Annotated in this window: 91 protein-coding genes and 3 pseudogenes (1 of these 94 only partly in view); 46 read left to right on the forward strand and 48 right to left on the reverse strand. The window is 65.9% G+C overall.

Going from position 1 to position 115,343, the window contains the following annotated elements; all coding sequences use genetic code 11:
- Window positions 1–1,988, reverse strand: the 5' portion of a protein-coding gene (locus tag IPM80_01855; protein MBK8957190.1) for a xanthine dehydrogenase family protein molybdopterin-binding subunit. Its footprint begins 244 nt before the window's first position; 1,988 of the gene's 2,232 nt are visible here — the first part of the coding sequence; it begins with the start codon at window positions 1,986–1,988; its stop codon lies beyond the left edge, outside the window.
- Window positions 1,989–2,140: 152 nt separating this feature from the next.
- On the opposite strand from IPM80_01855, the gene IPM80_01860 reads away from it, so the two are divergent.
- The gene (locus IPM80_01860) at window positions 2,141–2,893 is read left to right on the forward strand and encodes a methyltransferase domain-containing protein (GenBank protein ID MBK8957191.1); all 753 of its coding nucleotides are present in this window, start codon (window positions 2,141–2,143) and stop codon (window positions 2,891–2,893) included.
- A 34-nt stretch (window positions 2,894–2,927) separates the two neighbouring features.
- Here the strand turns inward: IPM80_01860 and IPM80_01865 are convergent, their stop codons facing one another.
- The gene (locus IPM80_01865; GenBank protein ID MBK8957192.1) at window positions 2,928–3,872 is read right to left on the reverse strand and encodes a histone deacetylase; all 945 of its coding nucleotides are present in this window, start codon (window positions 3,870–3,872) and stop codon (window positions 2,928–2,930) included.
- A 95-nt stretch (window positions 3,873–3,967) separates the two neighbouring features.
- On the opposite strand from IPM80_01865, the gene IPM80_01870 reads away from it, so the two are divergent.
- The gene (locus tag IPM80_01870) at window positions 3,968–4,510 is read left to right on the forward strand and encodes a mismatch-specific DNA-glycosylase (GenBank protein MBK8957193.1); all 543 of its coding nucleotides are present in this window, start codon (window positions 3,968–3,970) and stop codon (window positions 4,508–4,510) included.
- Between the two features lie 18 nt (window positions 4,511–4,528).
- On the opposite strand, the gene IPM80_01875 is transcribed toward IPM80_01870, so the two are convergent.
- Window positions 4,529–6,706 (reverse strand): carboxy terminal-processing peptidase, encoded by a 2,178-nt coding sequence (locus tag IPM80_01875; GenBank protein ID MBK8957194.1) that lies wholly within the window; start codon window positions 6,704–6,706, stop codon window positions 4,529–4,531.
- Between the two features lie 204 nt (window positions 6,707–6,910).
- On the opposite strand from IPM80_01875, the gene rnd reads away from it, so the two are divergent.
- Window positions 6,911–8,035, forward strand: a complete 1,125-nt coding sequence (gene rnd, locus IPM80_01880) for a ribonuclease D (GenBank protein MBK8957195.1) — start codon at window positions 6,911–6,913, stop codon at window positions 8,033–8,035.
- Entirely contained in the window at window positions 8,023–8,997 is a 975-nt protein-coding gene (locus IPM80_01885; protein MBK8957196.1) for a hypothetical protein, read from the forward strand. The genes rnd and IPM80_01885 overlap by 13 nt, the downstream gene beginning before the upstream one ends.
- Here the strand turns inward: IPM80_01885 and IPM80_01890 are convergent.
- Window positions 8,984–10,441 (reverse strand): glycosyltransferase, encoded by a 1,458-nt coding sequence (locus tag IPM80_01890; protein MBK8957197.1) that lies wholly within the window; start codon window positions 10,439–10,441, stop codon window positions 8,984–8,986. The two genes, IPM80_01885 and IPM80_01890, sit on opposite strands and share 14 nt — an antisense overlap.
- 7 nt (window positions 10,442–10,448) lie before the next feature.
- Window positions 10,449–11,231: an FkbM family methyltransferase gene (locus IPM80_01895; protein ID MBK8957198.1), complete on the reverse strand. Its 783-nt coding sequence runs from the start codon at window positions 11,229–11,231 to the stop codon at window positions 10,449–10,451.
- A gap of 167 nt (window positions 11,232–11,398) precedes the next feature.
- Here IPM80_01895 and IPM80_01900 point away from each other — a divergent pair, with 167 nt between their 5' ends.
- The gene (locus IPM80_01900; GenBank protein ID MBK8957199.1) at window positions 11,399–12,976 is read left to right on the forward strand and encodes a glycosyltransferase family 39 protein; all 1,578 of its coding nucleotides are present in this window, start codon (window positions 11,399–11,401) and stop codon (window positions 12,974–12,976) included.
- Here IPM80_01900 and IPM80_01905 read toward each other — a convergent pair.
- The 7 genes from IPM80_01905 to pyrC form a co-directional block, all read right to left on the reverse strand.
- Window positions 12,973–13,257 (reverse strand): hypothetical protein, encoded by a 285-nt coding sequence (locus IPM80_01905; GenBank protein ID MBK8957200.1) that lies wholly within the window; start codon window positions 13,255–13,257, stop codon window positions 12,973–12,975. The genes IPM80_01900 and IPM80_01905 overlap by 4 nt on opposite strands.
- A 64-nt stretch (window positions 13,258–13,321) precedes the next feature.
- Entirely contained in the window at window positions 13,322–13,999 is a 678-nt protein-coding gene (locus tag IPM80_01910) for an FKBP-type peptidyl-prolyl cis-trans isomerase (protein ID MBK8957201.1), read from the reverse strand.
- Window positions 14,000–14,081: 82 nt separating this feature from the next.
- Window positions 14,082–15,068, reverse strand: a complete 987-nt coding sequence (locus IPM80_01915) for a DNA photolyase (protein MBK8957202.1) — start codon at window positions 15,066–15,068, stop codon at window positions 14,082–14,084.
- The gene (locus IPM80_01920) at window positions 15,065–15,625 is read right to left on the reverse strand and encodes a hypothetical protein (protein MBK8957203.1); all 561 of its coding nucleotides are present in this window, start codon (window positions 15,623–15,625) and stop codon (window positions 15,065–15,067) included. The genes IPM80_01915 and IPM80_01920 overlap by 4 nt, the downstream gene beginning before the upstream one ends.
- Window positions 15,622–16,110 carry a DUF2946 family protein gene (locus tag IPM80_01925; GenBank protein MBK8957204.1) on the reverse strand — a complete coding sequence of 163 codons (489 nt, stop codon included), beginning with the start codon at window positions 16,108–16,110 and terminating at the stop codon, window positions 15,622–15,624. The genes IPM80_01920 and IPM80_01925 overlap by 4 nt, the downstream gene beginning before the upstream one ends.
- A gap of 50 nt (window positions 16,111–16,160) precedes the next feature.
- On the reverse strand, window positions 16,161–17,447 hold the full coding sequence (gene bioA, locus IPM80_01930) for an adenosylmethionine--8-amino-7-oxononanoate transaminase (protein ID MBK8957205.1): 1,287 nt from the start codon (window positions 17,445–17,447) through the stop codon (window positions 16,161–16,163).
- Window positions 17,444–18,496 carry a dihydroorotase gene (gene pyrC / locus IPM80_01935; GenBank protein ID MBK8957206.1) on the reverse strand — a complete coding sequence of 351 codons (1,053 nt, stop codon included), beginning with the start codon at window positions 18,494–18,496 and terminating at the stop codon, window positions 17,444–17,446. The genes bioA and pyrC overlap by 4 nt, the downstream gene beginning before the upstream one ends.
- 128 nt (window positions 18,497–18,624) lie before the next feature.
- Here pyrC and IPM80_01940 point away from each other — a divergent pair, with 128 nt between their 5' ends.
- From IPM80_01940 to IPM80_01965, 6 genes are all read left to right on the forward strand, one after another.
- Window positions 18,625–20,262, forward strand: a complete 1,638-nt coding sequence (locus tag IPM80_01940) for a long-chain-fatty-acid--CoA ligase (GenBank protein MBK8957207.1) — start codon at window positions 18,625–18,627, stop codon at window positions 20,260–20,262.
- 46 nt (window positions 20,263–20,308) lie between these two features.
- Window positions 20,309–23,767 carry an indolepyruvate ferredoxin oxidoreductase family protein gene (locus IPM80_01945; protein MBK8957208.1) on the forward strand — a complete coding sequence of 1,153 codons (3,459 nt, stop codon included), beginning with the start codon at window positions 20,309–20,311 and terminating at the stop codon, window positions 23,765–23,767.
- Between the two features lie 262 nt (window positions 23,768–24,029).
- Window positions 24,030–24,974, forward strand: coding sequence for a hypothetical protein (locus tag IPM80_01950; protein ID MBK8957209.1), 945 nt, complete (start codon window positions 24,030–24,032; stop codon window positions 24,972–24,974).
- Window positions 24,975–24,994: 20 nt separating this feature from the next.
- Window positions 24,995–26,404, forward strand: a complete 1,410-nt coding sequence (locus tag IPM80_01955) for an FAD-binding oxidoreductase (GenBank protein ID MBK8957210.1) — start codon at window positions 24,995–24,997, stop codon at window positions 26,402–26,404.
- Window positions 26,401–27,606, forward strand: coding sequence for an L-2-hydroxyglutarate oxidase (gene lhgO, locus IPM80_01960; protein MBK8957211.1), 1,206 nt, complete (start codon window positions 26,401–26,403; stop codon window positions 27,604–27,606). Before IPM80_01955 ends, lhgO begins: the two co-directional genes overlap by 4 nt.
- 108 nt (window positions 27,607–27,714) lie before the next feature.
- Complete coding sequence (locus IPM80_01965) at window positions 27,715–28,896, forward strand: acetyl-CoA C-acyltransferase (protein MBK8957212.1); 1,182 nt, start codon at window positions 27,715–27,717, stop codon at window positions 28,894–28,896.
- Between the two features lie 56 nt (window positions 28,897–28,952).
- On the opposite strand, the gene IPM80_01970 is transcribed toward IPM80_01965, so the two are convergent.
- The gene (locus tag IPM80_01970; protein MBK8957213.1) at window positions 28,953–29,597 is read right to left on the reverse strand and encodes a glutathione S-transferase; all 645 of its coding nucleotides are present in this window, start codon (window positions 29,595–29,597) and stop codon (window positions 28,953–28,955) included.
- A gap of 105 nt (window positions 29,598–29,702) precedes the next feature.
- On the opposite strand from IPM80_01970, the gene IPM80_01975 reads away from it, so the two are divergent.
- Window positions 29,703–30,326, forward strand: coding sequence for a DNA-3-methyladenine glycosylase I (locus IPM80_01975; protein ID MBK8957214.1), 624 nt, complete (start codon window positions 29,703–29,705; stop codon window positions 30,324–30,326).
- Window positions 30,327–30,400: 74 nt separating this feature from the next.
- Here IPM80_01975 and IPM80_01980 read toward each other — a convergent pair whose 3' ends face one another.
- Together IPM80_01980 and IPM80_01985 are read right to left on the reverse strand one after the other, a co-directional pair.
- Window positions 30,401–31,639 (reverse strand): hypothetical protein, encoded by a 1,239-nt coding sequence (locus tag IPM80_01980; GenBank protein MBK8957215.1) that lies wholly within the window; start codon window positions 31,637–31,639, stop codon window positions 30,401–30,403.
- 165 nt (window positions 31,640–31,804) lie between these two features.
- Complete coding sequence (locus IPM80_01985) at window positions 31,805–32,305, reverse strand: flavin reductase family protein (GenBank protein MBK8957216.1); 501 nt, start codon at window positions 32,303–32,305, stop codon at window positions 31,805–31,807.
- Between the two features lie 658 nt (window positions 32,306–32,963).
- Between IPM80_01985 and IPM80_01990 the strand changes: the two genes are divergently transcribed.
- The 6 genes from IPM80_01990 to IPM80_02015 all read left to right on the forward strand — a co-directional run bounded on the left by IPM80_01990 (window position 32,964) and on the right by IPM80_02015 (window position 40,785).
- Entirely contained in the window at window positions 32,964–35,369 is a 2,406-nt protein-coding gene (locus IPM80_01990) for a hypothetical protein (GenBank protein MBK8957217.1), read from the forward strand.
- 294 nt (window positions 35,370–35,663) lie between these two features.
- Window positions 35,664–36,896: a HEAT repeat domain-containing protein gene (locus IPM80_01995; protein MBK8957218.1), complete on the forward strand. Its 1,233-nt coding sequence runs from the start codon at window positions 35,664–35,666 to the stop codon at window positions 36,894–36,896.
- 12 nt (window positions 36,897–36,908) lie between these two features.
- A complete protein-coding gene (locus IPM80_02000; GenBank protein MBK8957219.1) occupies window positions 36,909–37,508 on the forward strand; it encodes an NUDIX hydrolase in 600 nt (199 codons plus the stop codon).
- A gap of 60 nt (window positions 37,509–37,568) precedes the next feature.
- Window positions 37,569–38,858 carry a DUF1329 domain-containing protein gene (locus IPM80_02005; GenBank protein ID MBK8957220.1) on the forward strand — a complete coding sequence of 430 codons (1,290 nt, stop codon included), beginning with the start codon at window positions 37,569–37,571 and terminating at the stop codon, window positions 38,856–38,858.
- 182 nt (window positions 38,859–39,040) lie between these two features.
- Window positions 39,041–39,946, forward strand: a complete 906-nt coding sequence (locus IPM80_02010) for an alpha/beta hydrolase (GenBank protein MBK8957221.1) — start codon at window positions 39,041–39,043, stop codon at window positions 39,944–39,946.
- Window positions 39,947–40,002: 56 nt separating this feature from the next.
- Complete coding sequence (locus IPM80_02015; GenBank protein ID MBK8957222.1) at window positions 40,003–40,785, forward strand: SDR family oxidoreductase; 783 nt, start codon at window positions 40,003–40,005, stop codon at window positions 40,783–40,785.
- Between the two features lie 122 nt (window positions 40,786–40,907).
- Here the strand turns inward: IPM80_02015 and IPM80_02020 are convergent, their stop codons facing one another.
- The 6 genes and pseudogenes from IPM80_02020 to IPM80_02045 form a co-directional block, all read right to left on the reverse strand.
- Window positions 40,908–41,930: a MaoC family dehydratase N-terminal domain-containing protein gene (locus IPM80_02020; protein MBK8957223.1), complete on the reverse strand. Its 1,023-nt coding sequence runs from the start codon at window positions 41,928–41,930 to the stop codon at window positions 40,908–40,910.
- 99 nt (window positions 41,931–42,029) lie between these two features.
- Window positions 42,030–43,143: pseudogene (locus IPM80_02025) on the reverse strand (CoA transferase).
- Between the two features lie 97 nt (window positions 43,144–43,240).
- Window positions 43,241–44,406, reverse strand: a pseudogene (locus IPM80_02030) (acyl-CoA/acyl-ACP dehydrogenase).
- Between the two features lie 110 nt (window positions 44,407–44,516).
- Window positions 44,517–45,365 (reverse strand): alpha/beta hydrolase, encoded by an 849-nt coding sequence (locus tag IPM80_02035; GenBank protein ID MBK8957224.1) that lies wholly within the window; start codon window positions 45,363–45,365, stop codon window positions 44,517–44,519.
- Between the two features lie 19 nt (window positions 45,366–45,384).
- Window positions 45,385–45,762 (reverse strand): hypothetical protein, encoded by a 378-nt coding sequence (locus IPM80_02040; protein MBK8957225.1) that lies wholly within the window; start codon window positions 45,760–45,762, stop codon window positions 45,385–45,387.
- 221 nt (window positions 45,763–45,983) lie between these two features.
- Window positions 45,984–46,901, reverse strand: a complete 918-nt coding sequence (locus tag IPM80_02045; protein MBK8957226.1) for a LysR family transcriptional regulator — start codon at window positions 46,899–46,901, stop codon at window positions 45,984–45,986.
- Window positions 46,902–47,073: 172 nt separating this feature from the next.
- On the opposite strand from IPM80_02045, the gene IPM80_02050 reads away from it, so the two are divergent.
- On the forward strand, window positions 47,074–47,496 hold the full coding sequence (locus IPM80_02050) for a hypothetical protein (protein ID MBK8957227.1): 423 nt from the start codon (window positions 47,074–47,076) through the stop codon (window positions 47,494–47,496).
- 75 nt (window positions 47,497–47,571) lie between these two features.
- On the forward strand, window positions 47,572–48,393 hold the full coding sequence (locus IPM80_02055; GenBank protein ID MBK8957228.1) for an alpha/beta hydrolase: 822 nt from the start codon (window positions 47,572–47,574) through the stop codon (window positions 48,391–48,393).
- Window positions 48,394–48,723: 330 nt separating this feature from the next.
- On the opposite strand, the gene IPM80_02060 is transcribed toward IPM80_02055, so the two are convergent.
- Both IPM80_02060 and IPM80_02065 read right to left on the reverse strand, forming a co-directional pair.
- Entirely contained in the window at window positions 48,724–49,044 is a 321-nt protein-coding gene (locus tag IPM80_02060; GenBank protein ID MBK8957229.1) for a hypothetical protein, read from the reverse strand.
- A gap of 75 nt (window positions 49,045–49,119) precedes the next feature.
- On the reverse strand, window positions 49,120–49,617 hold the full coding sequence (locus IPM80_02065; GenBank protein MBK8957230.1) for a gamma-glutamylcyclotransferase: 498 nt from the start codon (window positions 49,615–49,617) through the stop codon (window positions 49,120–49,122).
- A 123-nt stretch (window positions 49,618–49,740) separates the two neighbouring features.
- Here IPM80_02065 and IPM80_02070 point away from each other — a divergent pair, with 123 nt between their 5' ends.
- Together IPM80_02070 and IPM80_02075 are read left to right on the forward strand one after the other, a co-directional pair.
- The gene (locus IPM80_02070) at window positions 49,741–50,865 is read left to right on the forward strand and encodes an LLM class flavin-dependent oxidoreductase (GenBank protein ID MBK8957231.1); all 1,125 of its coding nucleotides are present in this window, start codon (window positions 49,741–49,743) and stop codon (window positions 50,863–50,865) included.
- Window positions 50,866–50,989: 124 nt separating this feature from the next.
- Window positions 50,990–52,156, forward strand: coding sequence for an acyl-CoA dehydrogenase family protein (locus IPM80_02075; protein MBK8957232.1), 1,167 nt, complete (start codon window positions 50,990–50,992; stop codon window positions 52,154–52,156).
- Between the two features lie 6 nt (window positions 52,157–52,162).
- On the opposite strand, the gene IPM80_02080 is transcribed toward IPM80_02075, so the two are convergent.
- The gene (locus tag IPM80_02080) at window positions 52,163–52,552 is read right to left on the reverse strand and encodes a RidA family protein (GenBank protein ID MBK8957233.1); all 390 of its coding nucleotides are present in this window, start codon (window positions 52,550–52,552) and stop codon (window positions 52,163–52,165) included.
- Between the two features lie 108 nt (window positions 52,553–52,660).
- On the opposite strand from IPM80_02080, the gene IPM80_02085 reads away from it, so the two are divergent.
- Genes IPM80_02085 through IPM80_02095 form a run of 3 tightly spaced genes read left to right on the forward strand, consistent with a single transcriptional unit; the run spans window position 52,661 to window position 55,683 of the window.
- Window positions 52,661–53,437 carry a dioxygenase gene (locus tag IPM80_02085; protein MBK8957234.1) on the forward strand — a complete coding sequence of 259 codons (777 nt, stop codon included), beginning with the start codon at window positions 52,661–52,663 and terminating at the stop codon, window positions 53,435–53,437.
- Window positions 53,438–53,444: 7 nt separating this feature from the next.
- Entirely contained in the window at window positions 53,445–54,584 is a 1,140-nt protein-coding gene (locus IPM80_02090) for a mandelate racemase/muconate lactonizing enzyme family protein (protein MBK8957235.1), read from the forward strand.
- Between the two features lie 10 nt (window positions 54,585–54,594).
- A complete protein-coding gene (locus IPM80_02095; protein MBK8957236.1) occupies window positions 54,595–55,683 on the forward strand; it encodes a UDP-N-acetylglucosamine 2-epimerase in 1,089 nt (362 codons plus the stop codon).
- A 177-nt stretch (window positions 55,684–55,860) separates the two neighbouring features.
- Here the strand turns inward: IPM80_02095 and IPM80_02100 are convergent, their stop codons facing one another.
- The 9 genes from IPM80_02100 to IPM80_02140 form a co-directional block, all read right to left on the reverse strand.
- The gene (locus IPM80_02100; protein MBK8957237.1) at window positions 55,861–56,664 is read right to left on the reverse strand and encodes a crotonase/enoyl-CoA hydratase family protein; all 804 of its coding nucleotides are present in this window, start codon (window positions 56,662–56,664) and stop codon (window positions 55,861–55,863) included.
- A 17-nt stretch (window positions 56,665–56,681) separates the two neighbouring features.
- Window positions 56,682–57,734: an acyl-CoA dehydrogenase family protein gene (locus IPM80_02105; protein MBK8957238.1), complete on the reverse strand. Its 1,053-nt coding sequence runs from the start codon at window positions 57,732–57,734 to the stop codon at window positions 56,682–56,684.
- Window positions 57,731–58,897: an acyl-CoA dehydrogenase family protein gene (locus IPM80_02110; protein MBK8957239.1), complete on the reverse strand. Its 1,167-nt coding sequence runs from the start codon at window positions 58,895–58,897 to the stop codon at window positions 57,731–57,733. Before IPM80_02110 ends, IPM80_02105 begins: the two co-directional genes overlap by 4 nt.
- 57 nt (window positions 58,898–58,954) lie before the next feature.
- Window positions 58,955–60,025 carry a phosphotransferase family protein gene (locus IPM80_02115; GenBank protein MBK8957240.1) on the reverse strand — a complete coding sequence of 357 codons (1,071 nt, stop codon included), beginning with the start codon at window positions 60,023–60,025 and terminating at the stop codon, window positions 58,955–58,957.
- Between the two features lie 11 nt (window positions 60,026–60,036).
- Window positions 60,037–61,260: a CoA transferase gene (locus IPM80_02120; protein MBK8957241.1), complete on the reverse strand. Its 1,224-nt coding sequence runs from the start codon at window positions 61,258–61,260 to the stop codon at window positions 60,037–60,039.
- A gap of 9 nt (window positions 61,261–61,269) precedes the next feature.
- The gene (locus IPM80_02125) at window positions 61,270–62,130 is read right to left on the reverse strand and encodes a MaoC family dehydratase N-terminal domain-containing protein (GenBank protein MBK8957242.1); all 861 of its coding nucleotides are present in this window, start codon (window positions 62,128–62,130) and stop codon (window positions 61,270–61,272) included.
- 129 nt (window positions 62,131–62,259) lie between these two features.
- Window positions 62,260–63,945 carry an acyl-CoA/acyl-ACP dehydrogenase gene (locus IPM80_02130; protein MBK8957243.1) on the reverse strand — a complete coding sequence of 562 codons (1,686 nt, stop codon included), beginning with the start codon at window positions 63,943–63,945 and terminating at the stop codon, window positions 62,260–62,262.
- Window positions 63,946–63,964: 19 nt separating this feature from the next.
- Window positions 63,965–64,870, reverse strand: a complete 906-nt coding sequence (locus tag IPM80_02135; protein ID MBK8957244.1) for an SDR family oxidoreductase — start codon at window positions 64,868–64,870, stop codon at window positions 63,965–63,967.
- 124 nt (window positions 64,871–64,994) lie between these two features.
- On the reverse strand, window positions 64,995–65,894 hold the full coding sequence (locus tag IPM80_02140; GenBank protein MBK8957245.1) for an LLM class F420-dependent oxidoreductase: 900 nt from the start codon (window positions 65,892–65,894) through the stop codon (window positions 64,995–64,997).
- A 252-nt stretch (window positions 65,895–66,146) separates the two neighbouring features.
- Here IPM80_02140 and cofE point away from each other — a divergent pair, with 252 nt between their 5' ends.
- The 8 genes from cofE to IPM80_02180 all read left to right on the forward strand — a co-directional run bounded on the left by cofE (window position 66,147) and on the right by IPM80_02180 (window position 83,087).
- Window positions 66,147–66,908, forward strand: a complete 762-nt coding sequence (gene cofE, locus IPM80_02145) for a coenzyme F420-0:L-glutamate ligase (GenBank protein ID MBK8957246.1) — start codon at window positions 66,147–66,149, stop codon at window positions 66,906–66,908.
- Window position 66,909: 1 nt separating this feature from the next.
- Window positions 66,910–67,851, forward strand: a complete 942-nt coding sequence (locus IPM80_02150; GenBank protein ID MBK8957247.1) for a 2-phospho-L-lactate transferase — start codon at window positions 66,910–66,912, stop codon at window positions 67,849–67,851.
- Window positions 67,852–67,858: 7 nt separating this feature from the next.
- Window positions 67,859–68,539 (forward strand): 2-phospho-L-lactate guanylyltransferase, encoded by a 681-nt coding sequence (gene cofC / locus IPM80_02155; protein ID MBK8957248.1) that lies wholly within the window; start codon window positions 67,859–67,861, stop codon window positions 68,537–68,539.
- 76 nt (window positions 68,540–68,615) lie between these two features.
- The gene (gene cofH / locus IPM80_02160; protein MBK8957249.1) at window positions 68,616–71,075 is read left to right on the forward strand and encodes a 5-amino-6-(D-ribitylamino)uracil--L-tyrosine 4-hydroxyphenyl transferase CofH; all 2,460 of its coding nucleotides are present in this window, start codon (window positions 68,616–68,618) and stop codon (window positions 71,073–71,075) included.
- 80 nt (window positions 71,076–71,155) lie between these two features.
- The gene (locus IPM80_02165) at window positions 71,156–72,379 is read left to right on the forward strand and encodes a CoA transferase (GenBank protein ID MBK8957250.1); all 1,224 of its coding nucleotides are present in this window, start codon (window positions 71,156–71,158) and stop codon (window positions 72,377–72,379) included.
- Window positions 72,380–72,571: 192 nt separating this feature from the next.
- Window positions 72,572–74,110, forward strand: a complete 1,539-nt coding sequence (locus tag IPM80_02170; GenBank protein ID MBK8957251.1) for a ShlB/FhaC/HecB family hemolysin secretion/activation protein — start codon at window positions 72,572–72,574, stop codon at window positions 74,108–74,110.
- Window positions 74,080–75,447, forward strand: coding sequence for a FecR domain-containing protein (locus IPM80_02175; protein MBK8957252.1), 1,368 nt, complete (start codon window positions 74,080–74,082; stop codon window positions 75,445–75,447). Before IPM80_02170 ends, IPM80_02175 begins: the two co-directional genes overlap by 31 nt.
- On the forward strand, window positions 75,432–83,087 hold the full coding sequence (locus IPM80_02180; GenBank protein MBK8957253.1) for a filamentous hemagglutinin N-terminal domain-containing protein: 7,656 nt from the start codon (window positions 75,432–75,434) through the stop codon (window positions 83,085–83,087). Before IPM80_02175 ends, IPM80_02180 begins: the two co-directional genes overlap by 16 nt.
- 74 nt (window positions 83,088–83,161) lie before the next feature.
- On the opposite strand, the gene IPM80_02185 is transcribed toward IPM80_02180, so the two are convergent.
- From IPM80_02185 to IPM80_02210, 6 genes are all read right to left on the reverse strand, one after another.
- A complete protein-coding gene (locus tag IPM80_02185) occupies window positions 83,162–84,694 on the reverse strand; it encodes a peptide MFS transporter (GenBank protein MBK8957254.1) in 1,533 nt (510 codons plus the stop codon).
- Window positions 84,695–84,763: 69 nt separating this feature from the next.
- Complete coding sequence (locus IPM80_02190) at window positions 84,764–85,267, reverse strand: DMT family transporter (protein MBK8957255.1); 504 nt, start codon at window positions 85,265–85,267, stop codon at window positions 84,764–84,766.
- On the reverse strand, window positions 85,264–85,665 hold the full coding sequence (locus IPM80_02195; protein MBK8957256.1) for a DMT family transporter: 402 nt from the start codon (window positions 85,663–85,665) through the stop codon (window positions 85,264–85,266). The genes IPM80_02190 and IPM80_02195 overlap by 4 nt, the downstream gene beginning before the upstream one ends.
- A gap of 65 nt (window positions 85,666–85,730) precedes the next feature.
- Window positions 85,731–86,519, reverse strand: a complete 789-nt coding sequence (locus IPM80_02200) for an enoyl-CoA hydratase/isomerase family protein (GenBank protein ID MBK8957257.1) — start codon at window positions 86,517–86,519, stop codon at window positions 85,731–85,733.
- Window positions 86,520–86,646: 127 nt separating this feature from the next.
- Window positions 86,647–87,534, reverse strand: a complete 888-nt coding sequence (locus IPM80_02205) for an LLM class F420-dependent oxidoreductase (protein MBK8957258.1) — start codon at window positions 87,532–87,534, stop codon at window positions 86,647–86,649.
- Between the two features lie 53 nt (window positions 87,535–87,587).
- Entirely contained in the window at window positions 87,588–88,295 is a 708-nt protein-coding gene (locus IPM80_02210; GenBank protein MBK8957259.1) for a haloacid dehalogenase type II, read from the reverse strand.
- Window positions 88,296–88,461: 166 nt separating this feature from the next.
- On the opposite strand from IPM80_02210, the gene IPM80_02215 reads away from it, so the two are divergent.
- From IPM80_02215 to IPM80_02225, 3 genes are all read left to right on the forward strand, one after another.
- Complete coding sequence (locus tag IPM80_02215) at window positions 88,462–89,568, forward strand: LLM class flavin-dependent oxidoreductase (GenBank protein ID MBK8957260.1); 1,107 nt, start codon at window positions 88,462–88,464, stop codon at window positions 89,566–89,568.
- An 85-nt stretch (window positions 89,569–89,653) separates the two neighbouring features.
- A complete protein-coding gene (locus tag IPM80_02220; GenBank protein MBK8957261.1) occupies window positions 89,654–90,544 on the forward strand; it encodes an LLM class flavin-dependent oxidoreductase in 891 nt (296 codons plus the stop codon).
- Window positions 90,545–90,960: 416 nt separating this feature from the next.
- On the forward strand, window positions 90,961–91,500 hold the full coding sequence (locus IPM80_02225) for a hypothetical protein (protein ID MBK8957262.1): 540 nt from the start codon (window positions 90,961–90,963) through the stop codon (window positions 91,498–91,500).
- Between the two features lie 17 nt (window positions 91,501–91,517).
- Here the strand turns inward: IPM80_02225 and IPM80_02230 are convergent, their stop codons facing one another.
- Entirely contained in the window at window positions 91,518–92,576 is a 1,059-nt protein-coding gene (locus IPM80_02230) for a DUF3047 domain-containing protein (protein ID MBK8957263.1), read from the reverse strand.
- 118 nt (window positions 92,577–92,694) lie between these two features.
- Here IPM80_02230 and IPM80_02235 point away from each other — a divergent pair, with 118 nt between their 5' ends.
- Together IPM80_02235 and IPM80_02240 are read left to right on the forward strand one after the other, a co-directional pair.
- A complete protein-coding gene (locus tag IPM80_02235; protein MBK8957264.1) occupies window positions 92,695–93,459 on the forward strand; it encodes a hypothetical protein in 765 nt (254 codons plus the stop codon).
- Window positions 93,460–93,495: 36 nt separating this feature from the next.
- Window positions 93,496–94,422, forward strand: coding sequence for an LLM class flavin-dependent oxidoreductase (locus tag IPM80_02240; protein MBK8957265.1), 927 nt, complete (start codon window positions 93,496–93,498; stop codon window positions 94,420–94,422).
- A 94-nt stretch (window positions 94,423–94,516) separates the two neighbouring features.
- Here the strand turns inward: IPM80_02240 and IPM80_02245 are convergent, their stop codons facing one another.
- The 5 genes and pseudogenes from IPM80_02245 to IPM80_02265 form a co-directional block, all read right to left on the reverse strand.
- Entirely contained in the window at window positions 94,517–94,780 is a 264-nt protein-coding gene (locus IPM80_02245) for an RNA-binding protein (protein ID MBK8957266.1), read from the reverse strand.
- A gap of 537 nt (window positions 94,781–95,317) precedes the next feature.
- Window positions 95,318–96,177, reverse strand: a pseudogene (locus IPM80_02250) (fumarylacetoacetate hydrolase family protein).
- A 25-nt stretch (window positions 96,178–96,202) separates the two neighbouring features.
- Window positions 96,203–98,371 (reverse strand): hydantoinase/oxoprolinase family protein, encoded by a 2,169-nt coding sequence (locus tag IPM80_02255; protein MBK8957267.1) that lies wholly within the window; start codon window positions 98,369–98,371, stop codon window positions 96,203–96,205.
- A 138-nt stretch (window positions 98,372–98,509) separates the two neighbouring features.
- Window positions 98,510–99,073, reverse strand: coding sequence for an acetone carboxylase subunit gamma (locus IPM80_02260; GenBank protein ID MBK8957268.1), 564 nt, complete (start codon window positions 99,071–99,073; stop codon window positions 98,510–98,512).
- Between the two features lie 3 nt (window positions 99,074–99,076).
- Entirely contained in the window at window positions 99,077–101,314 is a 2,238-nt protein-coding gene (locus IPM80_02265; GenBank protein MBK8957269.1) for a hydantoinase B/oxoprolinase family protein, read from the reverse strand.
- A gap of 231 nt (window positions 101,315–101,545) precedes the next feature.
- Here IPM80_02265 and IPM80_02270 point away from each other — a divergent pair, with 231 nt between their 5' ends.
- From IPM80_02270 to IPM80_02295, 6 genes are all read left to right on the forward strand, one after another.
- On the forward strand, window positions 101,546–102,568 hold the full coding sequence (locus IPM80_02270) for an LLM class flavin-dependent oxidoreductase (GenBank protein ID MBK8957270.1): 1,023 nt from the start codon (window positions 101,546–101,548) through the stop codon (window positions 102,566–102,568).
- A 92-nt stretch (window positions 102,569–102,660) separates the two neighbouring features.
- Window positions 102,661–103,701 (forward strand): LLM class F420-dependent oxidoreductase, encoded by a 1,041-nt coding sequence (locus IPM80_02275; GenBank protein ID MBK8957271.1) that lies wholly within the window; start codon window positions 102,661–102,663, stop codon window positions 103,699–103,701.
- Between the two features lie 24 nt (window positions 103,702–103,725).
- On the forward strand, window positions 103,726–104,487 hold the full coding sequence (locus tag IPM80_02280) for a crotonase/enoyl-CoA hydratase family protein (GenBank protein ID MBK8957272.1): 762 nt from the start codon (window positions 103,726–103,728) through the stop codon (window positions 104,485–104,487).
- A gap of 4 nt (window positions 104,488–104,491) precedes the next feature.
- Entirely contained in the window at window positions 104,492–105,667 is a 1,176-nt protein-coding gene (locus tag IPM80_02285) for an acyl-CoA dehydrogenase family protein (protein ID MBK8957273.1), read from the forward strand.
- A gap of 10 nt (window positions 105,668–105,677) precedes the next feature.
- Window positions 105,678–106,832: a thiolase family protein gene (locus IPM80_02290; protein ID MBK8957274.1), complete on the forward strand. Its 1,155-nt coding sequence runs from the start codon at window positions 105,678–105,680 to the stop codon at window positions 106,830–106,832.
- Window positions 106,833–106,836: 4 nt separating this feature from the next.
- Window positions 106,837–107,247: a Zn-ribbon domain-containing OB-fold protein gene (locus IPM80_02295; GenBank protein MBK8957275.1), complete on the forward strand. Its 411-nt coding sequence runs from the start codon at window positions 106,837–106,839 to the stop codon at window positions 107,245–107,247.
- 4 nt (window positions 107,248–107,251) lie between these two features.
- On the opposite strand, the gene IPM80_02300 is transcribed toward IPM80_02295, so the two are convergent.
- Complete coding sequence (locus tag IPM80_02300; GenBank protein MBK8957276.1) at window positions 107,252–110,239, reverse strand: HAMP domain-containing protein; 2,988 nt, start codon at window positions 110,237–110,239, stop codon at window positions 107,252–107,254.
- A 123-nt stretch (window positions 110,240–110,362) separates the two neighbouring features.
- Between IPM80_02300 and IPM80_02305 the strand changes: the two genes are divergently transcribed.
- Window positions 110,363–111,610 (forward strand): HAMP domain-containing histidine kinase, encoded by a 1,248-nt coding sequence (locus tag IPM80_02305; protein MBK8957277.1) that lies wholly within the window; start codon window positions 110,363–110,365, stop codon window positions 111,608–111,610.
- A complete protein-coding gene (locus IPM80_02310) occupies window positions 111,607–112,143 on the forward strand; it encodes a response regulator (GenBank protein ID MBK8957278.1) in 537 nt (178 codons plus the stop codon). Before IPM80_02305 ends, IPM80_02310 begins: the two co-directional genes overlap by 4 nt.
- A 132-nt stretch (window positions 112,144–112,275) precedes the next feature.
- Here IPM80_02310 and IPM80_02315 read toward each other — a convergent pair whose 3' ends face one another.
- Together IPM80_02315 and IPM80_02320 are read right to left on the reverse strand one after the other, a co-directional pair.
- Window positions 112,276–113,715: an amidase gene (locus tag IPM80_02315; GenBank protein ID MBK8957279.1), complete on the reverse strand. Its 1,440-nt coding sequence runs from the start codon at window positions 113,713–113,715 to the stop codon at window positions 112,276–112,278.
- A gap of 139 nt (window positions 113,716–113,854) precedes the next feature.
- On the reverse strand, window positions 113,855–115,252 hold the full coding sequence (locus IPM80_02320; protein ID MBK8957280.1) for a glycosyltransferase: 1,398 nt from the start codon (window positions 115,250–115,252) through the stop codon (window positions 113,855–113,857).
- Window positions 115,253–115,343: the final 91 nt, after the last annotated feature.

Genomic DNA, 115,343 nt, shown 5'->3' on the forward strand with positions numbered 1-115,343 from the left:
CCGAACACGATGCCGCCTTGCATCTGCGCGACGACGGTATCGCGATGGATCACGGTGCCGCACTCGACCACGCACCACACGCGATGCACGCGTATTTCTTGCGCTTCAATCGCCACCTCCGCAATCTGCGCCACGACCGCGCCAAAGCTCTCGTGCAGCGCGAGGCCGCGTGCCCGGCCCGCCGGCAACGGCGCGGACCACGGCGTTTCCAACGCTTTGAGGACCCGGTATTCGCGGCTGTCGGCGGCGAGGTGAGCAAGGCGGAACGCCAACGGATCGCTGCCGGCTGCGGCGGCCATTTCATCCATGAAACACTCGGTGAAGAACGCGTGCTGCGAATGACCGACGCTGCGCCAGAAGCCGACCGGCAGCGCCAGCGCGTGCCGTGCATGTTCGACGCGCCGATGCGGCACCGCGTAGGCCAGCCACGCCGCGCCTTCGACATTGGTGCGATCGGGGCCGGCCAACGGCAAGCGCGGAAAAGTGCGGCCGATCACCGCGTGGTTGACGGACGGCGAGGCGATGCGGTTCAGCCACGCATGCAGCTTGCCGCCATCGTCCAGGCGTGCGCTGAAGCGCGACAACACCGGCGGGCGGTAGGTGTCGTGCTGGATGTCCTGCTCGCGGGAGTAGATGAGCTTGACGGCCTTGCCGGGCTGCGTGCGCGCGATGGCGATAGCGCGCAACATCACGTCTGCTTCGACGCGACGGCCAAAGCCGCCGCCCAGCAGCGGCGTATGCAGTGTGACCTTGTCGTGGGCGATGTCGAGCGCGTCGGCCGCCAGCAGGCGCAACAGGTCGGGCGCCTGGTTTCCGCACCAGATCTCGGCGCCATCGTCGCGCACGCGCACCGTGCAGTTCATCGGTTCCATGCAGGCGTGGGCCAGCGGCGGCACCTGGTATTCGGCGCTCACCATGCCTGCGCCCATGACTTCGGCCAGCGCGTCGCCGCGCTCTTCGTAGACCGCGCCGTCGCCGTCATCGAGCGCCTGCGCATACTCGGCCATGACGGTGGCGGTCGATTGCGCGCCATGCTCGCCGTCATCGAATTGCGGGGGCGTGGTGTCGAGGGCCCGCTCCGCGAGCCACCAGCTCTGCGCGACCACCGCCACGGCGTCATCGCTGACCACCACGCCGGTGACGCCCGGCGCCGCCAGCAAGGCTGCGCGGTCGACCTTGGCGACGCGGCCGCCGAACACCGGCGCGATGCGAATCGCCGCGTGCAGCATGTCGTCCACGACCACGTCGATGCCGAAGCGCGCGGCGCCCGTGACCTTGTCCGGCAGGTCGAGGCGCGGTGGTGACTGGCCGATCAGGCGATAGGCAGTGCGCGGCTTGAGGCCGACGTCACGCGGCGCGTCGAGCCGCGCGGCATCGGCGGCGAGTGCGCCGTAGCCCAGGCTGCGGCCACTCGCGGCGTGGATCACCGTGCCGTCGCGCGTATCGAGTTCCGTGCCGGGCACTTGCAGTCGTGCGGCGGCAGCGGCGAGCAACATGGCGCGCGCCGCCGCGCCGGCGGTGCGCATGGGCAGCCATGCGTCGCGCACGCTGCTGCTGCCGCCGGTGACCTGCAAACCCAGTACGCGCGCGCCGCGTTCGAGCACGAAGCGTCCGCCGCGCGCCACGGCGCCGTGATCGTGATCGGCCAGCGGCAGGCTCGATACCAGCGCCGCGATGTTGGCGTACACCTTGGCTATCGGCGCCTGCTCGACGGCCACCATGGCCCACGGCACATCGAGTTCCTCGGCGACCAGCATCGGCAGCGAGGTATACACGCCCTGGCCCATTTCGGCGCGCGGCACGGCCACCGTCACGCGCCCGTCGGTCGCGATGCGCAGCCAGGCATTGAGCGCGGTTTCGCCCGTCACGGCGTCGAGCACGGAACGTGCGCCGAGCAGATCGCGGGGCTTCATTACTCCGTATCCAAGCACCAGGCCACCGCCGAGCGCGATGCCGCTCAACAGGAAACGTCGGCGCGACATGCTCATGGCTATGGGTGGCGGCGGCGCGTGCCGCGGGAGCGAGGCTTGTGCATGGCTTCACGCTAAACACCCGCGTGCGCCCTGTCCAGCGTAACGCGCGATGGACAAGGCCGCGCCGCCGCACCAAGATCCGGTCCTCCTCGCGCAGGGTCACTTCGATGAGCAATCAAACCTGGAATCCCACCGATTACAGTCGTCATGCGAGTTTCGTGGTCGACATGGCCGCCGACATGGTCGACCTGCTCGCGCCGCGTGCCGGCGAGCGCGTACTGGATCTCGGCTGTGGCGACGGCGCGTTGACCGTCAAGCTGCTGCCCCATGGTTGCACGGTGGTGGCCGTCGACAGCAGCGCCGAGCAGGTCGGCGCGGCACGCGCGCGCGGGCTCGATGCGCACGTGGTCGACGGTGAGCGGCTGGGCTTCAAGGACGAATTCGACGCCGTGCTGAGCAACGCCGCCTTGCATTGGATGAAACGTCCCGCCGCCGTCATCGACGGCGTGTGGCAGGCGCTGCGCCCGGGCGGGCGTTTCGTTGCCGAGATGGGCGGCGCCGGCAACGTCGCCACCGTGCTGGAGGCGGTGAGCGCCCAGTTGGCGACGCGCGGCATCGATGCCACGGCTTGGAGTCCGTGGTATTTCCCGACCCCGGAAGCCTATCGCGAACTGCTGGAAAGCCGCGGCTTCGTGGTCGATTCGATGATCCTGTTTCCGCGGCCGACGCCGCAGGCCGGCGACGTGGTGCATTGGCTGCGGCTGTTCGCGCAGTCGTTTGCCGCGCCGTTGCCGGCCGACGAGCGCGAGGACTTCTATGCCGCGCTGGCCGAGCGCCTGGCGCCGCGTCTGCGCAACGACGAAGGGCGCTGGATCCTCGATTACGTGAGACTGCGCTTCACCGCGCACAAACCGTCTTGAGGGCTGGTGCCGCCGCCGGCAAGCACGCCGCGGCTCACACCGCGATCATCAGGCGCTCGACGTGGGCGCTCACGCAATCGCCGAGGCGTTCGAGGTTGTAGCCGCCCTCCAGCACCGACAGCAAGCGGCCGCCGGCATGTTGGGCGGCCACTTCCATCAGGCGCTCGGTCATCCAGCGAAAGCACTGGGTGCTCAATTGCACATCGGCAAGCGGATCGTCACGGTGGGCGTCGAAGCCCGCGGAGATGATCACGCATTCGGGCTTGAAGTGATCGAGCTTGGGCAGGATCTCTTCGAAGAAGGCGCGCTCGTAGGCGCTGTCGGTGGCGCCGGCCGGCATCGGGCAATTGAGCGTCGCGCCGCGGCCACGACCACTGCCGGTTTCGTAGGCGGCGCCCGTACCGGGGTAGTAGGGATATTGATGGGTGCTGACGTACAGCACCGACGGATCTTCCTCGAAGCTGTGCTGGGTGCCGTTGCCGTGGTGCACGTCCCAGTCGACGATCGCCACCTTGTCCAGGCCATGCCGGCGTTGAAGGTAGCGCGCCAGGATCGCGACGTTGTTGAACAGGCAGAAGCCCATGGCGGCTTCGCGTTCGGCGTGGTGGCCCGGCGGACGCAGCAGCGCAAAGCCGTTGTCGATGTGCCCGGCCACCAGCGCATCGGCCAGCGCCAGGGGCGCGCCGGCGGCGAGCAGCGCCACCTCGTAGGTATGTTCGCAAATGGCGACATCCGGCGTGTCGAGGTAATGCGCGCCCGCCGCGCAGGCGCGCGCCGCGCGCCGCACATAGGCCAGCGAGTGCGTGTTCTCGATGATGGCGAGATCGGCCGGCATGGCTTCGACACGATGCAGGTCGGCGTAGCCGGCGTGCTCGGCAAGCGCCGTGCGGACAGCGCCGATACGCGCCGCGGTTTCGGGGTGATGGGCGCCGGTGTCGTGGGTGAGAAAGCGGTCGTCGTCGATGAGGCCGGTGGCCATGAGCTGCGGCTCCTGTGCGCAATGGGGGCGATGCTAGCGCAGGCCTTGCCTGCTTGTAAGATGCGCTCACGACCCGGGCTTTCAACGAGCACGCCATGGCCAGCACCTTTCCCGACTTCATCCCCGAGCACCTCGTGGTGCTCTCCATCGGCATCAATCCTTCGCCGCATGCGCTGCGTATGGGCTATCCCTTCGCTTTCGCGCGCAATCGCTTCTGGCCGGCGCTGAACGGCTCGCGACTGGTGCATGCCGCGCTCACGCCCGGCATCGCCGCCATCACCGAACTCGGCGTCCGCCATGGCATGGGCTTCACCGATGTCGTGAAGCGCGCCACGCCGGGTATGAAGGGTTTGCGCGCCGCCGATTACGATCGCGACGCGCCGCTGCTGCGTGACAAGATCCGACGTTACAAGCCGGCCCTGTTGTGGTTTCACGGCAAGGTCGCGGCGCGCGAATTCCTGACGCGCGTGGACCGCGCGTGGCCCGATCCCGAGTGGGGCGAACAGCGCGCGGAAGTGGAGGGCGCGCGCGTCTATGTCAGCCCCAACCCGAGTCCGGCCAACGCCAGCTATTCGGTGGCCGACCTGATTGCTTCCTACGACGGTCTGGCCGCGCTGCGCGCGCGGCTCGGGGTTTGACGCGGTCTTGCGCCGCGCTTAGCGGTTGGCAGCGGCGGGTGTGGCCACGCTGGTCTTGGCGGCGGGCTTGGCGTTGCGATCGTTGTCGACCAGGCGCTTGTCGGTGGTGTCGGCATAGATCCAGTCGGTCAACACGTTGCCGGCTTCGGTCAGGATCACGTCGAGCGCCTTGTCCTTGTCATCGGGTTTGCGGAATTCGTCCTCTTCCTCGTCGCCCTCGGGCGTGACGGCGTCGGCCGGCAGGGGCGGCAGGCCGCGCGCCTGGCGGATCTGGTTTTCGCGGGTACGCTGATCGGCGCGCGCCTTGTCGTGTTCGGCGCGGCGTTTGTCCTCACGCAGCGACAGCGATTTTTGCGCCTGCGCATCGCTCACCGCGCGCTCGGTGGCAAGCAGGGCCTGGAACGCCGAGTCGCTGGCAATGCGCTTGTCCAACTGCTTGCGCACGGTGGCGACGCGGTCGGTGGAATAGGCGACGGCCGTGAAGCGTGCCGGATCGATGGCCGCCCACGGCAGGGCATTGTCGAGTGAGCGCTCGCCGTGTTCATCGTCGCCCATCACGGTCGGGAACGGCACGTCGGGTATCACGCCCTGGTACTGGGTGCTGCTGCCGCTGACGCGGAAGAATTGCGCGATGGTGGCCTTGAGCTGGCCGAGCTTGCCGTTCATGGTCTGGTCGTAACGGTTCAGGTCGACCAGGTTCTGCACCGTGCCTTTGCCGAACGTCGGCTCGCCGACCACCATGCCGCGGTGATAGTCCTGGATGGCGCCGGCGAAGATCTCCGAGGCCGACGCGCTGTTGCGATCGACCAGCACCGCCAGCGGCCCCTTGTAGAACACCTGCGGCTCGGTGCTGCGCTCGACCTGCACTCGGCCCTGCGAATCGCGCACCTGCACCACCGGCCCCGGGCCGATGAACAGACCGGTCAACTCCGTTGCTTCGGTCAGGGAGCCACCGCCGTTGGCGCGCAGATCGATCACCAGGCCTTCGACCTGCTTGGCCGTGAGTTCGTCGATGATCTTGCGTACATCGCGGGTGGTGCTGCGATAGTTTTCGTCGCCTGCGCTGCGCGCTTCGAAATCCATGTAGAAGGTCGGCAGGGTGATGATGCCGATCTTGGCAACGCCACTGCCGCGCTTGACGTCGATGACGGTGCCCTTGGCGGCCTGTTCCTCGAGCTGGATGGTGTTGCGCGTGATGGCGACAATGGTGGTCGGGCCGCCGAGGGCCGTGCCCTTGGGCAGCACCTGCAGCCGCACCACGGAATTCTTGGGACCGCGAATGAGTTCCACCACGTCGTCGAGACGCCAGTCGATGACGTCGACTATCGGTCCCTTGTCGTCTTGGCCGATGCCGACGATACGATCGTCCGCGTGCAGCTTGCCGCTCAGATCGGCTGGGCCGCCCGGCACCACCTCGCGCACGACCGTCAGTTCGTTGTCGCTCTGCAGCACCGCGCCTATGCCTTCCAGCGACAGGCTCATGCGGATCTTGAAATTCTCCGAGGTGCGCGGTGAGAAGTAGGCGGTGTGCGGGTCGATGGCCGTGGTGTAGGCAATCATCAAGGTCTGGAACACGTCTTCACTGTTCAACTGTGCGGTGCGACGCACGAGGCCGTCGTAGCGCTTCTTGAGCGTGGTGGTGATGTCGCCAGCCGCCTTGCCGGCCAGTTTGAGTGACAGGATGTCGTTCTTCACGCGCTTGCGCCACAGCTCGTCGAGCTCGGCGGTGTCCTTGGGCCACGCTGCGTTCTTGCGATCGAATTCGAAGGATTCATCGGCTTTGAAATCGAACTTGCCGTCGACCGCCTTGATGGCGTAATTGACCCGTTCGCCCAAGCGCTGGCGAAAACGCACGAACATGTCGAACAGTGGATTCAGGCTGGAACTGCGCAGATAATCGTCGACACGCGTGGCGTGCTGTTGAAACTCGTCGATATCGGCCTGGGTGAAGTAGCTGCGCGCGGGGTCCAGGGAGTCGATGTAGCGGTCCAGGATCTTCTTCGACAGCGCGTCGTCGAGTGGCACGTTGCGATAGTGATAGTTGCTGATGAGATGCGTGATGAGATGGGTCGAGCGACGGTGCTCCGGACCGGGCTTGAGATCCTCGAGCGCCACCACGGGAGCATTGGCCCAGCTTGCGGCACTGAAGAGCGCCGCCAGCAAGAGGGACAGAAGTAGGGTGGTCGCTTGTCTCATAAATTACCGCAGGGTTCGCGAGGCGATTGGGTTACGCGGTCGACACCGCGGGCCTAGTCTAGCGTATTTGTTGCAATTTCCAGTATAAAACCTTGTTCTGCACAGCCTTGGACGTCGACAGTTTGACCCCGTTCCCACTCATGCCCGTTCCTCTCGCGATGACCCGGGCGCGCCATGCGCGGCATGCGCAAGGTGGACCCGCGCGTGGCTGAGATCCGCCACGGCGAGTTCCGGTTCATTGCCTCGCAGGCCGAGCTCGAGGCACTGTGCGCGCAACTGCGTGGCGTGCCGTGGCTGGGACTCGACACCGAGTTCGAGCGCAGTCGTACCTTCTACGCCGAACTGTGCCTGGTGCAGATAGCGGCACCGGACGTGCTGGTCTGTATCGACCCGTTCGCGGTCGAGTCCTTGGCGCCGCTCATGGATGTCTTGGCCAGCGATGCCGCGCGCAAGTTCCTGCACGCGGCGCGGCAGGACCTCGAAGTGCTGTTCCACATCGACGGCCGCCTGCCGGCGGCGCTGCTCGACACGCAGGTGGCGGCCGGCCTGGCGGGCTTCGCCGACAACATCGGCTACGCCGATCTGGTGCAGCAGCTGTTGGCGGTCGGCCTCGACAAGTCGCAGACGCGCACCGACTGGCGGCAGCGCCCGCTGACCGCGGCGCAACTCGACTACGCGGCCGCCGACGTGTTGCACCTCGCACCGCTGACTGAATTATTGGAAGCGCGCCTTGACGCGCTCGGCCGCGGCGCGTGGCTGGCGGAGGATTGCGCTGCGTTGCTGGCACCCGAACAGTACCGGCAAGCGCCGGAACTTGCCTGGCAGCGATTGCGGGGCCTGGCCAACCTGGCGCCCGCCGCACAGGCGCGCGCGGTGGCCTTGGCGGCGTGGCGCGAGAGCACCGCGCAGGGTCGCAACCTGCCGCGCGGCTGGGTGTTGAAGGATGACGAACTCATGGAACTCGCCGCCAACGTGCCGGCCAACGTGAAAGCGCTTGCCGCGCAGTTGCCGAGCAACGGCAATGTGCGGCGTCACGCCGAGGCGCTCATCGAACTGTTGCACGCCGCGCCCGGCGCCGCACCGGCAATGGCCTCGAAACGTCTGACGGCAAGCGGCCGCGTGCATTTGAAACGCCTGTCGGCCTGCGCCCAATCGCTGGCCCAGCAGCTCGGTATCGCTGCTTCAATCCTGGTCACACGTCGCGAGCTGGAAATGCTTACCTCGGACGAACTTCCGCCGCGACTGCGCGATGGCTGGCGCGGCGCCCAGCTGGCGCCGCTGGTGGCGCTGCATGCCGACACGCGCGTCGACGGTCTGTGGGAGCACTGAGCGCGGCCGGTGCAGGTCGACGGACGCTGGCGGCGGCGTCCCTGCTGTGGGCATCGCTGGCGGCGGCGCTCGATGATGCGACGCTGCTGATGAGCCCGCGGCCGCTGCTGCCCGCGTGGCTGCGGGTGGTCGAGGCCAGCATCGTGATTAACGCCGATAGCATCGAATGGCGGGGTCACGAGCTCAGGGACGTCGAACTCCCCGCGACGCTGCATGGCGGCGCCCTGGAAGTGCAGGGTGCGAGCGCGCGCCTGGCGGGCGGCCAAGTACGCATCGGCGCCAGGCGCGATGCCGAGGGCGCGGCCACGCTCGACCTCAGCGCCAGCCATGTCATCCTCGGCGAACTGGCGGCGCTGCGTCCCTTCGTGAGCGGCGTGCCGGTGGACGTCGAAGCGCAGCTGCGCGGTGATGGCGCCAGCGCCCATGCGTTCGCGGCCTCGGCCAGCGGCCGCGTGCAGTTGCGCAATACCGGTAACGGCATCGTCCGTCATGGCTTCGAGGAGGTGGGCGACAACCTCGTCTACCACTTCATCAGCGCCTTCGAAGTGTTCCGTCGCGCCGGAACCGATGCCTATCTCGAATGCGTGGCGCTGGACCTGCCGTTCGCCAATGGCGTGGCGCGGGCCAGGAAATCCATGGAGCTGCGCACCAAGCGCTTGTGGGTGCGCGGTGGCGGCACCATCGATCTCAGGGACGAGAGCATCGACCTGGTGTTCAAACCGGAAACGCGCGGTGCGCTCAAGCTGCAAAGCCTGAAAGTGGTCGAGCGGGTCAGGGTGCGCGGTGCGCTCGGTTCGCCCGAGGTGATCCTGGACAGCGCCCACCTGGTGGGGCGCGCCGCGCGCCTCGGTCTCGACGTCGCCAATCTCGGCGGCGGCGCGGTGTTCAATCGGCTGCTGAAACGCAAACCGGCGCCGGGCCTGTGCGCGGGTGCCCTGGCCGCGCCGCTTACAAGGCCTTGAGGCGCCGATAGGCGAACATGACCATGCGTAACAGCATGAGGCCGTGCCGAAAGCGCGAGATCTGGGTCTCGCCATAGCGCCGCGCCGCGTAGCGGATCGGGATCTCGAGGGTTTTGAGATTCATCTTGGCGGCGCCGAAGATGAGGTCGAAGTCGCCGAACGGATCAAAGTCGCCGAAATAGCCGCGATTGGCCTTGAGCGTCGCGTAGTCGTCGCGGCGCAGCACCTTGGTGCCGCACAGCGTGTCGGTGATGCGCTGGTTGAGCAGCCAGCTGAACATCACCGAGAAGCACCAATTGGCGAGCAGGTTGAGAAAACGCATGGCGTCTTCCTCGATGGGATAGACCAGCCGCGAGCCCTGCACGTATTCGCCCTCGCCACTGGCGATGGCATCGAAGAACTTGCCGAGGTCCTCGGGCGGCACCGTGAGATCGGCGTCGAGGATCATCAGCACCTCGCCGCGCGCGGCGTCGAAGCCTTTCCACACCGCGTCAGCCTTGCCGATGCCGTCCTGGCGCAGCACCTTGATGTCCCATTGGCCGTGGTAGAGATCGCGCACCCGCAACGCTTCCTCGTAGGTGTGATCGCTGCTGTGTCCTTCGACGAAGATGATCTCGATATCGGCGCAGAAGCGCGGCATGCGTTCGATGGCGGGCGCGATGTTGCCGCGCTCATTGCGACACGGGATGACCACGCTCGCCGAGCGTGGCCGCTCGCGCGCGGCGTTCAAGGAACGCGCCACCACGTAGTTGCGCAGGCACAAGCGTCGCACGCCCGGCAGCGTGCCGATGTAGCGATTGACCAGCGGCCCGATGCCGCCGAGATGCTTGGGCAGCAATTGCCGCCAGTCGCGCCGCAGCACCTGGAAGCCGGCGAGATTGAGCAGCGCCGAGATGTCGTCGGTGGACAGCACGTTCTGCGGCTCCGAGGGCATCTTGCGCGACAACAGTTCGGCGACGCGCAGCAGCGGCTCCCAGAAATAGGCGTAGTAGGCCACCACCACCCGCGTGTGCGGCGTGCACAGGCGATGCAGCCGGCTGAAGCTGCGCTGGATGTCGTCCAGCGAGCCGATGGTGTCGGCGATGACGATGAAATCGAAAGGGCCCTGCAGCTGGTCCTGCCAGCCATCCTGTTCGACGTCGGCCTCGACGAAATGCAGTTGCGGATGATTGGCGCGTGCCTCGCGCACCATCGCCGCGCTGAAGTCGACGCCGACGCCGTAAGCAGGCGCGAGGGCGGCGAGCGTGGCGCCGGTCGCGCAGCCGATCTCGAGCACGCGCGCGCCCTCGGGGATCAGGAAGCGCAGGTAGCGGGTGTCCTCGGCGTGAAAATAGGCCGAGCGCGCGCGCCAGCGCTGACGCTCGCCGGCAAGGCGCTCGGACAAGGCCTTGATGCGCGCTTTGCGATCTGAAACGGCGCTGGTGGTGGTCATGGGGCTGCTCATGGGGCGGTCAGGAACTCGCGGTGGTGGTCGGCAGGAACAGCAGGTCGGCGTAGCCACGCGTGGCCAGCCACGCACAGGCAGCGGCCGTGGTGAGCGGCGCCGACAGCCCTTCGCCGTCGAGACGGTGCATGCGATAGCCGTGACCCTGCACTTCGTCGAGCAAGTCAGCGGCGCTGCTCGCGTAACGACGCAGGTTCATCTCATCGACTTCCACGTACAGCGCCGGGCGCCAGCGCGCCAGCGTTTGGCGCGCGCCGGCCAGCACCAGCGCTTCGGCGCCCTGCACGTCTATCTTGATCAAATCGACGCGCGTCAGCGCACGCCGCGCGACTTCGGCGTCGAGGGTGGTAAGGCGAACGGCGAGGCCGGCGTCGGCGAGCTTGTGGTCGCCCGGGTGATAGGGATTCAAGGCGAGGTGCGCGGTGCCGACGTGGTCCGCCGCCGCCGCGGCGATGACGTCGACCTCGCAGTCCGGCCGCGCCGCCGCCAGCGCCTCGCGCAGATGCGCGAGGTTGGCCGGTTCCGGTTCCAGCGCCAGCAGCTGGCCGCCGGCGCCCAGCCAGCGCGCGAACTTGAGGGTGAAGAAGCCGACGTTGGCGCCGACGTCGATGACGACGCCCGCCGTCGGCACCCACGGCGCGAGCTGCTCGGCGTCGCGCGCCTCGAAGACACGCTTGTAATGCCGGTAGGCGCGCAGGAACAGACGCTGCGCCCACGCTCGACGCAGCACGCCGCTATCGACGGCGAGGCGATAGACGGTGAGCAACAGTTTTGCGACAGGTGTGCTCATGGCACGACGCGTCGCCGCCAAACGCGATGCGTGAATCGCGCCAATGGGCCGCCAGCTACGAGCGCGCGCGGGGCTGTGGCAGAATCGTGCCGTGCAGCGGCGGACAGGGAAGGTGCCCGGGTGTCCGGCGCGCCGGCACCGACGCCGTTCGTCCCACCCCACGAGGCATGATGCGGAAGCTCCACTACGCGCTGCTCCTGGTGGCGCTCCTGATCGGCGCGGGCGTGCGCATCAACGGCATCGAGTGGGGCCTGCCCGACCGCGTCCATGCCGCTTACTCCTATCATCCCGATGAAGCCTCGTTGTTGGAATGGGCGTCGGATCTTTACCACGGCAGGACAATAAGCAAGCAATTCATCTACGGCGGCACTTTTTACCTGTCGACCCTCGAAGCGGGCAGCCGTTTGAGCGCCGCACTGGTCGATGGCCGCGAGGTGTCGTTGCGCGATCGCATGGGGATGGCGCGCGCCGGCAGCGCGCTGTTCGCGGTGCTCGCCATCGCGGTGACCTACGCGGCGGGCGCGACCTTGTTCACGCCGTGGGCGGGCGCGTGGGCGGCGCTGATCCTGGCGCTCGCGCCCGGACATGTGCTCGCCGCCCAGGCGGCGCGCCCCGATGCCTTGTTCACCCTGCTGCTGGCCTTGAACCTGTGGTGCGCGGCGCGCCTCTTGCGCGGCATGGGCTCGAAGCCCTGGCATCTGGCCGCGGCCGGCGTCTTGCTCGGCGTGTCGGTAGCCACGCGCTTCCCTGCTGCGTTGTGGTGGCTGGGCTACGCGGCGGCGCTGCTGATGGCCGCGCGCGTGCCCGGCCAACGCCGACACGCATGGCTTGCGTCCTTGGCTGTCATCAGTGGCATCGCGCTCGTGGCCTACGCGCTGGCGAGCCCGCACAGCCTGCGTCACGGCGCGGTCTTGCTCGACGGTCTCGCCACGCAATTCAACTACCAGCGCGCTACGACGCCGGGTGCGCACGGTGGCGTACTGGCCTACGGCGGACGCGTGATGGCCGAGGCCATCGGTATCGCCTGCTACGTGCCGCTCGTGCTGGCGTTGCTGTACGCGTTGCTGAGACGCGAGCGCGCCGACGGTCTGCTGGCGGTGTTCGCGCTGCCGTATTTCGTTTCGCTCACGACTTCGCAGTGGGTGGTGGTGCGGTACTTCGTGCCGCTGTTGCCGCTGCTCGCGATCTGGACGGGTGCACTGCTGGCGCGGGCACTGGCGGGCGGGGCGAGCTGGCGCGCGCTCGGCCTCGCGCTGGCAACCTTCGCGCTCGGCGTCAATGCGCTCACGCTGGTGGTGTACGGCCAGGCGCTGCGCGCGCCCGATACGCGCGATCGCGCGCTGGCGTGGCTGGCCATGCATGCGCCGGAGGCGACGCGCATCGGTGTGCTGCAGGCCTACGACGGCGACGTGTTCTTCCATCCGCCGGCCATCGCGCGTTATCGCTGGAGCGCCTGCGTGCTCGGCGCCTGCGAGCCGGCGCGCTTCTTCGACTCGGACGCCGAGTTGTTCGTGGTGGCCGATACCTACCTGGTCGACGTCAACGTCGCCGGCCAGGCCTGGCACGTGGCGCGGGCGCTGGCGGCGCGTGATGACCTCGAAATCGTGGCGCGCTTCGCGCCACTGGCCGACTGGCGGGGCTACGACATCCGGCCCCAGTTCCAGAGCCAGGACATGCACGACGCCTTGACCACCCTGACCGTCTACCGACGCCGCGCCGGCGCCGCCGTCCGCGCCCGGCACTAGGGCTTGAGGTAGTTCGGCAGTTCCTTGTCGAAATTGGGGTGCGAGAGTTGCAGCACGTTGAGATCGAAGCTCGGCAGGATGTCGCCCTTGGACTGGCGTTCGAGCAGGAAGTGAAAGGCAGCATCGATGCACGCGGTGGGCGTGACCTTGCCGCCGGTCAGGCGCTGGTAGGTGGCCTCGCTCAAGGTCACGCGGTGGTGGGTGCGTCCGGCGCTGTCGGACACCACCACGCTGAACACCATGAAGGCCCCCTCGTTGGCCTTCTGCTCGACTTCAATCATCGCGCTCACACGCTGCGCGGGAACGCAAGGTTTGGCACGGCGGCGGGACGAGGGGGCATCGGGATTATTCCTTGACGATGTCCAGCAGTTCGATTTCGAACACCAGCGTTTCGTTCGGGCCGATCACCGCGCCCGAGCCGTTCACGCCGTAGGCGAGCTCCGGCGGGATGGTCACCAGCCAGCGCGCGCCGACCTTCATCAGCGGCAGGATCTTGCTCCAGCCTTCGATCACGCCATTGACCGGGAAGGTGACGGGCTTGCCTTCGCGCTTGGAGCTGTCGAATTCGCGGCCGTCGACCAGCTTGCCGGTGTAATGCACCTTGACCGTGCTGTCGGCAGTGGGCTGGGCGCCGGTACCTTCGCGCAGCACTTCGTATTGCAGGCCGTCGGGTAGGGTGGTGACGCCCTTCTTGGCCTTGTTCTTGTCCATGTAGGCCTTGCCCTTGGCGAGGTTTTCGCCGGCTTGAGCCTTCTTCTTCTCGCCCGCCTTCTGCGCGGCGCTGCGCAGCGCCGTGTCCATGGCCTCGGCCGACAGGCGCGGTTCCGAGCCGGCCAACGCGTCCTTGATGGCCATGTACACGGCATCGGCGTCCAACGGCGCGCCCTGGCGCATCATGCTCTGGGTGAAATTGATGCCGAAGGCGTAGCTGAACTTCTCGGCGTCAGTTTCGAGCGAGGTGCCGACCGCGAAGACCGAAGTGCTGGTGACGGCGATGCCGGCGGCAAGGAGAAATCGTTTCATGGAATGCCTTTGCATGAGGGATGGGAGGGCGCGATCTTCCCATACCTGCCCCGATCTTGATATGCCGGGCCGACGGCGAGGCTCACGCCGCCTGGCGATGGATGCGCTCGGCGGGCACGTGGCGGGCGAGTTCGGCGGCGCACCAGTCGACCAGCGCGTCGGCATCGGCGCCGTAACTGACGAGCCCGTCGCGCGCGCTCTCGGCCAGCGCGAACAGGCTTTCGTCGGGATGCAGGCGCGCGATGCCACGCGCCTGGTCGCGCGGCAGGCGCAGCGCGCCCACCGTCACCGAGTGCAGGCGCCGGCCGTCGACGGCGGCGAACACGGTGTCGAAGAACGCGCGGTGCACGGCTTCGAAATCCGCCACCGGCAACACCGGATCGAAGCGCAGGCCTATTGGCCAGCCATGCGCCTGCAGGCGCACGATGGCGGCGAGGCGCGCGGCCAGGCTCGGCGTGCGCGCTTCGAAGGCGTCGACAACCGTTGTCGGGTTCAAGGAAAACGCACACACACAGCGCGCCACCGGCGGCCGCTTCAACAGGCCGCGGATCTGCGTGCTCTTGGTGCGCAGTTCCAGCCACGCGTTGGGAATGCGCGCGCAGGCATCGATGAAGGTCTCGGCGAAGCCGCTCAGCGGCTCGAGCGCGAGGCTGTCGCAATCGTAGCCCGAGAACAGCCAGCACGCGGCGTCGCTCGCGGCGCAGCGCGCTTCGATGTCGGCGATGAAGTCCTCGTAGTTGACGAACAGTACGTAGTGGGCCGAGCGGAACATGCCCTGCAGGAAGCAATATCGGCAGTCGTACAGGCAGTTCAGCATGTGCGAGAAGTAGAACGCCGGCGCGGCGCTGAAGCCGTAGCCTTGCGGCACCGGCAGCAGGCGGCGGCCGTGCTTGGCGGCCAGGATCAGGGCCGGGTGCGCCTTTTGCAGGCGGAAGTTCTGGTTGTGGCGATTGAACACTTCGCCGTAGCGTTCGCAGCCCACCACGTGGCGCGGCCGGACCCGTTCCAGGATACGCGCGGTGCGCGGGTGATCGAGCACCTCGCGCTCGACATAGACGGTTTCGATCACCGCGTGCGCGCCGCCGGCAAGGGCAGGGCGTCGACTTCCTCACGCAACCGCGCCAACAGCGCGGAAGCGTCGCGGCAAGAGACCAGTGAAGACAGGTCAGGCGTGGCCTGCGCGGTCAGCAAGGCGCGCCGCTGCAAGAGCTGACGCAGCTGCAGGGTTTGCGCGTGGGTGAAATGCCAACGCGCGAGCAAGGCCTCGGCGCCGGTGTCGGTGGCGATCACCGGCAGGAACAGCAGGCTCGGATACCACGCGCCTTCGCGGCCGTGGTGGGTGATGCGCGCCGCCAGCAGCGGCGTGCCGACGGCATGACTTACGTGCCCGGCGATGCCGAGATTGAGCCACATGTGATCGCCGCCGGCGTCGGCGAGGCCGGCGGCGTAGCCGACCGCCGCGGCACTGGCATGGCTGCCGACGCCCGACACCACGACCCGCGCCGGCCCATCGCCATACACGCGAAACGGCCGTTCGCGCCGCAGGGCCAGGCGCCAATGGCCGACCAGCGCCTGTGCCTCGCTGGGCAGCGCACACACCACGGTGATGGCGGGCAGGGCGCTCAACGCGGTTGCGCGACGAAGCCGAAGCGGGCCGCGACCTCGGCCCGTGCCAGGCGCGCCAAGGGCAGCACGTGCTCGCGCCACAAGAGGGCGCGCGGCACGTCGTCTTCGTCGCACTCGATGAGGCTTTCGCAGCTCGCCAGGTCGCGGTCGTCCAACAGGCCGATGCCGAGCGAGGTGCGCAGCAGCAGGTTGCCTTCGTCATCCTGGTAGACCGCCGCGAGATCGCGGGCCGCCATGCCGGTATGGGTGAGGAAGGTCTGGTCCGGCTGCCAGCGATAGATCCAGGGTGTGTAGTCGAGGTCGACGAACACCTGCTGCGGGCCGTTCTGCACGTACCAGCGGCCGCTGTCGTCGGCGCGGTAGTGGCGTGACAAAAAAGCCTGGGCGCGCGGATGGCGGATGACCTCGCCCTGGATGCGCCATGCGCCGCGCAGGTCCAGCGACAGCCAGCCAAAGCACTGCGGCACGTCCGGCCACTTGGCCATGGCGCGCACCACGTCGTCGTCGAAGGCCGGCCATGGCAGGTCCTGCTCGGTCACGGTAGTTCACTCACCACTTCGACCATGGCGCTGGTCAGCTGCGTGAGTTCCTCATCGCTGATGATGTAGGGCGGCATCACGTACACGAGCTTGCCGAAAGGCCGCAGCCACACGCCGCGGCGAACGAAGGCGTGGGGAATGCTGCGCATGTCCACGGGGCGCTCGAGTTCGATGACGCCGATGGCGCCGAGGCAGCGCACGTCCGCCACCTGGCGCAGCGTGCGACAGGGTTCCAGGCCGCGCGCGAGGGCAGTCTCGATGCGATGCACGTTGCCCGACCAGTCACTGTCCAGCACCAGTTGCACGCTGGCGCGCGCGCAGGCGCAGGCCAGCGCGTTGGCCATGAAGGTCGGACCGTGCATGAACACGCCCGGTTCGGCGCTGCAGATGGTATGCGCGACTTCGCTCGACACCAGGGTCGCGGCGAGCGTCATGTAGCCACCGGTCAAGGCCTTGCCGAGACACAGGATGTCGGGCGTGACGTCGGCATGCTCGCAGGCGAACAGGCGACCGGTGCGACCGAAGCCGGTGGCGATTTCATCGGCGATGAGCAGCAGGCCGAATTCGTCGCAGATCTGGCGCACGCCGGCCAGGTAGGACGGATGGTAGAACCACATGCCGCCGGCGCCCTGCACGACAGGTTCGAGAATGATGGCGGCGAGGCTGTCGGCATGGAACTCGGCGAGTTCGCGCAGATCGGTCAGCGCCTGGTCCTGCCATGGTTCATGGAAGGCGATGTCCGGACGCGGCGCGAAGATGTGTTCGGGCAGCACGGTGTTGAACAGGCTGTGCATGCCGGTGACCGGATCGCAGACCGCCATCGCGCCGAAGGTGTCGCCGTGGTAGCCGCCGCGCACCGTCAAGAGTTTCTGGCGCGCGGGCTCGCGGCGCGCGGCGCGGTATTGCAGCGCCATCTTGATCGCGACTTCCACCGCCACCGAGCCGGAGTCGGAAAAAAACACGTGCTCGAGACCGGCCGGCGTGATGTCGACCAGCGTGCGGGCGAGCTCCGCCGCGCCCTCGTGGGCCAGGCCGCCGAACATGACGTGGGCCATGCGCTCGAGCTGACCCTGCACCGCGGCGTCCAGCGTCGGGTGGCGATAGCCATGAATGGCCGACCACCACGAAGCCATGCCATCGATGAGTTCGCGGCCGTCGGCCAGTTGCAGTCGGCAGCCTTGCGCGCCCACCACCGGGAACACCGGCGGCGGATCAATCAGCGTGCTGTAGGGATGCCAGACGTGCGCGCGGTCGTAGGCGAGCCAGGCAGGCGTGTTGCTCATGACACGCGGCTGACGCGCCACTGCGCGGTGCCCGGCGCCTCGAACACCGCGATGTCGCCGAGCTCGGTGACGCAGCGCCGCGGCGGCGCCTGGTTGGTATCGCGGCTGAGCGTGATGCGCGTGCTATTGACCGGCAGGCCATAGAAGGCCGGGCCATTGCGCGAGGCGAATGCCTCGAAGTGGGCCAGCGCGTCGTGTTCGGCGAACACCTCCGCGTAGCCGGCGAGGGCCACCGGCGCGTTGTAGATGCCGGCGCAGCCGCATTCGTTTTCCTTGGTGTGGATCACGTGCGGCGCCGAATCGGTGCCGAGAAAAAAATGCGGGTCGCCGCCGCACACCGCTTGCACCAGCGCCTGGCGGTGGGTCTCGCGCTTGATCACCGGCAGGCAGTAGAGGTGGGGCCGTATGCCGCCCTCGAACATTGCGCCGCGGTTGAGCATCAGGTGATGGGGCGTGACCGTGGCGGCGAGCAGCGCGGGCGGCGCGTCACTGACATAGGCCGCGGCCTCGGCGGTGGTGATGTGTTCGAAGACGATCTTCAAGGCCGGGTGGCGCGCGCGCAGCGGCGCCAGCACGCGCTCGATGAACACCGATTCTCTGTCGAATACATCGACCGCGCGGTCCACCACTTCGCCGTGAATGAGCAAGGGCAGACCGAGCGCGCTCATGGTCTCGAACACGCGCTCCAGGCGCGTGATGTCGGTGACGCCGGCGGCGGAATTGGTGGTGGCGCCGGCCGGGTAGAGCTTGGCGGCGGTGAATATGCCGTCGCGTGCGCCGGCGGCAAGATCGTCGGCGTCCGTGACGTCGGTCAGGTAGCAGGTCATGAGCGGTTCGAACTCGTCGCCGTCGGCGAGCAGCGCGCGAATGCGCGAGCGGTAGGCTTCGGCGGCGGCGGCGGTGGTCACCGGCGGCTTGAGGTTCGGCATGACGATGGCGCGGGCGTAATGGCGCGCGGTGTCGGGCAGCACGGCCGCGAGCACGTCGCCGTCGCGCAGGTGCACGTGCCAATCGTCGGGGCGGGGCAAGGTCAGGCTGAGTGTCTTCATCGCCGCGACTCTAGCATGGGGCGTGGCTGCCCGGCAGCGGCGCCCGTCGGCCGCTGCAAGCGTCCGTCCACAGTCGCTAGAATGACCACGCGCTCACGCATTTCGCGTATGCCCCGCAGGAGAACACGATGCTTGGATTGATGATGGACCGGCAGCTCACGCTGTCTTCCCTGGCGCGCCATGCCGAACGCAACCACGGACGGCGCGAGGTGGTGTCGGTCACCGCCGATCACGAGCGGCACCGCTATACCTTCGCCGAATGCCTGGCCCGCGCGCGGCGCCTCAGCAACGTGCTGGCGCGGCTCGGCGCCGGCGAAGAGGCGCGCATCGCGACCGTGGCGTGGAATGATTTTCGCCACCTCGAGCTCTATTTCGGCGTGAGCTGCAGCGGGCGCGTGTTGCACACCATCAATCCGCGGCTGTTTGCCGAACAGCTGAGCTACATCGTCAACCATGCCGATGATGAGTGGATCTTCTTCGACGTCGCCTTCACGGGCATCCTCGAGAAGATTGCGCCGCTGTGCCCGCGCGTGAAGGGCTACGTGGCGATGACCGGCCAGGCGCACATGCCGGCGCATTGCACGCTGCCGAACCTGCATTGCTACGAAACCCTGCTGGCGCACGAGTCGGACCACTGCGAGTGGCCGGACTTCGACGAGCGGCGCGCCAGCAGCCTGTGCTACACCTCGGGCACCACCGGTCACCCCAAGGGCGTGCTCTACAGCCATCGCAGCACCGTGCTGCACACCTATGCGCTGGCCTTGCCCGACAGCGCCAACCTGTCGGCGCGCGATGCCATCCTGCCGGTGGTGCCCATGTTCCATGTAAACGCCTGGGGCTATCCCTATGCCGGCATGATGGTCGGCGCCAAGCTGGTGTTTCCCGGCCATCGCCTGAGCTCGCCGGAACTGCTGGTCGACCTCATCAGCGAGGAGGGCGTGACCATCGCCGGCGGCGTGCCGACGGTGTGGTTGCCCTTGCTCGACTACCTGCGCAGCAGCGGACGCAGCGTCGCGCCGCTCAATCGCACCGTGATCGGCGGCTCTGCCTGCCCGCTGGCCATGATCGAAGAATTCCGCGATCAGCATGGCGTGGCGGTACTGCACGGCTGGGGCATGACCGAGATGAGCCCGGTCGGCGTGGTCAACACGCCGACTTCCGCCAATGCCGGGCTCGGCGGCGAAGCGCTGGCCGCGCAGCTCGTCAAGCAGGGGCGGCCGCTGCCGGGCGTCGAGATCAAGATCACCGATGACGACAATCGCGAGCTGCCGTGGGACGGCGAGAGCTTTGGTGCGCTCAAGGTGCGCGGGCCGTGGATCTGCAGCGCCTACTACCGGCTCGAAAGTGGCTCCGAGGCGCACGGCGCCGATGGCTGGTTCGATACCGGCGACGTTGCGACCATCGACGCCGACGGCTACGTCAAGATTACCGACCGCGCCAAGGACGTGATCAAGTCGGGCGGCGAATGGATCAGTTCGCTGGACCTGGAAAATGTCGCCATGTCCCACCCCGCCGTGCGCGAATGCGCGGTGGTCGGCATGGCGCATGGCAAATGGCAGGAGCGCCCCTTGCTGGTGGTGGTGGCGGCCAAGCCCTTCGACAAGGCCGACGTCCTCGCCTGGTTCGAGGGCAAGGTCGCGAAATGGTGGATCCCCAACGACGTGCTCGAAGTCGAATCCCTGCCGCACACCGCGACCGGCAAGATCAGCAAGCTCGAGCTGCGCCGTCAGCTCGCCGCCTATCGCTTCCCGGACGACGCGGCGTGAGCGCGTCCATCAGCGCGCGCGAGGAATCCGTGTGAGCCATCCTGCCCTGGCCGAGGTCGGCCTCGACGACAAGTACGAACGCGACAGCGGCCGCATCTACCTGAGCGGCACCCAGGCGCTGGTACGCATGCTGCTGCAACAGCGCGCGCTGGATCGCGCGCGCGGCTGGCACACCGCCGGTTACGTGTCGGGTTATCGCGGTTCGCCGCTGGGCGGTTTCGACCAGCAGCTGTGGCGCGCCAGCGCGTTCCTGCAACGCGCCGACATCCACTTCCAGCCGGGACTCAATGAAGATATCGCCGCCACCGCCATCTGGGGCACGCAGCAGCTCGGGCTGTTTCCCGGCGCGCGGGCCGAGGGTGTGTTCGCGCTGTGGTACGGCAAATCCCCCGGCGTCGATCGCAGCGGCGATGCCCTGCGCCACGCCAACAATGCCGGCGCCGCGCCGCGTGGTGGGGTGTTGGTGCTGGCGGGTGACGACCACGCCGCCAAGTCCTCGACCGTAGCCTGTCACACCGAGTTGAGCTTCATCGATCTCAGCATGCCGGTGCTGTACCCGGCCGAGATTGAGGAGATCGTCGAATTCGGCCTGTATGGCTGGGCCTTGTCGCGCCTGACGGCGAGCTGGGTGGTGATGAAGCTGCTGCCGGAAACCACCGACTGCGCGAGTTCCATCGAAGCGGCGCCGCGGCGCTGGGAGCTGGCCGTGCCCGAGGGCATCGCGCTGCCGCCCGACGGCCTGCACATGCGCTGGCCCGACACCGCGCTGGCGCAGGAAGAGCGTCTGTACCGCTACCGCCTGCCATTGCTGCGTGCCTGCCTGGCGGCCACCTCCCTGGATCGCGCGGTGATCGCACCGCGTCACAAGCGCCTCGCCATCGTCACGGCCGGCAAGGCTTATCTCGACGTCATGCAGGCGCTGGCGGAACTCGGCCTGGATGAACGCGCGGCGCACGCCGCCGGCATCGCGGTATACAAGGTGGCGACGGTATGGCCGTTGGCGACGGCGGCCTTGTGCGAATTCGTCGAAGACGCCGAGCTGGTGTTCGTCATCGAAGAAAAGCGCGCCGTGATCGAGCCGCAATTGAAGTCGGCGCTCTATGATCGCGTCGCGGCGCGACGTCCGCGCGTGATAGGCAAGCTCGACGAGCAGGGCGCGCCGCTGGTGCCCGATTACAACGAGTTGAGCGGCACGCTGGTCGCACGCCTGCTGGGCACGCGCCTGGCGACATGGCCGGACCTGCCACAGGTTGGCGCGGCGCTGGCGCGGATGGCCGAGCGTGAGGCGCGACTGGCGCGGTCGAGCACGGTGCTGGAGCGCATTCCGCATTTCTGCGCGGGCTGTCCGCACAACACATCGACCAAGGTGCCGGCAGGCAGCCGGGCGCTGGCTGGCATCGGCTGTCATTTCATGGCGCAGTGGATGGATCGCGACACCGCGACGTTCACGCACATGGGCGGCGAAGGCGCGAGCTGGTTGGGCCAGGCGCCGTTCACCGACACCCGCCACGTGTTCGTGAACATCGGCGACGGCACCTACACGCACTCCGGCTCGCTCGCCATCCGCGCGGCGGTGATCGCCGGCGTGAACGTCACCTACAAGCTGCTCTACAACGATGCGGTGGCGATGACCGGCGGTCAACCGGTGGATGGCCAGGCATCGGTCGCCATGATCACGCACCAGATGCACGGCGAAGGCGTGAAGCGCATCGCCATCGTCAGCGACGATGTCAGCCGTTATACCGACCGCGCCGCGCTGGCGCCGGGTGTGACGGTCAACGATCGCGGCGAGCTCGATGCCGTGCAGCGCGAGTTGCGCGAAGTGCCCGGCGTGTCCTTGCTCATCTACGAACAGACCTGCGCCTCCGAGAAACGACGGCGACGCAAACGCGGACGCATGCCGGACCCGCAGCGGCGCGTGGTGATCAACCACATGGTGTGCGAAGGCTGCGGCGATTGCAGCACGCAGTCCAACTGCCTGGCCGTTGCGCCGCTGGAAACCGAGTTCGGGCGCAAGCGCCGCATCGACCAGTCCACCTGCAACAAGGATTTCAGCTGCCTCAATGGGCTGTGTCCGAGCTTCGTGACGGTGGAGGGCGGACAGTTGCGCGCGACCCGCGCCGCGGATATCGGCAATCTCATGGTGCCCGAGCCGCAACGCGTGGCGGCCGATGGCGAAGGCGGCAGCTACAACATCCTCGTGACCGGCGTGGGCGGCACCGGCGTGGTGACCATCGGCAATATTCTCGGCATGGCGGCCCACCTCGAAGGGCGACACCTGCGCGTGCTCGACCAGACCGGGCTCGCGCAGAAATACGGCGCGGTGATGTCGCATATCCAGGTGGCTGACGATCCGTCCTGCCTGCGCGCCACGCGCATCAGCGATGGCGGCGCCGACCTGGTGTTGGGCGCCGATCTCGTCACCGCCGCGAGCCGCGACGGCATGCGACGCCTGGCGCCGGAGCGCAGTCACGTGATCGTGGATACCGAAGCGACGGTGGTGTCGGCCTTCACGCGCAACGGCGATCTTGATTTCGGCAGCGGCGCCATGGTGCGCGGCATCGCCGAGGCCGTCGGCCGCGATCGTGTGCATTGCCTGCAAGCGAATGCGCTGGCGACGCGTTGGTTGGGCGACGCCATCGGCGCCAATCTCATGCTGGTGGGCTACGCCTATCAACGTGGACTCATTCCGATGAGCGCGGCGGCCGTGGAGCGCGCCATCGCCATCAACGACGTGAAAGTGGAATTCAATGTGCGTGCATTCCGCCTGGGCAGGCTGCTTGCGCATGATCCCGCACGCATCGAGGAGCCGGCGCGCGCGCCGCGGGTCGAGCCGCCGGCGCCGCTGCCGCTCGCGGAATTTCTCGAACGGCGGCAGCGCCATTTGAACGACTACCAGAATGCCGCCTATGGCCAACGCTACCGCGCGCTGGTGGATAAAGTCGCGGGCGCCGAGCGCGAAGTCATGCCAGCTTCCGAGGCGCTGACGCGCGCGGTGGCCGAATCCTACTTTCATCTGCTGGCGTACAAGGATGAATACGAAGTCGCGCGGCTCTACGCGTCGGGCGATTTCATCAAGCGACTCGACGAGCAGTTCGAAGGCGCGTTCCGCGTGCGCTTCCACCTCGCCCCGCCACTTTTGGCGGCACGTGACCCGGTGACCGGCAGACCGCGCAAGCGTGCTTTCGGTGCATGGATGCTGCCGGTATTTCGTATGCTGGCGGGTCTGCGTGGACTGCGTGGCACGCCGTTCGATCCTTTCGGCTATCTGGCCGAAAGGCGTGTGGAGCGACAGCTGATAGTCGAATACGAAGGCTTGGTCGATGAAGTGTGCGCCAACCTCGACAAGGGCAATCTTGCCGCGGCGGTCGACTTGCTGGCGCTCGCGCGGCAGGTGCGTGGCTACGGCGTGGTCAAGGAGCGCAGTATCGCGACCTATCGCGAAGCGGTGGCCGCGGCGCGCGCGCATTGGCGGCGGCCGCCAGCGCAGGCCGCAGGTTTCTGAACGAAGGCGGGCGGGCGCCTCGCGCCACGTTTGTTTACGATCGAGGCGCGGCGCCCGGCGCTCGGCGGCGCTCGGAAATACCTTGCGGTGCGCGCTTTTGAACCGCGCCGCAGGGCTTGTCAAGCCCGGCTGCAAAAAAATTTGGCGGCGGTTCCGGTCCTGAAAAGGAGCGAGTATGATGCGCGCCCAACGACGGCTGGCTCCTTGGGCCGGTCGCAGACCCTACCGCAAGAGCGACTCAAGCATGCCCATGCCCTCGCTGATGTCCGACGCCCAATCCAGCACCCGTTCCAGCTCATCCGATTCCACGCCCAGCAACGGCATGGTGCGCGAGATCGACGGCAAATCCTGCGTGTTCTACGACGGCTACTGGATACGACGTTACGAAGTGCCGAAAGACGAAGCCGCCGCCCGCCGCGAACTCATCGACCAACTCACCAAGCGCGTTTTTCATCACACCGAAGCCGGCATCAACACGCCCGGCTACAACCTTGCCGAAGCGCGCCATGCATACGAAACCGAGACCGACCGCGATCACAAGCGCGTCAATGCCGCGATGCTGGCCGGCGCCTTGCTCAATCGTGGTTCCGATATCTTCACCATGATTTTCGAACTCAATCGACGCGGTATCGAAATCACGCAGTCGAACGAGTTGATGCTGGAGTGCGAATCGTGTTTCCTGGAGGCGTTCGATCTCGGCAAACAGGTCAAGCACTACAGCGGTGAGGAAGGCCTTGACGAGTTGTGGGGCGAGCCGCTGAAAGTGTTCTACATGCCGGTCGCCGAATTTTACGAGTCGCGCTATATCAAGATCGCGCAGACCATGGCCGCCATCGACGCCATCGGCGCCTGCCTGCTCGATACCTTCGCCGTGGTGCCGGGGTTCGCCGGCCTGTCGTCCAAGGTCACGGCCTACTCGCGCGCGGCCAAGCTCGAAAGCGAAACCATCAAGACCGACCCGGCGATTTTCAGGGTGTGGCCGGATTTCGTCGTCACCGGTGACAACCTGTGGGACTTCGAGCCCGAGCGCCGCGGGCCTGAAGACAATCACGCCATACTCGAACAAGGCACCAAGCTGGTCCGCGAAGGCAAGCGTCTCATCGAATGGATAGCCTTTGCCCGCGTGCCGATGCCCAAGACCACCGAAAACTTCTTCCGGCGTTGCGCCACTTTCAAGAGTGCGGTCGAAGCAGCCCGCGCCGCCTGAGATCCGATTCCCCGCATGTCATGAGCGCTGACGCGCTGCACGAGCTCGGTACCCTGGTGGGGACCGACCAGGTGCTGCGCGGCGAAGCCTGCGCGCGTTACGAAGTCGACGAGCGCGGTCTGTTTCATGGACGCGCGCTGGCGGTGGTGCGACCGGCCGATACCGAGCAGGTGGCGCGCGTCGTGCGCTGCTGCGTTTCCCATCGTCTCGCCATCGTGCCGCACGGGGGTAACACCGGCTATTGTGGCGGCGCGACGGCCGACCGGTCCGGCACGCAGCTGGTGCTCAGCCTGGAACGTATGAACCGCGTGCTGGCGGTCGACGCCGACGCGCACACCATGACCGCCCAGGCCGGCGTGACACTCGCCGCCGCGCAGGCCGCCGCCGAACAGCACGGGCGCTTGCTGCCGCTGGCGATGGGCTCGCAGGGCAGCTGTCAGCTCGGCGGCAATCTCTCCACCAATGCCGGCGGTCTCGCGGTGCTGAAATACGGCACCATGCGCGACTTGGCGCTGGGGCTCGAGGTGGTGCTGCCGGACGGGCGCGTGCTCGACCGTTTGACGAGCTTGCGCAAGGACAACACCGGCTACGATCTCAAGCAGTTGTTCATCGGCGCCGAGGGCACGCTCGGCATCATCACCACCGCGGTGCTGAAGCTCTTTCCGGCGGCGCCGCGCAACTGCGCGTGGGTGAGCATCGATACCCCGGCCGCGGCCCTGCCGCTGTTGAGCGCGCTGCGCGAACTTGGTGGCGACGCGGTCACCTCGTTCGAATACATGAGCGGTGAGGCGCTGGCGCTGGTGGCGGACACGCTACCCGAGCTGCGCGCACCGTTGCGCGCCGAGCATCACGTGCTGGTCGAAATGATTGGCTCCGAGCACGACGAAGTGCTGGAACGGACACTGGCCGCCGCCCACGAGCGCGACCTGCTCCATGACGTCGTGCTGGCGCAGAATGAAAGCCAGCGCCGCCAGCTGTGGCGCCTGCGCGAGTCGATTCCGGCGGCGGAGAAGCGGCTGGGCGGTTCGGTGAAGCACGATGTGTCGGTGCCCTTGGCCGACGTCGCCGATTACATTGGCAAGGCGCGCGGCCTGGTGCTGGCGCGCTGGCCCGGCGTGCGCCTGTCGGTCTATGGTCACGTCGGCGACGGCAACGTGCATTTCAACGTGCTGGCGCCGACGGAGGCCGACGCCGAGGGCTTCAAGCAAAGCCATGGCGATGCCATCAGCGAAGTGTTGCACGATCTCGCGCATGCCATGCGCGGCAGTTTCAGCGCCGAGCATGGTGTAGGCGTGCTCAAGCGTGACATGTTGCAACGCTATGGCGACCCGGTGGCGTTGAGCTTGATGCGCCAGTTGAAGCATACGCTGGACCCGCTGAATCTCATGAATCCCGGCAAGCTGCTGGCGCCCGTCCGGGACGCCGGATGAGCGCCGCTTACGATTTCGTGGTGATAGGCGCTGGCATCGTCGGGCTCGCCTGCGCGCATCGTCTGCGCGCCGTGTATCCCGATGCGCGCATCGCGGTGCTCGACAAGGAAGCGGGTGTCGCGGCCCACCAGAGCGGCCACAACAGCGGCGTCATTCACGCGGGTGTGTACTACGCGCCCGGCAGCCTCAAAGCGCGTTTATGCCGCGCGGGGCTGGCGGCCACCTACGCGTTCTGCGCTGCCCACGACGTGCCGCACCGGCGCTGCGGGAAAATGATCGTCGCGACCGACCGTGACGAACTCGAGCGACTGCGCGCCTTGGCCAGCCGTGCGGCGGACAATGGCTTGTCGCTCAGTTGGCTGGAAGCGGCCGACATCGCGGCGCGCGAGCCCGAAGTGCGAGGCCTCGCCGCCTTGTACGTGGAGGAGACCGGCATCGCCGACTACCCGCGCCTGTGCCAGGCGCTGGCCGCGCGACTTGTCGCCGAGGGCGTGGACCTCGAGTTCCACGCCGAGGTGCTGGTGATTGACGAGCGGCGTGACGAAGTCGTGATCGAAGCCTCGCGCGGCAGCTGGCGCGCCGCACACCTGGTGGTATGCGGCGGTCTGCAGTCCGACCGCCTGGCGCGACTGGCGGCCCTGCCGGTGGACTTCGCGGTAGTGCCGTTTCGCGGCGACTACTACCGCATGCCCGCGGCGCGCTCGTCCCTGGTCAAGACGCTTATCTACCCGGTGCCGGACCCGGCCTTGCCTTTCCTCGGCGTGCACCTGACCCTGACCACCGATGGCGGTATCACGCTCGGTCCGAGCGCGATGCTGGCGTTTGCGCGTGAGGACTATCGCGCCTGGGCCTGGCAGGGGCGCGACGCCTGGCAGGCGCTCGGCTTTCCGGGCACGTGGCGCCTGCTGTCACGTTTCGCGCGGGCCGGCGTCAGCGAGATCCTGCACGCCGCCAGCCGCCATGCCTACCTGCGTGCCGCGCGGCGCTATTGCCCGTCGCTGGTGCTTTCCGATCTGGCGGAGAAATCCTGCGGCATACGCGCCCAGGCCGTCAGTCGCGACGGCGAGATGATTCATGACTTCCTGTTCCAGACCACGGCGCGCAGCGTGCACGTATTGAATGCGCCGTCGCCGGCCGCGACCTCGGCCTTTCCCATCGCCGAGGCGATCGTGGCGCGATTGCAAACAAGCCTGGCGGCGTGAGCGAAGGCTTGATCCGGCCCTGCCTGGCAGGCGCCAAAGTCGCGTAAAATCCATGCATCACAATCGGCGCCCGGCCTGTCGTGCGCCACAATCTTGAGGAGTAGTTCGATGAGTGAAGCGACCGTCATTACCGGGCTTGCACGTACCCCGATGGGCGGCATGCAGGGTGATTTTGCCGATGTGAAAGCCACCGTGCTGGGCTCGACCGCGATCCGTGGCGCGCTCAATCGCGCCGGCCTGGCGCCGGAATCCGTCGACGAGACGATCATGGGATGCGTGCTGCCGGCCGGTCTCGGCCAGGCGCCGGCGCGCCAGGCGTCGCTGGGCGCCGGTATACCGGACAGCGTGCCGTGCACCACCGTCAACAAGATGTGCGGTTCGGGCATGAAAGCGATCATGCAAGGCCATGACGCCATCCAGGCCGGGTCCGCCGGCGTGGTGGTGGCGGGCGGCATGGAAAGCATGACCAACGCACCTTACCTGTTGCCCAAGGGCCGCGGCGGCATGCGCTTGGGCCACGGTGAAGTGCTCGATCACATGTTCTTCGACGGCCTCGAAGACGCCTTCCAGCGCGGGCGCCTGATGGGCACCTTCGCCGAGGACTGCGCGCGCAAGTACAACTTCACGCGCGAGGCGCAGGACGCCTATGCCATCGAATCGCTGAAGCGCGCGCAGAACGCCATCGCCAAGAACCTGTTCAAGAACGAGATCGAGCCGGTCACGTTCAGCGGCCGCAAGGGCGACGTGGTCATCGATACCGACGAGCAACCGGGCAAGGCCCAGCTCGACAAGATCCCGCACCTGAAGCCGGCCTTTGCCAAGGACGGTACCGTGACCGCCGCCAATTCCAGTTCCATCTCCGATGGCGCGGCGGCCGTGATCCTGATGTCCGAATCACGCGCCAAGGAACTTGGCTGCGCGGCGCAGGCGCGCATCATCGGTCATTCCACCCACGCGCAGGCGCCGGGCTGGTTCACCACCGCACCGGTGTTCGCGATCAAGAAGCTCATGGACCGCATCGGCTGGAGCGTCGATGACGTCGATCTATTCGAAGTGAACGAAGCGTTCGCGGTGGTGGCGATGGCCGCCATGCAGGATGTCGGTATTCCGCACGCCAAGCTCAATGTCCGTGGTGGCGCCTGCGCCCTCGGTCACCCGGTCGGCGCGTCGGGCGCGCGTATCGTCGTGACCCTGGTCAACGCGCTGCGCGACACCGGCGGCAAGCGCGGTATCGCCAGCCTGTGCATCGGTGGCGGTGAAGCCACCGCGCTCGCCATCGAACTCATCTGAGTGCTCGCCGCTGGATGCCCGTGGCGTGCGGGCATCCAGCGGATCTGTTTCCTCCCTCAGGGCGGCGCCGGCAAGGCGCGCACCGACGGCCGTTCACCGACCGCTTTGGCCCAGCGCAAGAGGTTGGTCATGGAAGCCGCGGGCTTCACGCCGACACGCGCCGCGAACTCCACCGTGATGTAGGCAGTGATGTCCGCCGCCGAAAAAGTATCGGTGGCCACGAACTCGCGCCCCGCCAGCTGTTTGTCCAGCACCTCGAAAAACGCCAGGCAGCGCGACTTGCCGCGCTCCGCGAGTTCGGGGATCTGCGCATAGTCCTTGGGACCGGGCACCGCACGGTTGGCAAAGCGCGGTTCGCCGTTGCGCAAGGCGTCGGCCGCCGGCAGGAAGCCTTCCATCTCGGCGCGACGGCTCCACTGTTCGATACGCGCGATGTCCAGCGGCGTCGCGCCGAACAAACAAGGCGCCGGATGCAGCGCTTCGAGATAGCGACAGATGGCCATGGTTTCGGACAACAGGCTGCCGTCGTCGAGCGCGAGGCAGGGCACGGTCGCCAGTGGATTGACCTTGAGGAACTCGGCGCTGAACTGCTCGCCGCTGCGCAGGTTGATTTCCACGGTCTCGATCTTGAGACCTTTTTCATTGATGAAAACGTTCACCCGACGTGGATTGGGTGCGAGTCCGAAATCGTAGTATTTCATGGGGCCTCCCGAGGCGAATGGCCGCGCCATGATACTGAAGGCCCGGGCTGCGCGCGAAGTCGTGCGTGGCTATCATGGAATGCGGAAACAACGCGGGGACGGGGCATGGGCACGAGTGACAAGAGCAAGGCTTTACACGAAGACGGCCGAGCGCGTTGTCCGTGGGTGGAACTGGACAAGCCCGACTACGTCGCCTATCACGACCAGGAGTGGGGTGTGCCGATACACGATGATCGGCGGTTGTTCGAATACCTCACTTTGGAAGGCGCGCAGGCCGGCTTGAGCTGGTACACCGTGTTGCGCAAACGCGAGGCCTATCGCAAGGCCTTCGCGAATTTCGAGATAGCCAAGGTGGCGCGCTTCACGCCGGCCAAGGTCGAAGCGCTGATGGCCGATGCCGGACTGGTGCGCAATCGCCAGAAGCTCGAATCAGCGCTTGGCAACGCGCGCGCGTGTCTCGCGCTGCAGGAAGAATTCGGCAGCGTGGACGCGTATCTGTGGTCGTTCGTCGACGGCAGGCCGCAGGTCAATGCGCCGCGCAGCCGCGCGGACTATCGCGCCACCAGCCCCGAGTCGGACCGCCTGAGCGCGGCGTTGAAGCAGCGCGGTTTCAAGTTCGTCGGCTCGACCATCATGTATGCCTTCATGCAGGCCACGGGCCTGGTCAACGACCATTCGCACGATTGCTTTCGACAGGCGGAGGTGGTGCGTCTGGCCTCCGGGCGCTGAGCGTAGCGATATCGCGCGCCAAAAAAAACGGCGGTCAAGGACCGCCGTTTTCATGGTCACGAATCGCGCTGGCTTTACAGCTCGACCGGCACCCGCGTCCAGGCGCCGTCCTTGTAGCGGATCGCGGTAGCACGACCGCCGAGCACCAGGATGCTGCCATCGGGCATGGCAACCGGCGTCTTCAGCCACGACAGCAGGTGCAGCTGGGTACGGTCCGCCAGCTTCCAGGTCTGGCCGTCCAGCACGCCGATGAGGCCCACGGCGCCGGCAATGAGCGGCTTGCCGTCGGGCAGCAGGGTGATGCCGAAAATACCTTCGCGGCCTGGCGCCGGGTTGTTGGTCCAGGTCACGCCGCCGTCGTGGCTGACTTCGCTGATACCGGCCGCGCCGGCCAGCCAGATTTGGTCGCCGCTGGTGGTGCCGCCCAGCCAGTAGGCCGGTTCCGGTTCGTGCGGCACGATGCGGGTATCGCGACGAACCCAGCTCGCGCCATTGTCTTCGGATTGCAGAACCATGCCGAACTCGCCGCCGATGGTGACCTTGCCATTGGCGACCAGCACCACGTTCCACGACACGTCGCCGATACGGAAGGGCGGACCGGGGTTGAACTTGAAGGTGATGGTCGGCGCCGGATTGGCATCAAGCTGGTTGGCGACCTGCACGAAACCTTCATCGGGATAGAGCGTGTAGTCGGTGTCGGCGACCGCCGGCTTGCCATTGACCGTGGCGGTGAACTGCACGGTGTCGGCGCTGATGTTGCTGACACCCATGTAGTAGTCGGCCGGCTTGCTGTCGGGGAAGGTAGCCAGCGGCTGGGTGATGTCCTTCACTTCAACGCTGTCGAACTTCTTGCCGTCGGTGCTGTGGGCAATGAGACCGCGCGCGCCGACCACCCAGATGTTGTTGCCTTCGTGGGCGATGTCCAGCACCGGCTCGTTGAATTCCGACAGCGCCGCCAGTTCGGTCATGGTCGTGCCGTCGTAGCTGTAGACCTTGCCGGTGGCGCTGCCGATCAGCACCATCGACTCGGAAATCGCATCGAGGCAGGTGAAATCTTCTTCGGGGTGCTTGGCCAGCAGTTCCAGCTTGGCCGCGTCGTCACCAACCTTCAGTTGACCGACCACGCCGTGGTGCCCGGTCACGACCACGGACTTCAGTCCCGGCAGGTAGGCGCCATCCAGCAAGTCGGTTTTCAACGGCACACGCTTGGTGCCCTCGGTGCCGGCGCCGTTGTCATCCTGGGCCAGGCTGGTACCGCTCACCGCGAAGAGCAGGAACAAGCCCGCCAGCGATCGCAATTGAAGTGCGCTCATTAGGTATCCCATTTCGTTATTTGGTGGAAATTGTCCGGGTGCGCCGCTCGTGCAGCGGCGGCCCATGCCACGGGCATCGCGCGTTTCGAACTTCCGCTCCCCGTCCCCAGCGGAGGCTCGCTAAAATACCAATACGACTACTGGCATACAAGCCGCGCGCTTTGATCAACCGGCCTTCGTTAGCGCCGCGTAACGACCGCCGAAATACAGCAGCGGCTCGATGCCGGGGCTGTCGTTGGTGACGATACGTTGGACCTGTCCGAGCATGATCTGATGGTCACCACCGGCGACGATGTCACTCACCGAGCACTCGATGGCGAGCAATGCGCCCTCGAGCAGCGGGGCGCCGGTGGCGCCGGCCGCGTGGGCGACGCCGTTGAATTTCTCATCGCCCTTCTTGGCAAAGCGGTTGGACAAGTCCTGCTGCGTACTGGCCAGAACGTTGATGCAGAACACCTTGGAGTCGCGCATCGGCGCCAGGGTGTCGGAGTTGTTGTCGACGCACACGATGAACATGGGCGGATTCAATGACAGCGAAGTCACGGCGTTCATGGTCAGTCCGTAAGGCTTGCCCGCGCCGTCGACCGTGGTGACGATGGACACGCCGGTGGCCCACAGGCCGCTGGCCCGTCGGAATGTGTCGGGGGTAATCGTGTTGTCGCTCATGTAGTGATCCAGGGTGGTTCGTTCCGGGGCGTCACTCTGCTACGAAGCGCGCACCGCGTGCAAGGCGATGCCAAGGCTGGCCTGGCTCCGTCCCCGCGCCGAGCCCGTGACGCCGTGGCGCCAGGACGTCGACCCAGGCCGGCATATTGATGTAGGGCGGTGGGCGGACTAGCGCCAAGGCGGAGCGGGCGACCCCGCCTTATGGGGAGGCAGGATACGGTCGGCCCATGTCCTGATATGGGACACCCGGCCATCATGCCGGACCCTTCTCGGGCAGCGCCGACGCCCGACCGCGCGCCGTGGGCTGGCGCCTGCGGCATCCCTCGCTTTGTGGTTAATTTCCAACGCCATTAGTGTTTATCTTTCACCACACTCGTGGCAGAATTCGCGAGGCTTAGGTTATTGTCGTTGCGGAATTACGTCGCGCGGCCGTTATAGACACGGCGGCCATGCAACAAGTGGTCGCCGCGTGGCGCTTCGAAACGATTCACGATGGCGAAGCGCGGTGAAATGGGCTGGACGCCCGTGAGCGCAGCAAGGCGGGCAGGGATGCTCTGGCTCGCCGCTGACAATCACCGACAGGAATTGCGAATGGCCGTGAACGACAGCAATGAAGTTCGCGGCTTTGTTAAATGGGGAAGACATGGGAGATAAATCCATGAAGCAACCGAAAGGCGTGTTTCGAACAGCCTTGGCTGCCGCGCTGGCGCTTGGCGCCTCGCACGCGCATGCCGTGGTCACCTTCGACGCCATGGGCGGCGAGGTGGAAGTCGAAGGCTCCCTGACGAGTACCGTGCGCGCCCACGTGGGTTCGGGCGACGCGTATCTCGGTCAGTGGATACAGCGACTCCAGGTAGAGGCCTCAGTCAACTACGAAAACGTGGGTGTTTTCGACAAGCTGAGTTTCTTCGGCATCATTCGTCCGGAATATGACATTGCCCAGGACATGGGCGACATCACCGGCAACCACATCGGCGAAGGCTCGACCAGCCCGTCGCTGGTCGACAGGTCGAAGTTCAACTACCAGAACGAAGGCTTGGCTTTCGGTGGTTTCGACGCGTTCTTCGGCCCCGGCTCGTTCCAGACCGGCGGTATCGGCAAGATCGTGGCGATGGGCTTCGAGAACCCGGAATGGCTCGAGAAGAACTTCGAAGTCGATTTCTCGCGCAGCCCGCTGAACAAGCACCAGCGCATCAAGTTCACCGGCACCACGCCGTTCGGCGGCGGCGGTGTGAACGCGCCCGGCGGCGGTTTCCCGTTCGTCGTGCAGAAGGGTTCCAATCTCGACCTCGACTGCCGTCATTGCCCGGACCTCAATCTGAGCAACCTGGACGTAGCGCTCAACAACACCGACTCCAACGGTCGCCTGTACCCCTTCCGCGAACTGTATGCTGACGCCGTCGCCGGCGACTTCTGGTTCCGCGTCGGCAAGCAGCAGATCGTGTGGGGCAAGACGGACTTCTTCCGTCTGCAGGACGTCATCAACCCGGTCGACTTCGGCCAGCACTTCTTCTTCGATTCCTTCGAAGACATCCGCATTCCGCAGTGGATGGCTTCCGCGCAGTGGAAGTTCGGCTCGCTGGGTCCGTTGACCGACAACGCCGTGCAGGTGGTGTGGAACTTCGACCGTTTCCAGGGCGTAGGCCTCGGCAACCCGTCGCACTTCTGGGCGCACCCGTTCTCGAAGGACATCAGCACCTTCGCGATCTTCAACACCTTCTTCACGCCGGAACCCTGCGTGAATGCGGCCACCGTCATCAACAACCCGGGCTTCATGAAGGCCGTGGACGTTTGCGGCGCCCTGGGCCCGCAGGATCCGCGTAAGGCTTCGGGCTTCGGTGCGTCCGCCGGTATGGACGGCTACCACATGCCGGGCTACCAGATTGGTAACACGGAAGCTGGCTGGCGTTGGGAATTCCGCCTGTCTGACTGGCGCGTGGCACTGTCTCACTGGTATGGCTGGAACGACGCTCCGGTGTTCCGTTTCCACACCGTGCACACGATTGCGGCTCTGACCCCGGGTGGCGTGGCTTCGGCCAACAACCTGACGGTCGCCGACCTGACGCTCGCGCGTCGTGACCAGGCCACGGCTGTTGCCAACGGCCTGTTCTCGGCCAACAGCCTGGCCGGTGGCGACAAGCCGAGCTCGCTGGTCCATGCCGCGCGTCTGGGCGCGTTCAGCGCTACCACCAACCCGGGTGCCCTGGGTGGTGCGGTGCCGATCGTGTCGCAGACCCCGCAGCAGGCGGCCCGTGCCCTGATGCAGAGCCCGGTCAAAGCCTATCGCGATGCCGCGCGTCACGCTGCCAGCACCAAGAACTACTCGGCGCTGTGGGCTGCTACCGCCCCGTCGCTGGCGGCTGCCATCAACAAGAACACCAACAACGTCAACGGCCTCGGCCCGGTGCTGGGTGGTCAGGCGTCTGCTGAATACAAGCAGGCCCATACCCTCGGCCTGTCCTTCGACTACTTCGAGCAGTACACCGGCACGGTGTGGCGCGTGGAGTCGTCGTGGACGCTGGACGAACTGGTGATGAACACCCGTGCGGTCGACTGGCGCGATACCAGCGACGTCATGCGGTGGTCCATTGGTATCGACCGTCCGACCTTCCTGAAGTGGCTCAACAAGGACCGCACTTTCTTCCTGTCCTTGCAGATGTTCGACACCTGGTATCTTGATCACGAAGGTGACAAGCACACCGGCTTCCTGAACGACGAGCACAACTTCATCACGACGTTCTTCTTCATCGGCAACTACATGCGTGATCGCCTGAAGCCGGTGGGTTTCTACGTCTGGGAAGAAGCGAGCAACTCGCACGTCGCTGGTTTGAACCTCGAGTGGCTGATGGACAACCATTGGTCGATCAAGGGTGGCTTCCACACCATCTGGGGTGGCACCGGCAATACCAACCACGACACCGGTCCGTTCACGACTTTCGTGACCCCGGGCTCGGATAACACCGTCAACCCGTACGTGATCTCGAACCTGGGTGTTGCTCACCAGGGTCTGGGCGCCGTGCGCAACTACGACGAAATCTTCTTCGAGCTGAAGTACCAGTTCTAAGTTGTTTCGCCAGCCCCCGCGCGGCCATCGCGGCCGCGCCGTGGGCACGAGATTGAAAACGGAGGGCACTGCCCTCCGTTTTTTTTGCCCCGGTCTTTGCCCTCGACGACGAGCGGCGACGCCCGACGGGCATCGCGTCAAGTGGATGGCGGGCGCGCGACCGTTTGCTAACATGCCGCTGCCGTGGTCCCTGCCTTGAACCCCGCATCGGCCGATGGGAACCCACGTGGGCGATGATGGTCGAGACTAGGCTTGCCGTCCGCTCAGCGCCTTGAATCCCAGGAGTGTCGTGAAATGCTGTATCCCTTCTCGCTGCGTGCGCTGTGTCTCGGTGTAGCCCTAGCGTGCCCGCTCGCCATGGCGGCCACGACGGTGGCGCCGGCCGCCAAGACGACGACAACGGCTGAGGCGGCGACCGACGCGGCCGGTGAAGACGCCGAGGGGGCCGCGCGACTGGTGCGCGAGGCGGTGTCCGTGGCGCGCCAGTTGCGCAAATCCGAGAACTTCTACGACCAGGTCGCGGCGGCCGGCACGCTCGTCGACATCGGCGACAAGGAATCGCTGCAGTTCCTCGCCGATACCTTGTCCCATCCCGACTGGTCGCTGATGCGCTCGGCCATCGACATGCTGCTCAACGTCCAACACCCGGCTGGCATCGATCTCATCTATCGCGCTGCGCAACAGGACGGCGAAGGCGTATTCATCAAGTTCCTGTCCGAATCCCTGGCCACGCGCCCGCGTGAAGACATGGCTGAATTCCTGATGACGGCATTGAAGGCGGATGATACCTGGGTCAAGAAGCATGCCCTGCAGGCGCTCGCCACCTTGCCCTTCAGCGACAAGGAAAAGCGCATCCGCTCGATCGCCGAAGACACGCATCAGGACTCGATGACACGCGCCTATGCCTACTACGTCTTGATGGACACCGACGCGCGCAACCAGTCGCTGGACAAACTGCTGGATCTCGCCGTCAACGGCAGCCCGGATGCACAGGAAGCGGCGGCGGTGGGCCTGGGGCTGGTCAAGAACGCCAAGACCCAGGCGGCATTGCAGTCCCTCGAAGCGTCGGACAACTCGCGTGCGCAATTGGCGGCCTACGCCAGCGAAGCCGGCTTTGGCGCCGATGACGCGATTTCCGTCATCGTCGAGAAGATTGCCCACGGCAGCGGCATGGAGTCATCGGTCGCGGCCGCCAGCGTGCGTCGCATGCCAGGCCCCATCGCCAGTCAGATCTCCGAATTGGTCACCACCTGCTGCAAGCTCGACACCGAGGTCGCGGCGCGCCTGCTCGAGTCCTGGGCGACCATCGATGCGGACCCCGGCCGCATGTTGAAATGGGGTTTGAACAATGCCGATCCGTCGGTACGCATGCAGGCGGTGTGGTTGGTGGGCGAGCGCCAGGATCGCAAGTATCTCAAGGACATCGGCCCGCTGCTCAAGGATTCGGACAGCGGTATACGGGCCATGGCGTCGTGGGCTATAGTCCGCATCCTCGGCGACGAATACGACCCCGGGGTTGAGATCTAGTGTGCTGACATCGTGAGTGACGCCGACAGCAAACCCGTCGTTGGGGCCTGGGAAGTCCTGGCGTCCGACGAGCTCTACCGCAATCCCTATTTCGCGTTCCGCCGTGAAACCTGCATGCTGCCCAACGAACGCATCATGCCGGCCTATTACGTGTGGGAGATGGTCGACTGGGTCAATGTCGTCGCGCTCACCCGCGCCGGCCAGTTGATACTCGTCAACCAGTATCGGCACGCGGCCAAGAATCGCTTCGTGGAATTCCCGGGTGGTACCACCGAGCCGGCCGCCAATGAAAGCCATGAGCAGGCGGCACGGCGCGAACTGCGCGAGGAGACCGGCTACGTGCCCGGCGCGCTGCACTACCTCGGCATGCACTATCCCAATCCCGGTTTGCAGGACAATCGCATGCACGTGTATCTCGCCGTCGATTGCGAGCGCATGGGCGAGCCGACCCTGGACCCGTTCGAAGACATCGAAGTGGAGTTGGTCGAAGTGGCCGATTTCCTCGACATGTTTCAGCATGGACGCCCGATTCATGCCTTGATGATGGCGTCCCTGACCATGGCCCTGCCGGCCATCAAGAAATTTTGCGCTAACGTGCCCAGCCCGATCTGAGCGCTTCCGCGTCGTAGCGCCGTCACCCATCATTCAACGGACAAGCAAGGGGCCTTCATCGTGCTCAATCATTTGCGAGCTGTGCTGTGTTCATTCGTGGCGCTGGCCTGGGTGCCGAGCTCCGCGCATGCCGGCGATTTCGATTTCGACGTCGCCGCGGCGCAGGCCAAGTCACCGCCGGCCGGCACCGTCATCGGCCAGGACAACGTCGACGGCATGGCCGAGATCATGGACCCGGACTTCGCCGGGCTGGTGAAGCAGGGCTGGTTGACCATCACCGTCGGCGAACCGATCCCGTTCGACCAGCATCCGAACTATATCGCTGCCACCGAGAAGTACGCGGGCCAGACCCAGCTCGGCAGCGAGCCTGGCGAGCTGTTGAACTACACCGCCGGGCGGCCGTTTCCCGGTGAGTTGTCGAGCGATGATCCGCGCGCCGGTGAGAAACTCGCCTGGAACATGCGTTATGCCTATGCCGGTGACGGCGGTGAAATTCCAGAGATGTACTGGTACTACCGCGACATGCGCAGCCAGAAGGTCGAACGCGTGCTGGAGTTCGAAGCCGCATCGATGCGTTTCATGTACCGCCATGTCATCGACCCGATGCCGGAGATCAAGGACAACGGCTACAAGGTCTACAACGCCGTCACGCTCACCGCGCTCGACCCGGGCGATGTCGCCAATACCAAGCTCATGATCTTCTACAACAGCGATGATCGCGCCGAAGAGCAGGGCTGGATGTACGTACCGCTGCTGCGCCGCGTGCGCCGCATCGCCACCTCGATGCGCACTGATTCGTTTCTCGGCAGCGATATCATGATCGAAGACTTCCTCGGTTACAGCGGCCGCATCATGGACATGGACTGGAAGTACAACGGCGACCGCTACATCCTGCTGCCGATGTACCGCCACGACCAGGTGCCCCATTCCGACAAGAAAGCGCGCAAGTTCGATCACAAGTATGTCGACTTCGGCGGCCATTCCGGCTGCTTTCCCAACGTGACCTGGCAGGTACGCAAGGTGCACGTGCTGGAAGGCAAGCCCAAGCGCGCCGATCATCCCTTGTCCAAGCGCTATTTTTACGTCGATGCGCAGACCAAGTTCCCGGTGTTCGGCAAGGTTTACGACCGCGGTGACGCACTGTGGAAGTTCCTGTACGCGGGGCTGGCCCACCCGGATTATCACCTGCCGGAGAACAAGGGCAGCGGCGTACCGATGCTCGATTCGTCGGCGGTGGTCGACATCCAGAACAAGCATTGCACGACCCTGCAGATGCTGACCCGCGTGAACCTGCCGAAGATGAACGCACGTGACTTCGAGCCGTCGTCGTTGAACGTCGGCGCGCGGTGAGCGGGCCATACACGCGAAACCCTGGTTTGGGCGGTATGCGTGTAGGTGCGAGTTCATTCGCACATTGATCGGCGGGCCTCCAGCGCTGGGCGCGGCTCGAATGTGCGAATTAATCCGCACCTGCAATTACGTTCGCTGTTCAATTGATGCGCGCCTTCGCGCGCGCTGGAGAGGGGAAGAACATGGCAAGCCCGCAAGCGGAAGCAATGAAGGATTTGTATCGTGGCTGGCTGGCCGTGATGGCGGCCAATCCCGAACTCGGCCTCGATGGTACGCGTGACCTGTTCGAGCACTGGGGTGATTTGACCACCGACCCCGGTGGCGTCGATTACCTCGAGGTGAATGCCGGCGGTGTGCAATGCATGTGGGCGGTGCCCCATGGTTGCGCCGAGGATCGCGTGGCCCTGTGCACCCATGGCGGTGGCTACGTCGCGGGTTCGATGTACTCCCATCGCAAGATGTTCGGCCACATCGCCAAGGCCATCGGTTGCAAGGCGCTGATCGTGCATTTCCGGCGTGCGCCCGAACACCCGCATCCAACCCCGGTGGAGGACACCGTCGCGGTCTATGCATGGCTGCTCGAGCAGGGTTACAAGCCGGAACATATCTGCACCACCGGCGATTCCGCGGGCGGTGCGCTGTCGACCACCGTGCTGCTGGCGGCGCGTGACAAGGGCTTGCCGCTGCCGGTCGCGGCCATGCCGATGTCGCCCTGGTATGACATGGAAAGCCTTGGCGAATCGCTGAAGACCAATGCCGCCAAGGACTGCCTCGCCAATGAGTCCATGGTCAAGACCATGGCGGCGACCTTCCTCGGCGGCGCGTCGCCGGTCGACCCGCTCGCCAATCCGCTCAAGGCCAATCTCGAGGGCTTGCCGCCGATCTACATCCAGGTCGGTGGCGATGAAACCCTGCTCGATGATTCCCTGCGTTTCGAAAAACTGGCGCGGGCGGCGGGGGTCGATGTGCGTTGCGACGTGTTCGCCGAGATGCAGCACGTGTTCCAGTTCATGGCCGGTCGCGCGCCGGAGGCGGATGACGCCATCGCGCGCATGGCCGCCTGGGTCAAGCCCAAGCTCGGGCTTTAAATCGGCTTGCGCGCGTCGCAGGCGCATTCAAACTCAGTGATGGAAAAAAGTATTCGATGAATAATCCCGCACACGACCCGCGTTCGGTATTCGATCTCACGGGCAAGCGCATCCTCGTCACCGGCGCATCCATGGGGCTCGGCAAGCGTTTCGGCTGGACGCTGGCGCGGGCCGGCGCCGAGGTCATCCTGGCGGCGCGCAGCGAAGACAAGCTGCGTGAACTGGCCGACAGCATTGCCGCGTTCGGCGGCAAGTGCGTATGCGTGGCGCTGGACGTACGCGACCGCGCCGCGATCCGTGACACGGTGGCGAGCATCGAACAGGCCGGTCCCATCGACGTGCTCGTCAACAACGCCGGCATCGCCATCGTCAAGGCGCCCGAGCGCTACCAGGATGACGATTGGGACAATGTCTACGAAACCAACCTACGCGGGCCGTGGGTGTTGGCGCAGGCCATCATCCAGCGCTGCCTGAAGGACGGGCGGCCGGGCAACATCGTCAATATCGCGTCGATCCTGGGCATGCGCCCGCTTGGACATATCGCGCCTTATGCTGCAGCCAAGGCCGCGCTCATCAATCTCGGCCGCGAGCTGTGCGTGGACCTCGCCGGCCGCGGCATCCGCGTCAATGCGCTCGCGCCGGGCTATTTCGAAACGGAAATGAACCGCGACTGGCTGAAGTCACCGGCCGGCGAACGTCTGCGGCAACGCATTCCCACCGGCCGCTTCGGTCAACCGGAGGATCTGGACGGCGCCATCCTGTTCCTGGCCTCGGACGCCTCGGTGTTCATGAACGGCCAGGTGCTGACCATCGACGGTGGGCATACCGCGGGGCTGTGACGCGAACAAGCATGGTACCTGTAGGTGCGAATTCATTCGCACATTGTTGGCGGGCTCACACGCCCGGCATGGCCATTCCAATGTGCGAATGAATTCGCACCTACAGCGCCACACCTGATGCGTTATACCGTCCACACCACCAGGCGCCAATCCAGCACGGTGCTTTCTTCGTAGCTCTTCCCGTCCGCCGCGGCGCGCTTGGCAAAGGTCAGCGCGTGCAACTCCATGAGCTTGCCGCCGGCCGCTACCGGCGTTTCGCTGGTCACCGTGAACTCGGTGCGGATGATGTCTTCTTCCAGCACCGGCGCGGTGTGTTCGCAGCCCTGCCAGCCGATGAGACCGAGCAGGTTCGGCAGCGCGCGCCCGATTTGCGCGAGCGTAATGGAGATGGTGTGACCACCGTAGACCAGGCGCTTGCCGAGATAGCTGCGCGAGGCGTCGGTGTGGGTGAAGGCGATGTTGCCGGTGATGCGCACCAGTTCCGGGGCGCAGGTCACGGTGTCCTGCGGACCGATCACGACGCGGTCGCCAACGCTAAGCGCCGGAGCCGGTACCTTGTACTGCTCTGGCGCCATGGCCGCGAGGTTCCAGCCGCGCGGCACGGCGTCGATCAACTGCGCATCCTCGAGGCGCTCCGGGATCCAGTCGAATGAATCGTTCTTGCCGGTGTCGGCATTGGCATCGCGACAGGGGATCATCGGGCAACGCCAGTACTGCATCACGCGCTCGCCGTGCTGGTTGGTGGTGTCCATTTCCAGCGCCACCATGCCGGTCGCGTCGCGGCCGGGCTTTACCTTGTTCTGCCTGAGGCCCACCACCTTGGTGGTGGTGGTCAGGGTGTCGCCCACGAACACCGGCGCCAGCAGCAGCAGGCCGCGGTAGAAGAGGTTGCCCTTGACCTGTTGCGAGGCGAACGTGGTCTGGCCGTTGACCAGGTTGATGACCATCATCGGATGCACCAGCGAACGCGCGTCGCCGGTCACGGCCTGTGACAGGTGACGGTCCAACGGCAAACGCATGCGGTCACCGGTCACCGACTGGTAGAAGGCGGTGTGGCCCTCGGTCACGGTCACGGCGGGCGCCGCGAAAACCTGCCCGACGTGGAAGTCCTCGAAGTAGGGACCGTCAATATAGTGTTCGGCCATGATCCTCACCCTGGCTGTGCGGCGCTTGCGGCCGCTCGTGGTTGTCCGTCCGCCGCGCGAAGCCGCGGACCCGAAATAGATGCGCGGGCGTGAAGCGCCTCAGCGCGATGCAAACTCCGCACGCAGCGCCGCGCCCTGTTGGTCTAGCGCCGGCACCGCGGCGTGGCTGAGCACGTCGCCGGTGCGTCGGATCAGCGAGACCGTGTGTCCGCCGGCTTCGATTTCCTTGCGCTTGAGGGCCGGATGTTTCTGCAGGCCGCCGATGTCGTTGATGCTGCCGCAGGCGATGCCGGCGCGGTTGAGTTTCAAGGCAAGCTCGGCCTGCGTGTAACGCGCGAACACCGCTTCCATGTCGGCCCGCAGCGCATCGCGATTCTCGACGCGCAGCACGTTGCTCCGGTAGCGCGGGTCGTCGGCCATCTCCGGTCTTTCGAGACCGTCGCGGCACAGTTGCACCCATTCGCGGTTGTTCTGGATGACGACGAAAATCGGACCGTCCTTGGCGGCGTAGGCGCCGTAGGGCGCGAGCTGCGCATGGTCCATGCCGGTGCCGGTCAGCATCTTGCCGGTGTATTCGAGGATCGCGAGCGGCACCGCCATCCATTCCGACAGCACTTCGAACAGCGACAGCTCGACATGCGTACCGACGCCACTGCCGTGCCGCGCATAGAGCGCCTTCAGAATCTCGCCATAGGCGGAAAGGCCGGTGGAGATGTCGCAGATCGAGGCGCCGACCTTGCTCGGCTGGCCGGGCGCGCCGGTCACGGAGCACAGGCCCGTCTCGGCCTGGATCAGGGCATCGTAGGCCTTCATGTCGGCGTAGGCGCCGGTCGTGCCATAGCCCGAGATGCTGCACATCACCAGGCGCGGATTAAGTGCGTGCACGGCCGCGAATCCGAAGCCGAGCTTGTCCACCGACCCCGGCTTCAGGTTCTGGATGAACACGTCCGCGCGTTCCAGCATGCGCCGCAACAAGGCGGCGTCTTCGGCGCGGGTGAGATCGACCACCAGCGATTCCTTGCCGCTGTTCAACCACACGAAGTAGGCGCTCTGGCCGTGTATGGCGCTGTCGTAGGCACGCGCGAAATCGCCTTCCGGACGCTCGAGCTTGATGACGCGCGCCGCCCTCGGCGAGCAGGCGCGTGCAGTAGGGCGCGGCCACCGCTTGCTCGAGGGAAACGACCAAGAGATCGGACAGGGGCAATGTCGACATGGCTATGGGCTACTCAACGCAGTGCAAGGGCCGGGGAGGCTGACGGACGCTCGTGGCCATGACCGGCATGGGCGCGGCGACCGCCAGCTTCCTGCGCTCAATAGGCGCGCGGCAGTTCGAGCTCGTGCTCGGCGATGTAGGAAAGGATGAGATTGGTCGAGATCGGCGCGATGCGGTACAGGCGCGATTCGCGGAACTTGCGCTCGACGTCGTATTCCTCGGCCACGCCGAAGCCGCCATGGGTCTGCATGCAGGTGTCGGCCGCTGCCCACGCCGCTTCCGAGGCCAGCATCTTGGACAGGTTGGCGTAGGTGCCGGCATTGCCGCCCGACTCGTAGATGCGGCAGGCTTTCTCCAGCACCGCCTCGGCCGCTTCGGTCTGCGCGAAGGCCTGGGCGATGGGGAACTGGATGCCCTGGTTCTGGCCGATGGGGCGCCCGAACACCACGCGCTCGCGCGCGCATAGTCCGAGGCCTTCTTGATGAACCAGCGCGCGTCACCGATGCATTCGGCCGCGATCAGGATGCGCTCGGCATTCATGCCCGACAGGATGTAGCGGAAGCCCTTGCCTTCCTCGCCGATCAGGCTGTCGGCCGGGATCGGCACGTTGTCGAAAAAGATCTCGGTGGTCGAGTGGTTGATCATGGTGCGAATGGGATTGATGGTCATGCCATTCTTCTTCGCTTCGCGCATGTCGATGAGGAACACCGACAGGCCATCGGCGCGCTTGGCGACCTTGTCCTTGGGCGTGGTGCGCGCCAGCAGGATCATGAGGTCCGACTGCAGCGCGCGCGAGGTCCACACCTTCTGGCCGTTGACGATGTACTTGTCGCCATCGCGCACCGCGACCGTGGTGATGCTGGTGGTGTCGGTGCCGGCGGTGGGCTCGGTCACACCGAAGGCCTGCAGGCGCAACTCGCCGGAGGCGACGCCGGGCAGGTATTTCTGTTTCTGTTCGGCACTGCCATGACGCAGCACCGTGCCCATGGTGTACATCTGCGCGTGGCAGGCGCCGGCGTTGCCGCCGAATTCATGGATGGCTTTCAGGATCTCGACGCCCATGGAAATCGGCAGGCCGCTGCCGCCGTATTCTTCCGGGATCAGCGCGGCGAGCAGGCCGAGTTCGGTCAGACGGTCGACGAATTCCTTGGGATATTGACGCTCGCGGTCCTTGGCGCGCCAGTATTCGCCGGCGAATTCCTCGCAGACCTTTTTCACGGTGTCACGCAGTTGCGAGACAATTTCCTGGTGTTCGTCAGACATGCTTGTGCTTCCACGCTTGAATGCTGTGGCCGGCGAGGATAGCCCACCGGCGGTTGGAAAACGAACGGCAGCGGCTCGTGGCCACTGCCGTCGGCAACTCGTGATACGAGTTATTTCAGCGCCAGGATCTTGTCGAGCACCGGCATCAGGTAGCGGTTGAACACATCGGGATTTTCGCTCATGGGGAAATGCCCGATTTCCTCCATGATGATGCACTCGGAGTTCTTGGTATTGCGCGCCGCTTCCTCGGTCATTTCCGGGGTGCAAGCGAAATCGTAAACGCCGGTCATGTAGTACATCGGCACCTTGCCCGACAGCTGCTGGGTCTTGCCGCGGAAGTCGTGGTCGAAGGAGTAGAAGTACAGATCCCCCTTGAAGATACCCGGACCGCCCTGGGAGTAGTACCACCAGGTTTCCCAGCGATACTTGTCCGGGCTCTGCGGCGCCATCAGGCCGAATACCGAAGTGGCGCAGACCTCACCACCGTGGATGTGCGAATGACGCAGCCAGTCGAGATGCCAGCCCGGCGACCATTCGCAGGCTTCGACCGCGATCAGCGCCTTGACGTCGTTCTCGTATTCGGCCGCCAGGTGCAGGCAGATGTTGCCGCCCATCGAGCTGCCCATGATCACCGGCTTGTCGAGGCCGAGCTCGCGGCAGAACGCCATCAGGAGGCCTGAGTAGTACTTGGCAGTGAGCTTGTACTCTTCCTCTTCCTTGTACCAGTCATAGGGCGGAATGGACTTGCCGTGGCGGGGCAGGTCCAGCGCGATGACGCGGAAGTTCTTGTTGATGGCCGGGTCGCACAGCTGGTGGCGCCATTCGCGTCCATCGGTGCCGGCGGTGTGCAGGCACACCATCGGAATGCCCTGGCCGGCTTCCTCGTAGTAGATGCGGTATTCGGTGCCTTCGAAGGGCACCCAGATGTAACGGCCAACTATCGGTTCAATTTTTGCCATGTCAAATTCTCCCTTGCGCTCACACTTCGCGCATGCGGTCGAGCGCCCAGCAGAGCGCGCGCAGGTTCTGCCACAGGACCATCTGGTCGCCTTCCAGCGTCAGGCGCCCATGGAGCGGATGCGCCATGGCCCAGATATCGTTGTACATCGGCGGCGGAACCTTCTGGCAGAACTTTGCCCACGATTCAGCCGGGCCACGAATGGCAAGCTGGTAGCAGGTCTCCGGGCCGAGCGTGTCGGTGAACTCCGCGAGTTTGCCCTTCTGAAATGAAACGACGTATTGCTTGTCGCCGAACCCGAAAAGCAGATCTGCGGTCAGGTGCTTGCCGATCCATTTCATCGGACCGTTGCTGTTGACCGCGTCCTGCCACTTCTTGACCCAGGCAGTATCGAACATGGTGTTACTCCCTCTTGGTGAGATGAACCCGGTCGCCGATGGGCCGCCAAGGACAGCCGGTACATGCGTGGGGGTCCGGTAATCGGGCGCCGTCAGGGCCTCGTGGGCACGGCCGGCGTCGCGTGGTGAGGGGGCAGCTTAATGAGTTGGCGACTGGGGTGTAAATGAGGGGATGTCGATAGGACCGATAAGAAAATCTTATCGCCGCGCGCGGCCCGCGCTCAGCCCTTGGCGACCCGCCAGTACTCGCCGTCGTAGGCCTTCACGCATTCCTCGAGCAGCGTGGTGGTGGCGCGCACGGCATTGGACACCGGACGGTTGCTGGCCCGCGCCAGCACCATGTGACGCTCGACCCGCGGCGCGATTATCGGCACGGCCTGCAGCTCGCCGCGCGCCAGTTCATCGGCCACCGCCGCGCGTGACAGCACGGTGTTGCCGACGCCGAGCTTGGCCAGCGCCTTCATCTGCATGAAGGCGTCGATTTCGACCTTGGGCGACAGCACCACGTCGTGCTCGACGGCGATCCTGTCGAGCATGTCGCGCAGGCCGTGGTGGCGGCCGGGCAGGATGAGATCCATGGCCGCCAGCTCGGCGAAGCGCACCGCTCGCCGCCGCTTGCGCGCGTTGGCGCTCTCGACCAGGTAGAGCTCCTCGGTGAACAGCGGCGTGGCGCTGATCGCGGCGTCGCGCTGTACGCCGTGCAGCACGCAGAAATCGAGCTGGCCGGTGCGCAGCCAATCCAGCACGTAGCCGCTGGTGCCTTCCACCACGCGCAGCGCGACCTTGGGATAGGCCTCCTGCATGCGCACGATCAGCGGCACCGACAGCGCCGCGCTGATGGACGACGGCAAGCCCAGCACCACGCTGCCTTGCGGGTCGCGACTGCCGGCCTGGATGACCTGCCGCGCATCGTGCACCTGGTCGAGGATGAGGCGCGCGCGGGTCAGCAGTTCGCGGCCGGCCTCGGTCGGCACTACGCCTCGCACCGAGCGCGCCAGGAGCTTCACGCCGAGTTCGTCCTCGAGTTTCTTGACCTGTTGGCTGAGCGCCGGCTGCGCGACGTACAGCGATTCGGCGGCGCGTTTCATCGAGCCGCGTTCGACGATTTCGACGAAGTAGCGCAGGTTGCGAAGATCCATGGGCGCGCGGCTCGCGGTGGCGGACGGTGATATCGCGCAAGTTTATAGCAGGCGCCGTGATTTGCGGCATTGCTTATAGCCAGTGCTTCGCGCCGGGTGGCCCCGGCGCGGGTTTACACCCGCGCACGGATCGGGGAGGCTTGCCGCTCCCTATCACGCATGAGAATTTCCTATGTCATTTCTCGCCAACCCGGCCTTGCAGCGCAAACTGGTCGATGCGCTGAACGCCAACACCGCCTTCGCGACCCAGGCCCAGGCATTCGACGGCGCGGTGCAACTCGAAGTCGACAACGATTGCCTGTGGCTGAAGATCTACAAGGGCCGGGTCATCGACCACCAGGCCAGCCCGTCGATTTTCGGCTACACCTTCAAGCTGCGCGGCACGGCGCGCGCGTGGGGCCTGCTGCTGTCCGGTGAGCGCCTGTGGGCGGATCTCACCTTTCCCGGCAAGCGCGATTTCTCCGATGACCCGACCTTGAGCCGGGTCGGCGAAATGAGCGTCGAGATTGCCACCGAGGGCAACCTCATCGAGGCCGGCCGCCTGACCGAGGCGATGTTCGAACTGGCCTACACCCTGCGCAGCGTGGCGAACTGAGCGCAGCTGCGCGTCGCCCGCAATCATCAAGACCGCTAGCCGTCGCGCCGCCGCCGGCGTGGCAAGAGGAATACCATGAGCACACCCGAAGACATCCGCGGCCATTACGTACGCGTCAATGGCACCCGCACCTTCTATGACGAACTGGGCGCAGGCCAACCGCTGGTTTGCGTGCATACCGCCGGCGCGAGTTCGCTGGAATACCAGTACATCCTGCCGCTGTACGCCGAGCAGGGCTTTCACGCCTACGCGCTCGACCTGCCCGGCCATTCGCGCTCCTATCCGGTCGACTGGCAGGCGCACCGCAGCATCCACGAACACGCGGAATTCGTGCACGCCTTCGTCAAGACCCTGGGCTTGCACAACCCGGTCATCACCGGCTGCTCCATCGGTGGCGACATCACCCTCGACTACGCCGCCCATCATTGGCAGGAGATGGCGGCCGGCATTGCCATGGAGGGCCTGGGCCGCTCGCCGACCTTCCCGAGCCCGGCCAACATGACGCACCCGTCGTGGACGCCCGGCTGGCAGGACATGATGGAGCGCGCCGCGCTGGAGTCCCTGGGCCGTGGCGTATCGCAGGACAAGCGCGAGGAACTGCGCTGGCAGCATCGCAATTCCCAGGTTAGCGCGGTCGGCGACCTGGTCGCGTGGGCCGGGCACGACGTGCTGGGCAAGCTCGGCGCCGTGCAGTGCCCGATGCTGGTGGTGCGCGGCGAGGACGACTTCTGGGTGCCGCGTGAACTGGCCGAGGAAACCGCCCGGGCGATGCCGAAAGGCGAGGTCACCCACTTGCCGGCGGTCGGCCATTACCCGATGTTCGAGGAGCCGCAATTGATTTCAATCATGGCTGGTGACTTTTGCCGCAAACACGGTATCCTGCCGCCCAAGAAATAAACCCGGCAAAAATTCGGGTAAGCAATCAACGGGGGAAGCCCGGCGATCGCGAGACAGTGGGGCGACTCGTTGTCCGGTCAGCCGGGCCAGAGGGGGGGACAAAGGGCGGCGCAAGCCGCCCTTTTGTTCTTCCCCAACCGGGAGGCGGCTCGATCTTGAGGAAGTAGGCGTCCGCCGTGGCCCCTTGATGACTTTGATTTTGTTGTTGATGCCTCGATGAGGTTGGTGTTGCCGCCCTCGGTCGCCCCCCCCTCCCCGCCCCCCCCCCCCCCCTTCGACCCACGCGACCCGCCGCCCTCCACGCTACGGCGAGACCTTTTTTGATGCGTCTCAGCCCTTGGCCAAGGTGTTCAACTGCGCGCCCCAGTTCTCGTAGGAACGCAGCGCCTTGAACGTGATCTTGGGCACGATGTGCGCGTAGCCGAGCTTCCAGATCGGCAGGCTGTGGATGATGTCGTCAATCTGATCGCCATTGTCGACTTCGAACACCGCAATCACCTGGTACTCACCGGCCACTTTCCAGATGGCCTTGATGGCGCCGGCCTTGACCGCCTCTATCGCGGCCACGGACTCCTGGCGCCAGATCTCGAAGAACTCTTTGTTGGTAAGACTTTCGGGTTTGGCCAGATCGGCCGTCATCATCACCAGCATGGGAACCTCCCGTGTACGTTGTGGATCTAGCATCGGCGGCGTACCGCAAGAGCCGCGCCGAAGGCCGATTATGGATCAGGGACGGCGCGCAAGGCGCGCCAGGTTTTCGGCGCGACGTGTCACATCCGGATCGATGACGACGGGCACCGCGGCGATGTTCGCGACATACGCGGCGGGCAAGGCGTGATGACGGGCGCCCGCCAGCACGTAGCCGTGATACCAGTCGTAGGGCGCGAGCGTGGTGTCCAGCGCCGCGGCTTCGGCCCGGTAGAAGAAACATGCGCCGAGCGTGGGGTCCTCGAGTTGTTCGACGGCATAGCCGTGGCCGACGCCTTCAATGCGATCGAGCGTGGCGCGCGCCGCCGTGTCGATTCGATACACCACGCCGTAGGCCACCGCGCCCGCGCAACGTTCAAGGCTGCATTTGCCGGAACCGTCGGCGCCGCGCTTGTGAAACACGAGGGCGGTGTCGGCCAGGCCCACGACGCCGGCCACGCCGTGCACGGCGATGCGATCGCCGAGGCGCGGCGGAAACAAGTTGGAACCGTAGGCGAGATAGTTGAGTGTGCGCATGGCCGTTCCGTCGGAGGCTCACATCTTCAGGCGCGCCCGCCGCGGTGTAAACTTGACGCTGTCCACGGCTGCGGCCCAAGGAACACACCACGCGGCCGATGCGCTGAAGGAGCCTCCCGGATCATGACCCACCCCGACGACCTACGCGCCTGGCGTCACGCCCATGTGCCGGTGTTCAACGACAACAAGCTCAAGCTCGGCATTTTCGGCATGAACTGCAGCAACGGCTGCACCATCACCCACGCGCCGACCAGCTTCGAGCCGACCTACCAGCACAACGTCAAGATAGCCAGGCTCGCCGATCGCATCGGCCTCGAACTCTTGGTGCCGGTCGGGCGCTGGAAACATTTCGGTGGCAGCACCCGGTTCAACGCCAACAATCTCGAGGTCTATACCTGGGCCACGGCCATGGCCTGCAACACCGAGAAGCTGATGGTGTTCGCCACCTCCCACGTGCCGACCGTGCATCCGCTGCTGGCCGCCAAGCAGTCGGCCACCATCGACAACATCTCCGCCGGGCGTTTCGGTCTCAACATCGTGTGCGGCTGGTTCCGCCCCGAGATAGAGATGTTCGGCATCGAACAACGCGACCATGACGCGCGGTACCGCATGGCTGACGAATGGCTGAGCGTCATCAAGCGGGCCTGGACCGAACAGGATTTCGATCATCACGGCGAGTTCTACGACATCAAGGGTGGTTTCCTGTTGCCCAAGCCGGTCCAGCAGCCGTACCCGACGCTCATAAATGCCGGCAGTTCGGAAGCGGGGCGTGAGTTCTCCGCCCGGCATGTCGATTACAACTTCATCACCATCACCACCGAAGACGAGGCGCGCTTCCTGATCAAGGACGTCAAGGCGCGCGCCGCCGCCCACCAACGCGAATGCGGGGTCATGACTTACGGCTTGGTGTGCTGCCGCGATACCGAAGCCGAGGCCCGCGAGCTGTACGACAGCATCGTGCGCCACGGCGATTGGGAGGCGACCGAGAACATCATGAAGATACTCGGTATCGAAAGCAGCTCTTTCGGCAACCAGGACACCGTGCGCAATCTCGGCGAACGCTTCATCGCCGGCTGGGGCGGCTACCCGCTGGTCGGCACGCCCGAGCAGGTGGTCGAGAAGATGCAGCACATCCACGCCATGGGCATCGACGGGTTTATCCTCTCGTGGCTGGACTATGCCGAAGAGCTCGAATATTTCGGCGAGCGCGTCATGCCGCTGCTCCGGCAGGCGGGGCTGCGCGTATGAAAGAATTCTAGAAGGGCGCGTTTCTTTGTGGGTCAGACTTCAGTCTGACGATTCAAGCGCGACCCGGAGTCAGACTGAAGTCTGACCCACAACACACTGGCCTTAATCCATTCCAGGAGTCCCCATGTCCGCCACCGCCTCCACTTTCAGCGCCGAAGACGAGAGCCAGATCCTCGACGCCATCGGTGCCTGGCTCAGGACCGAGGTCCGCCACCAGGTCAAACAGTTCGACCACGCCGACGAATACCCGCACGACATCGTGAAGCAGATGAAGGAGCTGGGGCTGTTCAGCCTCATGTACCCGACCGAGTGCGGTGGCCTGGGCATGAACGCCAGCGCCTATGCCAAGGTCATCACCTTGTTGTGCGAGACCTGGATGAGCCTCGCCGGCGTCATCAATACCCACATGATGCTCGGTCAGTTGGTGCTGCGCTTCGGCACCGACGAGCAAAAGGCGCATTTCCTGCCGCGTCTCGCCAGCGCCGAGCTGCACGGCGTGTTGTGCCTCACCGAGCCCGATGCCGGCACCGATCTGCAGGGCATCAAGACCCGCGCCAAACGCGATGGCGACGATTACGTGCTGAACGGCTCGAAGATGTGGATCACCAACGGCATGTATGGCTCGCTGTACGCGGTGCTGACCAAGACCAACCCCGATGCCAAGCCGGCGCACAAGGGCATGACCCTGTTCCTGGCCGAACGCGGGCCCGGCTTCAACATCGACGGCAAGCTCAAGAAGCTCGGCTATCGCGCGGTGGAGAGCGTGGCGCTGAGCTTCCAGGACTACCGCATTCCGGCCTCGCGCATCCTCGGCGGCGAGGAAGGCCATGGTTTCCACCACGCGGTGGGTGGCCTCGAGCTCGGGCGCATCAACGTCGCCGCGCGCGCGGTGGGCGTGGCGCGCGCGGCGCTGACCGATGCCGTGCGCTACGCCCAGCAGCGCAAGACTTTCGGCAAGCCCATCTGCGAGCACCAGGCGATACAGATCAAACTCGCCGACATGGCGACGCGCGTGGAGGCGGCGCGCCTGCTGGTGGAGCAGGCGGCGAGCAAGTACGACCGTGGCGAGCGCTGCGACATGGAGGCCGGCATGGCCAAGCTGTTCGCCTCCGAAGCCGCGCTGTCGAACGCCACCGAAGCCATGCGCGTGCACGGCGGCTACGGCTATTCCCAGGAGTTCGACGTCGAGCGCTATTACCGCGACGCGCCGCTCATGTGCATAGGCGAGGGCACCAACGAGATCCAGCGCGTGCTGATCGCGCGGGAACTCGTCAAGCGCTTCCCGGCCTGACGCGGCTCACGCCGCCGGCGCGTAGGCGATGACTTCGATCTCGATCTTCGCGCCCGGCAGCACCAGGCCCGACACCACCGTCGAACGCACCGGTGGTGCATCGGCGAAGGCCTCGGCATACGCGCGGTTGAAGGCCGCGAAATCGCCGACCTCGGTCAGCCACACGGTGGCCTTCACCACCGCCGACAGGTCAAGGCCCGCCAGCGCCAGCAGCTCGCCGATATTGCGCAGGCAGTGGCGGGTCTGGGCCTCGATACCGTCGGCGACGCGGCCGTTCTCGTCCAGGCCCAACTGGCCGGACAGGAATACGAAGTCACCGGCGCGAATGGCCTTGGACAGCGGCAGTGGCGTGCCGTCGGCCAGCGTGAAGCGACCGCCCAGTATGGTGTGTTGCATGGAACTCTTCCTCGTTGATGGAACGGCCCGGCGCGCCTGCATGGGCCGCGAGGCGGGTATAGTAACGCGCATCCCGTGATTGCCCGTCGAGGCCAGCCCGTGCAGCGCATGCCCACCTTGTTCCTGTCCCACGGCGCGCCCAATGTCGCGCTCTACGACCTGCCGGCCAGGCGCTTCTTCGATGGCCTCGCTGCAACCCTGCCGAGGCCGCGCGCGATCGTGGTGGCGTCGGCCCATTACGCGGCCTCGGTGCCGGCGCTGACGGCCAGCGCGCAACCGCAGACCATCCATGACTTCGGTGGCTTCGAGCCCGAGCTCTACGCCATGCGCTACGCGGCGCCGGGCGCGCCCGATGTCGCCGCGCGTGCGCTGGAACTCATCAAGAGCGAACTCGGTGTGCAGGGTCTCGCCGATCACTCCTGGGGCTTCGACCATGGCGCGTGGAGTCCCTTGATGCGCATCTACCCCGAGGCCGACGTGCCGCTGGCGGTGTTGAGCTTGAAACCCGATGGCGATGCGCGTTGGCATTACCGCCTCGGCCGCGCGCTGCGCGCCTTGCGTGACGAAGGCGTGTTGGTCATCGGCTCTGGCTCCATGACGCACAACCTCGGCCGCCTGCAGCCGCCCATGACCTTCGATGCCGAAGCGCCATGGGTCACGGCCTTCATGGCCTGGGTCAATGACAAGCTCGCCGACGGTGATGCCGAGGGCCTGTGTGACTACCGCGCGAGCGCGCCCCATGCGCGCGATTGCCATCCGACCGAAGAACACTTCCTGCCGCTGTTCGTGGCGCTGGGCGCCGCCGGCAACGGCTGGCGCGCCAGCAACATTCACCACAGCACGACCTTTGGCACCCTGTCGATGGACGCCTGGCGCTTTGACTGACACGCCCTTGCGCATCACGCGCGTCAGCGCGCAGCCGATCTCGTTCGCGGTGCCCGAGGCTTTCCAGGTCAGCCTCGGCATCGGCCGCACCGTCAAACGTGACGCGGTGATCGTGAAGGTCGAGACCGACGCAGGCCTCATCGGCTGGGGCGAAGCGCATGCCGCGCGCGCGCCGACCGCGATTGCCGAACTCATCAATTCGACCTTGGCCGCGCTCGTGACCGGCATGGATGCGCGCGACACCGAGGCAGTGTGGCAGCGCGTGTATCGCATGCAGCTCGCCAGTCACGGCGCCGGCGCGGCCGCCGTGATCGGGCTGTCGGGCATCGACATGGCGCTATGGGACGTGAAGGGCAAGCATGCCGGGCTGCCGCTCTACGCGCTGCTCGGCGCCGAGCAACGCGCCATCGACAGCTATGCCGGCGGCATTGCCTTGGGTTTCGAGCCGCCGGCGGCCTTGGCCGAGGAGGCCGCGGCGCTGCATGCGCGCGGCTTCGGCGCGCTCAAGCTGCGCATGGGCGACGGCGTCGATAACGACCGCGCGCGGGTCAGTGCAGTGCGCGAGGCGCTGGGTGCCAAGGTCACGCTCATGGTCGACGCCAACACCGCCTACGATCTCGATATCCTGCGTGCTGTCGCGCCGTGCTTCGAGCGACATGACATCGCGTGGCTGGAGGAGCCGTTCCCGCCGCACGCCTGGCGCGACTACCAGGCCGCCGCGCGCCTGACCCGCGTGCCGCTGGCGGCGGGCGAGAATCACTACACGCGTTTCGATTTCGAGCGGGCCGAGGCCGATGGCGCGATCCGCATCTGGCAACCGGACCTGTCGAAGACCGGCGGCATCACCGAGGGGCTGCGCATCGCGGCGCTGGCGGCGCGCGCCGGCATCAAGATTCATCCCCACACTTCCGTGACGGGACTCAACATGGCCGCTTCGCTGCATTTCCTGGCGGCCATCGGCAACGGCGGCTATTACGAGGCCGACGTCACGCGCTACAACCCGTTCCGCGACGCGCTGTGCAGCCCGGTGCAGGTGTTCGACGCGGCCGCGCGCGTGCTGCCGCCCACCGGCGCGGGTCTCGGCGTCGAACTCGATCTCGCCATGCTGGCCGCCAGCACGGCCATCGCGGGGCCGGGTTACGTGTGAGCGGCGTACGATGATCAACATCCTCATCGGCACGCGCGCGCAGCTCATCAAGATGGCGCCGGTATTGCTGGCGCTGGAACGCGGCGGGGTGAGCTACCGGCTCGTCATGAGCGGCCAGCATCACGCGACCATGGCCGAACTCCTGCACGAATTTGGCGTGAGCACACCGGCGGTGCATCTCTACGAGGGCCGCGAGATCACCGGCGTGGCGCAGATGGCGCGCTGGTTCCTGCACATGCTGTGGCGCGGGTGGCGTCAGCGTGAGCGCCTGTTCGCCCGTGCCGGCCGCGACGCGATGGTGGTGCACGGCGATACGGTGTCGACCTTGCTCGGCGCCTTGCTCGGGCGCGTGCTCGGCTTCGAAGTCGTGCACATCGAATCAGGCCTGACGTCCGGGCGCTGGCGCGAACCTTTTCCGGAGGAGCTGACGCGGCGCCTGGTGTTTCGCCTCGCCCACCTCGCGTTCTGCCCCGGGCCGTGGGCAGCGGCCAACATGCGGCCGTTCACGGCCGAGGTCATCGATACCGGCGCCAATACCATCGTCGACGCGGTGCAGGAGGCAATGGGACGCTTCGAGCAGGCCGAGGTCAAGGCGCCCGACGCGCCCTACGCGGTGGTGTCCCTGCATCGCTTCGAGAACATCTTCGAAGCCCATCGTTTCGCTTTCATCATCGCCATGCTCGAACGCATGGCCTTGCGCATACCGCTGGTGTTCGTGTTGCATCCCGCCACGCGCCGGCAGGCCGAGAAATTCGATCTCTTGTCGCGTCTCGAAGACAACTCGAATATCACCCTGCTGCCGCGCATGACCTACATCCCGTTCCTGAAGCTCCTGTGTGGCGCGCGCTTCGTGGTGAGCGACGGCGGCAGCAACCAGGAAGAACTGGCGTGGCTGGGCATCCCGACCTTGCTCATGCGTGGCGCCACCGAGCGCCAGGATGGATTGGGGGAGGGCGTGGTGGTCAGCAACTACGAGGCCGAGATCATCACGCGCTTCGTCGACGAGGTGCTGGCGGCGCCGGGCGAGCGGCGTGCGCATGCGCGCATGCCGTCACCGTCGGCGATGATCGCGAAGGTGCTGGCCGAGCGCTACCAGTAGGTGCGAATTCATTCGCACACTTTCATGTCAGACTGAAGTCCGACCCACACGAAGAGGCCTTCTGTTGTGGGTCGGACTTCAGTCTGACATGCATGGCGAGGCCGCTTGGAACCTGTTCGAGTGTGCGAATGAATTCGCACCTGGGGAAGGCGACGCGCCGTTCGAACCAGGTGCCGCTCAGCGGCCCTTGAACTCCGGCACGCGCTTCTCGAAGAACGCGTTCAAGGCTTCCATGTGATCCTCGGTCTGGTGCAGCGTCACCTGCAGCGCGGCCGACATTTCCATGACTGAACCGAAGCTCGCCATGGTGCCTTCGCGCATGAGCTTCTTGGTCATGCGCAGCGCCTGCGGCGGCTGCACGCAGATCTTCTTTGCGAGCGTCTCGCAGTACGTCATCAGTTCCGCGTCCGGCACCACTTCCGATACCAGGCCCCATTCGCGCGCGGTCGGCGCGTCGATGAGATCGCCGGTGAAGAACAGCTGCGCGGCGCGTGACCAGCCGATCTGACGCGGCAACAGCCATGCGCCGCCGTCGCCCGGCAGCAGGCCGACCTTGAGGAAGGTCGCGCCGAAACGCGCCGAGGCGGCGGCGATGCGGATGTCGCACAGCGATGCGACGTCGCCGCCGAGGCCTATGGCCGGGCCGTTGATGGCGCCCACCACCGGCACCTCGATGTCCCACATGGCGTGGATGATGCCGTGGATGTGCTTGCGATAGTGATCGCGGATCTCGGCGGCCGAGCCGCCGAAGTAGCCGCTCTTGTCGCGCATGGCTTTCAGATCGCCGCCGGCCGAGAAGGCCGGCCCGGCGCCCGTCATGATCACGCAGCGCAGGTTCTTGTCGGCGTTGATGGCATCGGCCGCGGCGCGGAAACGCGCGCCGTCGCCGGGCTGGCCGAGCGGGTTGCGCGAGTCCGGGCGGTTGATGGTGAGACGCGCGATGAGCCCGTCGATTTCCAGTGTCAGATCGTTGTCGAGCATGTTCGTCCGTCTCCGTGTCAGGCCGTGATGAGCGGCCAGATGCCGTCGCCACCTACATCGGCCGCGACGCGACCCAGGTATTCACCCCATTCGCCGGCGCCGCCGAATTCGGCGCGCCACGCCCACAGGCGGCGCGTGAGGAAGTGCAGGCCGTATTCATAGGTGAAACCAATCGCGCCATGTACCTGGTGCGAGAGGCGGGTGAGCTTTTCCACCGCCTCGCTGGCGCGGCACTTGGCCGCCGCGATCTCGAAGCGCGCGTTGCGTCCGCTTGGCGCCATGCCACGCTGGTCGAGGCCGACACAGGCGGCCATGGCGATGGCATCGACGGACGCGACCACGCCGGCCAGGTCAGCGAGGTAATGCTGGATGGCCTGGAAGCCGGACAGCGGTTTGCCGAACTGCGAGCGCTCGGCGCCGTACTTGAGCGCGAGATCCAGCGCCGCGGCGCCGGCGCCGGCGATCTGCGCGCTGCGCGCGAGTGCGCCCAGCCAATGCACGCAATCGGGCGCCAGCGGCAGGGCTTGGCGCGTGATGACGGACGCATCACCGGACAGGCTGTCGCGCGGGTCGCGGCCGATGTTGTCCTCGGCCGCGACGGCGAGGCCGCTGGTGGCAGCGATGATGAGTTCCGCGCCCTCACCCTTGGCCGCGACGCCGACCAGGAAGTCCGCGTTGCGGCCCCAGGGCGTGCGCGCGTTGCTGAGCGTGAGCGTGGTGGCGCTCACGGCGCTCGCGGCGATGGCACGTGGCAGCAGCCCCGGCACGCCCGCAGGCAGTGTCGCGCCGGCCTGGCGCGCCAGCCATTCGGCGATGGTTGCTTCGACCACCGGCAAGGGCACGGCATGGCGACCGCAGGCGCGCAGTACCGGGTAGGCATCGCTCCAGCCGACACCCATGCCGCCGGCCGCTTCGTCGGCCAGCACCTTGGGGATGCCTTGTTCGACGGTCTCGGCCCACAGCGCGGTGGGAAAGCCCTGCTCTTCGATGGCCGTCAGTTGGTCCCAACCCAGCCGATCGCCGAACAGGCGATTGACCGTGTCTTCCAGCATCTGTTGAGTTTCGTTCATCGCACACCCATGCCTTTCGCGATGATGCCGCGCAGAATTTCCGGCGTGCCGCCACGCAGGGAGAAGGACGGCGCAACCTGGATCAGCGAGCCCAGCACCTGTTGATATTCCGAACCATGGCCTTCGAGCGTCGGTTCGAGTTCGCACAATTCCTGCGCGAGGCCCGGCAAGGCCTGTTCGAACTGGCAGCCGAGATCTTTCACCACCGCCGCTTCGAGCAGCGGGTCCTGGCCCGCGTTGAGCTTGGCGGCGATGCTCAAGGACATGGTGCGCAGCGTCGCGGCCCATGCCACCTGCGTGCCGAGGCGTGCGAGGGTGGCGGGCGAGGCGTTGTCCTTCACCACGTCGATGAGCTTGCGCAGCAGGAAGAAGCAGGACAGGTAACGCTCGGGGCCGCTGCGCTCGAAGGCGAGCTCCTCGGTGACCTGCCGCCAGCCCTGGCCTTCGGTGCCGAGCAACGCGTCGGGCGGCAGTTCGGCGTCGACGAAGGCGACTTCGTTGAAATTGCGGCCGCCGGCCAGGTTCTGGATGGTGCGCGGCGTGATGCCACGGGTCTTGCTCAAATCGATCAGGAACTGCGAGAGACCCGCATGCTTCTTGTTCGGATCGGGATCGGTGCGGAACAGCGCGATCATGTAGTTCGCGCGGTGCGCGTTGCTGGTCCAGATCTTGGTGCCGTTGACTTTCCAGCCCGTGGCCGTGCGTTCGGCGCGGGTGCGCAGCGAGGCGAGATCGGAACCCGAATTGGGTTCGCTCATGCCGATGGCGAAGCAGGCCTTGCCGGCGGTGATGGCCGGCACGATTGCCTTTTTCTGCTCCTCGGTGCCGTAGCGCACCACCAGCGGGCCGCTCTGCCTGTCCGCCACCCAGTGAAAGGCGGTCGGCGCGCCGGCTACCAGGCTCTCCTCGACCACCACGTAGCGCTCGAGCGCGCTGCGACCGTGGCCGCCGTATTGCTTGGGCAGGGTCATGCCCAGCCAGCCCTTGGCGCCGAGCTTGGCCGAGAACTCGGCGTCGTAGGCTTCCCAGCTATGGCTGCGTTTGACCACCGGCACGTCGGCCAGGGCCTCCTTCAGGAAGGCGCGCACTTCGGCGCGCAGCGTTTCCAGCGAGGCCGGCAGGGCGGTCGGCTCGAAACGCAGCTTGTCTGCTACTGATGTCATGTGTGTTCCTTGTTGCTCGCACGACCGCTGACGGTCGTGACGCTGTCAGGCCTGGCTTCAGCCGCGCTTGCCCTCGACGTATTCCCAGGCGCGTTCGGCGAAACGCTCGACGATGTCGGTGGTGGACGGTGCGTCGGAACTCGCCGCCGTGCCGTCCTGCACGCGCTTGATGATGCCCTGGTAAATAGCCGCCAGGCGCCACGCGGTGTAGGCGTTGTAGAACTCCATGTGCTTTATTTCCTTGCGGCCGGTGAGCTCGCAATAGCGCGCGATGTATTGCGCCTGCGTGGGGATGCCCATCGCTTCGAGATCCATGCCGTCGAGACTGGATACGCGCTCATCGACCGCCGGGATCACCCACGGCGCCATGTGGTAGCTGAAATCGCCGAGCGGATCGCCGAGCGTGGCGAGCTCCCAGTCCAGCACCGCGATCACGCGCGGCTCGGTGGGATGCAGGATCATGTTGTCCATGCGGTAGTCGCCGTGGATCACGCACACCTCGTCGGACGGCGGAATGTTGTTGGGCAGCCATTCCATGAGCTTGTCCATGAGCGGGATCTTGGTGGTCTCGGACGACTTGTAGCCCTTGCTCCACACGTGGATCTGGCGCGCGATGTAATCGTTGGGCTTGCCGAAGCCTTCGAGGCCGATTTTCTTGTAATCGAGCTTCTGCAAATCGGCCAAGGTCACCAGCATCGCGTCGTAGATGGCGGCGCGCTCGGCCGGCGTCGGGCCCGGCAGGTGCAAGTCCCACAGGATGCGACCGTCGACCATCTCCATGATGTAGAACATGGTGCCGACCACGCTCGTGTCTTCACACAGCGCATAGGCGCGCGGCACCGGAAAGCCGGCGCGGTAGAGCGCATCGATGACGCGGAATTCGCGATCGACCTGGTGCGCCGACGGCAGCAGGTTGCCCGGCGGCTTGCGACGCAGGACGTAGCGCTGTTTGGGCGTGACGAGCTGGTAGGTGGGGTTGGATTGTCCGCCCTTGAATTCGCGGACCGTCAGCGGTCCTTCGTAGCCTTCCACCTCGGCTTCCATGAACGCGGCCAGCTTGTCGATGGGGAAGGCGAGGTGCGCCTGCACCTCCTTGGTTCCGGAAAATTTCTCCTGTCGGGTACTCATGTCGCTCTCTCTCAGGTCGCCGACGGGCCGGCGACGATTCCTTGGTCATGCAGGCGGCCGATCGCGGCGCTGTCGAGGCCGAGAACGTCCGCCAGGATTTCATCGGTGTGCTGGCCGACACGCGCGGCGGGGCGCGGCGGCTGACGTTCCATCTTCGAGAAGTACATCGGCGTGCCGCACACCGGGTAGGTGCCGATGCCGGGTTGTTCGATGTTGGAGAAGATCGGATTGTCCGGCGAACAGTCCGGGTCGTTCTCGACCAGTTCGCGCACGGTCTGGTACTTGTCCCAGCAGATGCCGCATTCTTCGAAGACCTTGGCGAGCTGCGCGAAGGGCTGCGTGGCGAACCACGGTTCGAGCAGCGCGCACAATTCGCGACGCGCGCTGAAGCGATCGCCCTCGTTGGCGAAATCGAGACCCATGCGCGCGGCCAGCGCGGCCACTTCGTTGCCGAGCCCGGTGGCTTTCAACAGGCCTTCCCACTGCTTGGCGCTGACCGCGATGATCATCACGCGCTGGCCGTCGCTGGACACGAAGTCGCGGCCGAAGGCGCCATAGAGGTAATTGCCGTTGCGCCCGCGGGTTTCGTGGTTGACGTGGAGCTCGCCGATGAAGCCGAGATTGCCGACCGCCGCCAGGGCGACGTCGGCCAGCGCCAGCTTGACCTGCTGGCCTTCGCCGGTCAGACGACGATGACGCTCGGCGGCCAACAGGTTAATGGCGGCGAGATAGGCGGTGGCAATGTCCCACGCCGGCAGCACGTGGTTGACCGGACGCGGGTCTTCCTCGGGGCCGGTCAGGTAGGGGAAGCCGACCTTGGCGTTGACGGTGTAGTCGAGCGCGCTCGAACCGTGGCGGTCACCGACGATTTCGTGCTGGATGAGATCGGGGCGACGCGCGCTCAAGGCCTTGTAATCGAGCCAGCCGCGCGCCGGCAGGTTGGTCGAGAAGATGCCGCCGTTCTCGCCCGGCGCGCAGATGAGCTCGGTGACCAGTTCACGGCCGGCCGGCGCGCGGATGTCGACCGCGATCGAGCGCTTGCCCTTGTTCATTTCCGCCCAGTAGATGCTGGTGTCGTCCTTGGTGACCGGCCAGCGGTGATAGTCGATACCGCCGCCCAGCTGATCGAAGCGGATGACGTCGGCGCCGAGCTGCGCGAGGGTCATGCCGCACATCGGCGCGGCGATGAAGGCCGAGCCCTCGACGATACGCATGCCTTTCAGGATTGCCTGCATGGGAACTCCTCAGGGCGCGATGCGCGCACTGCCGTTGTTAAGCACCACCACCTTGCGCTCCAGCACCGAGGTGCGGAAATAGGCGATGCCGTCCTCGTTCCAGATCTCGGTGCGCAGCGTCTCGCCCGGCAGCACCGGGGATGAGAAACGCACGTTCAAGGTTTTCATGCGTCGCGCGTCGTAGTCGCAGCAGCTCTTGAGGATGGCGTGCATGGCCACGCCCAAGGTGCAGCGGCCGTGCAGGATGGGCCGTTCGAAGCCGGCGCCGGTCGCGACCGCGGGGTCGGCATGCAAGGGATTCATGTCGCCGCACAGGCGGTAGATCAAGGCCTGGTTGAAGTTGGTCGCGAGATCGCACACCTGGTCGGGCGCGCGCTCGGGCGGCGCCGGCGGCGCGGGACGCGCCTGGCTCTTGCCGCCGAAGCCGCCGTCGGCGCGCGCCAGGGTATTCGAGCGCACCGTCGCATACAGGGTTTTGCCGTCAGCGCTGCGCAGTTCTTTCTTCAAGTACACGAAGCAGCCTTTGTCGGCGCCCCGGTCGACCACGTCTTCGATGATGGTTTCGCCCGTCACCGTGCCGGACGACGGCAAAGGCTCATGGATTTCCAATGCCTCTTCGGCATGCAGCACCTGCTGCCAGTTGAACCCGTACTTGGGGTCACGCATCCAGAAACCGGGATAGGCGATGACCAGTGCGAGGGTCGGCAGCGTGCGCAATTCGGGCTCTTCGTAGACATACGGCAGTTGCTTGGGGTCGACCGCGTCGGCGCCGACACCCACCGCCAGCGCATAGAGGATGACGTCCTTGATGCCGTAGGTCTCGGTCTGCTTGTTGATGACCGTGCCGATCAGTTCTGCGTGGTTCTTCATCGGGCCTCCGAATTCACTTCAATGCTTGAATTCTTATTGTGGGTCAGACTTCAGTCTGACATTTGCATCAGCGGCATGATGCCTTAACGAGGCTCCCCCAAGTCAGACCGAAGTCTGACCCACAGGAGATCATTCGCCTTTCAATATCAGTTCCCGTGCCACCACCTTCAGCGCCAGCGTCTCTTCCGCGCCTTCGAAAATCGACAGCACCCGCGCGTCGACGAAGTAACGGCTGACGGCGGTTTCTTCCGAGTAGCCCATGCCGCCGTGGATCTGCATCGCTTCGCGGGTGATGGATTCCGCCGCGCGGCAGGCGTAGAGCTTGACGAGGCTCGCTTCCATGTGACCGCGGCCCTGGTCCATCAGTCGCGCCACGTCGTAGGTCATTTCCTGGCAGGCGCGCAGGTTGGCGGCCATCGACACCAGCTTGGCGCGGGTCAGTTGGTAGTCGGCCAGGGGCTGCCCGAACACGCGGCGATCCTTGGCGTAGCGGATGGCGGATTCGAAGGCGGCGCGCATCACGCCGCAGGCACGCGCGGCGGTTTGCAGGCGCCCGCCGGCGAAGCCGGCCATGGTGTGGTAGAAACCGCGGTTGAGCCCGGCCTTGCCGCCGATGATGTTGGCTTCCGGTACGAACACGTTGTCGAAGAACAATGTGTAGGAATGCATGCCGCGATAGCCGATGGTCGGGATGGCCTTGCCGCTCAGCACGCCGCCGCTGGGCTGACGGAATTCAAAGGCCTTGTCGTCGGTCTGCGGTTTTTCCAACAGGAACAGGCTCAGGCCGCGGTGGCCGGCGGCCGGGTCGGCGTCGGTGCGCGCCAGCACCATCAGCAGGCCGGCCTTGCCGGCGAAGGTGCACCAGGTCTTGGCGCCGTTCAGCAGGAAGCCGCCGGCGGTCGGCGTGGCGCGCAGCCGCACCGCAGCGACGTCGGAGCCGCAGTCGGGCTCGGTGACGGCGATGGCCACGATGGGATTGCCGGCGGCGATGCCCGGCAGCCATTGCTGCTTCTGCGCTTCGTCGCCGCCCGCCATGATGGCGCGCGACAGGATCTCGGGGCGCGTCAGCGGACTGCCGGCGGCGGCCAGCGAGGCGCGGGACAACTCCTCGGTCACCACGCACATCGCGAGGTTGTCGTGGCCGGAGGCCGGCGCGGTGCCGCCGTAAGCTTCGGGGATGGACAGCGCGAAGCAGCCCATTTCCACCAGCGCGGCGAGGATGTCTTCAGGAATATTCAGGTCGTCGCGATGGATGTGCTCGGCCTGCGGCGCGACGATGTCGTCGGCGATGCGCGCGAAGCTCGAGGCGATGATCTGCTTGTCCTCATCGAGCAGCGAGCGGCCATGGCTGCCGTGCTCGAGGATCTGCGCGGCCGTCGCCTCGAGAAAGGCCGGCTGCAGATGGGTGGCGTTGAAGCGTTCGGCTTCGGCGGTCTCGAATGCTTCGTGCACCTCGCGGCCGTTCAAGCCCGTGAGGTGACGAATCTTTTCGAAACGCGCGCGCAGCTTGAGCAGGATCTCGGCCACGAAGGCGCCCGCCAGGTGGCTCTCGAAGGCCGCGCCGTGCTCATCGCCGTCGCGCTCGGTCATGCACGAGCGCGCGTAGTCGATGATGGCGTTGGCGGCATGGAGTTCGGCATTGATCATGGCGAACTCGTAACCTTGCACCTGGCAGTGATCCAAGGCCTGGTTGACGTCGGCCGCGCTCGTCACCTCGGCATGCGTATGACGCAGCGCGCGGCGGAACAAGGCGTCGATGCCCTTCAGTACCTCGGGGATGGCGGCCAGGGTCGAAGCTTGGGCGGATTGGGTCATGACCTGACTCCTGCGATGCTTACACCGGGTCCCAGGGCCACACGTCCTGCGAACGGTCGAGCGCGTAGAGATCCGACTTGAAGGCCGGCATGCAATGCTCGGCGATGGTCTCGGCGGTCCAGCCGTCGCCGCGATGCATGGAACGCTTCGGGCGGTGTTGGCTCATCAGGAAGATTTCGTTGTTGCGCACCGCGAAGATCTGCCCGGTGACCTCCTTGGCCGCGTCAGACAGCAGGTAGACCGCCATCGGCGCGATCTTGGCCGGCGTCATTTCCTTCAGCCGCTCGACGCGCTGGCGCTGCACTTCGTCGGTGATCGGAATGGTGCCGATCATGCGTGTCCAGGCGAACGGCGCGATGCAGTTCGAGCGCACGTTGTTGCGACCGAGATCCAGCGCGATGCTCTTCGACAGCGCGGCGATGCCGAGCTTGGCGGCGGCGTAGTTGGCCTGGCCGAAATTGCCGATGAGGCCCGAGGTCGAGGTCATGTGCACGTAGGCGCCGGTGTTGCGTTCACGGAAATGATCGGCGGCCGCGCGGCTGACGTAGAACGAGCCGTTGAGATGCACGTCGATGACGGCATGCCATTCATCGAGGCTCATCTTGTGGAACATGCGGTCGCGCAGGATGCCGGCGTTGTTGATGACGCCGTCGAGCTGGCCGAAATGCTTGATGGCGTCGGCCACCATCGCCTGCGCATCCTCGTAGCGCGCGACGCTGCCGAAATTGGCGACTGCCTGGCCGCCCATGGCCTCGATTTCACGCACCACTTCCTTGGCGGGCGTGCCTTCGATGTCGGCGCCGTCGGTGCTGGCGCCGAGATCGTTCACCACCACCTTGGCGCCGGCGGCCGCCATCGCCAAAGAAAAGTCGCGGCCGATGCCGCGTCCACCGCCGGTAACCAGTACCACTTTGCCGTCGAGCATACCCATGATGCGAAGACCTCCGTCGTCTAAAGGATTCGAATGCGTGGCGGCGGGGGCGTGCGTCGCGTCCCGACCGCGTCAGCGTGTGTCGTTACGGGCGGCGTGTGGACGTCGCCCGGTGCCATCAATCGTCGTCGTCGGGCGCGCGCGCGTCGCCCGCGTTGTCCAGCAATTCTTCGGCGAGTTGCTTCAACTCGTCGAGGATGTCCTCCAGCTCACGCGCCATGATCCAGACAATCAGTTCGTCGGCGCCAGCCGCCGCCACCTGGTCGCGGCCTTCGGCGCTGCGGAACAGGCCTTCCAGCGCGAAGGGCGCGACGTGGATGCTGCTACGGTCGCGGCCCGCGGCCGCGCAGGCCGCTTCAAGTTCGCGGCAACCGGCCGCGAATTCGTCCAGTGAAGACATCACCGGGATCCAGCCCTCGCCCCAAGCGACCACGCGCTTGAACACGCGCGCCGAACCGGAGCTGCCGAACATGATCGGCGGCCCGGCCTGGGTTTCAGGTTTGGGGTAGGAACGGATGGGTGGGAAGTTGTAATAACGTCCACTGTGGGACGGGGCGTCTTCGCGCCACAGCTTGCGCATCACTTCCACGCACTCGCGGGTCTGGGTCCAGCGGTGGTCGAAATCGACGCCCAGGATCTCCGACTCCTCGCGATTCCAGCCGGCGCCGATGCCGAACTGCACGCGACCATGGCTGTAGTGATCGACCGACGCCACCTGCTTGGCGAGGATCAAAGGATTGTGTTCCGGAACGAGACAGATGCCGCTGCCGAGCTTGATGCTGCGCGTGGTGGTGGCGGCGCGCGCCAGCGCAACCCACGGATCCGGCATCTGCCACAGGTAGTCGGGCGGTGGGTTGCCGGGGTCGCCGACGTAATCCGATGCAAACGACATCGGCATGATGGCGTGCTCCGGCACCCAGTAGGAATGGAAGCCGAGATCCTCGGCGGCCTTGGCCACGATGGCGGGGTCGCCACGCCTATCGGGCTGGATCTGGAACACCCCGATTTTGAGCGACACGAGCGACCTCCGCTGCGAACGAAAACGGCCTGCGACGGCGCCACGGGCAAGGCGCATGCATGGGCCCGGAAAGGGCCGAATAGTACTCGATCCTTTCGCCGGTGACATTGCCGAACCGAGGGTGTCGGCGGTGTGCGCGGCGCTTGCGCCGGCGCGGCCCTTCGCGGTTACATTAGCCCGCCCGGCGAGGCCGGGTGCTTGCGCCGAATGCATCGACTCGCCGGGCGCGAGACCACCAGCCGCGGATTGTTTATGCCCCGTATATCCCTCACCACGCTGTCGCGTATTCCGCTCGTCAAGTCGGGCGACAATCTCGTCGCGATCATTCTCGGCGCCGCCGCCGACGACGGTGTCAGTTTCAGCGACGGCGACATCGTGGTGCTGGCGCAGAAGATCGTGTCCAAGGCGGAAGGCCGACTGGTGCCGGTGGCCAGCGTCACGCCGGGTGACGAAGCCATCGAACTCGCCGCCGCCACCGACAAGGATCCGCGCATGGCGCAATTGATCCTCGACGAAGCGGCCTACGTCATGCGCCGCAAGCCCGGCGTCATCATCGTGCGCCACAAGCTCGGGCATGTCGGCGCCAATGCCGGCATCGACCAGTCGAACGTGGAACACGAGGGCGGTGAACAGGCCTTGCTGCTGCCGGTCGATCCCGATGCCTCGGCGCAGCGTCTGCACCAGGCGCTGAGCGCGGCGGCCGGGTGCCATGTCGGCGTCATCATCTGCGACAGCATGAACCGGCCGTGGCGGCTCGGCACCATCGGTGGCGCCATCGGCTGCGCCGGCATCGAAGTACTGGATGACCGCCGCGGCCAGCATGACATGTTCGGCCGCGAGCTCAAGGTCACCATGATCAACCGCGCCGACTCCATCGCGGCGATGGCCACCCTGCTCATGGGCGAATCGACGGAGCGTACGCCGGTGGCGGTGGTGCATGGCTTCGCGGTCGATGCGCACCACGGACGCGCCGCCGACATCATCCGTCCGCCGGCCGACGACCTGTTCAACTGACATGGCAAGCTATGTCGCACTGAGCGGTGGCGTCGGTGGCGCCAAGCTGGCGCTGGGCCTCACCCACCTGCTCGAGCCGCACGCCCTGACCTTGGTAGTGAACACCGGCGACGACTTCGAGCACCTCGGCCTGCACATCGCGCCGGATCTCGATACCCTGATGTACACGCTGTCCGGCCTCAGTAATACCGAGACCGGCTGGGGGCGGGCGGGGGAATCGTGGCAATGCCTGGACGCGCTGGCCGAACTCGGCGGCGAAACCTGGTTCCGGCTCGGCGATCGCGACCTGTCGGTGCACCTGCAACGCAGCCTGCGCCTGCGCGCGGGCGCCAGCTTGTCGACGGTCACCGCCGAACTCTACGCGGCACTCGGCATCCGTCATCGCGCGCTGCCGATGAGCGACCAGCCGGTGCGCACCCTGGTGCATTGCGACGCCGGTGTGCTGGCCTTCCAGCATTACTTCGTGCGTGAACGCTGCGCACCGCGGGTGAGCGGATTCAGCTTCGACGGCGCGGCGACCGCCAGCGCGGCGCCCGGCGTACTCGAGGCGCTGCGCGCAAGCGATCTCGCCGGCGTCATCATCTGCCCGTCGAATCCATTCTTGAGCATCGACCCGATACTCGCGGTGCCGGGTGTGCGTGAGGCCTTGCGCGCTTGCCGCGCGCCGGTGGTGGCGGTGTCACCGATAGTGGCGGGGCTCGCCATCAAGGGGCCGACCGCCAAGATCATGGAGGAACTCGCGCTGCCGCAGACCGCGGCGGCGGTGGCGGCCCATTACGGCTCGCTCATCGATGGTTTCATACTCGACGAAAGCGACCGCGCGCTGGCCGCGCAAATCGCCTCGACTACGCTGCGTGTGAGCACCGCGCAGAGCGTCATGGTGACGCTGGACGATAGGATCAATCTGGCGCACACTGCCCTGGACTTTCTCCGTACATTCTGAAGCCGGCATGTGGGTCGTCGTTCCCGTCAAACGTTTCTCGAATGCGAAGACGCGACTGGCGCCGCTGTTGTCGGCGGCCGAGCGCGAATCCCTGGCGCAGGCCATGTTGAACGACGTGCTGCGCGCGATTGCCGAGAGTCGGCGCGTGGCGGGCGTGCTGGTGGTGTCGCGCGAAGTGCGCGCCCGTTACTGCGTCGAGCGCATCGGCGGCTTGTTTCTCGAAGACACGGCGGACGATCTTTCCAGCGCCATCGAATTGGCGGGCGAATGGCTCGCGACCCACGGTCAACGCGGCATGCTGATGATCCCGGGCGACGTGCCGCTGGTCAGCGGCCGTGAGATCGACGAACTGCTGCTCACCCATCGCGGTGCGCCGGCCGTGACCCTGGCGCCCGACCGTGAACACGATGGCACCAACGCATTGGCGGTCAGTCCCGCCGATGCCATCCATTTCGCCTTCGGCAAGGGCAGCTTCGCCAAGCATCGCCAGGCGGCGCTCGACGTCGGCATCCAGGCACAGGTCGCCTTGCTGCCGGGCCTCGCGCTCGATGTCGACAACCCCATGGATCTGCAGACGCTGTTGACCTATGACAGTGAGACCGAGACCCTGGCTTATCTATGTGACAGCGGCATCGCGCGCCGCGTCATGCCTCATCACACCAGTGCGCGCGACTTGACCGGCTGGTAGAGAAACATGCTGAGCGCAGCAGTTTTTTTACTCGCCTCGTAAACGACGTCGCCGCCGCTTCACGGTTTTGTAAGTCATGAATTCCATCGCTTCGATACTGGCAGCCGCGGAAGCGGGGCAGACTCCGGATGATGCGCAGGCCCTGCGGCTGGCCGAATGCGCCGAACTCGGGCCCTTGATGGCGAGCGCCGCACGGCTGCGCGACCAGGGCTTCGGCAATGGCGTGACCTATTCGCGCAAGATTTTCATTCCGCTTACGCAGCTGTGTCGCGACGTGTGTCATTACTGCACCTTCGCCCAGGCGCCGAAGCGCGTCACCGAGCCCTACATGAGCATCGAGGCGGTGGTGGCCTTGGCGCGCGAAGGTCAGCGCCTCGGTTGCAAGGAGGCGCTGTTCACGCTCGGCGAACGGCCGGAGTTGCGCTACAAGACCGCGCGCGACGCGCTGGCGCGCATGGGCTTCGGCTCGACACTGGAATATCTGCGCGCGGCGGCCGAGGCGGTGTTCAGCGAGACCGGCCTGTTGCCGCACATGAACCCCGGCACCATGACGCTCGCCGAATGCGAAATGCTGCGCGAGGTGTCGCCGAGCATGGGCATCATGCTGGAGTCGGCGTCGGAGCGTCTGTGCGCCAAGGGCATGCCGCACCACGGGTCGCCCGACAAGCGGCCGGCGGTGCGCCTCGAAACCCTGCGCAACGCCGGTCGCGCGCGTATCCCCTTTACCAGCGGCATCCTCATCGGCATCGGCGAAACCCGCCGCGAGCGCATCGAAGCGCTGCTGGCGCTGCGCGCCGTGCACGCCGAGTTCGGTCACATCCAGGAAATCATCGTGCAGAACTTCCGGGCCAAGCCGGATACGAAAATGCACGACGCGCCGGAGCCCGACCTCGACGACATGCTGTGGACGCTGGCGGTGGCGCGCATCGTGTTCGGCGCGCACATGAGCATCCAGGCGCCGCCGAACCTGAGCCCGGGCGCGCTGCCCGAATTGGTTAAGGCCGGCATCAACGACTGGGGCGGTGTGTCGCCGCTGACGCCGGATCATGTGAACCCGGAAGCGCCGTGGCCGCATCTCGACAAGCTTGCCGCCGACACCGCCGCCGCCGGCAAACATCTCCACGAACGGCTGACCATCTACCCGCAGTACCTGCGCGGTCCGGCGTCATGGGTGGCGCAGCGTTTCGAGACCCCGTTGCTGCAGATGATCGATGCGGATGGCTATCCGCGCACCGACGACTGGTCGCCCGGCGAGGACATGACGCCGCCGCCGGCGGTGGTGGAGGCGATCTCGCGGCGTCCGGCCCGCGTGTCGAGCGACGTGGCCGCCATCCTCGCGCGCTGCGAGGCCGGCAAGCTCATCGACGAAAACGACATCGTCAGGTTGTTCCGCGCGCGCGGCGATGATTTCAGCGCCGTGTGCCAGGCCGCCGATCGCATTCGTCAGCGTGAGAACGGCGACGTGGTGAGCTTCGTCGTCAATCGCAACATCAATTACACCAATGTCTGCTATTTCAAGTGCCAGTTCTGCGCCTTCTCCAAGGGCAAACTGTCGGAGAACCTGCGCGGCTCGCCCTACGATCTCGATCACGACGAGATCAAGCGCCGCGTGCTGGAGGCTTGGGAGCGTGGCGCGACCGAGGTGTGCATGCAGGGCGGCATACACCCGCAGTACACCGGCGACACCTACATCGCCATTCTCGACGCAGTGAAGGACGCCGTGCCGGACATGCACATCCACGCGTTCTCGCCGCTGGAAGTGTGGCAGGGCGCGGCGACCCTGAAGCTGCCGCTGCGCGATTACCTTACGCGCCTCAAGGACGCCGGTCTCGGCACCTTGCCGGGCACCGCCGGCGAGATCCTCGACGACGAAGTGCGCGCCATCATTTGCCCGGACAAGATCAACACCGCGCAGTGGTTCGAAGTGATGCGCGCCGCGCACGAGGTCGGATTTCGTACCACCTCGACCATCATGTATGGACACGTCGACAGGCTCGAGCATTGGGCGCGTCACCTGTTGCGGGTGCGCGACCTGCAGCGCGAGACCGGTGGCTTCACCGAATTCGTGCCGCTGCCCTTCGTGCACATGGAAGCGCCGCTGTATCTCAAGGGCCGCGCGCGCAAGGGCCCGACCTTCCGCGAATGCGTGCTGATGCATGCGGTGGCGCGACTCGCCCTGCATCCGCATATCCGCAACGTGCAGACTTCGTGGGTCAAAATGGGGCACGCGGGCGTGCGCGCCTGCCTCAATGCCGGTGCCAATGATCTGGGCGGCACGCTCATGAACGAGAGCATCACGCGCGCGGCCGGCGCCAGCCATGGCCAGGAGACCTCGCCGGAAGAAATGATGGCGATGATCACGGCCTGCGAGCGCACGCCGCGACAGCGCTCGACGGCCTACGAGGCTGTGTCCGACGAGCGCATCGCCGCCGGGCGCGACGCCGCCGAACTCGCCGAAATCGTCAACACCCCGGCGCGCAAGTACGAACGCGCCGAGCGCCGCGAGCTGCTGCGTTCGCGTGTCGAGGTCGGCTGAGCGGCCGCCATCATTGGCCCGGCCGTGAGTGCCGGGCCACTCATAATCATGCCTGATTGCATCCTCGGGGGAGGGGAATGATGGCTGCCTTACCCAACCACATACTCAATGGCTTCCGCGTGCTGGACATGACCCATGTGCTCGCCGGCCCGACCGCGTCGCGGCTCATGGCGGAGATGGGCGCCGAGGTCATCAAGGTCGAGTTTCCGCCACTCGGCGACGTGGCGCGCATGTTGCCGGCGCACAAGAACGGGCGCAGCGCCTATTACACCCAGCAGAATCGCGGCAAGTTCAGCATATGCCTGAACGCCAAGACGTCGGAAGGCCGTGCGATCATCACGGACCTGCTGAAGACCGCCGATGTGTTCATCGAGAATTTCGCCCCGGGCGTGATTGGCCGCATGGGCTTTTCCTGGGACGAGGTGCACAAGATCAACCCGCGCCTGGTGATGTGCTCGATCTCGGCTTTCGGTCAGAGTGGGCCGCTGTCGTCACTGCCGGGCTTTGACTACATCGCCCAGGCCTACAGCGGCGTGATGGGCATGATCGGCGACCCCGATGGCGCGCCGTCATTTCCGATGGTGAGCATGGGCGACATCTCGACCGGTGTGCACGCCGCCGCCGCCATCGGCTTCGCGCTGCTGCACCGCGAGCGGGGCGGCGAGGGCCAGTATCTCGACATCTCGCTGCTCGACGCCTACACCGGCTACCACGAGCTCAATATCCACCTGTACAGCCTCACCAACGGCGAGGTCGAGCCGACCCGCGCCGGCAGCCAGCATTTCGCGGTCTGCCCGCTGGGCCTGTTCAAGACCCGCGAAGGCTATGTCTGCATCATCGCGCTGCAAAACCAGTGGGCACCGCTGTGCCGCGCCATCGGACGCCCGGAGTTGGCCGACGACCCACGCTACAACGACAACGCCAAGCGCGTGGCCCGTGCCAGCGACGTGATCGGCATCCTGCAGGCCTGGTGTGACGCGCAGCCCGATGACGCCGCCATCCTCGCCGCCCTCGAAGCCGAGCGTGTGCCCTGCGCGCCGGTGCTGCGTATCGGCCAGGTGGTGAGCCATCCGCATATGCTGGAACGGGGCACGGTGCGCGTGGTGAAGGACCCCAAGCTCGGCGAGGTGCTGATGCCCGGCATGCCGCTGCGTTTTTCCGGTTTCGAGCACAACCAGCCGCTGGAGGCCGCTTTTCTCGGCCAGCACAACGAGGCGGTGCTGACCGGGATGCTCGGCTACGACGCCGCGCGCATCGAAGCGCTGCGCGCCGCCGGCGTGCTTCATTCGAATGCCGACACCTGATTTCACCTTCGCCTGCAGAGGTTCGGACTGGCCTGATGATAGTCATGTACATCGTTGAAAAAACGATTTAAATTACAGTATGAAAAGCTCGGGGTTTGGGCTGTTGGGGGACGAGTGCTAAGAGCATTGCTATTGGCGTGCGCCGTCTCGGCGTGTGGGGGGCAATCCGTCTGGGCGGAAGAGGCTCCACCTTTGAAAATCGTCGTCAAGACCTACAAGGTCGAGGGCGACAATCCCATTGGCGCTGCCGCCAGTGAGGCGCTGGCGCCGTTCGTCGGCGAGTTCGATGGCCTCGAACCGCTGTACGCCGCCAAGGATGCCATCAACGCCGCGCTCGCGAGCGGCGGATACCGCTTCTACCGCGCCGTGCTGCCGCCGCAGGACATCGTCGACGGCGTGGTCACCATCAAGATACTCGCGCTGCCGATCGGCAAGGTGGTGGTGGAAGGCAACAAGCGCGTGTCGGCCGCGGCGGTGGAGCGCAGCGTGCGCGCCCTGAAGACCGGCGAAGTGCCGAATACCGCCGAAGTGTCGCGTTCGCTGGCGGTTGTCAACGAACATCCCTCGAAGAAAGTGCAGGTCAATTTCCGCGAGAGCGAGGAGACGCCTGACACCCTCGACGCCGTGCTCAAGGTCGCGGAAGAAAAGCCGTGGTCGGTGTTCGCGCAGATCAACAACATCGGCAGTGCCGGGGACGGCGCCTCCGATGTCGCCGCTGGTGGTACCGCTGGCACCGGCCGCACCCGTCTCACCATGGGTGGCCAGTACGACAACCTCACGCGTCACGACGACGTGCTGCAAGGCTCGGTCACGACCTCGCCCGAGAACGCCGAAAACGTCCTGCAATACGCCAGTTCCTATCAACTGCCCATCTATCGTTTGAACGGTTGGCTGACCGGCTTCTACGTCCATTCGGAAGTCGACGTCGACGGCGTGCAGGGCGGCATCTTCGATATCCAGGGCGCCGGCACCTTCTACGGCCTCAGCTTCAAACACCAGTTGGTGAACATCGGTCGCTACAAGCACAGCTATACGCTGGGCGTGCAGGACCGCCTGTTCGACACCGCCATCTTCACTTCAGCCAACGGCCTGCGCCTGACGGCGCTCAGCACCAAGGTGCGCAGCCGACCATTCTCGGGACGCTACGACGGCTCCTACTCCTGGTCCAGCACCAGCGTCGATTTCTACTGGGATGTCAGCCACAACATCGAGGCCGGTAATCACAACAACGCCACGGACTACGCGCTGGTGCGGGCGCCGGCCACGCCGGATTTCACCGTCGGCCATTTCGGCGCGCTGGTCACGCAACGCCTGCCGCGCGGCTTTGCCGCGCTGGGCCGCATGACCGCCCAGTTGACCGGCCAGGCACTCATCCCCGGCGAGCAGTTGGGCGCGGGCGGCGTGCACTCGGTGCGTGGCTTCGAAGAACGCACCATCGCCGGCGACAAGGGCGTGATCCTCAATTTCGAATTGTGGTCGCCGCCGGTCAAACGCCTGCTCGACGCTCGTTTCCTCGGCTTTATCGATGTCGGTCACAAAGCGCTGATCGATCCGGTGGTGGGGCAGCGCCAGAACGATACGATTTCCAGTATCGGTCTGGGCGCGAGGTGGCAATGGCGCAAACAGCTGTCGCTGGCTATCGACTATGGACTGCCGCTCGCGAGCGCGGACGGCGAGGCATCGGATCGGGGCAATTCGAAATGGCATCTAGACCTTACCTACCGTTATTGAGCCGCCCGGCGCGGGGCCTGGTCCTGTCGGCGGCGCTGGCGCTGCTGGCGACGCCGCTGTGGGCGGCCAACAAGGCCGGCGACGTGATGCTCGCCCACGGCGTGGTCAGCGCCCACGTGGCGGGCGGCGCGCCGCACCTGTTGGGCCCGGGATCAGCGCTCAACGAGGGCGACGTGGTGACCACCGGGCCGCGCAGCGTGGCGCTGCTCAAATTGGCCGACGGCACCAAGATCACCCTGCGTCCCGAGTCGTCCTTCCAGATTGCGAAGTACGAGGTGGCGGAGAATCGCGAAGAGGGCCTCATGACCCTCTTCAAGGGCGGCCTGCGAGCGGTCACCGGCTTCATGAGCAAGCGCAATCCGAACGCCATGCGCCTGCGCACCTCGGTGGCAACCATCGGTATCCGCGGCACCGAATTCGACGCGCGCCTGTGCGGCAGCGACTGCAGCGAGGAAGCGCGGGCCCATTCGACGCCCGCCGGCCGTGCCGGGTTCGTGAAGGGCGATGCCCTGGTGCGCGCGCCAAGCAGCCACGCGCGGCCCTTGAAATCCGGCGCGCCGGTCTACAACGGTGACACCGTCATCACCAATGCCGATGCCTTCGCGGTGCTGGTGTTCGCCGACAAGAGCCGCGTGACGCTGATGCCCAACACCGAGTTCCGCGTCGAGCGCGTGGAATTCAAGATGGCCGAACCGCAGCGCAGCGAGAGCATCTTCAACCTGCTGCGCGGCGGCTTGCGCGCGGTCAGTGGCCTGGTCGGCCACAAGGGCCGCGGTACCTACCAGATGCGTACCGCCGTGGCCACGATCGGTATCCGCGGCACCGACTGGACGGCCATGTGCGTGGGGCCCTGCCAAGCCACGGACCCGAACGCGGCGCCGGGCGGCAATGGCTTCTATTCGCAGGTCAACGAGGGCGCCATCGACGTCAACGGTGGCGAGGTGCAGGCCGGTGAGACCATATTCGTGGGCAGCACCGGCATGCTGCCGCAGAGCGTGCCGCAACTGCCCGTGCCGATGCCGCCCGATCTGCCGCCGCCAGGTTCGATCGAATTCCAGGAACCGCCGCCGGCGCCGACGTCGACCGACCCCGAGAGCGGCCTGTACGTCAGCTGCTATTCCGGTATCTGCGCGGTGCAGACCGAAGAGAACGAAATCCAGCTCGGCCAAGGCGAGGCCAGCCACGTCGGGAACCAAGGCGGCCCCGCGCAGCAATTGACCGAGGTGCCGCCGTTCCAGGCGGAAGACCCGATTTTCCATGCTGTCGAGGTCGGCGGACAGCTCGAGCAGTTGAATGAGACGCTGAACAACGGAGGTCTCGAATGCACGGTTCACTGAAAATCACCCGTCGCCGCGGCGGCCAGGTCCTGTCATTCGTCACAGGCCTGATCGCAAGCGTCGGCGCGAGTGCGAACCCGCAAGGCGCGCAGGTGGTCAGCGGCTCGGCCGTGTTCGCCAACCCCACGCCCCAGACCCTCGAGATAACCAACTCTCCGGCGGCGGTCCTCAACTGGCAGTCGTTCGATATCGGCAAGGGCGAGACCACGCGCTTCATACAGCAGAATGCCGCCAGCGCGGTGTTGAATCGCGTCACCAGCGGCAACAGCTCGGAGATCCTCGGCAGCCTCGTTTCCAACGGTCACGTGTTCCTGATCAATCCGGCCGGCATCCTGATCGGCCGCGATGGCTCGGTCGATACCGCCGGCGTGGTGCTGTCGACCTTGCAGATCACGGACCAGGATTTCCTCGCCGGACGGTTCAAGTTCGAAGGAGACTCGGCCAGCGGCACGGTCACCAACCACGGCTACATCAAGACCGCGCCCGGTGGCGAGGTGGTATTGATAGCGCCGCGCATCGAGAACGTTCCCGAAGCGGGGCGCTCCAGGAGCGGCCTCATCGAAAGCCCCAACGGTGACCTGATCCTGGCCGCCGGCACGGCCATCACCATCGCCAGCCTGGACGACCCGGACATCACCTTCGACGTGCGCGCGCCGGACAACGAAGTCGTCAACCTCGGCAAGCTGCTCGCGAGCGGCGGTACCGCCAGCATCCTGGCCGGCACCATTCGTCATTCCGGCGAAATCAACGCCGACACCGCCAGCGCCGATGGCACGGGCCGCATATCGCTGAAGGCCTCGAATCGCATCGCGCTGGCCGAGGGCAGCCTGGTGCGCGCCTCGGGTGGCAAGGGCGAAGACGGCGGCGACATCAGCATCGATGCGCGCAACCAGGACAAGAACGCGACCATCGATGCCCTGGGCGCGGTGCGCGCCGACGGCGAGAACGGCGGCACGGTGATCGTGCGCGGCAACAATCTGCTGGTCGACGGCATCGTCTCGGCGCGTGGCGGCGAGGTGGGCGGCAAGATCAATATCCGCTCGACCGAGGCCACCATCGCCACGGTCAACGCCACGCTGCAGACCTACACCATCGAAGGTAAGGGCGGGCGCATCGCCGTCGACGGCGGCAAGAGCACCTTCGTCTCGGGCAGCCTGCGCGCCAGCGGCGAGCGCGGTGGCAGTGTCGCGGTGCTCGGTGACGAAGTGACCCTGGCGGCGGCGCGGATGCGCGCCGACGGTGACTCGGGCGGTGGTCGGGTGCGCGTCGGCGGTGGATTCCGCGGCGGTGAAGACCTGCATGCCGCCGAACGCACAATCGTCAACGACACGACCACCATCAACGCCAGCGCGCGCGCCAATGGCGACGGCGGTGACGTGGTGGTGTGGGCTGACGGTACCACGCAGTTCGCCGGCAGCATCTCGGCGCGCGGCGGCGTGGACGGCGGCGATGGCGGTCGCGTTGAAGTGTCCGGCAAGAACGGCCTCGGCTTCTCCGGCGAGGTCGACGTCACTGCCCGCAACGGCGCCGAAGGGACGCTGTTGCTCGACCCGAAGAACATCCGTTTCACGTCTGAGGAATTGCCGGCCGCCCCGACCAAGCTGCTCGACCCGCACCCCGGCACCGATAATTTCTTTGGCGATCGCGTCGATTACTTCGACGCTTTCGGCAACCGCGTTTCGTCCTTCAACGGCGTCAGTGATGCGACCACCGTGGTGGTCTACGATCCTGATGACGACTTCGGCGGTACCAACGCCGGCGCGGTGTATGTCTACCGCCTGTCCGATGGCGCCCTGTTGAGTGAGCTGCACGGTGTGAACAACACCTCGGCGAGCGACCAGGTCGGCAACGAATTCCTCAACGCGTTTGCCTTCAACGGCCGGCATTTGCTGCGCTCACGCCAGTGGGGCAACGGCGCAGGAGCCTTGACCGTGTTCGACCCGGTCAATGGCACCAGCGGTGCGGTCGACGCCAGCACCAGCCTGGTCGGCGCCAATGCGGGGGACAACATCGGCAGCAGCTCGCTGCAAGTGCTCGGCGCCAATTCGGTGGCGGTGCTGAGTCCCAATTTCAATTCCAGCGCCGGCGCGGTCACCATCGTGACCGCGGGCACCCTGCGCGGTACGGTCTCCAGCGGCAACAGCCTGGTCGGCGCCAATCCCGGTGACTTGCTGGGCAATTCCATCACCCATCTCGGCGGCACGAACTGGGCGGTGTCCAGCGCCAACGCCGGGCTAGGCTCACTCACGGTGCTGCACGAGGGTGTACGCACCACCGGCGTCGTCAGCGCGAGCAACAGCGTGGTCGGCAGCACGTCGGGCGACGCCATCGGTAACGGTGGCTTGTTCCAGGTCGGGGCCAGCAACACCTGGGCCTTGACCAGCAATTCGTGGAACGGCGGTGTTGGCGCCATCACCTGGATCAACAGCACGGCCACGCCAACCGGCGCGGTCAGCGCCAGCAACAGCCTGGTCGGCGCGGTGGTCGGTGATCTCGGCAATGGCGGCGGTCAACTGGGCACTTTGGGCAGCGGCCGATTCCTGCTGTTTTCCGAGAACGGCGGTGCGGGCGCCGTCACTTATATCAGCGCCTCGTCCTTGCCGACCGGCGTGGTGGATTCGAGCAACAGCCTGGTCGGCTCGCTGTCGACCGATCGCATCGGCCACGATGCCAACGGCGGCTCGCGCAACTTCGACATCATCAACGGCAAGTTCTACATCTACAGCCCGACCTGGAACAACAGCGCCGGCGCCGTCACGGCCGGCGATGTCGCCACCGGCCTCACGCCCGGCGTGGTCAGTTCCAGCAACAGCCTGGTCGGCGCGTCGAGCGGCGACCTGGTCGGCGATTCGCAGATCGTCAACACCGGTTTTGGCTTTGGCTTGCTGCGCAGCGACAACGGCGGCGCGGGCGCGGTTACGGCCATCGACTTCTCGGCGCCGCCCACCGGCACCATCGGCGCTGGCAACAGCTTGATAGGCGGTGACTCGCGCGACAACGTCGGCTCCGGTGGTTTCACTTCCCTCGGTGGCGGCACCTACTCCATCCAGAGCCCCACCTGGACCGCACCGGGCAACAAGACCGACGCCGGTGCGGTGACTTTGTTCAATGCCGCGACCGGCACTTTCAACGGCACGGCCACCAGCCTGGCCGGCGTGCTGGACGCCACCAACAGCCTGGTCGGCACCGAGACCAACGATCAGATCGGCAGCGCAGGCGTGGGCTACGCCTACTCCAACACCACCGACAACATCTTCGTCGTCAGCAGCCCGCTGTGGGACGACACGCCGTCGGTGCCTGATGTCGGCGCGTTGACCTGGTTCAAGCTGAGCGATTCACTGACGGGCGCGGTGTCCAGCGCCAACAGCCTGGTGGGTTCCGCGCCCAACGACCAGATCGGCAATAGCACCTCGATCCCGGGGCTGTTCAGCAGCGACTTCGGTGTCTACCAGTTGTTCAGCAGCGGCAACAGCAGTGCGCTGGTCTACTCGGCCACCGCCAACAGCGGCGGCGGCGCGGTGGTGTTCCTGAACGGCGGCAATGCGCCGCTGACCGGTTCGATCAACAGCGGCAATGCACTGATCGGCGGAGCGGCGGGCGATGCGATAGGCAGCAACGGCATCTTCGAGGTTGGCGGCGGCAAGTTCGTGGTGCTGAGCCCCAACCTCGACCAGTTCAGTTCGACCGATGTCGGTGCCATCACGGTCGGTGACGTCAACGGCGGCGTGAGCGGCTTGGTGGATTCCAGCAACAGCCTGGTGGGTGATACCAGCGGTGACGCCGTCGGCTCGCGCTCGCCCGATTTTCTCGACAGCGGTACCGTGCTGTTCCGCTCACCCAATTGGCACAGCAACACCGGCGCCGTCACGTTCCTCGATCCGTCCAGCGGGCATTGGTTGAACGATACCGATTTCGCCGGCACCCTCGGCACCAGCAACAGCCTGACCGGCGTCAACCCCGGCGACAACGTCGGCGCCAACAGCACGCTGCGCAATGTCGCCTTTGGGCGCTACATCATCCGCAGTTCGACGGTGTCCGAATTCAATGGCCCGGCCAATGTCGGCGCCATCACTTACTTCTCCGATGCCACCGGCATCGCGGGCCAGATTGACAGCACCAACAGCTTCGTCGGCACGCACACCGGTGACCAGGTCGGCAGCGGCGGCTTCGAGACCCTGGCCAATGGCAACCTGGTCATCCATAGCCCGGCGTGGAATTCCAGCGCCGGCGCGGCGACCTTTCTCGACGTCAACTCAGGCCATTTCGGCGGCAGCAATGCCGGCGTGTTGACCGGCAGCCTGGACCAGACCAATAGCCTGGTAGGCCATAGCGCGAACGACAACCTCGGCAGCTTGGGCATCGAGAGCAGCAACGCCGGGGTCGGTTATTACATGGTCTTCAGCCCCGATGTCGACAACACCAACACCAGCGCCACCGATGCCGGCGCGGTCACGTTTGGCGACATCCTGCAGGGCGCGCGCGGTTTCGTCGACGACAACAGTGTTAGCTTCGTCGGCACGCAGACCAACGATCGGGTGGGCGACAACGCCAACACCGATTCGACCGACAACGGCAACGTGTTCCTGATCAATCCGCAGTGGCACGACAACATGGGGGCCGTGACCTTCGTCGACCTCGTCAACGGCACGGGCCTGGCGGGTGACATCGACAGCACCAACAGCATCGTTGGCAGCTTCAGTGGCGTCAACGGCGACCATGTCGGTATCGGCGGCGTGCAGATGCTGACCAACCACAGGGTGGCGGTGAGGAGCCCGGACTGGAGCAACGGCGGCAGCACTCTCGGTGCCGGCGCCATTACCTGGGCCAGCGAGCTGACCGGCGGCAGCGGCGTGGTGACGACCGGCAACAGCCTGGTCGGCGCCAATACCGGCGACGACGTGGGCGGCAGCTTCATCAACCTCGTCAGCGGCAGCAGCAGCCTGCACGTGGTCAGAACCGGCAGCTTCGATCTCAACAAGAGCGCCTTGACGTTCTTCGACAGTGCGGGCGCCGTGCCGACCGGACTGATGGGCAGCGGCAACAGCCTGGTAGGCTCGACGGCCAACGACAACCTGGGCAGCGGCGACACCATTCGCCTGGTCGGTTTCGGCGCCAATCGACGCGTGGTGGTCATGAGCCCGAATTGGGACAACGGCGCGGCGGTCGACGCCGGCGCGGTTACCACCTTCCTGCCGACAGCACCCAAGTCGGGCGTGGTGGGCAACGCCAACAGCCTGGTCGGCACCAACACCGGAGACATCATCGGCGACGGTTTCTTCGTCAGTCTCAGCAACGGCAATCGTCTGCTGGTGCACGGCGGTTGGAACAACAACCGCGGCGCGGTCACTTTCTGGAACATGAGCTCCGACCTGGTAGGCAACGTGGGGCCGGGCAACAGCCTGGTCGGCGCCGCCAGTGGCGAGTTCGTCGGCAGTTTCTCCGCGAGCGAGATCGCCGGCAGCGGTCGGTACCTGGTGAACACGCCGAATTTCAACAGCAATGCCGGCGCCCTGACCTTCGGCAGCATCACCACCGGCGTGAAGGGTGTGGTGAGTGGCGCCAATTCACTGGTGGGCGCCAATGCCGGCGACCACATGGGCCAGAACGTGTTCTCCTTCAGCTTCGGCAACGGCCCGATCCTGATGCTGAGCGCGCATGGCGGCCGCGGTGCGGTCACCTACCTCAACCCGGCGAATCCCCCGCGCGGCGTGATCAGTGCCAGCAACAGCCTGGTCGGTTCCACCGCTGGCGATGGCATCGGCCAGTTCGACGAGTTCGTCACCGGTAGTATCCGCGCCATCAATACGCCCGGTTGGGACAACGGCGCGGCCACCGACGCCGGCGCGGTCTCGCTGATCGACCTCAGCACCGGCACTTTCGTCGGCACCAGCACGCCAATAGCAGGGAACATCTCCGCCGCCAACAGCCTGGTCGGCACTTTCGCCAATGACCAGGTCGGTAACTCTGGTCGCGGCGATTCCATCCGCACCGTTCAAATCGGCGAAGTCCAACAAGGCGCGGTGATGTCCAGCAACTGGAACGGCGGTCGAGGCGCCATCACCTGGTTTACGATCGGCGAAGCGCTCAACGGTGAAATCTCCACCAGCAATAGCCTGGTCGGCTCGTTCGCCAACGATTTCGTCGGCAGCGGCAGCTTCCCGGTGCTGTTGTTCAACACGCAGACCCTGCCGCCGGCACTCGCGCCGGCCTTCGGCGCGGTGTTCACGCCCAATTGGCAAGGCGGTCGTGGCGCCATCACTTGGTTCAAGCCCGGCGAACTGCCGGTCGGCAGGGTCACCGCCAAGAACAGCCTGGTGGGTGCGTTCGCCAATGATTTCGTGGGTGCCGATCACGACGAGAACTTCCTCAACGGCATGTTGGAACTGCCGAGCGGCAACTTCGTGCTGACCTCGCCGGACTACAACAGCAATGCCGGGGCCATCACTTTCCTCAACGTCAGCCGTGGGCTGACGGTGGGCGAGATCAACAGCGGCAACAGCTTCGTCGGCGCGCCCGGCGATCGCATCGGCAGTCGCGATCTGGTCAGCCTCGGCGGCGACCGCGTGCTGATCATCAGTCCCTCTGCGGCTGTCGACGGCTTCACCAATGCCGGCCGCATAGACCTGTTGGACGGCACCAAGACCCAGGCGGTGGATACCATCGGCTTCGGCAGCAACCCCAGTGACGAACTGGCGGTGTCGATACCGGCGGTGGTGAAGTTCCTCGATGCCGGCGGCTCGCTGACCCTGCAGGCGAGCAACGACATCTTCATCCCCGAAGGCATCACCATCGGCGCCAAGGCCGGCTCATTGACGCTCGAGGCCGGTCGCAGCATCGAGGTCAAGGGCAACATCTTCACCGCTGGCTTCTTGAAGCTGTTCGCCAATTCCAAGTCGGGTGATCTCGCCCAACGCGGTGAAGGCGAAGGCTTCGTCTCCATCCTGGCCGACAGCAAGCCGACTTCGGTGATTGCCGGGCAACTGGAAGTCGATGCGGAAGACGTGGTCGTGCAAGGCGGCAACGCCAAGGGCGCCTACGCGCTGCTCTATGGTGTCGACAGCGCCAAGATCTTCGCCCACGGCAGTGGCCTCATCAGTCTCAAGGCCGGCACCGGTGAAGAAGTGCCGCCGGCGCCGAGCTTCGAGCTTCTCGCGTCCCTGCTTCCCGGCAATCTCAACGAGGGGCAGCCGATCACCATCGACGCACCGATAGCGCTGTTGCTGGCGGGCAAAACCATGGACGCGACCTCGGCCGAGCGTATCGAACTGTTCGGTGGCGGCAGCGGCGGCGCGTTCGCGGCGATTGCCTCGTTCGGCGAGATGAAGGTGGAAGCGCAGGACATCACCATGGAAGTAGGTTCGGCGGCCAATACCGATGCCTTGTTCCTGGGCATGGGCGGCGCGGCCGACATCACCTTCACGAGCTGCGTGGGCTGCGGCGACCTGTTGGCCGATCCGCTGCTCGATGGCGGCTCGCAGACCGGTACCTTCCTCGCGGGGTTGTTCGTCGACCCGACCATCAACGCGGTGTTGGCCAATATCCTTCAGTCGGAACAAGACGGCGATGAACCGTCGAGCGACGCTGATGACGATGATGACGACGACGAGAAGGAAGGCGAGACGTCGGTCGACTGCAATTGATGGCCTGGACAGGGTAGGCGGGGACCGCGCCGCCACGGCGCGCGGTACATCCGGGCCAGGCGGCCGAGCGGAGTTCAGCCGCCTGCAGGTTCCTTGAGCATCCTCTGCAGCGGTTTGGCCAACAGCGCCATCACCACCGTTGCCACCAGCGCGAACAGCGTCAGCGCAGCGAAAATCTGGGCAAGGCCGAGACTGTCGTACAGTCCGGCCACGCGCCCGCCGAGATAAGACCCTATCGAACTCGCCAGGAACCACACGCCCATGGTCAGGCTCGCGATGCGCGCCGGTGCGAGGCGTGTCATGGCCGACAAACCGACCGGGCTCAGGCACATCTCGCCGAGCGTGTGCAGGAAGTACATCGCCGCCAGCCACAGCGGACTTACTTTCACGCCGGTTTGCGCAAGGCTGCCGGCGCCGATCATGAGTGCGTAACCGGCCGCCATGAACGCGAGTCCGATGGCGAACTTGGCCGGGCTCGACGGCTCGTGGCGGCCAAGCCGCGGCCACAACCAGGCGAAGGCCGGCGCCAGTCCGCAGATGATGTAGATGGGGTTCAAGGACTGCATCCAACTCGCCGGAAAGTCGAAGCCGAACAGCCGGGTGTCGGTATTGCGTTCGGCAAACAGGTTGAGCGTCGAGCCGCCTTGTTCGTACAGCGACCAGAACGCGGTTGCGCCGAGGAACAGGGCCAGCACCAGCCACAGGCGCTGGCGTTCTTCCGCACTCCAGTCGCTGCGAGTGAAGATCCAGGTGAAGAACCCGATGGTGATGGCGAGCAGCAACACGCCGAAGATATTGCCGAGCGTCTCTGCGCTGATGGCGAGATGGCCGTTCATCACCAGCCACGCGCCGAGCGCAGCCATCACCATCAACACCATCGCGCCCCGGCCCGCCCGTTGCACGGCCAGGTCGCGTGCGGCGCAAGCCGGAGGTGGCGAGCCGGCGGCACCGAAATGTGCGGCGCCGCGCCAATAGCTCACAAGACCGAGCGCCATGCCCAGCGCCGCCGCGCCGAACCCGAAATGCCAGGCCAGGCGAGGGTCGATGTCATGGCTGGCCAGGAACTCACGAAAACCGTCACCCTGTGCCAGCGCTCCGCACACCAGCGGCGCGAGGAAGGCGCCGCTGTTGATGCCCATGTAATAAATCGAAAAGCCGGCATCGCGCCGTTGGTCGTCCGCTGCGTAGAGGTGACCGACGAGGGTGCTGACATTGGGCTTCAACAAGCCCGTGCCGATGACGATCAGCGCCAGGCCCAGGTAGAAACTGCTGGTGACGGGCAGCGCGAGACAGACGTGGCCCAGCATGATGATGACGCCACCGCCCAAGGTCGCACGGCGCGCACCCAGCACGCGGTCGGCCAGCCAGCCGCCCGGCAGGCAGGCGAGATACACCATGCCGGTATACAGGCCGTAGACTGCGCCGGCGCTGCCGACATCGAAGCCAAGGCCGCCGGCGTCCAGCGGCGCGGTCATGAACAGGATGAGGATGGCGCGCATGCCGTAGTAGCTGAACCGCTCCCACAGTTCGGTGAAGAACAGCGTGCCCAAGGCGCGAGGATGGCCGAAGAAGCGCGTGTCGGGCGCGATGGCGGGGGACGAGGGCATGCCTGGAACTCCTGGGCGGTGGTGGCTGCACGCCAGAATACCCCAGGGCCCCGACAGTCGGGGCGCTGACTACTCCGGCGTGTCGGCGCGCGTGTCGGCGCGATGGCGGACAATGGCGCGCCAGCTCAAGATCACGAGACCGAGCACGATCAGCGACATGCCGAGCAGGTCGCTGGCGAGCAAGGGCTCGCCGAGTTGCAGCGAGGTCGCGGCCACGGCGATGACCGGCACCATCAGGGTCATCATGCTCGCCATGCCCGCCGGCAGGCGATTCAGCAACCACGCCCACAGGTACCAGCCGAAGCCGGTGGATACCATGCTGGTCACCGCCAGCACTGTCATGAAGCGCGGCGTCCATAGCGGCGCGGGCTCGTGACGCAGCCAGGCGATGGCCAGCAAGACCAGCGATCCCAAGGTCATCTGCCATGCGGTCATGGACAGCAGGTCCAAGGGCCCGCGCGCAAGCATGCGCTTGGTCATCACAGCGCTCAGCGACCAGAACAGCGCGGCGAACAACACCAGCACCTGCGACAGCAACTGGCCATGACCGGACCACGGTTGCACCACCGTCAACAGGCCGGCCAGCGCGCTGGCGATGGCGAGCCACTGCGCACCCGCACTTTCTCGCCGAGCGTCGCCCAGGCCAGCAACAAGGTCATGAAGGGCATGGTGTACATGAGGATCGACGTGCGATTGGCTGCGCCGCTGACCAGCGCCATCTGCGAGCAGCCGACCGAGGCGGTGGTGGTGACGAGGCCCAGGCACAACACTTCCCAGCCGCGCACGAGGCGCGCGGAGCGCCCGCTCAGCGGCAGGCTGATGAGCAGGCACAGGCCGCCCAGCAAGGTGCGCAGCCCGGCGAAAGTGAAGGGGCCGGCATCCAGACCACCGAGCTTGAGCAACACCCAGCTGTATCCCCAGATGAGCGACAGCAGGACGAGCGCGGCAAGGGAGCGTCGCGACAATGGCATGGGCTTTCGATGCGCACCGGCGATGCACCCAGCGCGCCGCACACGGCGCGCTGGGTGCGTGACAGTCAATCGCCGCTGAAGCGCGGCTCGGTCTTGGCCGCGTAGGCCGCGGCCGCGGCTTTCTGGTCGGCGCTGGTATGGGTGAGCAGATTCTGATCGGCATCCATGTGCATGAGCGCGCGGTCCAGCGCGCCCATCACCTGGTTGACGCTGCGCTTGATCATCTGCGCGGCAATCGGCGACTTGTTGACATAGGTGGCGGCAAACGCGCGCGCCCTGTCGAGGAGTTCGGCGGGCGCCGCCACCTCTTCCAGCAAGCCCCATTCGAGCAGCGTTGGCGCGTGCACACGCTCGCCGCCGATCACCAGGCGCTTGGCGCGGGTCGGCCCGAGCAGGTGCACGGTCAACGGCAGGCTTTGCCACATGAGATTCATGCCAAGGTCGATTTCGGGGTACTGGATGAAGCAGTTCGAGTCGCCGATACGGAAATCGGCCGCCGTCACCAGGCAGGCGCCGCCGCCCAGCGCCCCGCCGTTCCAGGCCGCGATGGTGATCTGGTCGATGCCCAGCATCGCGTGCAGCGCGCGCTCGCCGATGCGAAAGCGCCGCCGCCGCACCACCAGCGGCTGGGTGAGTTCATCGGGAAAGTCGACGAGATCGGCGCCCGAGGAAAAATGCCGGCCGGCGCCGGTGAAGATCACGACACACGTGTCGGCGTCCTCACGGAACGACAGCGCGCAATGCTCCAACTCCGAAAGATGTTCGAAGTTGAGCGCATTGGCGCGCTCGGGCCGGTTGAGCGTGACGAGCGCGATGTGATCGCGCTTGTCGATGGTGAGGTGGCGGTAGGACACGGATGGAACTCCGACTCGAATCACTGTGGGTCAGACTTCAGTCTGACACCTGCTCGAGGCACTCGAAACGAGGTCCTTTGAATGTCAGACTGAAGTCTGACCCACAAACGAGGATGGCCGCCGCTCGTTACGGGAAAATCTGCGCGGCGAGCTCCTTCAGCTCCGCACAGATGTCGGCCTCGCTCTGGCTCTGGATCCACAGTACCGCGCCGTTGGCGCCGGACTTCGCCACCTCGGCGAGCTCGGCGGGCTTGCGGAAGAATGAATCGGGCGCGAACAAGGTCACGTCGATGCTGGCCGGATCGCGACCTGCGGCCTTGGCGAGCTTGGTCAACTGCGCGCGGCCATTGGCGATCTCGGTGAGGTCAACGGAGAAGGGCAGCCAGCCGTCGCCCCACTCGACCGTGCGCTTGAACACCAGCGGCGAGCCGATGGAACCGAGCAGCACCAGCGGATTCGGACGACGCGCCGGGCGCGGCAGGCAGATCACCGGCGGGAAGTTGTAGTACTTGCCCTGGTGGCCGACGTACTCGCCGCTCCACAGCTTCTTCATGACCTCGATCGATTCCTTGGTCTGGCTCCAGCGGTGTTCGAAATCGCCGCCCATGATGCGGCATTCGGCTTCGTTCCAGCCGGCGCCGATGCCGAGCATCATGCGGCCGCCGGAATAATGATCGATGCTCGCCACTTCCTTGGCGGTCAACAGCGGGTTGCGCTCCGGGATCAGCGACACGCCGGTGCCGAGACCGATGGTCTTGGTGGTGCCCGAGGCGCGCGCCAGGGCGATGAACGGGTCCGGCATCTTGAACAGGTATTCGGGCGCGGGTTGATCGGCCTGCTTGCCGGGATAGACCTCGGCCGAGCCCTCCGGAATCACGGTGTGTTCCGGCACCCAGTAGGATGAGAAACCGCAGTCTTCGGCGCACTTGGCTATCACGGCCGGATCGCCGTTGTGCATGTCGGCCATCACCTGGAACACACCTACATTCAAACCTTGGGCGGTTTTCTTCGCCATCGTCATCTCCCCGGATTGGTTGCTTTAAGGGTTATACAGTGAGCAGTATTGTGTCAGGCCAGCAGCAGGTCGGCCAGTTCGGTCATCGACTTCGCGGTGACATGTGCCTGGTGGGGCGTCTGCCCGTAAGGTCGACCGCGGCGGTCGATGAATGCCGCGCGCATGCCGGCGGCACAGGCGCCGATGCAATCGAAAGCATGGTTGGCGACGTGCAGTACTTCGTGCGGCGCCACGCCGAGTCGCCGCGCGGCGCTTTCGTAGGTGTGGCGATGCGGCTTGAAGTAACCGGCGTCCTCGACCGAAATCGTACAGTCGAAGCGATGACCGAGATAGGGCTTGGCGGCCTCGAGCATGTCGGCATCACCATTGGAATGAATCGCCAGGCGGAAACGCGTGGCGAGGCGCGCGAGCGCCGCCGGCACTTCGGGAAATGGCCGCAGTCGTTCAATGGCCGCCACCAGCATGCGTGCTTCGTCGTCGCTGTAGACGATGCCGGCACGGTCCATGGTATGGCTGACGGCGCGCCGTCCGATCTCGCGATAGGGCGTATGGCCGCGATCGCACAAGGCATCGATCATGGAGTTCTCGAAATGCGTGCGTCGCCACCAGGTGACGAATTGATCTGGCTTGCCCGACCAAGCCTTGGCGGCGAGAAACGGCGTGACGAACTCCACCAGTCCGCCCTGGATGTCGACCACCGTACCGTACTGGTCGAACGCCAGGACCTTGATGTCGTTGCGAAGCGTGGCGAGGTCGACCATGACGCGTGATTACTCGATAGTGTGGGTCGGATGCGCGGCATCAATGCGTGCCGGGAGCGCAAGAATGTGCGAATGAATTCGTACCGACAAGTGCCGCGCGAGCCGCGGGGCGGGTTTCTTGACACTGCCATACCCCCCAGTTAGCGTGCCTCGAAATTCAACACCCATGGGGACGGCAATGAAGCTCGGCTATTTCATGATGCCTTTGCATCACATCGACAGGGATTACCACGAGACGCTCGAGGAAGACACGGATGCCATCGTCCACGCCGACCAGTTGGGCTACTCGGAAGCATGGATCGGCGAGCACTACTCGTCCGCCGTCGAGCAGATCACTTCACCGCTGATGTTCCATGCCAATCTCATCGCGCGCACCAAGCAGATCAAACTGGCGACCGGCGTGATGTGCCTGCCGCAATACCATCCGGCGGTCAGCGCCGGCCAGGCGGCGATGTTCGATCATCTGAGCAACGGCCGCTTCATCATGGGCGTGGGGCCGGGCGGCCTGTCGTCGGACTTCGCGCTGTTCGACGTGGTCGACAAGGATCGCAAGGCGATGATGGTCGAGGCCCTCGACATGATGCTGGCGATGTGGACCACCAAGCCGCCGTACACGCTGAAGGGCAAGTACTGGAACATCGACATGGAGAAGTTCACCCAGCACGACATCCGCCTCGGCTACGTGCCGCAACCTTTCCAGCAGCCGCATCCGCCGGTGGCGGTGTCGGCCATGAGCCCGCATTCGGATTCGTTGGCGTTTGCCGGCACGCGCGGTTACATCCCGGTGACCGCCAACTTCATCGCCGCGTGGTCGGCCGAGACGCACTGGCCGACCTACGAGGCCGCGGCCAAGGCCGCCGGTCACGCCACCGACCCGGCCATCTGGCGCGTGGCGCGCAGCGTGTACGTGGCCGACTCCGATGCCGAGGCCGAGGCCTTCGTCAAGAAATCCGAAGGCGCCTACGATTACTACTACCAGTACCTGTTCAAGATTTTCGATCGCTCGCATTACAAGGCGCCGTTCGTCGCCAACAAGGGCGACGATCCGGACAAGCTCACCGCCGAAGCGGTTCGTGATGCGTGCATCATCCATGGCAGCCCCGAGACCGTGGCGCGCAAGGTGTTGGCGCTGCGTGACCAGATCGGTGACTTCGGTACCTTGCTCTATGCCGCCCATGACTGGCAGGACAAGGCCGCGATGAAGAAGTCCATGAGCCTGATGGCGAGCGAGGTCATGCCGCGCATCAACCAGGCCATCGCCAAGGCGGCCTGAGCACGCGCAGCGCGGGCGCCGTCACTGGCGGCGGCGCCCGTTGTCGCTATCCCGCCACTTTCGTTCCATCATGAGGAGACCAACCATGAGCGCACCCCTGGGCTTGTTGCAATGGACCGAGGGCACGCGCGGCGCCGAACTCGTCGGGCACGTGCAGCGCCTCGAGCGTCTCGGCTATCACGAACTGTGGCTGCCCGAGATTGCCGGCCGCGAGCCGTTCGCCACCTGCGGATTCCTGCTGGCGAAAACCGAGCGCATCAAGGTCTCGAGCGGCATTGCCAATGTCTACGCCCACGATGCCGATTCCGCCGCGCAGGCGGCCAACACCCTGGCGGAATTTTCCGGCGGACGCTTCACGCTCGGCCTCGGCGTCTCCCATCCCGTGCTGGTCGAGCCACGTGGACACCAGTGGGTGAGACCGGTGCCGAAGATGCGCGGCTATCTCGAACGTCTGCGCGCGGCGCCCATCGAGAGCCCGCGCGCCGCGCAGCCCGCGCCGGTGATCGTGGCCGGCCATGGTCCGGGCCTGCTGAAGGTGGCGAGCACGCTTGCCGATGGCGCCTTCCTGTTCCTGCAGCCGCTGGAGGCCTTGCGCCAGGCGCGTGAACTGCTGCAGCCCACCCAGGACTTGCACGTGGTGGTGCGCTGCGTGCTGGAGACCGATGCCGCCAAGGCCCGCGCCCTCGCGCGCCGCGCCTGTGCGTTCTACCTGTCCTTGCCGCCCTATCACGAAGCCTGGGGGCGGCTGGGATTCGAGCCCGCCGATTGGAGCAACGGCGGCAGTGACCGCCTGATCGATGCAATCTGCGCGTGGGGCGATGCCGCCACCATTCGCGCGCGTCTCACCAAGTACTACGCCGCGGGCGCCAGCCACGTGGTGCTCTACCCATGCAATCCCGACGAGGACTATTCGCCGGGCAGCGCCATGTCGACGCACTGGCATTGGCCGCTGCTGGAGGCGCTGGCGCCGGGCTGAGCGTTCCCACTGTCGACACCGCGCGTGGTGTTTGACGCCGCGCGCGGCCGTGCCGTGTCCACATCGCTGCCCAAGCCGACGTCACCGCGACGCGCTGCGTCACATGGCGCGGGGACAGCGACCCGCGCAAACGTGAATTGCGCACAGCCCGGTGATGCCGCGCGCCACAGTGCCGCGGGCGGCGCACGGTTATGGTTCGTCCATGCAGCCTGTCGTGCCCGCATCAGACAAGAGGGCCGGCTGAGGAAGAGCGCAGAGGGATCTGCCGGCAGGGACGGCGTGATGGGGTGACCCTGTGCAGGGATTCTCGGGTTCACCCGGTCCTTCCTTCAGACCGTCAGCTCTCCGCGGGCCCGACAGGCGCAGGGACGTATCCAACGGCCGCGCCAGGCGCGGCCGTAGCGAGGGTGAGCACCATGGACCAATCCGATCCCAGCCTGGCCAGCGGCGCCGTTCCGGTCGCCGGGGCAACCACGAAACCGACCGTCATCAAGCGCCCGATGTTGCCCGTCGCGATGTGGCCCTTGAGCGGCAGCTATGCGGGCCTCGGCGATGATTACCGCGTGGAAGTCATGCTCGACATCGACACGCTGCGTTCCTACGCGCTGCTGACGGTTGATTTCTACGCGCTCGACGGCGAGCTCGGCACCCACATCGGCGCCGGGCTGCTGCGCTCATCGACCATCGCCAATCACAGTGACCACACCCTGATCCGCGGCGTCGGTCGATTCACCTTCGGCGCCGCCGCGCCGCTCATGGAAGTGCGCATCCCGCGCCATAACGTGCTGCAAAGACGCGCGCCCATGACCCTGCGTTTCCTGTCGATGGCGCTGGGGCCGGGCGCGGTGTACACCTGCGAGTATCGCGGCCATGCGCACCTGGCGGGAGGCTTCGAATCGAGTCCGATGGCGACCGTGCTGCCGTTCGAACGGCCCTGTCTCGGCCACGCTTCCTGAGGCCATGCGCGCCGCCGCTACAGCACCGCCAGGTGGCGCCCGCCATCGCTGAGCTCTATGGTCTCGAAACTCGCACGCGCCGTGCCGTGCTGAAAACTCGCCACGCAGATCAGCCAGATGGCCACGATGCGTGAGGGCGGTGGCCCCATGGTCCTTGCAACGTCGGCGTAGACCTCACGCGCCTGCTCGCACCAGCGCCCCGCATCGGCCAGGCCCGTACGCACCACGTAATGGGTCTCGCGCGCCGACCATGCCTTGATCGGACAGGCAAACCAGTGGTCGATTGGCAGGCAACTGCTCCACAGCCAGGTCAGATCGCGGCCGTTGTCGAATTCGGCGGCGATGGAGACGTAGTCATGGGTACTGGTGCTGTCTTCCGCGACGCGACTCGGATGCGCGTCCAGGCGCCAGCGCCAGGCGAGGCGGGTGGCCGGCGTCAGGGGCCAGTCCACCGCCTTGCGCAGGATGCCCTGGTCATTGCTGGCCTCGAGACAGATGCGCGCGTGTTCGCCATCGGAGCAATCACGATAGATGTCGCTGGTGCCGGTTTCGATGAGGTAGTGCCAGTCGGCCGGCACGCGCACCGGGCGGCGCAGGCGCGCGAGTTCCGCCGCGAGCGCCGGCGCCGGGCAAGCGCCATGCAATGCTTCGAGTCCGCTGACGCTGTCGTCGCGCCAGGTCAGCACCAACACTTCCAGTCCGCCGCGCAGGCGTGCGTAGGCCGAGGCGGGCGTGTCGAGACGACCATAGGCGTCCTGCCACATGCCGAGATAGATCCCGACCTCGAGCTCACCATCGCAATCGGCGATGAAGGACGTGCTGTCGCGCGTGAGATTGACGATGCGCCCACCGGGACTCACACGCGCCCACAGGTGAAAGCCGGCGCCGCCATGCAGGTGCGGCACGCGCTCGGACCAGTCGACGCGCCCCGCGGCCAGCAGCGTGTAATGCTGGCCCGCGCGCAGCGCGATGCCGGTCGGCGTCCACGGTGGTTGTTGCGCAGGCAGGAAGCGCATCGCGGTGGCGACCACGGCCGGGCACGCGGCGTTGGCGATCTGTCGGGCAAGTGCGTGCATCGCGAGGCGGGCCGTCCAGGCAGTGATTGGAACAAGTTGCGGGTCGCGTCGGCGCGAGCGTCATCGTAGGATAGCAAAGCCAATGCGCGAACCGTCGCGCCGACCAAGCGGGGAAGTCATGAAGTTCGTGAGCGTTGCTGAATTGATCAAACGGCCGGGCCTGCGCCTGGTGCTGGTGCAAGGTGCGCCGAGTCCGTGGGGCCAGGCGGTGAAAGCGATGATGGAATACAAGGGGCTCGAATTCGCGGTCGCGCCCCAGGTGCCCGGCGCCGAGAATGCGGATCTGGTGGCCTGGGCCGGCGTCAACAGCGGGCCGGTGGTGGCGTGGAACGACGGGCGTCCGATGAATCGCTGGAACGACATCCTGTTCCTGCTCGAACGCCTCGCGCCGCAACGTCCGCTGGTGCCCGATGCCGCCGCCGAGCGCGTGCAGTTGTTGGGATTGAGCCATGAGCTGTGCGGCGAACTCGGTCTGGGCTGGAATCGTCGCCTGTGCCTGTTCAAACCGGCCATGCAGTCGGGACAGGCGCCGGCCGGCATCGCCGCCATGAGCCGCAAGTACGGCTATAACGAAAGCGACCTGGCGGCGGCCAATCAACGTCAGATCGCGATGCTGAATCTCCTGACCTCGGTGCTCGAAGCGCAGCGCGCCAAGGGCAGCGAGTTCTTCGTCGGCAAGGCCCTGTCGGCGGTCGATTTCTACTGGGCGGCGTTTTCCGTGATCATGGACATCCTGCCCGATGACCTGTGTCCGGTGGCGGCCGGACCGCGCACCATGTTCGAGAACATCGACGCCAGCGTGAAGGCGGCCATCTCGCCCATCCTGCTCGCCCATCGCGATCGCATCCTCGGCGCCCATTTCAAGCTGCCGATGGAATTCTGAAGCGGCGCGTCGGCCACTCACAAAACGAGAAATCCCATGGCGATACGCATCGGCTTCGGCCTGCTCAATTACCCTTTTGACAACGGGCGCGCCTTCTTCCGCTGGGTGGAGTTGCTGGAGAACAATCGCGTCGATTCGGTGTGGCAATCGGACCGCCTGATCTCGACCGACAACTATCTCGAGTCCCTGAGCGCGCTGGCGGCGCTGGCCGGTTGCACGGAGAAGATCAAGTTCGGCATGAACGCGATAGTCATGCCGCTGCGCGATCCGCTGGTGCTGGCCAAGCAGTGCGCCACCATCGACTACCTGTCCAATGGTCGACTGTTGCCGATGTTCGGCGTCGGCTATCCGCAGGCCGCGGAGTGGGCGGCCACCGGCCGCAGCGCCGAGCATCGCGGTTCCATCGCCAACGAGATGTTCGAGCTCATCGCGCGCCTGTGGAGCGAAGAATCGGTGACGTTCGAGGGGCGCTACTTCCAGTATCGCAATGCGACCATCGCACCACGACCGATACAACAGCCCCTGCCGCTATGGATAGGTGGCACCAGCGACGCCGCGGTCAAGCGCACCGCCAAGCTCGGCACCGGCTGGATCGGCGGTATCGCCAGCGTCGAGGAGGTGCGCCTGACCATTGCCGGCATCAAGACCGAGGCGGCCAGGCTCGGCCGGCGTATCGACGACGATCATTACGGCACCTCGCTGGCATTTCGCATTGGCAGCGCCGACGACGCGGCGGTGCGCAATTCGCCGTTCGTCAAGCGCACCGGTATCGGCGAGAACATCGACGTCAATCCGCTGTTCTGCATCGGCAGCACCGCCGAGCTGACGGCGCGCCTGCGTGAATACGTGGCGGTGGGCGCCTCGAAGTTCGTGCTGTTTCCCATAGCGGAAAACGAGCAGGACATGCTTGACCAGACGCGTCGCGTGATCGACGAGGTCAAGCCCTTGATAGAGGACCGCTGAGCGCTTGCGGTCGTCGTCAGCGCGGCAACCGAAAGCGCTCGAGACGCGCCGGCCGGCTGCGCGGTGCCGTGGCACCGCGGGGCCGGGACGCCAATCAGCGTCGCGGCGGGCGCGCTTCGCGCGGACGCGCTTCGTTGACGCGCGCGGTGCGCCCCTTGAGCATGGCGCCGTTCAATTCCGCGATGGCGGCGCTGCCTTCCGACTGGTTGGGCATTTCAACGAAACCAAATCCCTTGGAGCGACCGGTTTCGCGATCCATGACGATTTTGGCGCTGGTCACCTCGCCGTGCTGCTCGAATGCTTCGCGCAGCTCTTCGGCGGTGATGTCATAGGAAAGATTACCGACGTAGATATCCATACTTCATTGCCTCATGGAACATGCCGCACAGGGTCTTTATGGTCGCCTGCCGACGGCATGGGAGCAGGGGACTTTGTGATGCGGGAAACGTGGCCGGCGGCAGTGAAGGCGGCGCCATGGACAGGCGACACATGAGGCCGGGCAATCAGCAACGGACGCACTCCTGCGAGCAGTTGCGGTAATAGGAGCACGCGCCGTGGGCGGCGCGGAGGGCAAGGCAATCGAAGTAGGGCGGACGGTTCAAGGCAAAGGTCAACAACGATGCGATAGCTATTCTTTGCGGCTCGCTTCGAGATTGGATGCGGCTTCGGCCCGCTCCACGGCGGACGTCTCCCCCTCCGGCATGCCATCGCGAGCTCTCAAGTTCAGCAGAACCCCTCGGTTTCTTGAATCAACGCTTTGCGCGTTTGATTCCATCATAGACGTGCCAAAACGCGACAGCAACGGAAAATTGCGTGACTTGGCGCACCCCTGGCCGCGCGATGGCGGCGCGAGACGACGCTCGCCCCGCTGCCGGGGCAAGCGTCGGCGCGGCGCTCAGATGCGGTCGGTATCGGCCGGTTCGGCGACCACCGCGTTTTCGATGTGTCCGAGCTTGGCGATTTCGATGCGCACCACGTCGCCTGCCTTGAGGAAGCGCTTGGGGTCGAAGCCGATGCCGACGCCGCTCGGCGTCCCGGTCAGCACCAGGTCGCCCGGCTCCAAGGTGAAGGCCGCGGTCAGGGTTTCAATCTGCTCATAGCAGTCGAACACCAGGTGGCGGGTATTGGAGTTCTGTCGCAGTTCGCCATTGACCCAGGTCTTCAAGTCGAGGGTATGCGGGTCGCCGACTTCATCGCTGGTGACGAGATAGGGGCCGAATGGTGCGTGGGTGTCGAACGACTTGCCGAGCGTGAAGGTTTGCGCGCGCATCTGCCAGTCACGCACGCTGACGTCGTTGCACACCGTGAAGCCGGCGATCACTTCATGGGCGCGGGCACGTGGCACATGCCGGCAACGACGGCCGATGATGAAACCGAGCTCGCCTTCGTAATCGAGCTTGTCCGATACGCGCGGCAGGTGAAACGGCGTGTAGGGGCCATGCGCGGCGGTCGACTGCTTGTTGAAGAACATCGGGAACTTGGGCGTCTCGAGGCCGGTTTCCTCGATGTGGTCCTTGTAGTTGAGGCCGACCGCCAGGATCTTCGGCGGCCGCAGCACCGGCGCGCTCAGCGTGACGTCGGCGAGGCCAGGCTGGCGCCGCTGGCGGCGGCGGCGCGCTGCATGAGTTCGGCGCCGCCTTCGAGCAGGCCGAGCATGTCGCCGGGCAGGCCGGCGGCGGTGAGATCGACAATGCGATCGCCATCCACGCGGCCGATGCGCGTGCGTCCGGCGTGGGTGAAGGTTGCGAGTTTCATGGCGTTTCCCTTGTGTTCGTCAATATCAGCGGTAATGCAGGATCTTGTAGGCGTCTATCCACATCTCGCGCGCCGGCGGAATGACCACCGTGGTCATCGGGTCGCGAATGATGGCCGGGCCGGCGATGACATTGCCCGGCGCGAGTTCCACCATCTCGTAGATCTTGAACGGCAACCAACCGTCCTTGTGGTAGACCTCGCGCGTGCCGACGTAAGCCGCGGCGCTTGGCGTGGCACCGGCCACCTCGTAGCGGCGCAGCTTGGGCTGCGGCTTGGGCGCGATGGCTTCGAGGTTGACGGTCGTCAGTGAATAACCGGCGCCGCTGAACTTGGCGCCCTCCGGGTAGACCTTGGAATACATGGTCTCGAAGGCGTCAATCATGCGCTGGATGTCGGCCGGGCCGTTCATCTCGCCATTGCCGAGGGCAGTCTCGAAACTTTCGATCTGGCCGATGTAACGCGCCGACACGCCGTAGCGGAACGTGACCGTGGCGGGATCCACGCCTTCGTCGGCCATTTCACGCCGCGCCTCGGCTTCGAGTTCGCGCCACGCGCGGTCGATTTCATGGGCAGTGGCCTGCTTGTCGGCGTCCGAGGCATTGCCCGGGATGAGCACGCGCAGGCCGCGATCGTAGCGATGCATGTATTCGGCGCAGGCCGCGCCGAAAGCCGAGAACCCGGCTGCCCACGGCAGCGTGATGACGTCCTTGAACTCGATGCCCTCGGCGAAGCCGTACATGTGCACCGGGCCGGCGCCGCCGTAGTAGAGCATGGTGAAATCGTGGGTGTCGTAGCCCTTGGCCGCGACCATGGTGCGGAGCAGGTCGTTCATCTCGGCATTGATGATGCCGAGCACGCCGGCGCCGGCCGCGTAGACGTCGAGGCCGAGCGGTTCGGCGATGGTTTCGCGCAGCGCTTCGAGCGCGCGCTCGCGATCGAGCCTGATCTGGCCGCCGAGGAAGTAATCCGGGTCGACATAACCGAGCGCGACGTTGATGTCGGTCACGGTCAGGCGGTCGTACTGGTAGCAGATGCCGACCTTGGCACCGGCCGATTCCGGACCGACGTGGAGCCGCTTGTATTCGTCCAGCCACACCACGCTGCCGGCGCCGTTGCCGGCCGAATCGAGTTGCACCATCGGCAGGGCGAGGCGATGGCCGGCGATGTCGGCGCTCTTGGCGATACCGATGCGGCCATCGACCAACAGGCCGACGTCGAAACTCGTGCCGCCCATGTCGGCGGTCACGATGTTGCTGAGGCCGAGTTCATGGGCGATGAACTGCGCGCCGATGAGGCCGCCGATGGGCCCAGAAATCATGGTCTCGTAGAGGCGCGGGTAATCCATGTTGACCGCGCCGCCATAGGACAACAGCGTCAGCAGGCGACCATTGAAGCCGCTGGCCTGCGCCTCGCGTTCGACGTCGAGCAGCGCGCCGCGCACCTTCTCGGCCGCGAAGCACTGGAACAGGAGACTCTTGAGGCGGCTGTTCTCCTTGGCCACCGGCGCGACGTCGGCCGAGCACACCACCGGCACGTCGAGGCCGCGCGCGGCGACGATCGCCTGCACGATGTCGCGTGCCTGGTGCTCGTGGCGCGGGTCGACGAAGGAGAACAGGAACAGGATGCCGATGACTTCGCAGCCGGCATCCAGCAGCTTGTGCGCACCTTCGCGCACCTGGCGTTCGTTCACCGGGATCAGGGTGTGCCCGGCAGGCAGATGGATATTGCCCTGGTAGCAGCCGCCGCCCATGCGTTCGCTCACCGTCACCACGTTGCGCGGGTCGACCAGCGGCCGCGTGTGCTTGTGCAATTGCTGGTGCAGACCCTCGGCCTGGCTCTGGCCGAGGTAGGTGAGCCCGCCTTCCATGACGGTGATGTCGTCGAAACCGCGCGTCACCATCAGGCCGACCTTGCGGCCGCTGCCGGTCAGGATGGTGTTCAGCATGCCGGTGCCGCAGTAGATGTCGGCGCCACACTGGCGGTGCACGGTCTCGCTGTCGAGGCCCAAGGCCTGGGCGGCATCGGCGACCGATTCACGATAGGACAAGGCCTGGTCTTCCTTGCGGCTGATGGACTTGCCGACCGTGAACGTGCCGTCGGGCTTGACCAGGATGGCGTCGGTCATGGTGCCACCGGCGTCCAGCGCGAGGATGAAGTCGCGCGCGCCCGTAACGGAAGCAGCGGTGCTGCTCATGGTGATCTCCCCTTGAATCAAATCTTCTGTGGGTCCGACTTCAGTCGGACATCCACAATTTTCCGAGGCGGTGGCGCCTGGACTCCGATGTCCGACTGAAGTCGGACCCACATTGAAAGTCCATGCCGCCTTGCCGCGTCAAGCCCAGCGCGCCGTGACCTCCGCCGTCCTGTCCTGGTACCAGTCCGGCGACTCGTCCGCCAAGGGCTGACCGAGATACTCGCGATAGAACTTGTCGAGATCCGGCAACAGTTCCATCACCACCGGGTAGCCGGGCGCCACCACTTCCACCGCGTGCTGGGTCGCGCACGCGGGGCAGAAGAACTCGCGCACTTCCTGCCAGCCGGGCTCGGGCACGGCGGGCGCGGGGTCGAACACCTGCGCCATTTCTTCCAGCGTCTTACGCGAGCGGATGCGGCAGGCAAGCTTCCAGTTGTGGCGATAATCGCCGAACTCGTGGCCGCATTCGCACTTCACCACGCGCATGCCCGGCGCCTTGGCGACGATGTAGAGATGATCGCCGATGCGCAGCAGGATGCGCTCCGACCATTTCACGCGCTCCTGCAACACGGCGATGTAGTTGAAGAAGCGCGCCTTGTCCTTGCGCGGCATCTTCAGCAGGCGCTCGGTGTTGTCCTGGTCGATGGTGCCATCGACCAGTTGCGCGATGAGTTCACGGCTGACGGCATGGTTGTCGCTCATCGCTCATTCCTCCCCGCAGGAAAAATCGGCAGGCAGTTGCCAGAAGCGCGTGAACTCGTCGCGGAACTTCGCGAACGACAGGCTCTGCCCGTACATTTCCGTCACTTCCGGCACGAAGTTGCGCGCTTCGACCTGCCGGCGTTCCTCGCGCCACCATTGTTCGGCGGGGATGGATTCGGCCAGGCGCCCGCTGCGCAAGGCCGCGCGCTTGTCCAGCGTCGCTTGCGTATCGAGATGCCACTGGCCATTGCCATCCTGGCTCGCCACCACGCCGTGCATGGCATGCACGAAGGCGTAGTCGGGACAGGTGCCGTCGTTGAGATCGCGGATCACGGCCAACGGATCGCGGTCCAGCGGATCGCCCCAGCCGCCCGACGAACCGGCCGCATCGACGAACAAGTCGTTGTTCTTGAGCGCGAGTTCCGGGCAGTCGGTCTTCCACACCTCGAGGTTGTCGACCGTGAGACGCCCGTCACCGACCATCTCCAGCAGCTCGCGAGCGTCGCGTGGCGTTTCGCCTTCGGCGATCAGCGCGTCGAGGTTGGTGTCGCGCGCCGAGATCATGAAGCTGCCGGGGCCGGGATAGGCGCCGCTCATGCCGAGGCCGACCGACGGCGTGCAGGACAAGCCGCCGTTGGGGCGCGTGAGACCGATGTGCTTGCCGGGCTGCACGCACCAGTGCACCGCCGAGTTGCCGGGGCCGCCGCGGTACTTGCCGTAGCCGAAATACCCCGGCAGCAGTTTGCGGCCGAGATAGAACAAGGGCGGGATGGTGCTTTCGAATTCCTCGGCGTCGCCGATCGTCGCCATCTGCGACCATGCCGCCCACACCAGCGGCTCACCGTCCTTGTAACACCACGCGCCGCGGCCGGTGCCGCCCAGCCATTCGAAGTTGGTGAAGCCGTAGGTGGTGCCGTCGTCGGTGGTGCCCTGGCCCTGGAACGCGCCCCAGTTGCCGTCGACGGTGAACGCTTCCTCGAGGTAGCCGCGCGCGAACATGGCGCGACTCACCGCGCCGAAACCGATGCTGTTCAGCGCCACGGTCTGCGCCCACAGGTTGGCGTTGCTGGTGAACTCGTTGTCGGGGTTGTAGATGCTGCCCTTGGGATAATGGCGCTGTACGGCGAGATCGATGCCGGCCGTGACCTTGGTGTTGTGCGAGAAGGAATTGATCATGCCTAAGAACACCGCGCAGTCGACGCCGCCGGGCGTGGCGTTGTAGGAGTGGTAGCCCCATTTCGAACTGCCCTCGGCGTCGAGCATCAAGCCCTTTTCATTGGGCTCGATGCTGCCGCGCACGTGGATGAGGGTGTTCTTGTCGGCGTGCGACCATACGTGCTGCAGGCCCTTGTACTTGACCAGCCGGAACGCGCAGCCGTTGTAGGTGCCGGGCACCATGGTGTCGCGCATGTTGTCGACCACCATGCGCCGCGATTCCTCGATCACCTCGCGAATGGCGCGCTTGTAATAGTCGATGCCGAATTCCTCGATGAGGGCGTGGGTTGCGGCATGCACCATGGCGCAGCCGGCGAGGCGCATCTTGTCATCGAGGATGTTCATGGTCGCGGCGCGGGTGCGACGCTCCCAGATCGCACGCCACCAGGATTCCTGTTTGAGATTGCGACCGGTGCGCATGGGCGGACACACCAGGCCGTCCATGAAGGTGTCGACCGCGAAGGTCGCCCACGAACCCGCCACCGGCGCGCCGTTTTCCATGAGGTGGTTGATGCCGATGGCCCACGCCACGATTTCGCCATCGACGCAGATCGGCACGAAGGAATAGAAATCGCCGGGATGCGGCACGCCGCCGGTGAGCCCGTCGCTGACCGCGTATACATCGCCATCGTCGATGCCGTCGTTGACGTCGTAGTCGTGCTCGGCCATGTAGCGCACCGACACCGGGAAGATCACGGTGTGGGACAGGAAGCCCAGCGACACCGCCAGCGTATCGCCCTCCGGCGTGGCGATGCCCCACAGGCATTCGCCCATCTCGCGCGAGCCGGGACTGGCGGCGACGAAGCGCGCCGATTCACGCGCCGCCAACACCGCGCTGTGCAGCTTGGCGTAGAAGCGTTCGTACTTGATGGGGTCGGCATCTCGTAGCGTGAGCTCGGTGACGCCGCAGTAGTGGCCGGTCTCGGCCGTCAGGCGATCGCGCTCGGCGATCATCTGGCGCAGGGTCGGGCGCGCGGGCGCTAAACTCTTGCTGGACGTGACGACGTCGCGTGCGATGGTAGCCATGAACGTTCTCCCCGGGTGATGGCTGACATGACATGGCGCGCCGGCGTTGGCGCGGGCCGTCACATGCGCTGCGAGCCCGCGCGCGGACGGCCGAACGACTCTACTGCCAGTCGCCGGGGCTGACAATCTCCGGTCGCCGCGCACGAGGCGCGACGACGACTGAGCCTCGGGTACAATCGAGCGGCGCGAGGCCACTCTCGCCGTTTCAATTCCGACGGAGCCACACCGATCATGAAAATCGCTTTCATGCCCGACACCCATTTCGGTGTCTACGATCAAACCACCCAGCCCAAGCCCGACGACGTTGCCGACGCGATGGAGCATTGCATCGCCGAGGGCGTGCTGGCCGAGAAGGTCGGCTTCGACGGCCTGTGGGTGCCGGAGCGGCATCAACGGCCCGAGACCTGGTGGCCGAATGCCACCTCGCTGATGATGGTGCTAGCCGCCCAGACCCGTCACGTGCAGATCGCCAGCACCGTCATCCAGCCGACCTTCCACCATCCGATTCACCTGGCCGAAACCTTGTCCGCCATCGACAACATCAGTCGCGGTCGCCTGGTGTTCGGCGCCGGGGTCGGCTACCACCAGGATTACTTCCGTTGCTTCGGCGTGCCCTTCGAAGGCCGCGGCGCGCGCTTCGAAGAGACCATGGACTGCATCGTCGGCGCCTGGACCGAGGAAGAGTTCAACTACCGGGGCAAGTACTTCCAGTACGAAGGTGTGCGTCTCACGCCCCATCCCTACCAGAAGCCGCGCCCGCCGATCTGGATCGGCGCCTTCGCGCCCAAGGCCATGCAGCGCGCGCTGGACTACGAAGGCTGGTGCCTGTGGTTCCCGCCCGCCTTCAATGAACTGGTGCCGGCGGTGAAGGACATGCGCGAACGCGCCGCGGCGCGCGGCAAGCACGATTTCCAGGTCACCATCGGCTTCGAAGGCTGGCTGTCGAACGACAAGGACGTGCGCGCCAAGCACGGCCATCGCTGGGTGCGGGAGTGGAGCTTCTACGCGGAGAAGGGCCTGTCGCCGGACGCCGAGGCGACCGACATGCTGGACACCATCGAGAACATGTTCCTGTGTCTCGGCAACAAGCAGAAGTGGGTAGACCGGCTCGGCGAGATGAAAGACAAGGTCAATCCGGACTGGTTGTGCATACGCACCCGCAACCCGGTCAATCCCGGTCAGCACTACCCGTCGCGCAGCGAATGCCTGGAAGTGATCGAGGCGTTCGGCGAGATCTTGAAAGACGTGCGTTAGCGCGTCGCGCGCGACGTGACGTTGCGGTTTCCGGTGTCCGATTGAAATCGGACCCACAAAAAAGAGCAGCCAGGACACAAGGGGGAGAGGCAATGAAACTGGGGATGGTATTGGGCTATTCCGGCGCGCAGGTGAAGCTGCCGATGGACCTGGTGTTCGAGGCCGAGCGCCTCGGTTTCGATTCGGTGTGGAGCGCCGAGGCCTGGGGCGCCGACGCGGTGTCGCCGGTGGCATGGGTACTGGCCCAGACCACGCGCATCAAGGCCGGCACGGCGGTGATGCAGATGGCGGCGCGCACACCGTCCATGACCGCCATGACGGCCATGACCCTGGACCAGCTCTCCGGCGGGCGCTTCATGCTCGGCATCGGGCCGTCGGGGCCGCAGGTCATCGAGGGCTGGTACGGCCAGCCCTATGGCAAGCCGCTGCTGCGCACGCGCGAATACATTGCCATCATCCGCCAGATCTTCGAGCGCAAGGCGCCGCTCAAGCACCACGGCGAGCATTACCAGATCCCCTACACCGGCCCCGGCGCGATGGGCCTCGGCAAACCGCTGAAGAGCATCCTGCACGGTAACCCGAACATTCCCATCTACATGGGCGTCGCCACCGAGAAGGGCATCAATACCGCCGCCGAGATCGCCGATGGCTGCTTCATGATCTGGGCCAATCCCGACCGCGCCAACATGTTCGCGCTGCCGCTCGATGCCGGTTTCGCCGCCGCCGGCGGCGACAAGGGTCGCAACAACTTCGACTTCGCGCCCTTCGTACGCATGGCCATGGGCCCCGATCTCAAGGCCTGCCGCGACAAGCTCAAGCATCACTTCGCGCTCTACATCGGCGGCATGGGCGCGCGCGAGAAAAACTTCTACAACGACTACACGCGGCGTCTCGGCTACGTCGACGCGGCGGTCAAGATCCAGGATCTCTACCTCGCCGGACGCAAGGAAGAAGCGGAAGCCGCGGTGCCCGATGCCTACATCGACGAATGCTGCCTGGTCGGTCCGGCGGAACACATCCGCGAACAACTGACACGCTGGAAGGCGGCCGGCGAGCGCGGTGACATCGGCACCATGGTGCTGTCGGCGAGCAGCGCCGAGGAACTGCGCGTGGTCGCCGAAGCCGTCCTTTAAACACCAGGCGAGGGGAGCGACGCCATGTCGGAAGTACTGGTCGAGGTGGCGGACGGCCTGGTGGTGATCACCATCAACCGTCCCGAGGCGCGCAATGCCATCAATCGTGCGGTGTCGGTCGGCGTGTGCGAAGCGGTCGACATGCTCGATGCGCGTGACGATCTCCGGGTCGGCATCCTGACCGGCGCCGGCGGCAATTTTTGCGCGGGCATGGATCTCAAGGCCTTCCTGCGCGGTGAGCAGATCCGCATCGAGGGACGCGGCCTCATGGGCATCGCCTTCACGCCGCCCAACAAGCCGCTGATTGCCGCGGTGGAAGGCTATGCGCTGGCCGGTGGCTGCGAAGCGATGCTGGCCTGCGACCTGGCGGTCGCCGCACGCAACGCGCAATTCGGCATCCCGGAAGTGAAACGCGGCCTGGCGGCCGGCGCCGGCGGGCTGTTGCGTCTGCCGCGCTTGATCCCGCCGCGCATCGCCATGGAGCTGGCCTTGACCGGCGACATGATGGACGCCGAGCGCGCCGCCGCGCTGGGGCTCGTCAACACGCTCACCGAACCGGGCGAAGCGCTGGCCGAGGCGCGACGCCTGGCGGCGCGCATCATCGCCAACGCACCGCTGTCGGTGGCGGCCAGCAAGCGCGTCATCGTCGAGCAGCGCGACTGGCCCTTGCACGAGATGTTCGCGCGGCAGCAGGTCATCACCGGCCCGGTGATCGCGTCCGAGGACGCGCGCGAAGGCGCGGCGGCCTTTGCTGAAAAGCGCAAGCCGAACTGGCAGGGCCGATGACATCATGATCCCGCGCACGCTGTTCAGCGCCGAGCACGAACTGTTTCGCGCCACGGTGCAACGCTTCATTGCCGAGCATGTGACGCCGCACCACGCCGAATGGGAACACGCCGGCCAGGTGCCGCGCGAGTTGTGGACCCGCGCCGGCGAACTCGGCCTTTTGTGTTGCAACGTGCCTGAAGCCTACGGCGGCATGGGCGGTGACTTCCTGCACTCGACCATCCTGGTCGAGGAATTCGCCGCTGCCGGCGCCACCGGCCCGACCTTCTACCTGCAGTCGGACATCATCGCGCCTTACCTGGTCGACTTCGGCAGCGAAGAGCAGAAGCAGCACTGGCTGCCGCGCATGGCGCGCGGCGAAGTGGTGGCCGCGCTCGGCATGAGCGAACCGTCCGGCGGCAGCGACGTGCAGGCCATGCGCACCCAGGCCATCCGTGATGGTGACGACTACGTCATCAACGGCCAGAAGGTCTTCATCACCAATGGCCACAGCGCCGACCTGCTGTTGCTCGCATGCAAGACCGATCCCAGGGCGCGCGCCAAGGGCGTGAGCCTGGTGCTGGTCGAAACCGACAGGCCGGGTTTCACGCGTGGCCGCAGGCTCGAGAAGATCGGCTGCAAGGCCCAGGACACCGCCGAGCTCTTCTTCAGCGACCTGCGCGTGCCGGTCAGCAACGTGCTCGGCAGCGAGGGCAATGGCTTTGCCATGCTCATGACCCAGCTCGCGCAGGAACGCTTGATCCAGGCCATCCGCGCCATCGCCAGCGCCGAGGCGGCGCTGCGTTGGACGCTGGACTATGTCGCGCAGCGCGAGATGTTCGGCCAGACCCTGGCGGATTTTCAGAACACCCGCTTCGAGCTCGCCGCCATGCACGCGGAAATCATGATGCAGCGCGTATTCGTGGACCGCTGCGTGGAACTGCATCTGCGCGCGGCGCTGGATGCGACCGACGCGGCCGCCGCCAAGCTGGTCAGCACCGAGCTGCAGGGGCGGGTGATGGATCGCTGCCTGCAGTTGTTCGGCGGCTGGGGCTACATGTGCGAATACCCCATCGCGCGCGCCTTCGTCGATGCGCGCATGTGCCGCATCGGCGGTGGTTCGGTGGAAACCATGAAGCAGATCATCGGCAACGCACTGTTGCCGCGCGCGCCCAAGCGCGACGGCAAGGCAGCGCCCTGACATGGCCGGCATCGCGCTGCGCGACCAGGCCTGCGTGTCCGGCATCGGCGAGACCGCCTATATGCGCGGCTCGAGCAAGACCGCCTTCGAGCTGCAGATAGAAGCGTCGCTGGCGGCCATCAACGATGCCGGCATCCATCCCTCGGATATCGATGGCGTGATCCCCATCGGCATCGTGAGCGGCATCGCCGAGGACTTCGTCGACAACTTCGGCATCCGCGACCTGCGCTACTCGGCGCTGATTCCGCACGGCGGCGCGAGCCCGGTGATGGCGCTGCAGGCGGCGGCCACGGTGCTTGCTACCGGCGTGTGTCGTCACGTCCTGATCACTTTCGGCCGTAATGTCAGCGCCGGCAGCAACAAGGCCGGCGCGCGCATCCACAACATGCCGCAGTTCCATTACGTGACGGAGTTCGAGCATCCGCTCGGCAACAGCGCGCCGGCGCAGATCTACGCGCCCATGGCGCGGCGCCACATGGAGCTCTACGGCACCACGGTCGAACATTTCGGCGCGGTGGCAGTGGCCTGTCGCGAGCATGCGCTGTTGAACGGCAACGCCATCATGAGCAAGCCCATCACGCTCGAGGACCATCGCAACTCGCGCATGATTGCCGATCCTTTCCGCCTCTTGGATTGCAGTCTGGAAAGCGACGGCGGCGCGGCGGTGGTGGTGAGCGCGGCCGACGTGGCGGCCGATTGCAGGCATCGCCGCGTGTTCATCTCGGGGGTGGCGGTCGGGCATCCGGATTCGCCGGCCTCCATCACCCAGCGGCCCGACATGACCAGCCTCGGCATCGGCAAGGCCGCGCCGCGCGCGTTCACGATGGCCGGCGTGACACCGGCTGACATCCAGGTCGCCGAGATCTACGACTGTTTCACCTACGCCGTGATCCGCCAGATCGAAGACATGGGCTTCTGCGAGAAAGGCGAGGGTGGCCCGTTCGTGGCCGACGGCCGCCTGCGCCTCGGCGGCGCGCTGCCGACCAATACCCACGGCGGGCTCTTGTCCCAGGCCCACGTGTGGGGACTCAATCACATCGTCGAACTGGTGCGGCAGCTACGCGGCGATGGCGGACGCGCGCAGGTGGCGGGCGCCGAACTCGGCCTGGTCACGGGCTATGGCGATCTTGGCGATGGCGCGCTCGCCATCATGCGACGGGGTTGAGGCGATGACGGAGACAGTCACCAAGCCCGAGCCGCCGGAGAGCGCATTGTCGGCGCCCTACTGGCAGGGCCTCCGCGATGGCCGGCTGCTGCTGCAGGCCTGCGGCGCCTGCGGCACGCTGCGCCATTACCCGCGCCTCTTGTGCAGCGCCTGTTTCAGTGACGCCGTGAGCTGGCGACAGGCGAGCGGCCACGGCCATGTGCATAGCTGGACCGTCGCCCACCATGCCTTTCACGTAGGCTTTCGCGATGAGCTGCCTTACACGCTGGTGACGGTCGACCTCGCCGAGGGGCCGCGCGCCCTCGGCCGCTGGCGCGGCGCCACGCCGCGCATCGGCCTCGCGGTCAAGGCCATACTGCGGCAGGCGGACGCTGCGGCCGTCGAGCTCTGGTTCGAACCCGACGGCGAGGCGTGAAACCTCAGGCGACGGCGGCGTCGATGTAGGAGGCGAGGCTGTCGCGATCTCCGGTCGCAAGAGGGCGCGCAGTCCTGGGCGCCACCGTGCCATTGCCCAAGTGGAAGTAGGCCACCTGTTTCTGCATCTCGACCGCGTCGTTGCGCAAGGCTTCGCTGGCCGCCGCGATCTCTTCGACCAGCGCGGTGTTCTGCTGGGTGATGGCGTCGAGACCGATCACGGCGCTGTTGATTTCCGACAGGCCCGCGGCCTGTTCATTGGCGGCGCCGGCCATCTCCGCGATGATGGTCGAGAGATTGGTGATGTCCTTGACGATGGTCTGGAAGCGGTTGCCCGATTCATCGACCAGCTTCGCGCCGCCGTCGACCTGCGCCACGCTGTCCTTGATCAGCACCTTGATTTCCTTGGCGGCGCCGGCGCTGCGCTGCGCGAGCGCGCGCACCTCGGCGGCCACCACCGCGAAGCCGCGGCCCTGATCGCCGGCGCGCGCGGCTTCGACCGCCGCGTTCAGGGCCAGCAGGTTGGTCTGGAAGGCGATTTCATCGATAACGCCGATGATGTCGGCAATCTTGTTGCTGGACGTCTGGATGCCGCCCATGGAACTCACCGCCTGGCCCACCACCGTGCTGCCGGTGGCGGCGCGCTCGGACGTCGCTTCGGTGATGGAGCGCGCCTGACCGGCGTTCTCGGCGTTGGCGGTGACGGTCGAGGTCAGCTGCTCCATGGCCGAGGCGGTGCGCTGCAAGGACAGGGCCTGGTCCTCGGTGCGGCGTGACAACTCGCCGTTGCCGGACGCGATCTCCTGGGCATTGCCGGTAACGCGGCCGATGGAGGCCTGGATGCCGGCGATGGTGGTGCGCAGGTTGCCGATGCAGGTGTTGACCGCCTCGGCCAGGTGCGCGAACTCGCCCTGGTACTGGCCGTCGATGTCGCTGCTCAAGTCGCCGACCGCGACCGCCTGCATGACCTTGCTGGTTTCCTTGATCGGCACGCTCACGGTGTCGAGCAGGCCGTTCATGGATTCGGCCATCCAGCCGGTGAAGCCGCTGAAGCCGCGCGCCTCGATGCGGTCATCGAGCAGGCCGGCGTTGGCAGCCGTCAGCAGTTGCTTGATTGCGTCCTCGGCCTGCCGCTGTTCGGACAGATCGGTCCATTCCAGCACGTAGCCTGCGTGCCGGCCTTCGAGATTGTTGACCGGGTTGGAACTCACGCCGAACACGCTGTGCTCGAAGCGCACTTCGATCTCGACATGTTGCTGGGTGCTGACCAGGCGCTTGAGGTCAGGCGCACGGGCGCACAATGCCGCAAAATCGACCTGGCCGCCGTTGCGCACCAGCACCCGCGGGTGCTGCTCGGCGAGCGTGCGCATGCGCGGATTGGCGTAGGACACCGCGCCTTCCAGATCGAGCAGCGTAATGGCGGTGCCGGCGCTTTCCAGCGCCTGGTTGAGGCGCGCCGCTTCTTCCTTTTCCTTTTGCACCGAGGCCGCCATTTGTTCGGCAGCCACTTTCTGGCGGCTGGCTTCCTCGCCGGCGCGCAGCGCCTCTTCCTTTTGCACGCTCGCCTCCCTGCTCAAGCGTTGCGCTTCTTCCTTCTCCGCCATGATCTGCACGAACAACACGCTCTGCATGCGTTCCAGCGCGCCGAGGAGTTCGCCGACCTCGTCGCGGCCATCGACCGTTATGCTGTTCTCGAAATTGCCGTGGGCAATGTTGTCGGCGATGGCCGCCGCGCCGCGTACACGGCGTGCGATGCCATTGGCCAGCAGCAGGGCGAAGCCTGCAATCAGCACGGCCGCGACGGTGGCCGAGATCAAGGTCGCACGGCGTTGCGTGGCGACGGCCGCCAGCGCTTCCTCGCTATCGATCTCTGCCAGCAACGCCCATTTCACGCCTTCGATTTCGAGCGGTGTATAGGACGACAGCACGTCGACGCCGCGATAGTCGGGCATGCGTTGCTGGCCGGCGCCGCCGGCAAACGAGGCGACCACGGCGGCGGTGTCGATCTTGCGCGACAGCAGGGTGTTCTCCTTGGAGAAACGTGACTGTGAGCGCATCAACTGGTCACTGCCGACGAGATAGGTCTCGCCCGATTCGCCGAGCCCGGCGCGTTGTGCCATCAAGGCGTTGATTTCGCCGACCGGCATCTGGAAAACCAGCACGCCGACCTTCTCGTCACCGTCGTAGATCGGCGCGCCTATGAATGACGCGGCGCCTTCGTAGGACGGCAGGTAGGGCGCGAAGTCCTCGAGCCGGCTTTGATCGGCGCTCGCGGCCAGCGCGCTTCGATAGGCGCGGCCGAGGGCGGTGTCCTTGTACTGACCGCTGGCCAGGTTGGTGCTGAAATCGAGTTCCTTGAACGTGGTGTAGACCACGTCACCGGTACGCGCGTCGATCAGGAAGATATCGTAATAGCCGAAGCGCTTCAGAAAGCTGCGCAGGCGTGGGTGAAAGCGTGCGTGCGCACGGCTGTAGCGGCTGCCGTCCGCGTGGGCCATGAGTTCGTCCTTGGTGCCGAGCGGGCGCCCGTTGTCGGCGATGTAGAGATACTGGGCGAGCAGCGACGCCGGGCTGCGCGGCAGCAAGGCCTTGGCATCGACGGCCTGGCCGGTCTGGGCCTGGTAGTGCTTGGCGAACTGCTGTTGATAATAGTCCTCGAGCTTGGCCCGATAGCCGGCCATGTGCCCGGCATCGGATGGCAGGTCATCCGGCAGGCCATGAAAGCCGTCACGCAACTCGCGCAGGGCGTCGACCGTCATGGTGCTCTCCGCGAGTTCGCGGACCTGCTGATGCAGTTGGTTGAAGTACTGCTCGACCTGCGATTTCTTCACTTCACGCAGAGATTCGAGTTGATTGAAGGCGGCCGATTGCAAAGCCGCGGAGGATTCCCGCATGACCAGGTAGGTCGTGACGCCGAGCGGCAGCAAGCCGGCCACCAGCATGGCGAGCAGCAGCTTGTTGCGGAGTTGGAGATCGGCCCAGAGCTTGCTCATCGGGAATTCATCCTTGGGATATGAACCCGCGTTAGCGGCCGGCGTGCCCCAGGCATTAGGCTTTTGGGGAATGAACCATGAGAAAATCACCCCCGGCCTGCAGGCCGAACCGGAACCAGCCCAATGACCACCACCATCGACCACACCCTGCGCTACCTGCTGCTCATCCGGCTGGTGGTGATGGGCGGACAACTTGCCGCGCTGGCGGCCATGGATGCGTGGTTCGGCGTGGCGGTGCCGTGGGCGCGGGTCAGCCTGGTGCTGGCGCTGCTCGGCGCATTCACCCTGTACAGCTGGGTGCGGCTGGCGCGCGGCGTGACGACGCCGGGCGAGCGCCACTACCTGTTGCAGTCGCTGGCCGACATCGCCGCGTTGTCGGCCCTCATCCACCTGACCGGCGGCGCCTTCAATCCCTTCGTGTCGCTGTTCCTGCTGCCCATCGTGTTCGCCGCCGCGGCCATGCCGCTGGCCTACATGACCGGCATTGCGCTCACCGCCATCGGCGCCTATACCGCGCTCATGCTGGTCGCCCTGCCGGAACGCCACGCGCACGCGGTGGCCGGACGCTTCGACCTTCACGTGTGGGGCATGTGGTACGGCTTCATCCTGAGCGCGCTGTGCGTGGGCCTGTTCGTCGCGCGCCTGTCACGGCGCCTGCGCGGTCGCGACCGCGAGCTGGCGGCCCTGCGCGAGGAAGCACTGGCCGCCGAACGCCTGATGGCGCTCGGCACCCTGGCCGCCGCCACCGCCCACGAACTCGGCACGCCGCTCGCGACCATCGCGCTCGCCAGCGGCGAATTGCAGCACCTGGTCACGGACGAGGAGGCGCGCGCCGAACTCGCGCGCCTGCGTGAGCAGGTCACGCGTTGCCGCGAGATCCTGGCGCGCATGAGCGCCGACGCCGGCGCCCTGCAAGCCGACAGCGGTCATCGCGTGGCGCTGGACGACTATCTCGATGGCGTGGTCAACGAATGGCGTCAGCGCCGTCCGGAAGTGCAGGTGCGCTTCGCACGCCAGGGCGTGGCGCCGGCGCCGGCCATCATCGCCGACCGCGTCATCACCCAGGCCATCGTCAACGTGCTCGACAACGCCGCCGACGCCAGCGCGCGCCGCATCGACATCGACGGCGCCTGGGACCAGCGCCAGCTCCGGCTCGACATTCGCGACGACGGCACCGGCATCGCGCCCGCCCTGCGCGCACGCCTCGGCCACGAGGCGGTCACCACCAAGCGCGAAGGCATGGGTATCGGGCTGTTGTTGTCGCGCTCGATATTGGAACGCCTCGGTGGTGCGCTGCGCCTCGATGCGCAGGCGCCGTGCGGCACCCACGCCCACATCCACCTGCCGCTGGCGAGCCTGGTGGTGCCATGAGCGAACGCCATTGCCTGGTGGTGGACGACGACGCCGACTTTCGCGCGGTGCTGGCCAAGGCGCTGACGCGGCGCGGCTACCGGGTCAGCGTCGCCGCCGATTGCGCCGCGGGCCTGGCCCTGGCCGCCGGCGACGCGCCGCAGGACGTGGTGCTGGATCTCCGACTCGGTGAAGACTCGGGTCTGGAGTTCATCACGCCGTTGCTTGCGCGCTGCCCGGGCGCGCGCATCGTGGTGTTGACCGGCTTCGCCAGCATCGCGACCGCCGTGCAGGCCATCAAGCTCGGCGCCGTGCATTACCTGACCAAGCCCGCCGATGCCGATGAGATAGTCGCGGCCTTCGCCCGCCAGGCCGGCGATGCGAGCGTCGAAGTGGCGAGCCGGCCGACGCCGCTCGAACACCTGGAATGGGAGCATATCCAGACCACGCTCTTGGCGTGCGACGGCAATATCTCGGTGGCGGCCAAGCGCCTGGGGCTGCATCGGCGCACTTTGCAGAGGAAATTGCAGAAGCGGCCGTCGGGGATGGGGTGAGGGAGCGGTTTTTGATGTGCGAATGAATTCGCACCTACAAGGCGCCGCGCTGTCCTGTAGGTGCGAATTCATTCGCACACCGGTCCGCGGCAAGCAGGACGCGGCGGCGCTTGCCGTCGCGTCCTGCCATCATCAAGCGTAATTGGCTGGCTTGCGCCCGCTCCACGGCAGGGCCTGTTCCAACTGGCCGGCCAGGCTGTAGAGCGTTTCCTCGTCGCCCATGCGGCCCACGAACTGCATGGCGAGCGGCAGGCCGGACTTGGCTTGCCACAGCGGCAGCATCACCGCCGGCTGACCGGTGGTGTTGAACAGCGCCGTGAACGCCGAGTAGTTCTGGATGATGTGATTCCACCAGCCCATCATGTCCAGATCCTTGGCGTTCTGATCGAGTTCGCCGAGCCTCGCCACGTCGCGCGCGAGGCCGGGCGTCAGCAGCACATCGTACTTGCGCATCACCGCGCCCACCGCGCGGCTGACGGCGTTCTGCTGGATCATGGCTTTCTCCATTTCCAGCGCCTTCAGTGACTGCGCGAACCTGTACACCTCGAGCGTCACCGCTTCGCAGGTCTTGGGCCCGATCTTGCGGCCGGTGGCGGCGGCGAACTCGTCCATGAAATAGCCCAGCGTCACCGCCCACAGGCGAACACTCGACTCGTTGAATGCATCCATGTCGTAGTCAATCTTGACCGGCTCGACGATGTGGCCCAAGTCTTCCAGGAGCTTGCGCGTGTCGTTGAGGCGCGCCTTCTGCTCAGGCGCGGTGTTGCGCGAACCGGGCAGCTTGTCGACCACGCCGATGCGCAGCTGGCCGGGCGCCGACATGGCGGCGGCGAGGAAACTGCGCTTGGGCGGCTCGGCATGGTAGAAGTAGCCGTCATCGGGGCCGTGCAGCGCGTCGAGCAGGGCGGCGGAGTCACGCACGCTGCGCGTCTCGGCGAACTCAATCGCCATGCCCCACAGGAAGATGCCCATGTCCGGGCCGGTAGGCGTGCGGCCGCGGCTGGGCTTCATGCCGACCACGCCGTTGCAGGCGCCGGGAATGCGGATCGAACCGCCGCCGTCGTTGGCATGGGCGATGGGCACCATGCCCGAGCCGACCGCCGCGCCGGCGCCGCCCGATGATCCACCCACCGAGTAATCGAGATTCCAGGGATTGCGCGTCGGGCCATAGACCAGCGCTTCGGAGTTGGCGTTGAAGGCCATCTCGGGCGTGGTGGTGGTGCCGATGGTGACCAGACCCGCGGCGTTGCAGCGGCGCATGAGTTCCGAATCACTGTCGAACTTGATGCCGGCGGCGAGGCGCGAACCGGCCGAGGTCACCATGCCCTTGAAGTGCATGCCGAACTCCTTGACCAGGAACGGCACGCCACGGAACGGCCCGTAGGGCAGGCCGCGCTTGACCTGGCTGCGGCCATGTTGCGGCAACTGCTGAACGACGCAGTTGATCTTGGGATTCAAACGCCCGATGGCGTCGATGGCGCTGTCGATGAGATCGTTAGGCGAGACCTCGCCACGACGAACCAGTTCGGCCAGGCCCAGGCCGTCGTACTTGCTGTATTCGGAAAAAATCATGAACGTCCTCCACCGGGAAACAGTCTGTCGCCGCACGGCTGCGGCAGCCCTCGTCAGGAATCGAGTATAGGGGCGTGCACGGCGCGGCAATAGACCGGCGTCAAGCGCGGCGCTCGGCCATGCCGGCGACCATCCGCGCTCAGGCGTTCCGGTACACGGCGAGCAAGGTGCGCTCTTCGATGCCCCAGTTGTACTTGTCGCGATGCAGCGCACGGATGCGCGCGCGCAACTCTGGATCGGGCCGCGCGGTGATGCTCTTGACGGTATCGAAGATCGCCTGCTCGCTGAAGTCGGCGGTGGTGGCGCCGATCCCTTCGCTCTGGATCAGCATGCGCATGTCGTACAGCGGCGTGGTGACGATGGGCAATCCGCACACGATGTACTCGAACAGCTTATTGGGCAGGCTGTAGTAGTAACTCAGACAGATGTTGGGAGCGAAGATGGTGCCGTAGTCGGCCGATGAACTCACCTCGGGAATGCGCTCCGGGGCGATGGCGGGATGAAAGTGGATATTCGAATGCAGCGCCGCCTGGGCTTCGATGTCTTCCTGCATGTTGCCATAGCCCATGAACACCACGTGGTGGCGCCGGTAGCCTTCCTCGTGCAGCCGCACGAAGCAGTTGAGCGTCTCCTCCAGGCCGCGCACCTTTTTTACCAGGCCACCCTGGTAGAGGAAGATGAGGTCGTCGTCGGCGAGGCTGAATTTCTCGCGGAAATATTCATTGCGCGGCTGGTCCGGCGTGAGTGTCGGGCAGTTGCGCACCACGTGCACCTGCTTGAGCCCGTAAAGCCGTTCGTACTCACGGGCAATAGAATCGCCGACCACGATCACCTGGTCGGCATGGGGAATGTTGTCGCGCTCCAGTTGCTCGAACTGCCGCTTCTTGTCGGGGCGCAGGGTCACGCCTGCCGACTCGGTCTGGTACTCGTGGGAGTCGTAGATGATCTTGATGCGCGGGTCGCGCATCTTCATCTCGACCGCGAACGGCAGCGGCAAGAGGTCGTTGCAGTGGATGAAGTCGAACTCGGGTACGGCCGGCAGCTTGGCGGGTGGGCGCGGCGGACCGGGGCGCGGCGGCTTGGGGGCGCCCTGCAGGCTGGCGCGCTTCTGCGCGGCGGCCGCTTCCTTGCGGGCTTGTACACGCGCGTTTTCCAGCCTGATGTATCGGGCCTTGGCGCGGTCATGGATGCGCGGTGCAACTTGTCTGAGTATCAGCGCCGCGCCACGCAGCACCTGGTAAGTGGCCCGCCCGACATGGCGACGCAAGGCCGCCCGGGCGGCGCGAGCGGCGTGGGGCTTCGGTTTGAGCTTGCCCGGCTCGTGCTGTTTCACGACGGGGCTCGGCTTGCCGAACTTGCGCCGCACTTCGAATCCGTTGATGACCTCGTATTCGGGCAATGCAGCGTCGTAGGTGGCCCATAACTCGACGCGATAGCCGGCCGCCGCCAGCGACGTACATTCCTTCAGAACGCGAGAGTCGTTCGTGAACTTGTTGTAGAGCAGGACCAAAATTTTCTGCTGGTGAACTTCGCGCATTCTTGTATTCTTCTAAATCGACATCCGTGTGGCGCCGGGCCAGCCTGTCGAGGCGGCAGGAACCATGCCTCTTGACGAGAGGCATGATCAG

It is taken from the genome of Pseudomonadota bacterium, from assembly GCA_016719885.1.
Classification (GTDB): domain Bacteria; phylum Pseudomonadota; class Gammaproteobacteria.

Excerpts from the sequence above, each read along its gene's own strand:
- IPM80_01905 (MBK8957200.1), bottom strand. The coding sequence starts at position 13,257 with ATGATTGAAGTCGAGCAGAAGGCCAACGAGGGGGCCTTCATGGTGTTC.
- IPM80_02110 (MBK8957239.1), bottom strand. The coding sequence starts at position 58,897 with ATGACATCAGTAGCAGACAAGCTGCGTTTCGAGCCGACCGCCCTGCCG.
- IPM80_02040 (MBK8957225.1), bottom strand. The coding sequence starts at position 45,762 with ATGTTCGATACTGCCTGGGTCAAGAAGTGGCAGGACGCGGTCAACAGC.
- IPM80_02215 (MBK8957260.1), top strand. The coding sequence starts at position 88,462 with ATGGGGACGGCAATGAAGCTCGGCTATTTCATGATGCCTTTGCATCAC.
- IPM80_02035 (MBK8957224.1), bottom strand. The coding sequence starts at position 45,365 with ATGGCAAAAATTGAACCGATAGTTGGCCGTTACATCTGGGTGCCCTTC.
- IPM80_02045 (MBK8957226.1), bottom strand. The coding sequence starts at position 46,901 with ATGGATCTTCGCAACCTGCGCTACTTCGTCGAAATCGTCGAACGCGGC.
- IPM80_01860 (MBK8957191.1), top strand. The coding sequence starts at position 2,141 with ATGAGCAATCAAACCTGGAATCCCACCGATTACAGTCGTCATGCGAGT.
- IPM80_01990 (MBK8957217.1), top strand. The coding sequence starts at position 32,964 with ATGAAGCAACCGAAAGGCGTGTTTCGAACAGCCTTGGCTGCCGCGCTG.
- IPM80_01910 (MBK8957201.1), bottom strand. The coding sequence starts at position 13,999 with ATGAAACGATTTCTCCTTGCCGCCGGCATCGCCGTCACCAGCACTTCG.
- IPM80_02015 (MBK8957222.1), top strand. The coding sequence starts at position 40,003 with ATGAATAATCCCGCACACGACCCGCGTTCGGTATTCGATCTCACGGGC.
- IPM80_02105 (MBK8957238.1), bottom strand. The coding sequence starts at position 57,734 with ATGAACGAAACTCAACAGATGCTGGAAGACACGGTCAATCGCCTGTTC.
- IPM80_02180 (MBK8957253.1), top strand. The coding sequence starts at position 75,432 with ATGCACGGTTCACTGAAAATCACCCGTCGCCGCGGCGGCCAGGTCCTG.
- IPM80_01970 (MBK8957213.1), bottom strand. The coding sequence starts at position 29,597 with ATGAAATACTACGATTTCGGACTCGCACCCAATCCACGTCGGGTGAAC.
- IPM80_02275 (MBK8957271.1), top strand. The coding sequence starts at position 102,661 with ATGAAACTGGGGATGGTATTGGGCTATTCCGGCGCGCAGGTGAAGCTG.
- IPM80_02285 (MBK8957273.1), top strand. The coding sequence starts at position 104,492 with ATGATCCCGCGCACGCTGTTCAGCGCCGAGCACGAACTGTTTCGCGCC.
- IPM80_01940 (MBK8957207.1), top strand. The coding sequence starts at position 18,625 with ATGCTTGGATTGATGATGGACCGGCAGCTCACGCTGTCTTCCCTGGCG.
- IPM80_02210 (MBK8957259.1), bottom strand. The coding sequence starts at position 88,295 with ATGGTCGACCTCGCCACGCTTCGCAACGACATCAAGGTCCTGGCGTTC.
- IPM80_02270 (MBK8957270.1), top strand. The coding sequence starts at position 101,546 with ATGAAAATCGCTTTCATGCCCGACACCCATTTCGGTGTCTACGATCAA.
- IPM80_02280 (MBK8957272.1), top strand. The coding sequence starts at position 103,726 with ATGTCGGAAGTACTGGTCGAGGTGGCGGACGGCCTGGTGGTGATCACC.
- IPM80_01950 (MBK8957209.1), top strand. The coding sequence starts at position 24,030 with ATGTCCGACGCCCAATCCAGCACCCGTTCCAGCTCATCCGATTCCACG.
- IPM80_02230 (MBK8957263.1), bottom strand. The coding sequence starts at position 92,576 with ATGCACGCACTTGCCCGACAGATCGCCAACGCCGCGTGCCCGGCCGTG.
- IPM80_02075 (MBK8957232.1), top strand. The coding sequence starts at position 50,990 with ATGTCCGCCACCGCCTCCACTTTCAGCGCCGAAGACGAGAGCCAGATC.
- IPM80_01895 (MBK8957198.1), bottom strand. The coding sequence starts at position 11,231 with ATGAGCACACCTGTCGCAAAACTGTTGCTCACCGTCTATCGCCTCGCC.
- IPM80_02085 (MBK8957234.1), top strand. The coding sequence starts at position 52,661 with ATGCCCACCTTGTTCCTGTCCCACGGCGCGCCCAATGTCGCGCTCTAC.
- IPM80_02050 (MBK8957227.1), top strand. The coding sequence starts at position 47,074 with ATGTCATTTCTCGCCAACCCGGCCTTGCAGCGCAAACTGGTCGATGCG.
- IPM80_01865 (MBK8957192.1), bottom strand. The coding sequence starts at position 3,872 with ATGGCCACCGGCCTCATCGACGACGACCGCTTTCTCACCCACGACACC.
- IPM80_02245 (MBK8957266.1), bottom strand. The coding sequence starts at position 94,780 with ATGGATATCTACGTCGGTAATCTTTCCTATGACATCACCGCCGAAGAG.
- IPM80_02070 (MBK8957231.1), top strand. The coding sequence starts at position 49,741 with ATGACCCACCCCGACGACCTACGCGCCTGGCGTCACGCCCATGTGCCG.
- bioA (MBK8957205.1), bottom strand. The coding sequence starts at position 17,447 with ATGAGCAACACGCCTGCCTGGCTCGCCTACGACCGCGCGCACGTCTGG.
- IPM80_02060 (MBK8957229.1), bottom strand. The coding sequence starts at position 49,044 with ATGCTGGTGATGATGACGGCCGATCTGGCCAAACCCGAAAGTCTTACC.
- cofE (MBK8957246.1), top strand. The coding sequence starts at position 66,147 with ATGCCCCGTATATCCCTCACCACGCTGTCGCGTATTCCGCTCGTCAAG.
- IPM80_02240 (MBK8957265.1), top strand. The coding sequence starts at position 93,496 with ATGGCGATACGCATCGGCTTCGGCCTGCTCAATTACCCTTTTGACAAC.
- IPM80_02310 (MBK8957278.1), top strand. The coding sequence starts at position 111,607 with ATGAGCGAACGCCATTGCCTGGTGGTGGACGACGACGCCGACTTTCGC.
- IPM80_02195 (MBK8957256.1), bottom strand. The coding sequence starts at position 85,665 with ATGCCATTGTCGCGACGCTCCCTTGCCGCGCTCGTCCTGCTGTCGCTC.
- IPM80_02095 (MBK8957236.1), top strand. The coding sequence starts at position 54,595 with ATGATCAACATCCTCATCGGCACGCGCGCGCAGCTCATCAAGATGGCG.
- IPM80_01870 (MBK8957193.1), top strand. The coding sequence starts at position 3,968 with ATGGCCAGCACCTTTCCCGACTTCATCCCCGAGCACCTCGTGGTGCTC.
- pyrC (MBK8957206.1), bottom strand. The coding sequence starts at position 18,496 with ATGAAGACACTCAGCCTGACCTTGCCCCGCCCCGACGATTGGCACGTG.
- IPM80_01955 (MBK8957210.1), top strand. The coding sequence starts at position 24,995 with ATGAGCGCTGACGCGCTGCACGAGCTCGGTACCCTGGTGGGGACCGAC.
- IPM80_02150 (MBK8957247.1), top strand. The coding sequence starts at position 66,910 with ATGGCAAGCTATGTCGCACTGAGCGGTGGCGTCGGTGGCGCCAAGCTG.
- IPM80_02065 (MBK8957230.1), bottom strand. The coding sequence starts at position 49,617 with ATGCGCACACTCAACTATCTCGCCTACGGTTCCAACTTGTTTCCGCCG.
- cofC (MBK8957248.1), top strand. The coding sequence starts at position 67,859 with ATGTGGGTCGTCGTTCCCGTCAAACGTTTCTCGAATGCGAAGACGCGA.
- IPM80_01875 (MBK8957194.1), bottom strand. The coding sequence starts at position 6,706 with ATGAGACAAGCGACCACCCTACTTCTGTCCCTCTTGCTGGCGGCGCTC.
- IPM80_02185 (MBK8957254.1), bottom strand. The coding sequence starts at position 84,694 with ATGCCCTCGTCCCCCGCCATCGCGCCCGACACGCGCTTCTTCGGCCAT.
- IPM80_02220 (MBK8957261.1), top strand. The coding sequence starts at position 89,654 with ATGAGCGCACCCCTGGGCTTGTTGCAATGGACCGAGGGCACGCGCGGC.
- IPM80_01975 (MBK8957214.1), top strand. The coding sequence starts at position 29,703 with ATGGGCACGAGTGACAAGAGCAAGGCTTTACACGAAGACGGCCGAGCG.
- IPM80_02260 (MBK8957268.1), bottom strand. The coding sequence starts at position 99,073 with ATGAGCGACAACCATGCCGTCAGCCGTGAACTCATCGCGCAACTGGTC.
- IPM80_02130 (MBK8957243.1), bottom strand. The coding sequence starts at position 63,945 with ATGACCCAATCCGCCCAAGCTTCGACCCTGGCCGCCATCCCCGAGGTA.
- IPM80_02265 (MBK8957269.1), bottom strand. The coding sequence starts at position 101,314 with ATGGCTACCATCGCACGCGACGTCGTCACGTCCAGCAAGAGTTTAGCG.
- IPM80_01890 (MBK8957197.1), bottom strand. The coding sequence starts at position 10,441 with ATGAGCAGCCCCATGACCACCACCAGCGCCGTTTCAGATCGCAAAGCG.
- IPM80_01995 (MBK8957218.1), top strand. The coding sequence starts at position 35,664 with ATGCTGTATCCCTTCTCGCTGCGTGCGCTGTGTCTCGGTGTAGCCCTA.
- IPM80_01925 (MBK8957204.1), bottom strand. The coding sequence starts at position 16,110 with ATGGCCAAGTGGCCGGACGTGCCGCAGTGCTTTGGCTGGCTGTCGCTG.
- IPM80_02255 (MBK8957267.1), bottom strand. The coding sequence starts at position 98,371 with ATGAGCAGCACCGCTGCTTCCGTTACGGGCGCGCGCGACTTCATCCTC.
- IPM80_02205 (MBK8957258.1), bottom strand. The coding sequence starts at position 87,534 with ATGGCGAAGAAAACCGCCCAAGGTTTGAATGTAGGTGTGTTCCAGGTG.
- IPM80_02300 (MBK8957276.1), bottom strand. The coding sequence starts at position 110,239 with ATGAGCAAGCTCTGGGCCGATCTCCAACTCCGCAACAAGCTGCTGCTC.
- cofH (MBK8957249.1), top strand. The coding sequence starts at position 68,616 with ATGAATTCCATCGCTTCGATACTGGCAGCCGCGGAAGCGGGGCAGACT.
- IPM80_02315 (MBK8957279.1), bottom strand. The coding sequence starts at position 113,715 with ATGATTTTTTCCGAATACAGCAAGTACGACGGCCTGGGCCTGGCCGAA.
- lhgO (MBK8957211.1), top strand. The coding sequence starts at position 26,401 with ATGAGCGCCGCTTACGATTTCGTGGTGATAGGCGCTGGCATCGTCGGG.
- IPM80_01980 (MBK8957215.1), bottom strand. The coding sequence starts at position 31,639 with ATGAGCGCACTTCAATTGCGATCGCTGGCGGGCTTGTTCCTGCTCTTC.
- IPM80_02115 (MBK8957240.1), bottom strand. The coding sequence starts at position 60,025 with ATGAGTACCCGACAGGAGAAATTTTCCGGAACCAAGGAGGTGCAGGCG.
- IPM80_02100 (MBK8957237.1), bottom strand. The coding sequence starts at position 56,664 with ATGCTCGACAACGATCTGACACTGGAAATCGACGGGCTCATCGCGCGT.
- IPM80_02120 (MBK8957241.1), bottom strand. The coding sequence starts at position 61,260 with ATGCAGGCAATCCTGAAAGGCATGCGTATCGTCGAGGGCTCGGCCTTC.
- IPM80_02020 (MBK8957223.1), bottom strand. The coding sequence starts at position 41,930 with ATGGCCGAACACTATATTGACGGTCCCTACTTCGAGGACTTCCACGTC.
- IPM80_02175 (MBK8957252.1), top strand. The coding sequence starts at position 74,080 with ATGGCATCTAGACCTTACCTACCGTTATTGAGCCGCCCGGCGCGGGGC.
- IPM80_02305 (MBK8957277.1), top strand. The coding sequence starts at position 110,363 with ATGACCACCACCATCGACCACACCCTGCGCTACCTGCTGCTCATCCGG.
- IPM80_02135 (MBK8957244.1), bottom strand. The coding sequence starts at position 64,870 with ATGCTCGACGGCAAAGTGGTACTGGTTACCGGCGGTGGACGCGGCATC.
- IPM80_02010 (MBK8957221.1), top strand. The coding sequence starts at position 39,041 with ATGGCAAGCCCGCAAGCGGAAGCAATGAAGGATTTGTATCGTGGCTGG.
- IPM80_01965 (MBK8957212.1), top strand. The coding sequence starts at position 27,715 with ATGAGTGAAGCGACCGTCATTACCGGGCTTGCACGTACCCCGATGGGC.
- IPM80_02165 (MBK8957250.1), top strand. The coding sequence starts at position 71,156 with ATGGCTGCCTTACCCAACCACATACTCAATGGCTTCCGCGTGCTGGAC.
- IPM80_02320 (MBK8957280.1), bottom strand. The coding sequence starts at position 115,252 with ATGCGCGAAGTTCACCAGCAGAAAATTTTGGTCCTGCTCTACAACAAG.
- IPM80_01985 (MBK8957216.1), bottom strand. The coding sequence starts at position 32,305 with ATGAGCGACAACACGATTACCCCCGACACATTCCGACGGGCCAGCGGC.
- IPM80_01900 (MBK8957199.1), top strand. The coding sequence starts at position 11,399 with ATGATGCGGAAGCTCCACTACGCGCTGCTCCTGGTGGCGCTCCTGATC.
- IPM80_02080 (MBK8957233.1), bottom strand. The coding sequence starts at position 52,552 with ATGCAACACACCATACTGGGCGGTCGCTTCACGCTGGCCGACGGCACG.
- IPM80_02225 (MBK8957262.1), top strand. The coding sequence starts at position 90,961 with ATGGACCAATCCGATCCCAGCCTGGCCAGCGGCGCCGTTCCGGTCGCC.
- IPM80_02295 (MBK8957275.1), top strand. The coding sequence starts at position 106,837 with ATGACGGAGACAGTCACCAAGCCCGAGCCGCCGGAGAGCGCATTGTCG.
- IPM80_02125 (MBK8957242.1), bottom strand. The coding sequence starts at position 62,130 with ATGAAGAACCACGCAGAACTGATCGGCACGGTCATCAACAAGCAGACC.
- IPM80_02235 (MBK8957264.1), top strand. The coding sequence starts at position 92,695 with ATGAAGTTCGTGAGCGTTGCTGAATTGATCAAACGGCCGGGCCTGCGC.
- IPM80_02055 (MBK8957228.1), top strand. The coding sequence starts at position 47,572 with ATGAGCACACCCGAAGACATCCGCGGCCATTACGTACGCGTCAATGGC.